The organism is Methylorubrum sp. SL192, assembly GCF_026672325.1.
Taxonomy (GTDB): domain Bacteria; phylum Pseudomonadota; class Alphaproteobacteria; order Rhizobiales; family Beijerinckiaceae; genus Methylobacterium; species Methylobacterium extorquens.
Genome location: NZ_JAPPQV010000003.1, coordinates 3382341 through 3493570, shown reverse-complemented (window position 1 = coordinate 3493570; position 111230 = coordinate 3382341). Strand labels below are relative to the sequence as shown.

Genomic DNA, 111230 nt, shown 5'->3' with positions numbered 1-111230 from the left:
GGACGGATCGTTCTGGCCGTCGCCGTCGAGCGTGGCGATAACGGGCGCGCGGGCGCGCAGTACGCCGCTGCGCACCGCCCCGCTCTGGCCGCCGCCGCGGTCGTGGCGCACCACCCTGAGCCACGGATGCTTGGCCTGCAGGCCGCGGAGGGTGGCCAGCGTCGCGTCGGTCGAGCCGTCATCGACGTAGATGACCTCGAACGGCGCCAGGGTCTGGCAGGCATGGCCGATCTCGGCCACCAGAGCCTCGATGTTGCCGGCCTCGTTCTTCACCGGCACCACCACGCTGAGGCGCGGCGGCCGAAAGACAGGATCTACGGACTGGGTCGTCGTGCTCATGGCGTGGAACCCGGCAGCGCGGCGTAGGCGGAGACCCCGACCGGCTTGCCGCCGTTGATGTTGAAGCCGGTGACCCGGCCGACGGGGCTAAGCGGTTGCCCGCCTTCGGCCGCCGTGAATTCGGCGGCGAACCGGTCCTCGACCAGCACGACGCGGCAGCCGCCCTCTCGTAGGAAGGCGATGGCCTCCGCGCCGGAATTCAGCATGGCCAGATCCGTGCCGACGGTGAAGACGAGGCTCGGCTCGCGAAGGCCGAGGCTTGCCACACGCGGCGCCTCGCAGGGCAGGGCGTCGCGGATCGCGGCGAGCCGTGGCGAGACCTTGAGGCTTTGCAGCACCGGCTGGGTCAGGCCGAACACGGCGCCCGACAGCAGCACCGAAGCGGCGACGGCGAGGACCAGAGCGCCCTCCCCTGCCTCTTGCCGTGTCCCTTGCCCCGCCCCTTGCCCCGCCCCTTCGCTCGCCCCGCGCGCAAAGGCGGCCCAGGCGAGGCCAGCGAGGAGGCAAGTGGCGAGCAGCAGCGGCAGGGCGGCCAGGGGCAGCACTTGGTCGAGACGCCACGCGGCGAGGCTGAGGCCCAGCGTCAGCCCGACCGGAATCAGCACGACGAGCCCCGCCACCCAGCGCGCGCCCGGACGTCGCGGATCGAGCCCATCGCGCGACAGCGCCAGCACGGTGAGGATCGCCACCGCCGGCATCAGGGGGAGGACGTAATGCGGCAGCTTGGTCGGCACCGCCTCGAAGATCAGCCACATCGGCACGATCCAGGTGAGCAGCAGCGCCACCGCCTCCTCGCCCCGCCGCGCCCAGGCGAAGGGAAGGCTGAGGGCGGCGAAGGCGGCGCCCGGCCAGAAGGTGGCGAAGAAGGCGAGCGCGTAGGCGCCGGGCGGGCCCCAATGCTTCTCGGCGCCGGTGCCGACCTTGCCGAGCATGTCGCGCCCCACCGCCTCGCCGAAGAAGGCGCCGCCGCTCTTCCAGGCGATCGCCAGGAACCAGGGCGCCACGACCGCGAGCGTGATGAGGAGGCCTAAGCGCGGGCGCAGGTCGAGCAGCCAGCGGGCCGAGCCCTCGCGCAGACACAGCACGAAGGCGGCGAGCCCGGCAAAGAGTGGCACCATCGGCCCCTTCACGAGGATGCCGAGGGCGATCCCGAGCCAGAAGACCAAGGCCGTCCCGAGCGAGGCCGGGCCGCGGCGCCGCTCCAACCGGGCGCGGCCGAGCCAGGCGCGGGCGAGCGCGCCGAACGCGGCGACCGCACAGGCGGTGAGCAGCGCGTCGGTCTTGGCAAGGCGCGCTTCCGCCGAGAGCATGATGCAGGCGGAAAACAGGGCGGCGGCCAGCAGCGCCCGGCGCCGGTCGAGCAGGGCGAGGCCCGCCCAGTAGGTCAGCAGGATCGCCGCCAGCGCGCCGAGGAGCGAGGGAATCCGGTAGAGCCCGATCTGCGTGCGCGCCTGCGGCACACCGAGCGCCTCGCCGGCCGCGACGGCGGCGGCCTGGGCCCAGTAGATCCCGACCGGCTTCTTGTGGCGGGCCTCGGCCTGGAAGCGGATATCGACGAGGTCGCCCGTCTCCAGCATCTGCTTGGAGGCTTGGGCAAAGCGCGGCTCGTCCCGGTCCATCGGTTGGAGCGAGGCAAGGCCCGGCAGGAAGCTGGCGAGACCGATCAGCAGGAGCAGGAGGCAGGCGCGGAGATGGCTCGCGGCCCCGAAGGACAGCACCCGATCGCCAAGGCGCAGCGCGCCGTCGAGCGGCCAGCCACCCTCCGCCCGTGACAGCGCGGCCGGCGCGACGCCAAGGCGCGTCATCGGCGGGACCCGCCCCCGATGGGTGCGGTCCGGCTCTGGCGGGGAGGAACGGGCATCGGCGGCTCGGGCGCGGATGAAAAAGGCCGGCGGACGGCCCGCGCCCCGGCCGGGCGCCGTGTCAATGATCCGCTTACGATTGTCAAATGCGGAGATCCGCAGCGCCACCGGGTGCGGGGCCACCAGCAAAAAGCAACGCGACCATGCACTGGGTGGGTAGCCGGACCGGAAGGGCGACCCTATATTCCTCTCATGGCAAACAACAGCGCAAATCCCTACACCCTCGAAATCGAAGCCTGCGAGCGCCCTGCCGGGCACTTCACCTGGGCCATCCGCCGGAACGGCAAACTCTTCCAGCGCGCGGATCGCGTGCAGACCACGGAAGAGGCCGCAGAGCGCAGCGGGCTCGCCGCCCTGGAAAAGCTCCTCAGCGGCCGGGAGCGTTGATCGGCCTTTTCGGCCGACTTACGCCTCAAATCCCTCAGACCTGACAAGGCTCCCGGGCTCGCGCCCGCGGGGCCTTTTCTATGCCGTTGATCGCCCGCGGGGCTCGGATAATCTCCCCCTGAAACGGGAGGCGAGACCATGACGCGCACGACGATCTACGACCGCGATCTCGACCCGAATCCCGCGAACTTCCAGCCGCTCACGCCGCTGACCTATCTCGATCGCGCCGCCCGCACCTTCCCGGACCAGGTCGCAGTGATCCACGGGGCCCTGCGCCGCTCCTACGCCGACCTCTACGCCCGCTGCCGCCGCCTCGCCGCGGCTTTGGCCGCCCGCGGCATCGGCCGCGGCGACACGGTGGCGGTGCTGCTCGCCAACACGCCCGCGATGATCGAGTGCCACTACGGCGTGCCGATGACGGGGGCGGTGCTCAACACCCTCAACACCCGCCTCGACGCGGGGGCTCTGGCCTTCTGCCTCGACCACGGCGAAGCCAAGGTCTTCATCGTCGATCGCGAGTTCGCGCGGATCGGGCGCGAGGCATTCGACAAAGCCGGGGTCTCGCCCCTCGTCATCGATTACGACGACCCTGAATTCACCGGAGACAGCGCGCCCGTCGGCGAGACCGACTACGAAGATTTCCTCGCCGCCGGCGATCCCGATTTCGACTGGGCGATGCCGGGCGACGAGTGGGACGCGATCTCGCTGAACTACACCTCCGGCACCACCGGCGATCCGAAAGGCGTGGTCTATCACCACCGCGGCGCGGCCCTGCTGTCGCTCGGCAACGTCATCACCGCCGGGCTGCCGCAGCACGCGATCTATCTCTGGACCCTGCCGATGTTTCACTGCAACGGCTGGTGCTTCCCCTGGACGCTCTCGATCGTCGCCGGCACCCATGTCTGCCTGCGGCAGGTGCGGGCGCCCGCGATGTACGCCGCTCTGGCCGAGCACGGCGTCACCCACCTGTCGGGCGCGCCGATCGTGATGTCGACGCTGCTGAACGCCCCCGAGGCGCAGAAGCGCCCCCTCCCCCGCCGAGTCCACTTCCTCACCGCCGCCGCGCCGCCGCCCGAGGCGGTGCTCGCCGCCATGGGCGAGGCCGGCTTCGACGTCACCCATCTCTACGGTCTGACCGAGACCTACGGCCCGGCGGTCGTGAATGCGTGGCACGAGGATTGGGATGCGCTGTCCCGCGACGAGCAGGCCAGGAAGAAGGCCCGCCAGGGCGTGCGCTACCCCGTTCTGGAAGGGCTCGACGTGCGCGACCCCGAGACGATGGAATCCCTGCCCGCCGACGGCACGAGCCTCGGCGAGGTGATGTTCCGCGGCAACGTGGTGATGCGCGGCTACCTGAAGAACCCGGCCTCGACCGAGGCCGCCTTCAAGGGCGGCTGGTTCCGCTCCGGCGATCTCGGGGTGAAGCATCCCGACGGCTACATCCAACTGAAAGACCGTTCGAAGGACATCATCATCTCGGGCGGCGAGAACATCTCCTCGATCGAGGTGGAGGACGCGCTGTTCAAGCACCCGGCGGTCGCGGCCGCCGCCGTCGTCGCCAAGCCCGACGCGAAATGGGGCGAGACGCCCTGCGCCTTCATCGAGCTTAAGGAGGGGCGGGAGGCGACCTCGGAGGAACTGGTCGCATGGTGCCGCGAGCGGCTCGCCCCCTACAAGCTGCCGCGCCACGTGGTGTTCGGCGAGCTGCCGAAAACCTCGACGGGCAAGGTGCAGAAGTTCGTGTTGCGGGAGAAGGCGCGGGAGGAGTGAAGTCCCAATACGCCATCCTGAAAGGATCGGCCGGACGAGGTATGGGCCGAGCGCTTCACTCCACGCCCAATTGCTGCGCGGCGCTCATGATCGCGGTCATGCGGTAGGGCTTCATCACCAGCACGCTCTCGCTCACCTGCCGGGGCTGCTCGGCGCTGTAGCCGGTCACGTAGATCACCGGCAGGGCCGGGTGCAGCACGCGCGCGCGCTCGGCGAGGTCCCAGCCGTCGAGCTGGCCCGGCAGGCGGATATCGGTGAACAGGAGATCGACGCGCCCGGCCCCCTGGAGCAGGCCGTAGGCCTCCTCCGCGGTGCCGGCGCTGAGCACGGCGAAGCCGGCATCCTCGAACTCCATGGTCACCGCGCTGAGCAGCATCTCTTCGTCCTCGACGACGAGCACCGTCCGCTTGTCGGCCATACGTCCCCCTCCCACGTCTTCTTTTTATTCGACAGGCCCGCATCCGGAAGGCGCAAAAGCCGCAACGCCTTTCGAGTGCGGACCCACCCGCATCATCTTTTTCCGAAAGCCGGCGGCCACCTTTCGGGATGACGCTCTTCACTTTCGTTCTTGCATCATCTTTTTCCGAAAGCCGGCGACCACCTTTCGGGATGATGCTTTAGCCCGCGACCGCCACCGGCGGCAGCAGCGGCGCAAAGCCCGGTTCGGCAACCGGAGCCGGCCGCGCCGCCGGACGGCTCATGGCGGGCGCCTGCGCCGGGAACGACAGGCGCACCGTCGTGCCGGGCCTGCCGTCGCGCACGAAAGCGGCGCTGCCGCCCGATTGCTGCGCGAAGCCGAACACTTGGCTCAGCCCCAGACCGGTCCCCTGCCCCAACGGCTTCGTGGTGAAGAACGGCTCGAAGGCCCGCGCCTCGACCTCCGGCGCCATGCCGGCTCCGGTGTCGGACACTTCGACGGCGAACCCGTCGCCTTCGGGCAGCGGCCGGGTGGCGAGGGTGAGCGTGCCGCCCTCCGGCATCGCATCGCGGGCGTTGACCGCGAGGTTGAGGATCGCGCTCTCGAACTGGTTCGGATCGATCCTCACCCGCGGCAGGTTCGGGGCAAGATCGGTCTCCAGCCGGATGCGCGGGCCGATCGTGCCGCGCAGGAACTCGGCAAAGGAGGCGATCTGCGCGTTCACGTCGGTGCTGACCGGGGAGAGCGGTTGGCGGCGGGCGAAGGCCAGCAGCTTGTGCGTCATCGTCGCCGCCCGCTCAGCGCCCTTCACCGCATCGCGCAGGCGCGTGCGCAGGGGGCTCGCCTCGGGCAGGCCGCGCTCGACCCGGTCGAGGTTGAGCAGCACCACGTTGAGCAGGTTGTTGAAGTCGTGGGCCACGCCGCCGGTGAGCTGCCCGATCGCCTCCATCTTCTGGCTCTGGCGCAGGGCCTCCTCGGCCCGCGCGCGCTCGGCATTGGCGGCTTCCAGGGCAGCGAGCGCCGCGTCGCGCTCAGCGATACGGGCCTGCAGCGCCTCGTTGGCCTGCCGGAGCTGGGTCGGAGACGGCAAGGTCAGCGCCTTTGGGATCAGGACCCAGAGTGCCACCGCCGTGCCGATAGAGGCCATGCCGGTGATGAGCTTGACCGCGGCTTCCAGTCCGTAATCCGGCACCCAGAGCGTCCAGATCGCCATGAGATGGGTCGCGCCGCAGGCGGTGATGAACACCGCGAAGGACCAGAACATCCAGCCGAACACCACGTCGCGGCGGCGGGACACGAAATAGGCCAGACCGACGGGGATCGAGAAATAGGCGAAGGCGATCAAGCTGTCGGAGACGACATGCGTCCAGATCAGCTCCGGACGCCACAGCAGACAGATGCCGTGGGGCGAAAGGTTTTCGACCTCCCACAGCCGCCGCAGAAGTTCGAGCATCAACCCCGGTCCCCCGCTCCGCCGCGCACGATCCCGAAGGCTGCGCAGGCCCATGCGACAGCATCGTCCCGAAAGATGGCCCCAGGCTTTCGCGACGATGCTCGAACAAAAATCCGCGGCATCGTTCCGGGTTCGATTTCCAGGACGAGGCCCGAGACATGAACGATCGGGCGCGCCGGCGAATGCGGCCTGCCCTCACCCCAAATCTCTACGCGAGACACCGGCGCCGACCAAACATTAAGTCTTACTTAACCCTATTCGCTCATCACCGGGGGTGGCTTTCGAGGGCGGGCGCGAGTGTCGGCGCAACGGGCAATCACGCAGGTTGAGGCTTCGCAACGGGCCGTGCAGGGAGCCTTGAAAGGCGCCTCGCAGGGAACCCCCGACGCGGCCTTGCATGAGACGCCGGCCGACGCGCCCCTGCGGCGCATCAGCCTCGGCAGCCTGCTGTCCGCCACGGCGCGGCGCTATCCCGACCGGATTGCGGTGGTCGACCCCGCCGACAAGCCGGATTGGAGCGATCGGCCCGCCATCACCTGGACCTACGCCGCGGCCGCCGAGATCGTGGAGCGCCTCGCCCGCGGCCTGCGGAGCTGGCGCCTGCCGCCGGGAAGCCGCATCGGCCTGTGCCTGCCGGGCTCGGCCGAGAGCGCGCTGGCGATCCTCGCCGTCGAGGCCGCCGGCCACGTCGCCTGCCTGCTCCCGGTCTCTTGGGATGAAGATCGCCTGCTTGCCGCGGCGCAGAACGTCGCGCTGAGCGCGGTGCTGACCCAGGCGCGCCTTGGCTCCGCCGCGCCCGCCGAGCGCCTTTGCGCCGTCGCCGCGCGCTATTTCGGCCTGCGCTACCTCGCCGCCTTCGGCCCCGACGTGCCAGATGGGGTGATCAATCTCGACCGGTTCGTCCTCGACGGCCCTGCCGGAGAGCCGGCCGGACCGGCCCCCGCCGCAGCCGGCATCGTCAGCTTCATCGGCGGCGACCCTGAGCAACCAGTCTACCGCAGCGGCGAATCGGTGGTGGCGGCGGCGGCGGCCCATCTCGTGGCGATGCGGGTCGCGCCCGCCGAGCGCATCCTCAGCCTGATCGGCCCGCACGACCTGCGCGGCCTTGCCACCGGGCTCGCGGCCGCCCTGGTCGCGGGGGCCACGCTGGAGACGCTGCCACTGTTCGACGGGGCCGCCTTCGCGACGGCCCTGCGCCGCTCGGGTCCGACGCATCTCGTCGCCCCCGCCTTCCTCGAAAAGAACCTCGCCGGCCGCGACCTGCCGACGGATCTGCGCTCCGTCGCCCTGGTGCACCGGGCGCCGGTCCGCTTCCCCAGCCGCAGCCGCGCCGTGGACCGGCCGCAGGGCCTGCGCCTCGATACGGTGATCGACACCGTCGCCTTCGACGAGACGGCAATCCTCTCCGGCCGGCGCGGGACGACGGGCGACCTCTCGCTGGTGCTCGGCAAGCCGGAGCGGCTCGCCCTTCCCGCCGCCCTGCTGTCCATGAGGCGCGGCGCGGACGATCGCCTCGCCTTCCGCGGCCAAGCCTGCACGGTGACGCCGTTGCAGCGCGGAAATCGGCAGGCGATCCCGAGCGGGATGTGGCAGGAGACGCCTTACGCGCCGGTGCTGTTCGCGGGCTTCGCCACCGCGATCGAGGTCGTGGAGCCGTCCGATTCCGCCGGCTCCCCAAAAATTTTTGCGCCTGCGTAATCGGGCCTGCCAACGGTGCGTTCCGCGGTGCCGTCCCCTCAAGCAGACAGATAAAAAAATCGATTGGAGGAAATGACTTAGGCGAGAACCGGGGCAGCCAGGGATTCACGTCCCCGACTTGTGCGGCGCAGTTCATCCAGCCTTCAGCAAGGCGATTCCATGTTCACCCAGCTCCATGGCCGGCGAACCAATCGAGGCCATGCGGGTTATCCGGGGTGCCCCTTCACACAGGGCGCGACATGGGGTAACGCTTAAGCCTATGGGTGCGCTGCAACAAGTGCTTGTCGTCGATGATGGCCGCCGCGCCGTCGATCGCTCTCTTGCCGCCGACCTCGCCGGGCTCGGTTATGCAAGCGTCACCGCTTCCATCGAAGCGGCGGACGATGTCCTCGCCGTGATCGCCCGTCCTGCGGCGATCCTCCTTCAGCTCTCGTCGAGCACGAATCCGCATCTCGCCGCGCTCGCCGATCGGCTGCGCGCCCGGATGCGGGCCGGCGGCATTCCGGTCATCGAGATGGACGACGCGGGACCCCGCCCCGGCGCACCCGTTGATCTCAAGAGCCGGATCGGTCCCTACGTGCTCGCTGAGCCCGAGCTTTAGGTCTTTCCCGTAACGGGACAATGACGGCGGGCCGCGGGCCCGCCTTTTTCATGCGCGAGCGGGCGATTACGCCGCTGCGATGATCTCGCTCTCGCGGACGGCGCGTTCGGCCGAGCCGGAGCGGATCCGGTAAGAGGGCTCACCGGTCGGATCGTCGGGCATCAGGCGGACGACTTCGCTGATCGTGCCGAAGCCCAGCCGCTCGTCGGTGGGGGACGATTGAGCGCGGCGAACCCGCTGACCGATCTTGAACTTATGAAACATCGATGTCTCCTCGAACGCATTCCGTCGAAGCGGGAAGCCGCTTCGGCGGAGGAGAGCCCCTTCAAGACAACGGGTCAGAGCTGGTCTCGATCGCACGTCCGACCGAAAGCGGCCCCAGCTCCGTGCCGGGGCAAGCCCACGAGCCGGGGATCCGACTCACGGGAAAGCGATAGCGCGCTCAGCGGCGCAGCTTGATCTTGGCTTTGCGGGCGGCGTAGCGGGCGTCCCGCTCTTCCTTCTGCTTGGCCTGGGCCTCGCGGGCACGCTCGGCGGCGGCCTCGATCTCGGCAGCCTTGCGCGCCACTTCGGCCTCGCGCTCGGCGGCGGCGATGGCAGCCAGCCGCTCGGCATCGAGGCGGCGCTGCGTCTCGCGCTCCTTGACCCGCTCGTCGCGCGCAACGGCGATCGCACGGCGCTCGGCCTGGCGGGCCTGCACAGCCGGATCATCATTGGAGGGGCGGGCGCGGAAGCGGGCGAGCATGGCCTCCCGGGAGGAAGCCGAATCCTGGCGACGGTCGTCGAAGGAGTTTTGTTTGGTGAAGCTCACAGAGTGTCCTTGATCGTACCGGGTCCGGGATGAACCACAGCCTTAAAAGCGCAAAGCCGCTCCAGTCCGGAGCGGCTTCGACATATCGGGTTCAGGCGCGAATTACGCGACTTGGAGCTGACCCGCCGACTGCTTGCCGGAGCGACGGTCGGTTTCCATCTCGTAGGAAACCTTCTGGCCTTCGGTAAGGCCACGCAGGCCGGCGCGCTCGACGGCGGAGATGTGGACGAAAACGTCCTTCGAGCCGTCCTCAGGCTGGATGAAGCCGAAGCCCTTCTGCTCGTTGAACCACTTGACGGTGCCGATGCTCATAGAATGTCCTTGTCTCCGCAGGATTCAGGTAGAGAGCCTTGCGCCATGCAGCGCCAGGCTATGTCGTTCGACCGATAACGAAGGAAAATGAGAACCGCCCTGCGGAGGCGTCACGGCCCAGAAAATCCGGCCTCGCATCGATAAGATCTATATGCGACTCGAATGAAGCTTTATCAAGGCTCGTTTTATTTTTCGAGATGCAAGAATTGTTGGCAGGTCATTCGAAATGACCTGCCGCTTCAAGCGATTCATCAACGCGCAGCGTGAGTTGAGAAGGATCTCCCACACCGCGATCTCTCGCTTATGTCGCGCGTGACACGCCCGCTCCGCCCTCCCGCTCCAACGGCGAAGGGCCGGCGGTCTCGCGCAGGCCCGGTCAGGCGGCCTTCTTGGCGCGCTTGGCGATCGTGACGAGCCCGCGCAGGATCTGCGTCGTCTCCTTCAGCCGCCGCGGGATGCCGTCGAGTTCGCGGATGAACACGACGCTCATATCGGGCCGCACCTTGGCGAAGGAGCCCTGCTCCACGACCATGGCGGCGAGCCCCTGCGGGTTGGCGAAGGACTTGTCGCGGAAGTGGACCACCACGCCCTTCGGCCCGGCCTCGACCTTCTCGACATTGGCGTCGCGGCACAGGATCTTGATGGTCACGATCTTCAGGAGCTGTTCCACCTCCGGCGGCAGCGGGCCGAAGCGGTCGATCAGCTCGGCACCGAAGCTCTCCATCTCGGCATCGTTCTCAAGGGTCGAGAGGCGCCGGTAGAGGCCGAGCCGGACGGTCAGGTCCTCGACGTAGTCCTCGGGGATCGTGACCGGAGCGCCGAGCGCGATGGTCGGCGACCACGCCTCCTCCACCGGCTCCTCGATGCCGGCCTTGAGGGCGGTGACCGCATCCTCCAGCATCTGCTGGTAGAGCTCGTAGCCGACTTCCTTGATGTGGCCAGACTGGGCATCGCCCAGGAGGTTGCCGGCGCCGCGGATGTCGAGATCGTGGCTCGCGAGCTGGAAGCCGGCGCCCAGCGTGTCGAGGCTCTGGAGCACCTTCAGGCGCTGTTCGGCCTGGGTCGTGAGCTGGCGGTTGGCCGGCGTCGTGAACAGGGCGTAGGCCCGCGCCTTCGAGCGACCGACACGCCCGCGCAACTGGTAGAGCGCGGCCAGACCGAACATGTCGGCCCGGTGCACGATCAGCGTGTTGGCGGTCGGGATGTCGAGGCCGGATTCGACGATCGTGGTCGAGAGCAGCACGTCGTACTTGCCCTCATAGAACGCCGTCATCACGTCCTCGAGCTGGCCCGCCGCCATCTGGCCGTGGGCGACCGCGACGGTGGTCTCGGGCATCTCGGTGTCGAGGAAGCGTTTGACCTCGGCCAGATCCTCGATGCGCGGGGCGACGTAGAACGACTGGCCGCCGCGATAGCGTTCGCGCAGCAGCGCCTCGCGGACCAGCAGCGGATCGAACGGTGTCACGAAGGTGCGCACCGCCAGCCGGTCCATCGGGGGGGTGGCGATGATCGAGAGTTCGCGCACACCCGTCATGGCGAGCTGCAGCGTGCGCGGAATCGGGGTGGCCGAGAGCGTCAGCACATGCACGTCGGCCTGGAGCGCCTTGAGCCGCTCCTTGTGGGCGACGCCGAAATGCTGCTCCTCGTCGACGATGATGAGGCCGAGATCCTTGAACGCGACGTTCTTGGCGAGCAGGGCATGGGTGCCGACCACGATATCGACCGTCCCGTCGGCGAGCCCGGCCCGGTTCTGGCGCTGCTCGCCCGCCGAGACGAAGCGCGAGAGCTGCGCGACGTTGATCGGCAGGCCCTTAAACCGTTCGGCAAACGTGCGAAAATGCTGGCGGGCGAGTAGCGTGGTGGGCACCACCACCGCCACCTGCTTGCCGGAGATCGCTGCGGCGAAGGCGGCGCGCAGGGCCACCTCGGTCTTGCCGAAGCCGACATCGCCGCAGACGAGGCGATCCATCGGACGCCCCGCATTGAGGTCGTCGAGCACCGCGTCGATGGCGTTGGCCTGATCCTCGGTCTCCTGGAAGGCGAAGCGGGCGGCGAATTCCTCGTAGAGCCCCTCCGGCGCCTTGAGGCTGGGGGCGGACTTCACGAACCGCGCGGCGGCGATCTTGATGAGGTCGCCGGCCATCTCGAGGATGCGGCGCTTCATCTTGGCCTTGCGGGCCTGCCAGGCGCCACCGCCCAGGCGGTCGAGCGCGACCTCCGAATCCTCGGAGCCGTAGCGGGTCAGGAGCTCGATGTTCTCGACCGGCAGCAGCAGCAGGCCGCCGGCATATTGCAGTTCGAGGCAATCGTGCGGCGCGCCCGCCGCGGTGACGGTCTTGAGCGTGACGAAGCGGCCGATGCCGTGGTCGGCATGGACCACGAGATCGCCGGGCTGGAGCGCCTGCACCTCCAGGATGATGTCCTGCGGGCGCTTGGACTTGCGCTTCTGGCGCACCAGCCGGTCGCCCAGGATGTCGCCCTCGGCCACCACCGCGAGCCGATCGAGGGTGAAGCCGGATTCCAGACCCCAGACCGCGACCGCCACATCGGTGCCGCGCTTGAGCGCGTTGACCGCGGCGAAGGTGTTGATCACCGTCGGCTTCTTGAGCCCGTGATCGGTCAGCACGCCGCAGAGCCGGTCGCGCGAGCCCTCGGACCAGGATCCAAGGATCACGTGATGCCCGGATGCCTGGAGATCCCGGATATGCGCGACGGCCGCGTCGAACACGCTGGCCGCGTCGTCGGCCCGCTCGGGCGCGAAGCTTCGCCCGGCTTTGGCGCCGCAATCGATGACCGCGCGCTCGTCGGAATCCGGCACCGCGAAGGGGGTGAGCCGGACCACCGTGCCGGACTCGACCTTGCTCTTCCACTCGTTGGGCGTGAGGTAGAGCGCGCGCGGCGGCAGCGGCTTGTAGGGCGCGACGCCGCTCTGCGGGTTCTTCAGCGCCGCTTCGCGGGCCTGGAAATAGTCCTGGATCAGGGCGAGCCGCTCGGTGGCCGCCTCCTCCACCTGCGGGTCGAACAGCATCGGCACGTCGCCGAGATAGTCGAACAGGGTGTCGAGGCCGTCGTAGAACAGCGGCATCCAGTGCTCGAGGCCGGCATAGCGCCGGCCCTCGCTCACCGTCTCGTAGAGCCGATCATCGCGGGTCGCCGCGCCGAAGCTCGACAGGTAGCCCTGCCGGAAGCGCCGGATCGTCTCGGTGGTGAGCTGCACCTCGCTCATCGGCACGAGGTCGAGGGAGCGTAGGGACCCCACCGTGCGCTGCGTCTCGGGATCGAAGGCGCGGATCGATTCGAGCGTGTCGCCGAAGAAGTCGAGGCGGATCGGGTTCGGCAGGCCGGGGGGCGACAGGTCGAGGATGCCGCCGCGCACGGCGTATTCGCCCGTATCGCGCACCGTTCCCGTGCGCAGGAAGCCGTTCGCTTCCACCCAGGCCACGACCTTGTCCATCGGCACCACGTTGCCGATCGCCGCCGAGAAGGTCTCGACGGCCACGCGCGACCGCGGCGGCACCCGCTGCACCAGAGCGTTGACAGTGGTGCAGAGAATGCGCGGCTTCTCCTCCGACGAGCGCGAACGGGTCAGCCGCGACAGCGCGGTCATGCGCTGGGCGGCGATGGCCCCGTTCGGCGAGACCCGGTCGTAGGGCTGGCAATCCCAGGCCGGAACGCTCATCGCCTCGATCTCGGGGGCGACGAACTTCAGCGCGTTCTGGAAGGCATTGGAGCGGCCGGAATCGCGGGCGACGTGGACCAGCACCGCCGGCCCCTCGAACGAACCGGACAGCGCGCGGGCGAGGTCGGCGGCCACCAGCGCATCGAAGCCGTCGGGGACGCTCGCCAGCGTCGGGCTGTCGCCGCGCTTGATCGCATCGAGCGCCTTGGTGAGCGGCGCCGATTTCGGCAGGGCGAAGCGCGCGGTCTGCGGCTTCGGAACGGGTGGCTTGGGTTGGGGCTTGGCCATCGAGCGTGCTGTATCAGGGGAAACGGATCGGGATGGGGCGTGGATCACCCGCGATCCAAACCATTCCCCTCATCCTGAGGTGCAAAGCGAAGATAAGCCTCGAAGGAGGGCTCCAGGGATCACACGGTCTCCGGAGCCCTCCTTCGAGGCCCGCTGACGCGGGCACCTCAGGATGAGGGGGCAAGTGGAAGATAGGGAGCGCCGATCCTCGTTTCAGCTATGGATCGGCGCGTCGTGCCGATGAAACGCCTTGAGCCGGCGGTAGACGGCGGTGTCGTAGTTCTCCGGGGTCGCGTCCTCGCCCGTAAGCCAGCGGAACAGGTCGCGGTCGGGCACCTCGATCAGCGCCTCGAACTGCGTCAGCTCCTCCTCGGACAGCGCGCCGATCTCGGAATCGGCGAAGCGGCCCATGATCAGGTCCATCTCGCGGATGCCGCGGTGCCACGCCCGGAACAAGGTGCGGCGGCGGCGCGGGTCGAGGTCGGCGCTGGTTCGGGTGGTGCCGGACATGGGCTGTCCCCTGGTAATCCTGACCCCGCATGTAGAGGGGCGTGCAGCTCCGGGCAAACGGCGCGTCCGGCGTAAGGATCCGACGGGACGCACGCGCATGATGTCATATGCCCAGATGCGATGGAGGCAGGAAGCAGGGTATACGGAGCCCGAGCATCGCCCACGTTTCAAAGGCCCAAGCCTCCGGTCACATGACCTCGGATACCAGCCAGACCCTCGGGCACCCTGCTGATGCGTCCCCTCCCCGCTCCGGCGGGGACGACGCCCCCGGCCTTCGCCCCAGCCTCCTCGACCCGCTCTTTGCCCCCGCCCGCGGTCTGCCCGGCGTCGGGCCGAAGATCGCGCCGCTCATCGAAAAGCTGCTTGGCTCCGAGGAGCGGCCGGCCCGCGTCGCCGACCTGCTGTTCCACCTGCCCCAGAGCGGGGTCGCCCGGCCGCTCTGCGGCTCGATTCGCGATGCGCCGACGGGCGAGCCCGTCACGCTGGGCGTCACTGTGGTGGCCCATCGGCCGCCGATGCTCGGCAAGCGGGCCTTCCGGGTGCTGGTCGAGGACGGGACCGGCGACATCAGCCTCGTCTTCTTCGGCATGCCGCGGGGCCGCATCGAGAAGATGCTGCCGCTCGGCAGCCATCGCTACGTCTCAGGGAGGATCGACCTGTGGGACGGCACGCGGCAGATGGTGCATCCCTCGCGCATCCTCGACCAGGAGGGGTTGGCCAGCCTGCCCGCCGTCGAGCCGATCTACGGCGCGACCGAGGGGCTGACCTCACGGGTCATCAGCCGGATCGTCCACGGCGCGCTCGACCGGCTTCCCGTCCTGCCCGAATGGCAGGACGCATCCTATCTCGCCCGCAACCGTTTTCCCCCCTTCGCCGAGGCGCTGCGCATCGAGCACCGGCCCGAGGAAGCGCCCCCGCCCCCGGTCGAGGGGCAGGCGCCGCCCGCGAGCCCCGCGCGCAAGCGCCTCGCCTACGACGAGTTGCTCGCCTCGCAGCTCGCGCTCGCCCTGGTGCGCGCCCGGCAGCGGCGGAAGCCCGGACGGGTCAATGCCGGCGACGGGCATCTGAAAGAGCGCGTCGAGGCCGCCCTGCCCTTCGCGCTGACCGGCGCGCAGGCGCGGGCGGTCGAAGAAATCCGCGCCGACATGGCCGCCGAGCGGCGGATGCTGCGCCTGCTCCAGGGCGATGTCGGCTCCGGCAAGACGGCGGTGGCGTTGCTCGCCATGGCCTCGGCGGTGGAGGCCGGGCGGCAAGCGGCGCTGATGGCGCCGACCGAGATTCTGGCGCGCCAACATTACGAGCGCTTGGTGCCGCTGGCCGGCGCCATGCGCCTGCGGCTGCTGACCGGCCGCGACCGGGCCGCCGAGCGGCGGGCGACGCTGGCGGATCTCGCGGCGGGCGAGATCGACATCGTGGTCGGCACCCACGCCCTGTTCCAGGAGTCGGTCGCGTTCCGCGATCTCGGCCTCGCAGTGGTGGACGAGCAGCACCGCTTCGGCGTGCACCAGCGCCTCGCGCTCGGCGCCAAGGGCGAGGCGGTGGACATCCTCGTGATGACCGCCACTCCGATCCCACGCACGCTGGCACTCACCTTCTTCGGCGACATGGACGTCTCGGTGCTCGACGAGAAGCCGGCCGGGCGCCAGCCGATCAAGACCATTACCGTGCCGGTGGAGCGCATCGACGAGGTGGTGGGCGGCCTGCACCGGGCCCTGGCCGCGGGCGACCGGGTCTACTGGATCTGCCCGCTGGTCGCCGAATCGGAATATGTCGATCTCGCCGCCGCCGCCGAGCGGTTCGAGGATCTGCAGAAGCATTTCGGCGACGCGGTCGGGCTGATCCACGGCAAGATGCCGGGGCCGGAGAAGGACGCGGCGATGGAGGCCTTCGCCGCTGGCCGAACCCGCGTGCTGGTCTCGACCACCGTCGTGGAGGTCGGCGTCGATGTGCCGGAGGCCACCATCATGGTGATCGAGCATGCCGAGCGCTTCGGGCTGGCCCAGCTTCACCAGCTCCGCGGCCGGGTCGGGCGTGGCTCGAAGGCCTCCTCCTGCCTGCTGCTCTATCGCGGGCCCCTCGGCCAGGTCGCCAAGGCGCGCCTGGAGATGATGCGAGGCAGCGAGGATGGTTTTCGCATCGCCGAGGAAGACCTGCGCCTGCGCGGCGAGGGCGAGGTGCTCGGCACCCGCCAATCCGGCGCCGCCGCCTTCCGCCTCGCCCGGCTCGAGACCGACGGCGACCTGCTGGAGGCTGCCCGCGACGACGCCCGGCTGATCGTGGAGCGCGACCCGCGCCTTCAGAGCGAGCGCGGCCGAGCGCTCAGGGTGCTGCTCTACCTGTTCGAACGCGAAGCGGCGATCCGGCTGATCGGGGCGGGCTGACGGAGCGTTCGCGCGGCGGCCGGGCAAAGCCCGGTTCTGCCACCGGAGGCAGCGCCTCGGACGCCGAATATGATCGCCCGTTCAGAAACCCGTTCAGAAACGAACGATCCTGAACGGGTCGTTCAGGAAGCCGAAGCCGCCGCTTCGGACATTCCCGGCTGCGGCAACGCTGCGCGGGAAACGGGCGTTTTTCCTTTCCGATCAGGCCTTTGCGCAGCATCGCTCGCACTCGGAACGAGCGTCGGGCAGGGCAGAAAAAGCGGAATTACCTTGTATCTGCCCCAATTGCCGCTTAACTGGAGATGAACAAACGGCCTCGTAGACCGGGGTGCCACTGGAAAAAAGGAGGATCGCTATGTCGATCGCACCGTTCCAACGCCTGCCGGGTTCCTCCGAGAATTGGGGAGCCGATACGCTTTCCATCGAACCCTGGCTCATGCCGATCTCGGACCGCGAGACGCGCGACGAGACGTCGACGGACGCTCTGGTGAACGCCGTACGGCAATCCTCGCGCCGGCTCTGGATCGCGGCCAACGCGCTGTGTGCGGGCCTCGCCCTGCTGGTGACGGTTCAGATCGCCAGCGATTGGTCCTCGCCGGTCGCCCGCCCTGCGGCTACCCATCAGGTCGCCGACGCGACCCCCCCGACGCTGCCGGTCGAGAAGGCATCGCTCCAGCACTGAGGCCGTCAGGCCTCGGAACGCTCTACAGATCCTGGCGCGCCGGTTCCCGGCGCGCCTTTTCCGTTTCTGCGGCCTCGCCTTCCTGCATCTGCGCCTGCCGCAAGGACGCGGCCATGGCCTGTAGGCCCGCCCGCGGATCCTCCGGCTGGATCACGCCCGCCGACATTACGAGCTTGGCCGCGTCGTCCACGCTGATGCCGACCTCGACGATGTCCGAGCGCGGCAGGTAGAAGAAGAACCCCGTGGTCGGGTTCGGCGCGCAGGGCAGGAACACGCCGACGTAATCTTTCGACTCGCCCCCCTCCTTCGCATGGAGCGCGCCCTGCACTTCGTTGGCCGCGGGTGCGGAGAGGAACACCACCGACCACGTCCCCTTCACCGGAAACTCCACGAGTCCGACGGTGCGGAACGAGGTGCCGTTGGCCGAGAACAAAGTCTCGAAGATCTGGCGCAGGCCGCGGTAGAGCCCGGAGATGACGGGCGTGCGGGCCAGCAGCACCTCGCCGAACTCGACCACCGAGCGCCCAACCAGGTTGGCGGTGAGAAAGCCCAGCAGCGTCACCGCGACGAAGGCGATGACGAGGCCGATTCCGGGGATCGAGAAGGGCAGGTAGTGGTCCGGCAGGTAGCTGACCGGCACTAGCGGCTTCACCCATCCGTCGATGAGGGCGATGAACCACCACGTGATGTAGATCGTGATTGCGAGCGGGCCCGCGACGATCACGCCGGTAAGGAAGTAGGTCCGCAGCCGGCCCCGGGCGCTGACGCGCGTCTTGGACGAGGCGGGTTCCGGAGCATCCGGAATCGGCGAGAGGGTCGGCGCCACGTATGCACCTCGAGAGACGGACGAGCGGACGGACGGATCCATCCCGGCCTCCGGCTCTCCGGGGCAGAGACGTAGCGGCTGCGCACGGGCGGCTCAAGAGCAACCGGTGCCGGAGGGCGGATTGAGTGGTGCGCGAGGCAACTTGATCGGGGCCCGAGAAATCTTACCTCGGAACAGCCCGCTGTGGCCAAGGTTCAGCGATAAGTTTCAGGGAGAAGACCCGATGCACGTCACCATCGAACAGGCGGAAAAGGCGATTCAAGCGGCCCGCGCCAAGGCGGTCGAACTCGGCACCCAGATGTGCATCGCGATTGTCGATTCGGGCGGCAACCTCAAGGCCTTCCACCGCATGGACGGCGCCTGGGTCGGCTCGATCGACATCGCGCAGAAGAAGGCCAAGACCGCCGTCTTCTTCGGCATGAAGACCGGCCAAATCGGCGCCCTGTCGCAGCCCGGCGGCTCGCTCTACGGCATCGAGCACTCGAACCAGGGCCTCATCACCTTCCCCGGCGGCATCCCGATCGTCGATGCGGATGGCGAAATGTCGGGCGCGATCGGCGTCAGCGGCTCGTCGGTGGAGAACGATGACGCGGTAGCGCTCGCAGGCGCCAGCGCGATCGGCGACACCGAGCTGCCCGACCACCCCTGGCGCACCTGATTCGTTGGCCGGCGCATCGATCCGAAGGCTGGATCGATGCGCCGGCGGTATTCCCGCCGCTCACTCCACCGTGACGGACTTGGCCAGGTTGCGCGGCTGATCGACGTCTTTCCCCATGAAGACGGCGGTGTGGTAGGCGATGAGCTGGATCGGCACCGCGTAGACGATCGGCGCGATCACCGGGTCCACATCCGGCATGGTCAGCGTCGCCAGCGTGTCGAGCCCGGCGGCCGCCGCGCCCTTCGCGTCGCCGACGAGGATGATCTTACCGCCGCGGGCGGCAACCTCCTGCATGTTCGAGACAGTCTTCTCGAAGATGGCGTCGTGCGGCGCGATCACGATCACCGGCACACTCTCGTCGATCAGGGCGATCGGCCCGTGCTTGAGTTCGCCCGCCGCGTAGCCTTCCGCGTGGATGTAGCTGATTTCCTTCAGCTTCAGCGCGCCTTCGAGCGCCATCGGGTAGCTCGTGCCGCGGCCGAGATAGAGCACGTCGCGGGCCTTCGCGATCTCGCGGGCGAGCCCCTCGACCTCGGCCTCCATCTTCACGGCCTCCGCCATCAGGCCGGGAGCGGTGATGAGCGCATCGACGACGGCGCGCTCGCGCTCCACGCTCAGCGTGCCGCGGGCGCGCCCGGCAGCCAGCGCGAGGCAGAGCAGCACTGTAAGCTGGCAGGAGAAGGCTTTGGTCGAGGCGACCCCGATCTCGGGCCCGGCGAAGGTCGGCATCACCGCCGACGACTCCCGGGCAATGGTCGAGGTCGGCACGTTGACGACCGCCAGCGTGTGCTGGCCCTGTGCCTTGGCGTAGCGCAGCGAGGCGAGCGTGTCGGCGGTCTCGCCCGATTGCGAGATCACGAGCGTCAACCCGTCCCGCTCCAGCGGCGGCTCGCGGTAGCGGGTCTCGGAGGCGACGTCGATCTCGACCGGCAGCCGCGCCAGGGTCTCGAACCAGTATTTGGCGACGAGGCCGGCATAGTAGGCAGTGCCGCAGGCCGTGATCGAGAGGCGCGAGAGCCGAGCGAAATCGAAGGGCAGTTCCTCCCGTAGGACGACCTGACCGCGCGCCATGTCGACGTAGTTGGCCAGCGTGCGCCCGACGACCTCGGGCTGCTCGTGGATTTCCTTCGCCATGAAGTGGCGGTGATTGCCCTTGTCGACGAGGAAGGCCTGTGTCGCGATTCTTTGGCGCGGCCGGCGCACCACGGCACCGGTGATGTCGCGGATCTCGGCGCCGTCGCGGGTCAGGATCGCCCAATCACCCTCTTCGAGATAGGTGATCTGATCGGTGAAGGGCGCGAGCGCGAGCGCATCCGAGCCGAGATAAGTCTCGCCCTGCCCGAAGCCGATGGCCAGCGGCGCGCCGTGGCGGGCGCCGATCAGGAAATCGTCCTCGCCCGCGAACAGGAAGGCCAGGGCGAAGGCGCCGTGCAGGCGCGGCAGCGCCGCCTCGACGGCAGCCACAGGCCCGAGCCCCTGCTCCATCAGGTGGCTGACGAGCTGCGCCACGACCTCGGTATCGGTCTCGCTCTCGAAGCGCGCGCCCGCCGCTTCGAGTTCGCTCTTCAACTCGCGGAAGTTCTCAATGATGCCGTTATGGACCACCGCCAGCCGCTCGGTGGCGTGCGGGTGGGCATTGGTCTCGTTGGGGCGTCCGTGCGTGGCCCAGCGGGTATGGCCGATGCCGATCGCGCCCGGAAGCGGCGCCTGGGCCAGCTTGAGCTGCAGGTTCGAGAGCTTGCCCTCGGCCCGGCGGCGGTCGAGCCGGCCGTGATCCAAGGTGGCGATGCCGGCCGAATCGTAGCCGCGATACTCGAGCCGCCGCAGCGCCTCGACCAACGCGTCCGCGACCGACTCACGCCCGACGATGCCGACGATTCCGCACATGGCCGATCCTGAAGCCGTTGATCAGAGGCGCCGTCACATCCCGTGATGGGATGTCCGCCCGAGGCGAGGCTTCCTGCGGTGCAGAGGAAGCCAGACCTTGAGCTTGGCGCGGATGGAAAGGCTTGTACGGATCGCAGCGCGGGAAGGCCAGCACCCGCCGCTGGAAGCCGTTCGGCTCGGCCGCTCAGCTCTTCTTGGCCTCGCGGGCTGCCTTGGCGGCCTTCAGGGTCTGGCGCAGGGTCTTGGCCGCCCCCTCGCGGGTGATCTGCCGCCCCCGCGCCACGGCCAGCGCATCCGCCGGCACGTCGCGGGTGATAACCGAGCCGGCCCCGACCAGCGCGCCCGCGCCGACGCTGACCGGCGCCACCAGCGCCGAATTCGAGCCGATGAAGGCGCCCTCGCCGATGAGCGTGCGTTGCTTCGACACGCCGTCGTAATTGCAGGTGATGGTGCCCGCGCCGATATTGGCGCCCGCTCCGATCTCGGCGTCACCGAGATAGGTCAGGTGCGAGGCCTTGGCGCCCGCATGCAGGGTCGCGTTCTTGATCTCGACGAAGTTGCCGAGATGGACGCCCGCCTCCAGTACCGCACCGCCGCGCAGGCGCACATGCGGGCCGATATCGGCGCCCTCCATCAGCCGGGCGTCGTGCAGGTGCGAGAAGGCGCGGATGGTGCAGCCGTCGCCGATGACGACGCCGGGGCCGAACACGCAGTGCGGCTCGACGACGACGTCGCGTCCAAGGATCGTGTCGACGCTGAAGAACACCGTCTCGGGCGCGATCAGCGTCGCCCCGCCGAGCTGGGCCGCCCGGCGCAGGCGCGCCTGGATCGTGGCCTCGGCCTGGCTGAGCTGCACACGGTCGTTGACGCCCTGCGCCTCCGCCTCGTCCACGGGCACCACGGCGACGGAGAGGCCGTCGCCGGCGGCGAGTGCCACCGCGTCGGTGAGGTAGTATTCGCGGTTGGCGTTGTCGTTGCCGATCCGCTCCAGCAGCGACAGGGCGTGCGCGCCCGACAGCGCCATCAGCCCGGCATTGGACAGGCGCACCGCCCGCTCCTCCTGCGAGGCGTCCTTCTCCTCGCGGATTGCCAGGACACGGCCCCCTTCCGTCAGCACGCGCCCGTAACCGGTGGGGTCGGCGGCCTCGAAGGCCAGCACCGCAACCGCCGCGCCCTCGCGCAAGGGCGCGCGCAGGCGGGCATAGGTTTCGGCCGTGACGAGGGGCGTATCGCCGAAGGCCACGATCACGTCCTGCCCGCCCTCCAGGGATGCGCGGGCGGCGAGCACCGCGTGGGCGGTGCCGAGGCGCTCGGCCTGCGGATGGACGCTGGCGCCGGGTGCCAGCCGCTCGATCTCGCGGACGACGTCCTCGCGGCCCGGCTCGACCACCACAGCGAGGCGGGCCGCACCCGCCTCCTGCACCGCGGCAAGCACATGGCCGAGCATCGAGCGGTTGGCCAGCGCGTGAAGCACCTTGGGCCGGTCGGAGCGCATTCGCGTGCCCTTACCGGCCGCCAGCACGATCGCGGTGAAGCCGCTCTCCGCCCCGTGGTTCGCGCCTGCCGTCATCGAAATCCGCTTCCTGCCGTTTGGGAGTGCTTCACGAAACGAGCGGTCACCCGATCGCCCTCCCCTGCTAGCCGCGACGGGGCAAGCAGAAGCGCAGTGAAAGACACTGAATCGAGGGCCCGTTTAGCCGATCGGACGGCAGGCGCGAAGAGCACACGGAATGGCGCCGGTACAGCGGGGCAAGCGGCGCGAGGATGAGTCCGCACCTGAGGGAGCCTCACCACGGCAGGCAGCGGATCTGAAGCAGATCCTCGGCGCTCACCCGGATACCGAACGCCAGAACGCGCCAAGCCGGCATCGTCGCGAGGCCGAGGCCGGCGGCGAGGACGAGCCAGGGCCAAGCCCGCCGTAGGGTCTTCGTGTCCCGCCGCAGGCCGCCCTCTCCCGCCCGCCTCATCGCCGCAGCGCGGCGGGAGCCGCCCCAGCCTGTCGGCGCCGCGTCCGCAGCAGCCAGAGGCCGCCCAGCAGCATGGCGAGGCCCCAGGCGAGGAAGCCGAGATCCCAGGCCAGCCAGTGTGCCCGGTCCACCTGCTCGTTGACGTGGTGCACGCCGAGCCACTGGTGGTCGATCAGCCCTTCGACGAGGTTGAACAGCCCCCAGCCGACGAGAAGGCTGCCGGCGAGCGCCCGGTTCGACCAGCTGAGATGCCGCCCCCGCGCCCGGCGCCACAGGATGAACAGCCCGACCACGACGAAGACGTAGGTGGCGCTGTGGAAAATGCCGTCCCACAGCGTGTTGAGTTCGAGGTTTTCGATCGAGGTGATCGGGTACCAGGAACTCAGCATGTGGTGCCATTGCAGCACCTGATGCAGCACGATGCCGTCGAAGAAGCCGCCGAGGCCGAGCCCGAAGAGCACGCCCGCCGCGACCGGGAAGTCGGCCCCCTCCGTCGGCGCGGGAGCGCTCGCTTGATCACGCATCACCGCCGGCCTCACGGCGAACGGTAGGCGGAGCCGTCCTCGGCCCGCGCCGTCGTCTCGACGTAGCGGCCCTGATCCGGCACGGCGACGCGCTCGAAGTCTTGCGCCAGCGCATCGAGGCCGCGGCGCAGTTCCGGCCCATGGAGGGCGCGTCCGTGGCCCGTCACCGCCCGTTCGGGCTTGAGCGCCGCGAGGCTGCGCACCGAGCTGCCCGCGGCCGGCCACTCGATGGTCAGATACATCGGCGGGCCGTGCACCTCCGGCTCCTGGGTGGCCACGGCATAGGCTGATTCCTGGGCGGTGGTGACGAAGGCGTCACCCACGATCAGGCTGCCATCGGCCTCGCGCCAGAATGAAACGTGGCCCGGCGCGTGACCCGGCGTATGGAGCCAGCGCCAGCCCGGCATCGGCGGCACGCTGCCGTCGGCGGGCAGCGTTTGCAGGCGCGACGACACGTTCACGGGCTTGGTGGGGTAGAGCGGCGCGATGCGCGCCATCAGGCCGCCTCCGACGCTCGGATCCGGCGTCGGGTAGGCGGCGCTGCCGTCGAGATAGGGGCGTTCGAGCCCATGCGCGTAGACCGGCGCGTCCCACTCTTCCGCCAGATCCTCCAGCACGCCGACATGGTCGAAATGGCCGTGGGTCAGCACGATGGCCGCCGGGCGCGCACCCTCGCCGAAGCGGGCGACGGCAGCGCTGCGGATCGCGGCCTTCGAGCCGGGAATGCCGGCATCGACGAGGACCCAGTTGCGGTCACCCGCGCCGGGGGAGCCGACGAACACGACATTGGCCAGAACGAGGCGGCGATAGGCGAGATCGGGCGCGATCTCGTGGGTGCCGTCGTCGCGCTCGGCATCGGCCCGCGGATCGTCGGCGCGGGCCTCGCGGCTGATCGGGATCTGCTGCGCCATGGCCTTCTCCTGTGCGAGGTTAAGACGGGAGCCGGCGAGCGTTCCGGCCTGCGGGACGGGCTGTCACGGGAAGGCTGGCGCGAAAGCTTTGTTCCCGCCCCGCGACAGGACAGAAACGACGGCCGAGGGACATTCATTCGGAAACCGAGCGCGCGCGCTCCGGTTGGAAGTCTATCGGTCGCCAGGGCGACCCGGCATTTGCGATCTCAGGGTCCGTCACCGTGCCGTTGCTGTCCCGTGCCGCCGTCTCGATGCTTCTGTCACGCGGCTGCCGAGCGGCGGCTTCATGATCGGCCTTCCGCAAAACCCTCGATTCCGGACCCGCTGCCGTGAGTGATCCCACCTATCCGCCCCTCGACAGGCTCAAGCCCGTGGCCTTCGGCCTCTGGATCGTGGACAGCGGCCCGATCCACGCCGCCGGTCTGCCGCTGCCCGTGCGCATGACCGTGGTGCGGCTTGCCGACGGCGGCGTATGGCTGCACTCGCCGACCCGCTACGATGCGCGCCTGCACCGCGAGATCGAGGCGCTTGGGCCGATCCGCCACCTCGTCGCGCCCAATGTCGGGCACTGGACCTATCTGAAGGAATGGCAGCGGCATTGCCCGCAGGCCCTGACCTGGGCCGCCCCGAACCTGCGCGAGCGCCGGCAGGTTCGTCAGGCGGGCGTGCGGCTCGACCGGGATCTCGGCGACGCGGCTCCGCCCGAATGGGCCGACGACCTGTCGCAAGTCGTGGTGCCCGGCGGCTTCGGCTTTCGCGAAGTCGCCTTCTTCCACGCTGCCTCGGCGACGCTGATCCTGACCGACCTCGTGCTGAACCTGGAACCGGAGAAGCTCCCGCCCCTGATGCGCCCGCTCCTGCGGATCGCCGGTGCGACCGCGCCCGATGGACGGGCGCCGATCTATCTCAGGCTGGCGGTGCGCCTGCGCAAGCGCGACGCCGCCCGTGCCGCAGCGCAACTCGTCGCCCTGTCGCCGGAGCGGGTGGTGTTCAGCCACGGCGCCTGGTTCGACCGGAACGGCACAGCCGAACTGCGCCGCTCCCTCCGCTGGTTGCTCGACTAAGGCTAGTCGAGCGCTTTTCTGCCGATCGCTCAGGCGTTCGTGCGCCCGCGGTGATTGGGATCGACCCCGCCCTCCGGCGTGGTCTCGTTCTCGACATCACCCTCGAAGGTGGAATCTCCCTCGATCGCCTCCGGGTCGGTTCCGGTCAGCCCCTTCGACTGCCCGATGCCCGGATTGCCCTTCAGGTCGGCATCGCTCGGCGTATCCGTCTTCAGATGCTTCGACATGCGAACGTCGTCTCCCGGTGTCTCGGTTTGAGTCCGGGCAACGGGGGTTCTCGGAGGGTGTTCCAGGCGCATCCTGTCTCACCCGCGTAAGCGAAACCGGGCTTGTCCACGGGAATCCTTCGTTCTCGAGCGCTCGTGCGGGTCGCGGCTCACGGCGCCTGCGGCGTCGTGTCCTCCCGCTGCGCCCGGCGCAGGGCGTCGAGCAACGCGCCCTCGATGAGCAGGGCGGAGCCGTAATGGAACTCGATGTCGAAGGCGTGCCGGGAGTTCATGGAGAGCGAGGCGCTCTGCATCGCGACGAGCCGCCCCGCCTCGTCGAACAGGCCCGAGCCGGAGCCACCGTAGCCGTCGTTGCAATCGTGGCGGGCCCGCCGGATGCCGCCTTCCGTCGGCGGATCGATCCGGCGGATCGTGCAGGTCTCCAGGCTGCTGTCGCCCCGGTAGTTCTGGTGACCGCCGGGGGCGACCAGGGACACGGCGAGCGACAGGTCGCCGGTGGAAAGGTCGGGGGCCCCATCGGGCACCGGCTGGCGCGGCGCCTCGGCCGGTCGCGCGAGGCGCAGCAGCGCCCAATCGTCGGTAATGTGGAGGCGCGTCGCGTCCGCGGCGACGCCGAGATGCAGGCTCTCGGCGACGAAATCGTAGTTGCGGCCGCCGATCTGGAAGTAGCAGTCGCCGACGGCCCGCGTCGTTTCGAGCTGCCGGTTGCGGAAGTTGTGCGCGTTCAGCATCACGAGCGACGGCGTCCCGATCAGCCACGCGGCGGCCGCCTTCTGCGGCACGCCATCCGAACGGCGGCACCAGAGGACGCCCGCGCCGGGATAGCGGGCGCGATCGCTGCTCGTCAGGTCGCGGCGCCCGTCCTGGGGATAGAGCGCCGCCGTTTCGGTGATGTCCTTGGCGATGTCCCGCGCGCGCTCTCGGGCCGGCGCGGCGGCATCGGGCGGCGGGTGCGGCGCATCGTCCCCGAGTGCGGTGCCGCCCCCGGCCCAAACCACGACGGCGAGGAGCCCGCACACCGCCAGCCTCCCCTGCGCGCGCTGCCCCTGCGCCATGGCCGACAAGCCTCCCGCTCGGTCGGGCCGCTTCGCGAGGGCCCGTTGACGACAACGGTGCGATGGGTCCCGGCCCCGGTCAAGACGATGCCAATACGTTGCGACACTACGCCTTGGCACTTTTAGAATTGCCTTATCGTCCTGATAAGAAATGTCCGACCAGCTAAAGACATCGCGTCCAATCAAAGCCTAGAAAATATAGGCGAAGGGACGCTAATAAGTCTTTCATAAGACCGCGCAAATCTAAGAATATCCTTAGATTCATGATGCGGCACTTCGGATGACTTCCGAGCGAGCCTGGAACCTCAGAAAAACGTCTGAGAGATACCGCGAGGCCGAAAGGCGAGGCGGTTCAGCGAGGAGACGCAGGATGAGCAGGTTTGTGACATCAGTCTCGGCCTTGGCGATGCTGGCGCTCGCGCCGGCCGCGCTGTCGAGCGGGGCCTACGCCAACGATAAGCTGGTCGAGCTGTCGAAGAGCGACGACAACTGGGTGATGCCCGGCAAGAACTACGATTCGAACAACTTCAGCGACCTGAAGCAGATCAACAAGGGCAACGTGAAGCAGCTTCGGCCGGCTTGGACGTTCTCGACCGGCCTGCTGAACGGCCACGAGGGTGCGCCGCTCGTCGTCGACGGCAAGATGTACATCCACACCTCGTTCCCGAACAACACCTTCGCTCTCGGCCTCGACGATCCGGGCACGATCCTGTGGCAGGACAAGCCGAAGCAGAACCCGGCCGCCCGCGCCGTCGCCTGCTGTGACCTCGTCAACCGCGGCCTCGCCTACTGGCCCGGCGACGGCAAGACCCCCGCGCTGATCCTCAAGACCCAGCTCGACGGCAACGTGGCCGCCCTCAACGCCGAGACTGGCGAGACGGTGTGGAAGGTCGAGAACTCCGACATCAAGGTCGGCTCGACGCTCACGATCGCCCCCTATGTCGTCAAGGACAAGGTCATCATCGGCTCCTCGGGCGCCGAACTCGGCGTGCGCGGCTACCTGACCGCCTACGACGTGAAGACCGGCGAGCAGGTGTGGCGCGCCTACGCCACGGGTCCGGACAAGGACCTGCTGCTGGCCTCCGACTTCAACATCAAGAACCCCCATTACGGCCAGAAGGGCCTCGGCACCGGCACCTGGGAGGGCGATGCCTGGAAGATCGGCGGCGGCACCAACTGGGGCTGGTACGCCTACGATCCGGGCACGAACCTGATCTACTTCGGCACCGGCAACCCGGCGCCGTGGAACGAGACCATGCGTCCGGGCGACAACAAGTGGACGATGACGATCTTCGGCCGCGATGCCGACACGGGTGAAGCCAAGTTCGGCTACCAGAAGACCCCGCACGACGAGTGGGACTACGCCGGCGTCAACGTCATGATGCTCTCCGAGCAGAAGGACAAGGACGGCAAGGCCCGCAAGCTGCTGACCCACCCGGACCGCAACGGCATCGTCTACACGCTCGACCGGACCGACGGCGCGCTCGTCTCGGCGAACAAGCTCGACGACACGGTCAACGTGTTCAAGTCGGTGGATCTGAAGACCGGCCAGCCGGTGCGCGATCCCGAATACGGCACCCGGATGGACCACCTCGCCAAGGACATCTGCCCCTCGGCGATGGGTTACCACAACCAGGGTCACGACTCGTACGATCCGAAGCGTGAACTGTTCTTCATGGGCATCAACCACATCTGCATGGATTGGGAGCCCTTCATGCTTCCCTATCGTGCGGGTCAGTTCTTCGTCGGTGCGACGCTGAACATGTATCCGGGCCCGAAGGGCGACCGTCAGAACTACGAAGGTCTCGGCCAGATCAAGGCGTACAACGCGATCACCGGCGACTATAAGTGGGAGAAGATGGAGCGCTTCGCCGTGTGGGGCGGCACCATGGCCACCGCGGGCGACCTCGTCTTCTACGGCACGCTCGACGGCTACCTGAAGGCGCGCGACTCCGACACGGGTGACCTTCTCTGGAAGTTCAAGATCCCGTCCGGCGCCATCGGATACCCGATGACCTACACCCACAAGGGCACGCAGTACGTCGCCATCTACTACGGCGTCGGCGGCTGGCCGGGTGTCGGCCTCGTGTTCGACCTCGCCGACCCGACCGCCGGTCTCGGCGCAGTGGGCGCCTTCAAGAAGCTCGCCAACTACACCCAGATGGGTGGCGGCGTGGTGGTGTTCTCGCTCGACGGCAAGGGCCCCTACGAGGATCCGAACGTCGGCGAGTGGAAGTCAGCCGCCAAGTAGGGTCTGAAGCCGGAACTGCCTGACGGCAGATGCGAACCGTCCCTCCCCCGCTCACCCGGGGGAGGGACGGGGCCGAGATGGCGCGGGCACGAACGGCCCGTGACGGTCCGCGCCACCTCATGTCCCTCTCCACAGACCCTCGTCCCGCGCGCCGCCGACGTCGCGCAGGCGATCGTCCGCACGGGGAGATGCGCCAAGGGCAGGTCTCAGCCGAAAAAGCCCGGCGCCAAGATTTCATAAGAATAAGCCAGAGGAAACGAACCTATGTCGCTCGTGAACGGACGGCGCCGTACAGCCGCATCGGTCGTCGCTCTGACCGCTGCCCTGACCGCCTTCGCCGCCCTGTGCGCACCCGCCCAGGCGCAGGACACGAAAGCCACCTCGAAAGCCGCCGAGGCCGCGAAACCCGATGCCGGGACCTTGCGCGTCTGCGCCGCCGAGCAGCCGCCGCTCTCGATGAAGGACGGCTCGGGACTCGAGAACCGCATCGCGACGACGGTGGCCGAGGCCATGGGCCGCAAGGTCCAGTTCGTATGGCTCGGAAAGCCCGCGATCTACCTCGTGCGCGACGGGCTGGAGAAGAAGACCTGCGACGTGGTGATCGGGCTCGATGCCGACGATCCCCGGGTGCTCACCAGCAAGCCCTATTACCGCTCGGGCTACGTCTTCCTCACCCGCGCCGACAAGGATCTCGACATCAAGTCCTGGTCCGATCCGCGCTTGAAGGACGTCAGCCACATGGTGGTCGGCTTCGGCACGCCCGGCGAGGCGATGCTCAAGGATATCGGCCGCTACGAGGAGGACATGGCCTACCTCTACTCGCTGGTGAACTTTCGCGCGCCGCGGAATCAATACACCCAGATCGATCCGGCCCGGATGGTGAGCGAAGTCGCCACCGGCAAGGCCGAGGTCGGCGTGGCCTTCGGGCCCGACGTCGCCCGCTACGTGCGCGATTCCTCGACCAAGCTGCGCATGACCCCCGTGCCCGACGACACGCAGGCCAGCGACGGCCGGAAGATGCCGCAGAGCTTCGACCAGGCGATGGGCGTGCGCAAGGACGACACCGCCCTCAAGGCGGAGATCGACGCCGCCCTGGAGAAGACCAAGCCGAAGATCGAGGCGATCCTGAAGGAGGAGGGCGTGCCCGTGCTGCCCGTCTCCAACTGATCCCGCCCGAGAGCCGTATCCGACCTGATGGCATCAGGCCGGCGCCTCTAAATCTTTGTTTTAACACGCTTTCTTTCGCGGAACCGGCGTCCACTTCGTCGGAAAGCGTCCTAAACGTGTGCTGAGGACCAAGAACAAGACGATGATGAACCGCGTAAAGATCGGAACCGCCCTTCTCGGCCTCGCGCTCGCCGGCATTGCCCTGCCCGCGCTCGCCCAGCCGCAATCCGGGCCGCAGACCGGCGTCGTGTTCCGCAACACCGTGACCGGCGAGGCGCTCGACGTGTCGCAAGGCAAGGAGGGCGGCCGCGACACGCCCGCCGTGAAGAAGTTCCTCGAGACCGGCGAGAACCTCTACATCGACGACAAGTCCTGCCTGCGGAATGGCGAGAGTCTGTTCGCGACGTCCTGCTCGGGCTGCCACGGCCACCTCGCCGAGGGCAAGCTCGGGCCGGGTCTGAACGACAATTACTGGACCTACCCGTCCAACACGACGGATGTGGGCCTGTTCGCCACGATCTTCGGCGGCGCCAACGGCATGATGGGCCCGCACAACGAGAATCTGACGCCCGACGAGATGCTTCAGACCATCGCCTGGATTCGCCACCTCTATACGGGGCCGAAGCAGGACGCCGTCTGGCTCAACGACGAGCAGAAGAAGGCCTACACGCCCTACAAGCAGGGCGAAGTCATCCCGAAGGACGCCAAGGGCCAGTGCAAGCCGCTGGACGAGTGATCCTTCGGGGTTTCGGGCCGGGCTCGAACCGGCGCGATCGAGGGGGCGGGATCGCCGCTCGCGACAAGTCCCAAGAAGAGCAAGTCCCATAAAGTGGAGGAAACCATGAAGACCACTCTCATCGCCGCCGCCATCGTCGCCCTGTCCGGCATCGCCGCCCCGGCGCTCGCCTATGACGGCACCAAGTGCAAGGCCGCGGGCAATTGCTGGGAGCCGAAGCCCGGCTTCCCCGAGAAGATCGCCGGCTCCAAGTACGATCCCAAGCACGACCCCAAGGAGCTGAACAAGCAGGCCGATTCCATCAAGCAGATGGAAGAGCGCAACAAGAAGCGCGTCGAGAACTTCAAGAAGACCGGCAAGTTCGAATACGACGTCGCCAAGATCTCGGCGAACTGATCCGCTGAGGGTCCGCCTCTCCCCTTCGGATCTCGGACCTGTCCGAGATCCGTCCTGACCTGCCGGATCGGGCAGGCCCGACCCGGAGCGGGAGGGGCGGACACCGCTTGAGGGCGCTCCCAACGACAAGAAAAAGGCCAACCGCCGAATGAACACCTTGCGCCCCGGCGACGCCATGCTCACCGACTGGCGGGACGCGGCCGCGCGTTTCGAGCGCGAGATCGCCAAGGCCGTCGTCGGTCAGGACCGGGCGATCCGCCTGCTGACGATCGCGATCTTCGCCCGCGGCCACGTCATGCTCGAAGGCGATGTCGGCGTCGGCAAGACCACGCTTCTGCGCGCGGTCGCCCGCGGCCTCGGCGGCGCCTACGAGCGCGTCGAGGGCACCGTCGACATGATGCCCACCGACCTGATCTACCACACCTATCTCGGCGAGGACGGCCGCCCGCGGGTCGAGCCCGGCCCGGTGCTGCGGCGGGCCGAAGACCTCTCGGTGTTCTTCTTCAACGAAATCAACCGCGCCCGGCCCCAAGTCCACGCGCTGCTCCTGCGCATCATGGCCGAGCGCAGCGTCAGCGCCTTCAACCGCGAGTACCGCTTCCCCAACCTCCAGGTCTTCGCCGACCGCAACCGGGTCGAGCGCGAGGAGACCTTCGAGTTGCCGGCCGCCGCCCGCGACCGCTTCCTCATGGAGATCGGCATGGAGGCGCCGCGCGACGCGCGGGCCCGCCGCGACCTCGTATTCGATCCCCGCTTCCACGACACCGACCGGCTCACCGAGGAGGTCGAGGCCGGCGTGCTCGACTTCGAGCGCATCGGCACCATCGCCAGCGCGATCCAGCACGCGATCTCGGCCGAGCCGGCGATCGAGGCCTACGTCGTCGGCCTGTGGGAGGCGCTGGTGAGCCCCGGCCCCGCCGGCATCCGGCTGCCCGGCATCGACATGGACCGCCTCGTCCAGGGCGGCGCCTCGCCCCGCGGCGTCGCCTTCCTCGTGCGCGCCGCCCGCGTCCGCGCTTGGCTGGAAGGCCGGGATTGGCTGGTGCCGGAGGATATCCGCGCCGTCTTCCCCGAGGTGATGGCCCACCGCGTCTTCCTCGAACCCGTCTACGAGATGCGGCGCACGCAGATCGTGCCCGACCTGATCCGCGCGGTGTTCGAGACGGTGCCCGCCCCGTGAGCGGTCCGGAGGACGGGGTCAACGACGGGGCCGACATCATCTACCTCCCGCGCTGGCGGCCGGGCGGGCACAGGGTCGGCGCCCATCGCGGGCGCGATGCCGGCGGCCTCGGCACGTTCCGCGATCAGGTCAGCTTCCTGCGCCTGCCGGATGCGCGGCGCATCGATGTGCGCGCGTCCTTACGCGACCCGTTCGAGGGCGTGTTCGTGCGCCGCTTCGAGGCGCGCAGTCCGGTCGAGACCTACGCGCTGGTCGATCTCTCCGCGTCCATGCGCTTCCGCGGCCGGGCCGACCGGCGCGAACTGGCGGCCGGGTTCTGCACCGCGCTCGCCCGCTCCGCGACGCGGATCGGCGACGGCTTCGGCGTGATCGCCTGCGACGACACCCTGCGCGACGACCTCACCCTCCCCGCGACCCGCCACCGGGCCGCCGCCCAAGCCGCCGCCGCGCGCCTCGGCGAGGCGGCCTGCGACGGACGCAGCGCCGGGGGATTGCTGGAGGCGGCGCGCCGCCTTGCCGGGCGCCCGAAGCTGATCTTCCTCGTCTCCGATTTCCGCTGGCCGGAGGCGCTGATCGAGGCGGTCTTCTCGGCGCTGGCGCTGCACGACGTGACCCCGGTGCTGCTCGCCGATTCCGCCGAGGCCGAAGACCTGCCGGCCTGGGGCCTCGTGGAACTCGATGACCTGGAGGGCGCCGGGCGCCGCCTCGTCTTCCTGCGCCCATCCTTGCGCCGCCGCTGGATCGCCCGCGAGGCGGAGCGCGTCGAAGCCTTGCGCCGGATCTGCGCCCCCTTCGCCCGTCCGCCCTTCCGGCTCGCCGACCGCTTCGATGCCGAGGCGCTGAGCCGCCACCTGATGACGACGTGAGAGCGATGCGCGCGCTGCCCCTCGCCCTCCTCCTCGCGCTGGTGTCGCTGCCGGCCGCCGCCCAGGTGCGCGGCGTCGAGCTGCGCACGCCCCGCGCCTTCGGCTATTTCCAGGGCGACCTCGTGCAGGTCCAGGCCGAGATCCGCACCGATCCCGGCTTCACCCTGCAGCGATCCTCCCTGCCGAAGCCCGGCCCGGTCACCTACTGGCTCGACCTGCGCGACGTGCGCACGGAGGAGAGCCGTGGCGCGGACGGCGCCCATGTGATCCGGCTGCGCCTGACCTATCAGGACTTCTACGTCGCGCTCGATGCCCGGACCCTCGAAGTGCCGGGCTTTCCCGTCACCGTCGAGAATGCCGGCACGAACGGCTCGACCACGGCGGTGGCGCAGCTGCCCGCCTGGAAGATCGGCGTCTCTCCCTTACGCGAGGTGCAGCCCGAGCGGCGCGACGACCCGGCCGAGTACCTGCGGCCCGACGGGCGCGCCCCGCGCCTCGATCCGCAGCCGGCGCTCGCCTCGGCCGCCGGCTTCCTCGCGCTCGCCGTTCTGGCGCTGCTGCTGCTCGCCTACGACCGGGCGTGGTGGATCTTTGGACGTCGCCGCGGTCGGCCCTTCGCGCTCGCTCAAAAGGCCCTCTACCGGGCGAAGCGGCGCTCGCAGGGCGAAGCCCTGTACCGCGAGGCGCTGCTCGCCCTGCATCGCGGCCTCGACGCCACCGACGGACGCCGGGTGCTCGCTGACGACCTGCCCGACTTCCTCGGCCGCCATCCCGCCTTCCGGGGACAGGCGGGGGGCCTCCAAAAATTCTTTTCTGCCTCGCGGCTGGCCTTCTTCGGCCGGGACACCGCCGGGGCCGGGACGACGCTGCCCCTGCCCGAGGCCGAGGCCCTGCTGCGCCGGCTCGGCGCGGTTGAGCGGAGCGCGTGACCCGGTGACGGCTTTCCTCCCCTCCCTCGGCCTGGCCACGCCCTGGCTGCTCTGGCTCCTGCCCCTAGCGCTTCTGCCGCTGCTCCTGTCCGTCACTCGGCGCAGCGCGGTCTCCTCGGTCGCCGCCGCACCCGAGGATCCGCTCTCCGCGGGTCTCCAGATCGTCCTGACGGCCGCCGGCATGCTGGCCATCGGCGGCCTCGTCCTGGCGCTGGCCGGCCCCTACCGCGCCGGCGAGCGGGTGACCCGCACCGGCATCGGCGCCCAGATTTCGATGCTGATCGACCGTTCGGGCAGCATGAACGAGACCTTTGCCGGCCGGCAGCCCTCGGGGGCGGAGGAATCGAAGGCCGCCGCCTCCCGGCGCATCTTGCGCGACTTTGTCGGCGAGCGCGCCCACGATCAGTTCGCAGTGACGGCCTTCTCCACCGCGCCGATGCTGGTCGTGCCGATGACCGACCGGCACGACGCCGTACGCGCGGCCATCGCCGCCATCGACCGGCCCGGCCTCGACTACACCAACGTCGCCCGCGGCCTCGGCATGGCGCTGTCGCAGTTCGGGGCGGGCGCGCCGGGGGTGTCGCGGGCACTGCTGCTGGTCTCAGACGGGGCGGCGGTGATCGATCCGCGCATCCAGGCGCAGTTGCGCGCCGAGTTCACCAAGGTGCAGCCGAACCTCTACTGGCTGTTCCTGCGCACCAAGGGCTCGCCCTCGATCACCGACAAGCCCGCGGGCGAGGACACGCCGCAGGCCGCGCCCGAGCGCCATCTCGACCAGTTCTTCAAAAGCCTCGGCGTGCCCTACCGCGCCTTCGAGGCGGAGGGCGCCGAGGCCGTGGCCAACGCCGTGCGCCAGATCGAGGCGCTGGAGCGCGATCCGATCCCCTATACCGAGGAGCGCCCCCGCCGCGACCTCACCGGCTGGGCCTACGCGCTCGCCGCGTTCGGCCTGCTCCTCCTCGTCCTCGCCAAGCTGGCCGAGACCGACTTTTTGCGCGCGCCCGTCCGTGAGCGGAGTGCCGCAGCGGCCGGCCCCGCGCCCGCCGCGCCGAGAAGGGCCGCCGCCTGATGCCCTCCGCCCTCACCCACGCGTCCGCCCCGTCCCTGCGCACCCGGCTCGGCGCGGGCTTAGGCCAGGGCTGGCGCAGCCTCCGCCCCACCCTGCTCGTGCTGCTGCCGATCCTGCTGCTCGGAACCGCCGCCGCCCTTGCGCTCTCGGCTTGGCGGGACGCGCGCACCAATGCGGCCATCGCCGAACTGGAGGCGGGGCGCGACATCGCCGTCCCGCCGGACGCCCCCGACGCGCTCCTCGTCGCGCGGACGAAGTTCCTGGCGTTTCGCGATCGCTTCGGCGAGGCCGAGCCGCTGCTGGAAACCCTCGACCATCGGCGGTCCGCCGACGCCGCGGCCCGCGCCCGCTACATCGTCGCCAATGCCCGCATCCGCGAAGCCTTCCGGCTGATCGAGCGCAGCGAACTCGACAAGGCGGGCCCACAGGTCACGCTGGCGCGCCAGGATTACCGCCGGGCGCTCCAGGCCCGGCCCGACTTCTGGGACGCGAAGTTCAATTTCGATGTTGCCTCGCGCCTGATCCGCGACTTTCCGGAATTCGACCGCAAGTTCGGCGACGAGCTGAAGGCCGAGCCTAAGCAGATCTGGACCGACATTCCCGGCCAGCCAAGAGGCGGGCCATGAGGGTGTGGGCCGCGCTTCCCTTCGCGAGAAACCTGCGCGATCGCCGCTTCCAGGCGCTCGCCGCCGCGCTTCTGCTCGCAGGTCTGGCGATCGTCGTGCCGCCGCTGCCGCTGACCCGCTCGGGCGTCTCGGTGCTGGCGGTGGTGGACATCACCGGCAGTATGAACGTGCGCGACTATACGAGTGACGGGCGCCCGGCGAGCCGGCTCGACATCGCCAAGGCGGCCCTGCGCAACCTCATCCCCGAACTGCCCTGCGGCTCGCGCCTCGCGCTCGCCCTGTTCACCGAGCGGCGCCCGTTCCTGCTGTTCGCGCCGATCGAGGTCTGCGCCGATTTCGCGCCGCTCGACGGAGCGATCGCGGCGCTCGATTGGCGCATGGCCTGGGAGGGCGACAGCCGCATCGTTTCGGGCCTCCACCGCGCCCTCACCATGGCCGGCGAACTCGACACCGACCTCCTGTTCATCACCGACGGCCAGGAGACGCCGCCGCTCCCCGCCAACGGCATCCCGCCCTTCGAGGGCAAGGCGGGCGCGGTGCGCGGCCTGATCGTCGGGGCAGGGGGCTATGCGCTCGCGCCGATCCCGAAATTCAACGATCGCGGCCGCGAGACCGGCTTCTACGCCGAGACCGACGTGCAGCAGGAGAACCGCTTCGGCCCGCCCCCGGCCGACGCGGAATCGCGCGAGGGCTACAATCCGCGCAACGCGCCCTTCGGCGGCGCCGCAGCGCGCGGCGAGGAGCATCTCTCCTCCGTGCGCGAGCCGCATCTGAAGGCGCTCGCCGCCCAGACCGGCCTCGCCTACGCCCATCTCGACGGGCCGGACCTGCGCGCGCCCCTTCTCGCGGCCGCCACGCCGCGCCCCCTTCCGAGCCGGCTCGACCCCCGCCCCTTCCTCGGCGCGGCGGCTCTGGCCCTCGTGCTCGCCGTCTTCCTCGCGGGTGCGCTCCGCGCCCGCTTCACACCCTTCACCCCCAGCAGGATGTCATAATGCGTCTGTCCCTTCTCGTTCTTCCGCTCGCGCTCGCTGCCACCGCTGCCCTCGCCCACGGCCCGACCCCGCAAAAGGTCTCCCAGTCGATCACGATCAAGGCGAGCCCGGACGCGGTGTGGAAGGTGGCGGGCGACTTCGCCGGGATCGGAACGTGGCACCCGGCGATCGGGAAGGCGGAGGGCAGCGGCTCGAAGGATGGCGGCACCCGCACGCTGACCTTCAAGAACGGCGGAAAACTCGAAGAGAGCCTCGACGAGTACAAGGCGGAGGGTCGCACCTATTCCTACCGGATGGGCGAGCCGAACCTGACGGCGCTGCCGGTCTCGTCCTACTCGGCGACCTTCACCGTGAGCCCGGAGGGCGACGGCTCCAAGGTCGAGTGGATGGGCCGCTTCTATCGCGGCGATACCGGCAACGAGCCGCCGGAGAACCTCAGCGACGAGGCCGGCAAGGCGGCGATGAACACGTATTTCTCGGAAGGGCTGAAGGGCCTGAAGGCGGCCGTGGAGGGCGGCAAGGGCAAATGAGCCGGTCCCACTAAGGCACGCGACATGATCCGCCCCGCCCTCGCCGCGCTGATCCTTGCCCCCGCGCTCGCCGGCCTGCCGGTGCGGGCCGCGACGGTCTACGTCGCGAGCCAGCAGGGGGCTCAGCTCGCGCGGGTCGAGGCAGGCGCGGTCGTGGGCGGAACGTCCGTAGCGGGAGCGCCCGCCACGGTCGCGACGGGCGGCGGGTCCGTGTTCCTCAGCCACCCGGACGGACACACGATCACCGTGGCCGACGCCGCCACGGGCGCGGTGCTGCGCCGCCTCCCCTACAAGGGCCAGGGCTTCGGCCTCGCCGCCTCGGCGGACGGCCGGACCCTATTCGTCGCCGACTGGTCGGGCAACCGCATCGACCGGCTCTCGGCCGCGGACGGAACGGTCGAGGCCTCCGCCGCGACCGGCCGCGACCCGGCGCACATTGCCCTCGACCGCGCCGGCCGGCTCTACGTCGCCGACCGGGAGAGCCATCACGTCAGCGTGTTCGACGGGGCGCGGATGACCCGGCTCGCGACGATCCCCGTCGGCACCGCGCCCTTCGCCCTGGCGCTCAGCCCGGACGAGCGCCGCCTCTATGTCGGCAACGTGCGCAGCAACGACCTCACCGTGATCGATACGGGGGCGCTCAAAGCCATCGCCACCGTGCCGGCCGGCGCCATGCCCTACGGCATCAGTGTGAGCCCGGACGGGGCGCGGGTCTTCGTCACCAACCAGCATGCCGGCACGGTCACCGTGCTCGATGCGGGCACGCTCGCAACCGCGGCGACGATCGGCGTCGGCCGCTACCCGGAGGGCATCGTGATCGAAGGGGGGAAGGCCTATGTGGCGAACTGGTTCTCCGACACCGTGTCCGTCATCGATCTCGCCACGCTGAAGGAGATCACCCAACTGCCGGTCGCCGAGGGCCCGCGCAGCCTCGCGATCGCCGCGCCGGCGAAGGACGCCCTGCGATGAGACCGCTCATGGCCGGTCTCGCCGCCCTGCTGATCCTCTCCGCCTGCGACCGCAACGAGACCTCCGGCGAGGCGTCGAACCCGGCGCCCGACCGCGGCGATGACGGGGCCATCGTCGCCTCGACCTCGGAAGACCACCTGCCCGACTGGCTTTCGCCCACCGATGGAACCGACCCGGCGCGCTGGCTCGCGGGCCGCGAGGCGGGACACCCCTTGCCCGGCGACGCCGCGGCGGTCAGGGAACTGCGCGAATCCCTCGACCGGGCGCGCAGCGCCTTCGTGGAAGACAAGCGCATGATCGCCAACCGCACGGTGCAGCTCGGACAGATGCTGTCCGAGATCGGCAAGACGGAATCCTATCGCGGCCTGATCGACGGCCTCGGCGGGATCGCGTCGGTGCGGGGGCGCAACAAGAGTCTCTACGGCGAGATGTGCCAGCACTATTACAACACCCGCGCCCAGGGCGCCGACCACGCCACCGCGCTCACCCGCCTCGAAGCCCGCGAGCGGCCGGACATCGCCGCGCCGGAGATGCCGCCCGATCCGCCCCAGGAATCGGAAAAACAGCCGGGAGGGCAGCCGTGAGCGACGGACGCGCCGCCGCCCGGCCCCTGCCGGCGCGGCCGGAGACGATGCTCGTCATCGACGACCACCCGATCGTGATGCAGGGGGTGCGCCGGCTAGCGGAAGCCGCGGGCGTGGCCAAAGTCTACGAGGCCGCCGACATCGTCTCGGGCTACCGCCTGTTCCACCGGCACCGGCCGGCCCTCGTCGTGGCCGATCTGAGCTTTCGCGACGACGGCCTGTCCGGCCTGTCGCTGATCCGCCGCATCCGGGCGCTCGATCCGGCCGCGCGCATCCTCGTCTTCAGCATGCATGCCGACCCGGTGCTGGTCTCCCGCGCCCTGGAAAGCGGCGCGCTCGGCTTCGCGCTCAAGGATGCCGGATCGGATGCCTTCCTGGAGGCGCTCGACGCCGTCCATGCCGGGCGGGGCTACCTGCCGCACGCGCTTGCCACCGACGTGGCGATGCTGAACCGCAGCGCCCGCCCCGCCCCGCTCGCCACCTTGAGCGCACGCGAATTGCAGATCCTGTCGCTGCTGAGCCAGGGCAAATCCTACGACGCCATCGCCAGCGCCATGGCGGTGAGCTACCGCACGATCATCAATGCCAGTTCCAGCATGCGCAAGAAGCTCGGCGTCGAGTCGCGCGCCGGGCTGGTCCAGATCGCGGTCAACCGGCGCAACGCGCTGCTGTGAGCCGGTTCGAAAGCGTCCGCAGGCTCAAACCCATCCCATCCTCACCCTCCTCCTGAGGTGCCCGCGACAGCGGGCTTCGAAGGATCCTCCAGGAAGCGCGCGATCCCTGGAAGATCCTTCGAGGCCGACGCTGCGCGCCGGCACCTCAGGATGAGGGGGCGGGTTGGATGATTGTCACGCGGCCGTCACTTGGCGCCCCGCTCCGGCGCCGATCCGCCGAAGGGAGCCCGCGGGCTGGCATCGCCCGCGGGCGTGGCGAAGGGCAGCGTCAGCGCCGCCGCCGCGATCACGGCGGTGATCCAGCGCTTCGGCCGGTCGGGCAGGCTCGCGGCACGGCTCGGACCGTTGAGGCGGGGCCGGTGCACCTCCCCGCCGAGCGGGGTCGGACGCCGGCCCTCCTCCGGCCCGCGATCCCGGTCCGCGTTGCGGTCGAGATTTCGCTCGACCGCGCCGAGCAGCGCGGCGGCCTCCCCGTCCAGGCTGTCCCAGTGCCGGGTCAGGGCGCCGTGCTCCGCCGGCTCGGACGCCGCGGCGTCCGGTCCGGTCTCCGTTATCCGCTCCTCGGGGGCTGTCATGACGGCTGGTCAGGCGCGGTGGTAGGCATCCTCGAGGCGGACGATGTCGTCCTCGCCGAGGTAGCTGCCGAGTTGCACCTCGATCAGTTCGACATCGTCGTTGCCGGGATTCTCGAGGCGGTGGATGGCGCCGAGCGGGATGAAGATGTGCTCGCTCTCGCGGTAATCGGCGACCGTGTCGTCCACGGTGACCCGGGCGCAGCCGCGCACCACGACCCAGTGCTCGGCCCGGTGGCGGTGCTTCTGCAGTGAGAGCCGGCCGCCGGGCGCCACGGTGATCCGCTTGACCTGGAAGCCGTCGGAGGCCTCCAGCACCCGGTAGCTGCCCCAGGGGCGGTGCGAGGAGGCGTGCCACTCGGCCTGGGGCCGGCCCTTGCTGCGCAGGATCTCGACCATCTTGCGCACGTCGCCGCAGCGGCTGCGGTCGGCCACCAGGATCGCGTCCTTCTCGGCCACCACGACGAGATCCCGCACGCCGACGAGCGAGGTCACCATCCCGTCCGAGGAGACGAAGCAGCCCTCGGTGTCGAACAGCTCGGCCGCGCCGCGGCTGACATTGCCGAGGTCGTCCCGCTCGCTGATCGCCCAGAGCGCGTTCCAGTTGCCGACATCCGACCAGCCGCAGCGCATCCGCGCGACCGCGGCGCGGCTCGTCTTCTCCATCACCGCGAAGTCGAGGGAGGTCTTGTGGGTGCCGGCAAACCCCTCGGCGTCGAGGGCGAGCGCCCCGCCCTCGTCGGCGGCGGCCTCGACCGCCAGGGCGGCGGCGGCGGCCGTGTCGGGATCGAACGCGGCGTATTCGGCGCACAGGGTGTCCGCCCGCATCAGGAAGTTGCCGGAGTTCCACAGCCAGCGGTCCGAGAGGTAGGTGGCGGCCCGCGCCGCGTCCGGCTTCTCGGCGAAGGTGTGCACGGCGTGGCAGCGCGCCTCGACGCGGGTGCCGGGCCGGATCCAGCCGTATTCGGTGCTGGCATGATCGGCCTCGATGCCGAAGGTGACGAGCCGCCCGGCCCGCGCCGCCGGCAGGGCGGAGGCGACGGCCCGCCGGAAGGCGCGCGGTTCGGTGACGATGTGGTCGGAGGGGAGCACGAGCACCACCGCCTCGGGATCCTCCCGCGCCACCAGGGTGCAGGCGGCCAGGATCGCCGGGCCGGAATCGCGGCGCTCCGGCTCCAGCAGGAGGGTGACGCCCGCATCGATCGCGGCGGCCTGCTTCTCGACGAGGCAGCGGTGATCGCGATTGGCGACCACGATCGGCCGGGCGAAGAGCGGGCCCTGGAGCCGCAGCAGGGTCTGCTGGAAGGTCGAGTGCGGCCCGAGCAAAGGCACGAACTGCTTCGGCAATGAGGTGCGGGAGGTGGGCCAGAGCCGCGTTCCCGAGCCGCCGCAAAGGATGACGGGCTGGATCCGTGCAGGCATCGACGGGCGTCCTTTTGTGCTGGGACTTGGAAGATGGAACTTGGAAGAAAGGTCAGCGGGTTTCGATCGAGCTGCGCAGGGCGGGTGCCGCCTGCGAGACGGGGCCGGGAGCGGCCGCCCCGCCACGTGTGGGAGCCGGGGCCGGCGCCTCGCCGGTGCCGGCCTTGGCGGGTGAGACCTGCACGACGTCGCCCGGCAGCAGCACGGAGGTCAGGCTGGCCCGGAACGTCACCGCCCGGTCGCGCTGGGTCCGCGTCACCTCGACGTTCCAGCCGGTGGACTCGGTGCCGCCGTCGGAGGCGGCGAGCCGCCGGGCACGGCTCTCCAGCAGGTCGCGGGCGATGGGGAGGCTCGCCTCCGTCTCCAGCAATTGCTGGCGGGTGGCCTGAAGGTCGGCCACGACCCGGCGGCGATGGCCGTTCTCGGTGTCGCGCTGGCGCAGGGTCAGTTCGCCGGTGGCCGTGCCGTTGCGGGCGAGTTCCGCGTCGATCCGGGCGAGTTCCGCCCGGACCCGGGCGTTCTCCCTCTGCCGGTCCACCATGATCGTCTGCAGGCCGTGGCCGTTATCGGTCAGCCGCGCGTAGTTGCGGACCTGGGCCTCGGTCAGCTTGACCTGTTCCTCGATGAGATTCCGCTGCTGGGTCAGCGACGTCCGCTCGGTCTCCAGCCGTTCGACCTGCTGGCGCAGCAGGCCGACTTCGCTGCGCTCCGTCTCGCGCTGGAGCGAGAAGATCTCCTGCTCGCCGCGCATCAGCGCCGTCGCCTCCGGGCCGATCAGTTCGTCCGAGACGAAGCTCGTCCGTCCGTCGCGCTGGGCCTCCAGCCGAAGTTGCCGGGCGCGCTGGGCGAGCCGGGCGAGTTCCAGGCTCCGCAGACGCTCGCGCGCGGTCAGCATCTCGCCCTTGAGTTCGGTGATCGAGCGGTCGCCGACCCGCCCGCCGCCGGCCAGCGCCACCGCGCCGAGCACGGTGAGACCGTAGCGGTAGGTGTAGCTGCCGGGCGAGCGCACCTCGCCCAGAACATAGACCGGCTTCATCTCGGAAAGCCGCAGGCTGACGGTGGCCGAGCGCAGGTAGCCGTCGTTGAGGCGGGTGCGCACCAGGGTCTCGGCCTGCTCGGGCGACAGCCCGGCGACCCGGACACGGCCGACCATCGGCAGGTTCAGGTCGCCCACCGCATCGACCACGTACTCGCCGGTCAGGTCCGTCTGGCCGAAGACGACCATCGTCACCTTGTCGCCGCTCGACAGCAGCAGCGCGGTCTCGGCCGAGGGCTCCGGCAAGGCCTCCGGAGCCTGCGCCTCGGCGGCGAGGGGGGTGCTCGCGAGAAGGAGCACAAGTCCCGAGCCGAGCATCGCGCCGAGCGTGGCACCGCGGCGCCCCTCGCCGCTCCAAAACCGAAATGTCCTGAAATCGAGCATGCCTTCGCCTCTCAGGCCGCTTGCCGGGCGCCGGCCGGCGACGCGGCCGCTCGGGAGACTGCTCCATTCGGGAGCTCTGCCCGCTCGGCCGGTACCCCGGAGATGCCGGCCCGAAGCCCTCCGTGCTCGAGGGAGCACCGGGGAGAACCGGGAGGCGGCCGGGCTGCCGTGACGCCCTGTTTGAATGCCAGAGCCCCTCCCCGTTGGCTCTGGCTATTCGGTCACCTCGGGGTTCGCGACCGGGTTAGTCCGACGGTGCCGGTTGCGGCTCGAAGGCGCGGTTGGGAACCGATTCCGCGCGCGCCGCTTGGCCCACGGCAAGAAAGGGCTCGCACCTCCCGATCGTGGTAAACCGCCTTCGCACGCAGGACGTCGCGTCTTCCTCGAAACAGCAATGCCGAACCCGATCAAGGTCTCCTAAGCTGGGATCGACCGACAATGGGAGACGTCGAGCGATGAAGAAGCGTATCCTCGTGACGGGTGGGGCCGGTTTTGTCGGCAGCCATCTGTGCGATCGACTGGTGGCGCAGGGACACGACGTGCTCGCGGTCGATAATTTCTACACGGGCGACCGGTCGAACCTCGCCCAGCACCTGAGCAATCCGCGCTTCGAGGTCATGCGCCACGACGTGACCTTCCCGCTCTATGTCGAGGTGGACGAGATCTACAATCTCGCCTGCCCCGCCTCCCCGATCCACTATCAGCGCGACCCGGTGCAGACCACGAAGACGAGCGTGATCGGGGCCATCAACATGCTCGGGCTCGCCAAGCGGCTCGGCATCCCGATCCTCCAGGCCTCCACCAGCGAGATCTACGGCGATCCGGATGTGCACCCGCAGCCGGAGGATTATCGCGGCCTCGTCAGCGTCAGCGGCCCGCGCGCCTGCTACGACGAGGGCAAGCGCTGCGCCGAGACCCTGTTCTTCGACTACCAGCGCCGGCACCACGTGCCGATCCGCGTGGCGCGCATCTTCAACACCTACGGGCCGCGGATGAACCGCGACGACGGCCGGGTCGTCTCGAACTTCGTGGTGCAGGCGCTGCGGGGCGAGCCGATCACCCTCTACGGCGACGGCCGCCAGACCCGCGCCTTCTGCTTCGTCGACGACCTCGTCGAGGGGCTGATGCGCCTGATGAACGTCGAGGGTACCCTCGATGGCGCGGTCAATCTCGGCAACCCGACCGAGGTGACCATCGCCGAGATCGCCCATCGGATCATCGCGCTCACCGGCTCGCGCTCGGAGATCGTCTACCGCCCGCTGCCGCAGGATGACCCGCGCCAGCGCTGCCCCGACATCACCCGGGCGAAGGCGATGCTTCACTGGACCCCGAAGGTCGGGCTCGACGAGGGGCTGACGCGGACGATCGCCTATTTCGAGGCGCTGCTCTCGGCCTCCGGCTCGAGCGTGACGCCGTTCGAGCCGGCGCTGCCCGAACTCGCGAAGACCGGCTCATGAGCGCACCCCTCCCCCGCGTTCCGATCCTGGGGGTGCCGGTCAGCGCGATCACGCTGGACGAGGCGGTGATGGCGGTCGAGGACTGGATCCTCGCCCGCCAGCGCCACTACGTCTGCATCACCGGCGCCCACGGCGTCATCGAGTGCCAGACCGATGGGAGCTTGCGCGCGATCCACGAGCGCGCCGGCCTCGTCACGCCGGACGGGATGCCGCTGGTCTTCATGGCGCGGCGGCTCGGCTTCCCGCGCACGCAGCGGGTCTACGGACCCGACCTCATGCGCGCGCTGACGGCCCTGTCCGCCCGCAAGGGCTACCGGCAATACTACTTCGGAGGCGGCTCCGGCCTGCCCGAGCGGCTGGCCGCGCGGCTGACGGAGCAGTTCCCCGATCTGCCCGTCGCCGGCACCTTCTCGCCCCCCTTCCGCCCGACCACGCCGGAGGAGGACGAGGCGATCGTCGCGCGCATCAACGCGGCGGCGCCCGACATCCTGTGGGTGGGTCTCAGCACCCCGAAGCAGGAATACTGGATGGCGCGCCACCGCGACCGGCTCGAGGTGCCGGTCATGGTCGGCGTCGGCGCGGCCTTCGACTTCCTCGCCGGCACCAAGCGGCAGGCGCCGGCCTGGATGCAGCGGCGCGGGCTCGAATGGGCCTTCCGCCTCGGCACCGAGCCGCGACGGCTGGCGCGCCGCTACGGGCGGATTGTGCCCGAATTCATGCTGCGCGCCGCGTTCCAGCTCCTGAACGCGCCGTCGCGACCGCGCCGATCCTTCTAGAGGCCATCCCCAGGCCTCTCGGAAAAACATTTCGCATCAATAACTTGGCACTTGGCTTGGGCGGGGAGACCTGCCCGCGTCGGGTGCCTTGGGCCCTGATCTGGAGACGTGGCCCGATCCGACGCGATCGGGCCACGTCTTCCGTCGTGTTCAGCCCAGAGGCTGTCCCGACGCCGAAATCGCGCGGGGCCGGGGCTCTTGCGGGGCACCCGGCACGCGCTCCGTCATGCTCTCTTTCGACGGGCCGGGCCCCTCTTGGCCGCGCAGCGCCCCAAAGGATTACGGTAGCGCGAAAGTATGATCGCCCATCGAGAAGATATGCTCAGTCGGCCCTCGAAATAAGAATGGAAGCGCCAAAGCAGAAAAGGCGTCACACCCATGTCGAAGAGCGCAGTTGTTACCGGGGCCGGCGGTTTCATTGGTGGACATCTGGTGACGTACCTGCGTCGCCACGGCTATCACGTCCGCGGCGTCGATATTAAATATCCCGATTTCGGGAACAGTGACGCGGACGAGTTCATGCTCGCCGACCTTCGGTCCTTCGAGGAATGCCGCGAGGCGGTGAAGGGCGTTGACGAAGTCTACAATCTCGCCGCCGACATGGGCGGGATCGGCTACATCTCCGGCGCGCACGCCTCGATCACGTTCAACAACACGATGATCAGCGCGCAGATGCTGAAGGCCGCCTTCGACGCGCGGGTCGAGCGGTTCCTGTTCTCCTCCTCGGCCTGCGTCTACCCGCAGCACCTGCAGGACGTGCCGAGCGTGATCCCGCTGAAGGAAGAGGATGCCTTCCCGGCCGCGCCCGAGGAAGGCTACGGCCTGGAGAAGCTCTACACGGAGAAGCTCTGCCAGTACTTCACCGAGGATTACGGCTTCCCGACCCGCTCCGTCCGCTTCCACAACGTCTACGGGCCGCTCGGCACCTATGACGGCGGCAAGGAAAAGGCGCCCGCCGCGATCTGCCGCAAGATCGCCCGCACGCCCGACGGCGGCACGATCGACATCTGGGGCGACGGCCAGCAGACCCGCTCGTTCATGTACGTCGATGACTGCGTCGAGGGCATCTACCGCATCATGCAGTCGGACCATCACGGGCCGCTCAACCTCGGCACGGACGAACTCGTCAGCATCAGCGGCCTCGTCGATCTCGTGGCCGAAGTCTCCGGCAAGACGATCCACAAGGCGTTCGACCTGAGCAAGCCGCAGGGCGTGCGCGGGCGCAACAGCGACAACACCCGCCTGCGCGAGGTTCTGGGCTGGGAGCCCCTCATCCACCTGCGCGAGGGGCTGCAGCCGACCTACCGCTGGATCAACGAACAGATCCAGCAGGCACAGGCGGCCCAGGCGGACGCCGCCCCCCGGCAGGCCGCCGAGTAAGCGCGGCGATCCCGCGCTTTCCGCCCGCCCTCCCGCCCGTCACGCAGCACGAGCGAGCCCATGCCGGACGTCGATGTCGCAAATACCAGTCTCCTGCCGGCCGGCGGAACCGGCTGGCAGGGACGACTTCGAGAGCGTCTCAAGGAGCGTCTCGGACCCGTCCGGTCCGGGCGCGCCGAGACGATCGCCGAGGCACGGCGCCGGATCGTCACCGGTGCCCTGCTCGCGGGCGACACCGTCGCCGTGCTGGCCGCCTGCGGGGGAAGCCTGCTCGTGATGGCGGCGGCCGGAGCGGCCGCCGGCCTCGCGCCGGCCATGCTGACCGGCTGGTGCGCCCTGCAGATCTGCGCACTGGCCCTGTGCGGCCTCTACGAACCGATCGAGGCGGAGCCGATCGAGCGGCTCCGCCGCCGCGGTCTGGCCGCCGCCCTCGCGTTCGCCGCCGCCATCCTGGTCGGCGGCGGGCCCTGGTCCTGGCCGTGGTCCTGGGCCGCCACCGGGATCGCCGCCCTTCTCTCCATCCCGCTCGGGCATTACGCGGAGGGGTTCGTGCGTGCGCGTCTCGTCCGGCGGGGCGTGTGGGGGGCGGCGACTATCGTCTACGGCGAGGGGGCCACCGAGCTGGCCCGCAGCCTCGCCGCGCGGCCGGAGCTCGGGCTCAGACCGATCGGCATCGTCCGCGCGGCCGATCAAGTGGTCGAACCCTTCCGCACCGTCGTGTCGCCGGGGCCAGGAGAGGACACCGAGCGGGCGGCCGAGCGCATGGCGAGCCTGCTGGAGGCGGCCGAGGTCGCCATCTGCACGCCCGGCGAACGCGAGCCCACCCGCTTCGCCTGGCTCACCCGGCACCCGTTCCGGCAGGTGCTCGTGGCGCACCATGCGCCGGAGGTGGAGACCGTGCGCCTCAAGACCCGCTGCCTCGGTCCCGTGGTCGGGCTCGTGGTGCGCCGGGCGATCTTCCTGCCGCACAACCTGCGCCTCAAGCGGGCGCTCGACCTTGCCGTGACGGTGCCGGGCCTTCTCGTCTGCGGACCGCTGATCGGTGTGCTGGCGCTCGCGGTGAAGATCGCCGATCCGGGCCCGGCCTTCTACGTCCAGCCCCGCGTCGGGCGCGATGGCCGCACCATCCGCGTGTACAAGCTGCGCAGCATGTTCCGCGACGCGGAGGCGCGGCTCGCCGAGCATCTGGCCGCCGACGAGGCCGCCCGGCGCGAATGGGACCGGTTCTGCAAGCTGCGCAACGATCCGCGCGTCCTGCCCGGCATCGGCGGCTTCATCCGGCGTACCAGCCTCGACGAGCTACCCCAGCTCCTCAACGTGCTGCGCGGCGACATGAGCGTGGTCGGGCCCCGCCCCTTCCCCGCCTATCACACCGAGCGGTTCGGCCCGGCCTTCCAGGCGCTGCGGGCGAGCGTGCCGCCGGGCCTGACCGGGCTGTGGCAGATCTCGGCCCGCAGCGACGGCGACCTCGCGGTGCAGGAGCAGCAGGACAGCTTCTACATCCGCAACTGGTCGATCTGGACCGACCTGTACATCCTCCTCGAGACGGTGCCGGCGGTGCTCACCGCCAAGGGCGCCCGCTGAGGAGGGGCCCCGGCGGCCCCTCCTCCCCTCGACGCGCTCCCCTTTTTCGATCCCGACGCAGGCGTGACCCATGGATCCGTTCCACGAAGCCGACCCGCCCGGCGGCGGGCGATCGCTGACCTCCCATTACGAGGCGGTCACCGGACACGCCCTCGCGGTGCTCTGGCGGCGCCGGATCATGATCGCCTCGATCGCCGTGCTGTCGGCGCTGGCAGCGGGGGCGGCCACGCTCGCCCTGCCGCCGAGCTACACCGCCGAGGTGCTGCTCCAGTTCGATTTCGGCCAGACCCAGGACGTGCGCGGGACGGGCAAGTCCGGCCCGCAGATCGCCCTCGAACCGGCCTCGGTCGTCGAGAGCGAGGCGCGCATCATCCGCTCGTTTGCCATCGCGCAATCCGTGGCGGGCCGGCTCGAGGACGCCGGGCAAGCCAAGCAGGCGGCCCAGGCGGGGCCTGCCGCCAAGGAGGCATCCACGGGATGGGTCGGCTCCCTGAGGCAGGCTCTCGAGAACCGGGTTCAGGCCGCGCTGCCCGCCCTTCCCGGCACCCGTCCGGAAGAAACCGCGCAGCAGGAGACCGAGCGGGACGCCCAGGCCCAGCGGCTCCTGCGCGGGCTCACCGTCGGCAACGATGCCAAGGCCTATCTGATCACCATCGGCTACCGCGACCGCGATCCGAAGCGGGCGGCGGAGACCGCCAACACCTTCGCCACCGAGTATCTCGCCCGCAAGATGCAGGCGGCTTCGCTCGCCACCGAGCGGGCGAGCCGCTGGTACGCCGAGCAGATCCAGGTCTCGCGCGGCGAACTCGCCCGGCTGGACAGCGAGATCGACGCCTTCCGCAAGCGCACGGGCTTCGTCGAGTCGGTGCGCGAGGGCGTGGACCTGCGCGAGCAGCAGTTGCGCGACGCCCTCACCGAACTCTCCAGCGCCTCGGCCAAGCGGCTGGCGGAGGAGGCCCGGCTGCAGCGCGCCGGGGACGTGATGCGCTTCGGCGGCGTGCCGAACGCCTCCGACACGACGATCTCGCCGGTGATCCAGCAGATGCTGGCCGATGACAGCAAGCTGCGCCAGGAACTGGAGCAGCTCACCGCCGTCTCCGGCGACAACCACCCCAGCGTGCTGCGGCTCAAGGCCTCGATCGCCGCGCTCCAGCAGCGGCTTCAGCTCCGCATGGCCGAGGTGCTGAAACTGGTCGAGGTCGATCTCGGCGCCGCCCGCGGGCTCGAAGCCTCGGCCGAGGCGCGGGTCGCGACCGTGCGCCGCTCGCTCATCGAGAGCAAGGCGCTCGAATCGAAGCTCCGCGCACTCCAGGCCGACGCGACGGCTGCCCGCGACCGCCTGCGCGTCCTCGACGAGGGCTACCAGACCGCCAATGCGCTGAGCGAACTCAAGCCGGTGATGGCGCAGATGCTGGCGCCGGCCAAGGTGCCGACCCTGCCCACCGGGCCCGGCCTCGGCCTCGTGCTCGGCCTCGGCCTGTTCGCCGGGGCCGGTGCCGGCTCGGTGCTGGCGCTCGGGCTCGACCGCCGCGACCGGGGCTACCGCAGCCAGGGCGAGATGGAGGCCGAGACCGGCCTGCCCTGCCTCGCGCTGCTGCCGAACCGGCCGGCGGGTGCGCAATCGGGCGAGCGCCTGGAACAGGATCTCCTCTTCCGCGAGGCCGTGCGGGCGGCCGTGGCCGAACTCGTGGCGGTGCGCGAGCCGCTCAAGGTCGTCCTCGTCACCTCGGCGATGCCCGGCGAGGGCAAGTCCGTCGTCGCCCGCTCGGTGGCGCGCTCGCTCGCGGCGATGGGACGCCGGGTGCTGATCCTCGACGGCTCGCCCCGCCGCGCGGCGATCGAGGACGGCCGCCACGGCAATCTCGGACACGAGACGCCGGCCGACGACGAGGAGGCGGAGGGCCGCATCTCGACCATCCGCCGCGTCTCCGGCCTCAAGGACGGGCACGACATCTATGCCGAGCCGACCTTCGGCATGCTCGTGCGGGAGGCGCGCGAGCGCTACGACATCATCCTTGTCGAGGTGCCCCCGGTGCTGTTGCTGGGCGACGTCGCGCTCCTGCGCCAGCACGCCGACGCCGTGGTCCACGTCGTGGCGTGGCACGGCACGCAGAAGGCCGCCGTCACCGCGAGCCTCGCCTATATGCGCCGGCTCGGGCTGACCGTCGCCGGGCTCGTCCTGAACAAGGTCGATCTGAAGCGCCACGAGGGCCGTGCCGCGGACCGCGGCACGCTCTACCGCGACTTCTCGCACTACTACCGGAACAGCGCGTGATGGGCGCGCAATCCGCAGCGAGCCCGGGGGTGGCGATCCTCGTGAGCGCGGGGACCTTCGCCTGCGCGGCCTGCGGCTCCCCCGCCGTCACCTGGCCGGCGGACCCGACCGCCGAGGCGGCCATCGCCTGCGGCGGCTGCGCCCGGCCTTTGGGCACCCTCGCCGCCTTCCGGGCCGGGATCGAGCGGGTGCTGGCCACTCACCGCCACGGGCACGGCCAGGGCGTCGAGGCTTTTCCACCCACGACCTCGTCCTGAGGTGCTGCGAAGCAGCCTCGAAGGATCCTCCGGATCCCGTGCGGTCCCCGGACAATCCTTCGAGTCTGGACGATCCTTCGAGGGCCGCGGGCGCGGCCCCCTCAGGCTGAGGCGGAGGGATGGGTTTTCCGCCTCACCGCGCGGACATCGCGGTCAGACGAACAGGATATGACCCGCGCTCAACTCGGCCTTCTGGGTGTCGGCGAGCCAGAGCGTGTCCGATCCTGAACGGATCGCGACATCGGTGCCGACATCCTGCGCCGCGGCCAGGACGGCATCGAACGAGCCGAACATCGACCGGCTGATCTCGATCGCGTCGGGCGCGGAACCGCCGGTCTCGAAATCCTCGACCCAATCGGTGCCGTTGCCGGCCTTGAACGCGAACCGGTCGGCCCCGGCCCCGCCCCAGAGATGGTCGGTGCCGCTGCCGCCGTCGAGCCGGTCGTTGCCGGCCCCGCCATAGAGCGCATCGTCGCCGGCCAGCCCGTTGAGCGTGTCGTTGCCATCCATCCCGTCGAGGTCGTCGGCGGCGTTCGATCCGGTCATCGTCTCGGCCCCGGCGGTGCCGTCGCGGTTGAGGCTGGTACCGGAGGGTGAGGCGGCGACCGGGGGCGGTGCCGGGTTGTTGCCCGTGACGACCCCGACGACGGTTCCGACCGTACCCGCCACCCAGTCGAACACGTTGTGGATCGGCGTCATCGGCGTGGCCGAGGGGGCCGACGACACGTCCGCGCCGGCCGAGGACGGCCCCCAGGCGATGTTGTTGGCCACCGCCGGGTCCGTGTAGGTCGAGTCGACGATCGACACGCCGTCGCCGGTCGCGTTCCAGATGACGGCGTTGGACAGGGGATCACCCCGGCCCTGGTCGGCGGCGATGTTGTCGAAGGAGCGGGTGTCGATGAAGGACACGTCGTCCGAATAGGACGAGAAGCCGCCATTGCCCATGTGGATCACGTCGACGTTCTGGACCTGGCCACCCTGCGAATTGCCCTCGAACATCACGCCAACGCCGCTCGGCGAGTTGTTGCCGTCGATCACGCCGTTGGTAATCGAGACGTTCTGGCTGTCGATGATCGAGACGTTGTCCTCGACATGCGACCCGTTCGGATCGTTGGTGACAGCGAAATCCGAGAGGCTGCCGTTCGGCGACTGGTAGAACTGGACGAACTGGCCCGACGGATAGAGCCCGTGGAAGTCGTGGCCCTCGATGTGGGAGAGCGTCGCGCCGGGCGACTGGCCGAGATAGATGCCGGTGCCGCTGTCCTGCAAGGTCACGTGCGAGGCGGTGAAATCGGGCGCATTGACGACCCGGATGCCCGTGGCCTCGCCGGACTGGCCCTGGTTGCCGTTGGGCGGATCGGAATGGACGATCAGGCTGTTCTCGACGGTGACGCCGCTGGAATCCTCGACGACGATGCCGTTGCCGTCGGCATGGTGAATGGTGACGTTGCGGATGACGACATTGTCGTGCTCGACGCGGATGGCGTTGCCGTCGGAGACCCAGAGATCCAGATTTTCGATGACCTGTCCGTCATGCGTCGTACGGATGGGCGTGGTGCTTGTGGTCAAACCCGTGGGCATATTTGCTCCATTTGTTAATATTACAACAAAATCAATAACTATATGAATAGAATCAGTGGATCGACCTAGCAAATCTGCAACGTAATTAATCTGCGCTAGGCCATGCGGCCTATTCGGCCTGGGAAGTCATTAACCGTAAAGCTTTTAGCCAAGGCACCGCGGCCCGATATTTTTCGCAGCGCACAACCGATGTGGCCATGTGGCCACGCTTGATCGGGCGGTAAGAGATTCGGTGGCGCGCCGCCGCCGGCCGGGGCCGCGGAGGATCCCGCGGCCACGACCGAAAGGCGCTTCGAGCCTGCCCCGCGCAGCATCCGGCGACCCGCCCGCGTCCCTTCGGACGGACGGTGCACCGGACGCTTCGCGGGAAATGCTCAGACGAACAGGAAGTCGCCGGCCGTGAGCTGCGCCTTGTGAACGTCGGCGAGCCACAGCGTGTCGGCGCCCGAGGTGATGGCGACATCGGAGCCGACATCATGGGCCGCGGAGAGCAGGGCATTGAACGAACCGAACATCGCCTTGCTCACTTCGACGACGTCCTGCGCGGTGCCGCTGAGCTGGAAGTCCTCGACCCAGTCGGTGCCGTTGCCGGCCTTGAACACGAAGTGGTCCGCGCCGGTGCCGCCCCAGAGGTGGTCGGTGCCGCTGCCGCCGTCGAGCCGGTCGTTGCCGGCCCCGCCGTAGAGGCGGTCGTCGCCGGCCAGCCCGTTGAGCGTGTCGTTGCCGCCCCGCCCGTCGAGGTCGTCGGCGAAGCGCGAGCCGGTCATCGTCTCGGAGGCCGCCGTGCCATCCCGGTCGATGCCCGTGCCGGCCGGGGCCGTGGCCGTCGGGGCCGTCGGGGACGGCGCCGGAGTCGGGGCCGGGGTCGGAGCAGGCGTCGGCACCGGGGCCGCAACCGGCGTGCTGTCGGTCGCCGTCCCGTCGAACACGTTGTGGATCGGCGTCATCGGCGTGGCCGAGGGCGCTGCCGACACGTCCGCGCCGGCCGAGGAGGTTCCCCAGACGATGTTGTTGGCGACCCCTGGGTCCGTGTAGGTCGAGTCCTCGATCGTGACGTTGTGGCCGGTCGCGTTCCAGATCAGCCCGTTCGACAGCGACGCGCCGCGGCCCTGGTCACCGGCATCGTTGTCGAAGGAGCGGGTGTCGACGAAGGACACGTCGTCCGAGTAGGACGAGAAGCCGCCATTGCTCATGTGGATCACGTCGACGTTCTGGACGTGACCACCCTGCGAGTTGCCCTCGAACATCACGCCGGCACCGCTCGGCGAGTTGTTGCCGTCGATCACGCCGTTGGCGATCGAGACGTTCTGGCTGTCGATGATCGAAACGTTGTCCTCGACATGCGAGTGGCTCGCATCGTTGGTGACAGCGAAATCCGAGAGGCTGCCGTTCGGCGACTGGTAGAACTGAACGAGCTGACCGCCGGGGAACGGCCCGTGGAAGTTGTGGCCCTCGATGTAGGAGAGCTTCGCGTTCGGGGACTGGCCGAGATAGATGCCGGTGCCGCTGTCCTGCAGCGTCACGTGCGACGCGGTGAAGCCGGACGCGTTGACGACCCGGATGCCGGTGGTCTCCGCATCGGTCTCGCCCCCGTTGCCCGTGGGCGGATCGGAATTGACGATGAGGCTGTTCTGGACGGTGACGCCGCTGACGTCCTCGACGACGATGCCGTTGCCGTCGGCGTGGTGAATGGTGACGTTGCGGATGACGACGTTGTCGTGATCGACGCGGATGGCGTCGCCGTCGGAGACCCAGAGATCCAGATTTTCGATAACCTGTCCGTCGTACGTCGTGCGGATGGGGGTGGTGCTATAGGTTTGGCCCGCAGGCATGATTGCTCCTTGAGATGCGATGATCGCAACGGAGCGGGGAACTAAAGAATGTTAGCGAGCAGATCGATTGCGTAAATCTGCAACGTACCCCGTGAGGACTACTCCCCACGAGGTATGGAGCCGCGAAAACGGTTCAGCTTAATGCTGTTTTCTCGCGGGTCTTTGTCAGAAATTTTCTGACAGACAACGGCTTGTTGCCGAACGGCCACGCTTGATCGCCCGGCCTGGGTATCGCCAGGCCGGCTGCCGAAGGTCCTTTTCCCCGAATCATGCCTTCTTACGGTCTTCGGTTGATGGGTTCGGCGAGCCGGCGCTCCCTCTCCCCGCACGCGGGGCGAGGGGACACGCACCCATCACCGAGGTGATCAGCCGGAGCCGTTATCACGCGCCTCTTCGGGCAGAGGTGTGGTCAGATCGTCTGGTTGTAGGCGCCCACCTCCGGGTGCTGGCGCAGCACCCCATCCACCGCCGCGAACATCTCGCGAAGCCGCGCTTCGGAGACCGGGCTCTCCACCACCACCACGAGTTCCGGCTTGTTCGAGGAGGCCCGCACCAGCCCCCAGGTGCCATCGGCGGTGGTCACGCGCACGCCGTTGACCGTCACGAGACTGGTGATCGGATGGCCGCCCACCGGTTCGCCCGACGCCTCGAGCGCCCGGAACCGCTCGGTCACCGCATCGACCACGCCGTACTTCACCTCGTCGGCGCAATGCGGCGACATGGTCGGCGAGCCCCAGGTCTTCGGCAGCGCCCGGTAGAGGTCGGCCATGGTCTGCCCCGGATTGCGGTCGAGCATCTCGATCACCGCGATCGCCGTGAGCAGGCCGTCGTCGTAGCCGCGGCCGACCGGCGCGTTGAAGAAGAAGTGGCCCGACTTCTCGAAGCCGGCCAGCGCCGAGAGCTCGTTGACCCGCCGCTTGATGTAGGAATGCCCCGTCTTCCAGTAATCGGTGCGCACGCCGCGGGCCTGCAACTCGGGATCGGCGGCGTAGAGGCCGGTCGATTTCACGTCGACCACGAAGGTCGCGTTCGGGTGAAGCTTCGACAGGTCACGGGCCAGCATGACGCCGATCTTGTCGGCGAAGATCTCCTCGCCCTCGTCATCGACCACGCCGCAGCGGTCGCCGTCGCCGTCGAAGCCGAGGCCGACATCGGCGCCGGTCTCGCGCACCTTGTCGGCGATGGCGTGCAGCATCGCCATGTCCTCGGGGTTGGGGTTGTAGCGCGGGAAGCTGTGATCCGGCTCGACATCGAGCGGGATCACCTCGACGCCGAGTCGCTCCAGCAGCGCGGGGGCGAAGGCGCCGGCCGTGCCGTTGCCGCAGGCGGCCACGACCTTCAGCTTTCGCGAGACGGGTTTGGCGCGCGCGACGAGGTCGTCTAGATAGATCTGAGCGAATTCGGAGACGAATTCGTAGGCGCCGCCGTCGCGGTACTGGAACGCGCCCGTGGTGACGATCTCCTTGAGGCGGCCCATCTCGTCGGGGCCGAAAGTCATGGGGCGCTCGGCGCCCATCTTCACGCCGGTCCAGCCGTTGTCGTTATGCGAGGCGGTGACCATGGCCACGCAGGGGCAATCGAGGGCGAACTGGCCGAAATAGGCCATCGGCGAGAGCGCGAGCCCGATATCCTTCACCCGCAGCCCCGCCGCCTGCATCCCGGCGATCAGCGCGAGCTTGATCGAGGCGGAGTAGGCGCGAAAGTCGTGGCCGGTGACGATGTCGGGGCGCACGCCGCGCTCATGGATCAGCGTGCCGAGGCCGAGGCCGAGCGCCTGGACGCCCATCAGGTTGATCTCCTGCGGGAACAGCCAGCGGGCGTCGTACTCGCGAAAGCCGGTGGGCTTGACCATCGGCAACTGCTCGAAGGCGAAGGTGTTCGGCTCGAGCTTCGGAACGGGCGTGGGAAAGGCCTTGGAGGGATCGAAGGACATGACAGACCTTTCGCGAGGGCGGCGGCGCACGAGAGGCCGCACGCCGCCGGAAGAGAAGCTGGAAATCGGTTGAGAGTTTAGACCAAGAGGCCGTCCTGAACCGAGGCGGGATTGACCTTCCACACCTCGATCGCCGCCACGGTCGGATTCTCGGCCGCCCCCTGCCAGAAGGCGAGGTCGAGCGTCCCGTCGGTAACCGAGACCGTCCGCGTCAGGGTCGCCGCGGTCGCCCCCGCCGTTGCCGCCGCCCAGATGTCGTAGTTGGCGACCGTGGTGCCCTCGATGCCGAGGTTGAACTGGCGCTGACCCGCCCCGCTGAGGCCGCCCGGATCGTCGGGCTGGTTGTAGATCTCGGCAAAGTGCAGGATCACCTCGTAGGAGCCGGAGGCCAGCGCGCTGCCATCCGCGTTCTTGATCGCGTAGCCGAAGCGTCCGTCATCGGCATCCGTGGTCGAGGCGCTGGCCCAGCCGAAGCGCTGGTTCTGGTAGAGCGCGTCGTCGGTGGTGCCGGCGATCGGATCGCCGTCGGAATAGGTCGCGTTCCCGTCCTGGCCGGCAACGTAGAAGCGGTGGGGGGCGGCCGCCGTGTCGGCCTCGAACACCGTTCCGTCCGCACGGGTATGGGCCGCCCCGCCGGAATTGATGGCCATGACGAGGGTGTCGGCACCGGGCGTCACGTCGATGGTGAAGGCGTGCGAGGTGGCGGCGTTGGTGTTGAGGGAGGGGCTCGCGTCGGCGACCTCCCCGGCTTTCACCGTGGCGGTGTACGACCCGTCGGCCCAGCCGCCCGCCGGCGCAGCGACGAGGTAGGTGGCGGTGGCCGAGGTGGCGCTCAACGTCGCCTTCGACTGTAGGCTGATCGCCCCGACCGCGCCTGCTCCCGTCACCGCAAGGTCACTCGCCCCGATGCTGGCGAGATCGATTCCCGAGGTGTCGTTGTAGACCACCGTCACGCTCGCTTGGCCCCCGGCGGAGACGGGCGCTGCGACATCGAAGGAGCCGATGGTCGGCGCCGTCGCGTCGGCGCCGCCGGTCACCTGCCGCACGACGATGCCGCTGAGCTTGGCGTTGTCCAGGCCGTTGATGAACTGCAGGTCGAGGGTGCCGTTGGCGCCCGCGATGACCGGGCCCGAGACGAAGGTATAGGGCGTGTTGAAGTTGCCGGTCTGGGCCACGATGTCGAGGTCGTTGAGGATGGTCTGGCCTTCGAACGTGACGTCGAACACCCGCTGGCCGGGATTGCTCCACCAGAGTTCGGCGAAGCGCAGCTCGACCGTGTAGGACTGCGTCGCGCTGGCCACGGGGATGGCGTAGCTGAAATTGCCGTAGCGCTCGGTCTGGTAAACGGTGCCGCCGAAGGCCGTCTGCAGGCCATTGCCACCCGTGCTGTCAGCGAAGGTGGCGCCGCCGGTGAAGTACTGGTCCGCCGAGAAGCTGATCCCGTCCTGACTCACCGCGCCTCCGCCCGCGTTGATCGCCGCGACGATCCCGACCGGAACACTCGGCTGGAACGACGAGCCTTGGCCGGAGGCGGCGTTGGTGTTCCCGGCGGGACTCGCATCGGCGATTTCCCCAGCCTTCACGGTGGTGATGTACTCCCCATTGATCCAACCGCCGGCCGGCGCGGCGACCAGATAAGTGGCGGTGGCCGAGGTGGCACTCGTGGCCGCCTTCGATTGAAGCGTGATCGCCCCGATCGGACCGGCACCCGTCATCGTGATGTCGCTCGCTCCGATACTGTCGAGATTGATCCCCGAGGCGTCGTTGTAGATCACCGTGACGCTGGCACTCGCGGTCGGGGTCGATGGCCCCTGGATCACGAAGGGGCCGGCCACCGACGGTCCCGTCGTGTCGACGTTCCCGCCGCCGTTCGCCTGCCGCACGATGATGCCGCTGAGCTTGGCGTTGTCGATGCCGTTGGCAAATTGCAGGTCGAGCGTGCCGTTGGCACCCGCCGTGATCGGGCCGGAGACGTAGCTGTAGGGCGTATTGAAGCTGCCGGTCTGGGCCAGGATATCGAGGTCGTTGAGGACGGTCTGCCCCTCCAGCGACACGTCGAAGACGCGCTGGCCCGGGTTGCTCCACCAGAGTTCGCCGAAGCGCAGCTCGACCGTGTAGGCCTGGCTCGCGCTGGCCACGGGGATCGCGTAGCTGAAATTGCCATAGCGTTCGGTCTGGTAGACGGTGTTGGTGAAGACCGATTGCAGGCCATTGCCGCCGGTGCTGTCGATGAAGGTGGCGCCGCCGGTGAAGTACTGGTCGGCCGAGAAGCTGATTCCGTCTTGGATCAGCGCCGCGCCGCCGGCATTGATCGCCGCGACGATCCCGCCCGCGCTGCTGGTCTGGACCGAGAAGAGCTGGGAGGCCGCGAGGTTGGTGTTGGCCGCCGGGCTCGCATCGGACACCTCGCCGGTCTTGACGGTGGCGGTGTACTGGCCGTTGGTCCAGCCCCCGGTGGGGGCGGCGACGATGTAGGTGGCGGTGGCCGAGGTCGCGCTGGTGCTCGTCTTGGATTGCAGCGTGATCGCCCCGGTCGCGCCGGGGCCCGTCACCGCGATGTCGGCCGCGGTGATGCTGGCGAGGTTGATCCCCGAGGCGTCGTTATAGACAACCGTGACGCTGGCACTCGCATCACCCGCCACGGGCGCCTGGACCGTGAAGGGCCCGACCGTCGGCTTGGTCATGTCGGTGCCGCCGCCCCCGCTCACTTGGCGTACGACGATGCCGCTGAGCTTGGCGTTGTCGATGCCGTTGGCGAATTGCAGGTCGAGCGTGCCGTTGGCACCCGCCGTGATCGGGCCGGAGACGTAGGTGTAGGGCGTGTTGAAGCTGCCGGTCTGGGCCAGGATGTCGAGATCGTTGAGGATGGTCTGGCCTTCGAGCGTGACGTCGAAGACGCGCTGGCCGGGATTGCTCCACCACAGCTCGCCGAAGCGCAGCTCGACCGTGTAGGCCTGGCTCGTGCTGGCCACGGGGATCGCGTAGCTGAAATTGCCGTAGCGCTCGGTCTGGTAGACGGTGTTGGTGAAGGCCGATTGCAGGCCGTTGCCGCCGGTGCTGTCGATGAAGGTGGCGCCGCCGGTGAAGTACTGGTCGGCCGAGAAGCCGATCCCGTCCTGCGTCAGCGCCCCGCCGCCGGTGTTGATCGCCGCGACGACCGGGTTCGTGGTGCCCGATTTGGCGGTGGTGGTGATGGTGACCCCATCGAAATCGGCGGTGAAGGCCTCGCCGTCGTTGGAGGTGGCGAGCAGGCCCACCGCCATCCCGCTCGCCTTGCCGCCGACGGTGTAGTCGCCCTGGATCGCCTTCAGCAGCGCGCTGCCGCTCGGCACGCTCAGGCTGGTACCGGCGGTGAAGGCGGCGTTCGCGTCGGTGGCGGAGGAGACCGCGCCGGTGCCGAAGCGCCAGTACGGCGTCACCGTGTTGGTCTCGAGATTGACCGCGAGGCGCAGCTGCACCCAGCTCGCGCTCGTCGCGCTCAGGAGCGCGTTGTTGGTGACGGCGCTGGTCTGGGCGACGCCGAGATTCTCCATCGAGGTCTCGAAGATCGCGCTGGTATACTTGCCCCCCGCACTCTCGCCGCGCCCGCCGAGCACCAGCTTGATGAAGTTGTCCTGGTCTCCCGTGCCGATCTGCAGGCCCGCCGAGGGGAAGCCGCCGTTGCTCGTGGCGTTCGGAATCCAGTTCGCCATCGTCATGGTGACATTGGCGGTCGCCACGCTGTCATCGAAGGTGACGCCGGCCTGCAACGCGTCCTTGAGGGTGTTGTTGCCTTCCGTGAAGTCGCCTTCCTGCACGTTCTTCAACTGGATGACGCCGCCCGCGCCGCCCGCGATGATGTTGGCCGAGGTGTAGAGGCCGCCGTCGAGGAACGGGTCGAGCCCGTTGATCATCGCGCCGGTGAGCCCGCTGCCGCCGAAGGTGCCGGGAAGCGAGCCGGATTCGAAGTTGAACACGACCGTTTCGCCGCCGGAGATCACGTCGGTGCCCGCGGTGCCGTTGTCGGGGTCGAGGGCGAAGGGGTCGAGCGTGTTGTTGATCCCGTCGCCGTCGAGGTCGAGGTTCTGCGGGTTGGTGGGGCCCGGGGTCAGCACCTTGATGTTGCCGTCGGCCAGGGTCGTGACCCAGACGGTGCCGGCGAACGGCTTGCCGTCGCCGACCGCGTCGATGCCGAGCGGGGCGCCGCCGCCCATCGGCACGACCTGCTTGTCCGCCGCCACGATCTGGCCCGCGGCGCCGACAGCGGTGTCGACCCCGCCCGAGGCGTTGCGCGGGATGATGTGGAGATAGCCCGCCAGATCCGTGACGAGGATGGCGCCCTTGATGCTCGTGGTGCCGCCGTCGGCGGTCGCCCAGGTGGTCGAGGCGGTGTATTCGGCCAGCCCGTTGAGCGAGCCCTGGCCGGTATCGAGCGCCCCGTCGCTGATGCCGCCCTCGAAGAACACGCTCTCGCGCGGGTCGGCGGTGCCCGCCGGGATCACCGAGTCGAAATCGGCGGGCAGGCCGGCGCTGCCGTGGGGCAGGAAGGTCGCCCCTGTCACGCCCGCCCCCGGCGTTAGCAGCCAGCCGGCTTGGCCGCCCACCGCCCGCACGAGGTTGGGATGGCCACCGTAATAGCCCTCCCCCGTGATCTCGTGGAGTTGGTCGTAGTTGAGCCGCTTGGTGCCGCCGTCCTGGTCGGCCGTGTTGAGCGGGATCTGGTTCTGGTTGGTCACGACGTTGCCGGCGGCATCCGACGGGCGCCCGCCCCAGCCATTGTTGGCGCCGTTGTCGTAGGTGAACATCTTGCCGTCGGAGGTCAGCAGCACGTCGTAGGCGTTGCGGTAGCCGGGCGAGTAGATCTGCACCGGGCTGTCGGCGGTGATCTTGGCCATGTTGAACCCGTCGCGCCCGCCGAACGGGCCGCTGACATCCGAGCCGTCCGGGTTCTCGTTGCCGGCCGTCCCGTTATTGGGGCGGTAGGGATCGTCGAGGGTCGGCAGGTCGTAGAGGTAGGGGTTGAGCCCGTTCGGATTCTTCAGCGTCATGGCGTCGAGCGCCGTGAGATCGACCTTGAGCACGGCCGCCGCGTAGGCGAATTCCGGCAGGCCGGCGAAATTGTTGGAGGGCGCGCCGGCATTGGTGTTGCCGCCCACCGCCACGTAGAGCGTCTTGCCGTCGGGCGAGATCGCCATGCCGTTGGCGGAGTGGTTCTCCTCCGAGCGGGGCAGGCCGCGCACGAGATCGACCTTCTTCCACGTGTCGGTCGCGGAATCGAAGGTGAGGCGCGAGATGATCGAGGAATTGGTGTCGAGATTGGTGTCCTCGCCGCCATTGCCGGCGCCGATGCGCGGGTCGCTCGAGGTGACGTAGAGGACGGGGTTGTCGGCCGTGCCGGTGACGAGGATGCCGGTGACCTGCCGCTCCTTCAGGGTCGCATTCAACGTGCCGTCGTCGTTGTGGTTGGGCAGGTTGAGGATGAGGTCGATCGTTTCCGTGTTGGTGACGACGTAGCCGTTGCCCTGCTGCGCGACGGTCAGGGCCTTGATGCTGCCGAACCGCTCGGCGACGTAGAGCCGTCCGTCCGGGCCCCATTGCAGAGCCGAGGCCAGCCCCGAGTAACCGGCAAGTGTTGACTGAGAAAACGTGACGTCGGCCATGGTCATCCCCCTCGCGCCAGACTTGAGATCAGGCTCAACATCAGACTCAACATCAGACTTGGGGCCGACCGTATCCGCGCCGGATCCGGGCTTCATGCGCGCAGCGGTATTCCGCGGCGCTCTTCCGGGCTAGGGCGCTCTCCACCGAAGTGGATACCAGTTCAGCGAAAGAGCAGGCCTCGGAACAAGGAGTAAGAGGCGTTCTCGATTGCACCATGCCGGGCGCGGAGCATTTGGGCATCGTCTCGCCGAACGGGCTCCGGACGATGCGTGCGGGTTCTCGGGTGCAGCCTCGGATTCACGGCGTCTGCCGGGGGGCCGCCCGCGTCGTCCCTGTCGACATTCCGCTTGGTTCCGGCCCGCTCGATCCGTGGCACGCGACGCGGCTTTCGTCGGGGGGACCGAGGCGTCACCGGCAGAGGATTGCGCGAGCCGGGATCGCCGAGCGCCGGCCGAGCCTCGCACCCAAGGTGGGCGGGCCGCTTTTTCGCGTGGCCGGCGGCCGGGATGGGTTCAGATGTAGTGGCGGTAGACGATGGAGCGGGTCGTCTCGTCGCCATCGCCGTCGCGGTCGGCATTCGCCGGCCGGTCGGCCGAAAGGCCGATCACCGAGACGAGCGCGAGCGGAATCACCTTAGGCGAAAGGCGGGCAACATGGCGCGCTGCGGATGCAAGGCCACGCGCGAACCGAAGCAGAATCGTCATGCGCAGGATCTCCCTTCGCCGGCACGCGTGCCACGATGCCCCATCGGTGATGCCGTTTTGTGTCAGAAATCGGCAGGACGTCGCCTCGGAGCGCCGCCGCCCGCTCGAGCGGGCGGCGATGCCCTGCGTCAGGACGCGGAACGAAGACGCCCGAACGCCCAGGCGCCGAACGCAAGAGCCCCCACGGGGGCAAGAAGAAGAGCCATCACGGTCAGCATGCTCGTCATTAGGGTCGGCCTCCCTCGCCGAATGGGTTCGCCTCCCGATCACCTGGGATCGTGGAACCGTTGCGCGCCCCTAACATGAAATATGGTTCAAGGCACCGGTAAGACCGATCACTATTGCGCCAGATCGTGCGCCGCCTTGCGGGCCATGCCCGTCGCTCCGTCGCGACATCGCGTCTCGGCAGTGATCGAGCGCCCTAGAGCGCTTTCCGATGAAACTGGCGCCGGTTCGGACAAAAGTCGCTTTTAAACAATGGCTTAGAGACGAAAGCCTGATGCCATCAGGCCGGATACGGCTCTCATCGGGCCAAAGACCTTCAGCTGGAACAGCGCGCGAAATCCGGCCTATGTCCCGATTTGGCACAGAGCACGCTGGCATCCCGCTCGCACCGGGAGGCCGAGTCGTATCGAATGAGCCGTCGATGTTTCCCAAACTCGTCGGAACCGCCGCGCTCCTCGCGGCCGGATCCGTGCTTCTTCATAGCTGGAATGCGCCGCGCTGGGCGATCACGGCCCTGTGCGTGATCGGCACCCTTGCGGCCGCGCTGTCCCTTGCTCCCATTCTGGAGCAGCCGATCGCTCCGGCCGCGGTGATGCCGGCCCCCGAGGCGCTGAAAGGCCCGGCTCCGGTCTTCGAAGGGATCTGGGATCCGGTCCATCGCCGGCAGCTCTTGGGCGAAGCGGACCGAACCGGTCTGTAGCGCGTCGTTCCGAGACGGTTATCCGAACCGATGTGACCGATGCAGAACCGCAACAGCACAGGAAAATATCAGATAGTAAAAATGGTTGCGCGCAAACAGGATCGAGCGTTCAAGTATTTGTATTTATAACAGTTATAAAACATAGATCTTGCATGCATCATTCGGTGTTTGTCATACGCAGGCACAATTCGTTGTGTCCTCTTAGGTTTTTATAACCTAAGTTAAAAGCGTACCGGAAAAGATGTTCGAAGATCGCGCCGTTTCTGCTCGGCCGGCTCCGCGTGCGGGCCAAATCGCGCGCCTGCTCGCCTCGACCTTCCTGTCGGGAACGGCCCTGTTCGGCCTCGCCGTACCGGGCCTCGCACAGGAGGCGGCCGGCGCCGTCGAGCTGTCCGAGTTGAGCGTGACCGGCGAGGGCCGCGGCGCCACGCTCGGCGGCGCGCTGTACGGCCCCGGCGGCGCCCAGGGCGCCGTGCCGGGCTACGTCGCCAGCCGCAGCACCGTCGCGACCAAGACCGACACGCCGATCCTGGAGACGGCCCAGTCGATCTCCGTCATCGGCCGCAAGCAGATCGAGGACCAGAACGCGCTCAGCATCAACCAAGCGCTGCGCTACACCCCGAGCGTCACCACCGAGCAGCGCGGCGGCGCCGGCTCGACCCGGCTGGAGCAGTTCCTGATCCGCGGCTTCAACGCGCCGGTCTTCCTCGACGGCATGGCGCTGATCGGCGGGCGCGACGCCAACGCCACGATCGAGCCCTACCGGCTGGAACGCATCGACGTCATCAAGGGTCCGGCCTCGGTGCTCTACGGGCAGTCGGGCCCAGGCGGCATCGTCAACCTCGTGTCGAAGGTGCCGCAATTCGTCCGCCACGGCGAAGTCTTCGTCCAGGGCGGCGGCTTCAGCGAGGTGCGCGGCGGCGTCGATGTCGGCGGCCCGATCCAATCGGACGTGCCCTGGCTCGCCGACCAGTTCGCCTACCGCATCGTCGGCTTCGGCTGGAACGGCGACGGCCCCGTGGACACGACCCGGGTCGAGCGCGCGCTGATCAACCCGAGCCTGTCGTGGCGCCCTTCCGCCGACACCCAGCTCACGATCATCGGCAACTACCAGCGCGATCCGTTCTCGGGCTTCTACGGCGGCTTCCCGGCGGTGGGCACGGTGTTCCCGCGCAATTTCGGCAACGGCATCATCGGCCGCCTGCCGGTGAACTTCTACGACGGCGACCGCGGCATCGAGCGCTCGGACCGGACCCAGGCCTCGATCGAGTACTTGTTCGATCACCGCTTCAGCGAGAACCTGCGCTTCCACTCGGCCGGGCGCTACCTGCGCACGCAGGGCGACTACCGCAGCGTCTACAGCGCCTTCAATCCCCGCAACGGCCCCTTCGCCAGCGGCCCGTTGATCCCGCGCGCGGTCATCGGCACCAACGTGGCGGCGGAAGCCTACACGATGGACAGCAACTTCGTCGCCAATTTCGACACCGGCTTCATCGCCCACACCGCGCTGCTCGGCGTCGATCACCGCACCTTCAGCACCCGGACGAGCGGCTCCCCGTTCCCGGACGCGCCGGACCTGAACGTGCTGGCGCCGAACTACAACATGAACATCGCGGTCCCGGCCTTCAACACGGTCTCGCGGGTCGATGCGCAGCAGACCGGCGTGTACTTCCAGGATCAGGCGAAGTTCGACCGTCTCGTGCTGACGCTGGGCGGGCGCTACGACGTCGCGCGCCAGACCGGGCCGACCCGCTCCTTCGCCGCCGGCAGACCGAGCACCCTGACGCTCCAGAACGCACCGGCCGACGCCTTCACCGGTCGGGCGAGCCTGCTCTACCTGTTCGATTCGGGCGTGGCGCCGTACGTGTCCTACAGCCAGGCCTTCGAGCCGATCGTCGCGGGCCGCGTGTTCGACCCGGCCTTCGGCACCGTCGGGCGCGTGCCCGATCCGCAATCGAGCGACCAGTACGAGGCCGGCATCAAGTACCAGCCGCCCGGCACCGACATCCTGCTCACCGCCGCCTTCTTCGACATCCGCCAGTCGAACCGTACGACCGCGGACCCGGTGAACGGCAGCGCCTTCGTCGTCCAGACCGGACAGGTCGGGGTGCAGGGCATGGAGTTCGAGGCGCGGGTGAACCTGACCGAGGGCGTCACCCTGGTCGGCGGCTTCTCGCTCCTCGACATCCGCAACGTCCGCGACGACGGCCGAACCGCCAACGACCTGACCCCCGGTCAGACGGTGCCGCTCCAGGGCCGCAGCCCGGTTCTGGTGCCGGATTCCACCGCCTCGCTGCTGGCGACCTACCGCTTCAGCGAGGGGCCGCTCCTCGGCCTCGAAGTCGGCGGCGGCGTGCGCTACCTCGGGCCGTCCTGGGGCGATGCAGCCAACACCTTCAAGGTGCCGGCCAGCGTGCTCGTCGACGCCACGCTCAACTACGACCTGAAGTACCTCGACGCGACGCTCCAGGGCTTCTCGATGCAGCTGAACGCCAACAACCTCCTCGACGAGCGCTACGTCAGCGGCTGCAACGGCTACACCAGTTGCTATTACGGCCTGCCGCAGACCGTCTATGCAACCCTGCGCTATCGCTGGTAGGAGGCCGGCATGGCTTCGCAAGGCAGCGCGCAAGGCAGAACGACGGCGCTCGAGCGGGCCTCCGTGGCCGGCCGGGTCGTCCTGGCGGCGGGCGGCGGATACGGGATCGCCGCGCTCGCCACCGCGCTGCTGTCGCTGACCCTGCCGATGGCGCGCTCCGAGGCGGTGGCGACGGCGACCCTGCTCAGCTTCGCCGTGATGGCGGGGATCGTTGTGCTCGTCTTCGCGACGCGCACGCTGCTGCGGGCGCTGCTCACCGTGGCCGGCACGGCCCTGGTGCTCGGCGCCCTCCTCTGGCTGGCGATGGGAGGATCCGCGCCATGAAGGGAAGCTTCCGCCAGTCGATGGCGTGGCTGCACACATGGTCCGGCCTGATCGTCGGCTGGGTGCTGTTCGCGATCTTCGTCACCGGCACCGCGAGCTACTACCGGCCGGACATCTCCCGCTGGATGCGCCCCGAATTCACGCGCGTCGAGCCGGTGGAGGCGGCCGCCCTCGGAGCGGCGACCGAGCATGCGGTGGCCTATCTCGGCCAGCACGCGGCCAAGGCGCGGACTTGGTTCATCGGCTTGCCGCAGCCGGACAAGCCGGTGCTCGACCTGTTCTGGCGCACCCGGCCGGGCGAGCGTCCGGGCCACGTCCTGCTCGATCCGCGGACCGGGACCGAGTCCACCGTGCGCGACACGCAAGGAGGCGACTTCCTCTACCGCTTCCATTTCGAGCTGCACATGCCGCCGCTCTGGGGGCGCTGGGTCGTCGGCCTCTGCGCGATGATCATGCTGGTGGCGCTGATCTCCGGCATCGTCACCCACAAGCGGATCTTTGCCGACTTCTTCACCTTCCGCCGTGACAAGGCGCCCCGGCGCAGTTGGCTCGACGCCCACAACGTCACCGGCGTGCTGGCGCTGCCGTTCCACGTGATGATCACCTATACCGGGATCGTCACCCTCGCGACGTTCTACATGCCCTGGGGCGTGAACACCGCCTACAAGGGCAACGCCCAGACCTTCTTCACCGAGGCCAACTGGATCACGACGCCGCGCCCGCCCGCGAAACAGGCCGCCGCGCTGGCCCCGCTCGGGCCGATCGTGGAGCGGGCGGTCGCGGCCCGGCCGGAGCCGCTGGAGCGGCTCACGATCGTCAATCCGGGCGACGCCAACGCCACCGTGGTCGCGGTGTTCGAGGAGCCGCACGGCCTCTCGCACGAGCATCCGCAAATCGCCTTCGACGGGGTGAGCGGCGAAATCATCGAGGTCCGCGACGGTGGTCTCAAGCCCGCGGCCAAGACCTTCACGGTGATGACCGGCCTGCACGAGGCGCACTTCGCCGGCACCCTGCTGCGGCTGGTGTTCTTCCTGTGCGGGGTCATGGGCTGCGCCATGGTCGCGACCGGCGTCGTGCTGTGGTCGCTGGCCCGCCTGCCGAAGCCGGGGGAGCGGCCCTTCTTCGGCCTGCGGCTGGTCCAGGCGCTGAATGTCGGCAGCATCGCCGGCCTGCCGGCGGCCATCGCCTGCTTCTTCATCGCCAACCGGCTGCTGCCCGTCGGTCTCGCCGGGCGCGAGGATTGGGAGATCCGCGTCTTCTTCGGCGCCTGGATCGTCGCCGCCCTGGTGCCGCTCCTCCGTCCGCAGCGCCGGGCGTGGTGCGAGGGTCTGGCCGCCGTGTCGGTGCTCTGCGTCGCGGTGGTCGCGGCCGACATCCTGACGATCCCCGACCATCCCCTGCGGCTGGGCGGCGGCGACCCGCTCTTCGTGTGGTTCGACGGGGCGATGCTGCTGCTCGCAGCCCTGTTCGCCGTCGCCGCCCGCAAGATCCTGCGCTACGAGGCACCGAAACGGGCTGCGAAGCCGGTCCCGGTTCCCGCCTCTCCCACCCGCCAGCCCGCGCGGCGCCCTGAGCCGACCCACGCATGACGCCTCTCGTCCTCGCCGTGAATCTGTCCCTGAGCTTTGCCGCGCTCGCTGCCCTCTGCCTGAGTCTCAACCGGCACCATGCGGAGGTCTTCGACCGCAAGGCGGAGCGGGCGGCGGTCTTGCGCCTGCGCCTGTTCGGTTGGGGGGCGATCGCTCTCTCCTTCTTCGTCGCCGGGCTGTGGGAGGGCTGGGCCTTCGGTCCCGTCCAGTGGATCGGCGCACTGACCGGGGCGGCGCTCGCGCTGGTGCTGCTCCTGTCCTACCGGCCGCGCTACGTCGCCCCCGCTGCGCTCGCTGCCCTTGCCGCTTCGGCCCTGCCGCTGGCGGTCCTCGCCGTCGCGGCCTGATGCGCCCGCTCCCGCCGCTCGAGGCGCTCGCCCATGCGAGCCGCCTGCTCGAAGCGCAGGGCTTCCACGAGACCGCCCGGAACGACCGCGGCGACAGCCGCTACCTCGCCCGCGGCGAGGGGCCGGAGCGCCTGCGCCTGTCGAACCATGCCCGCACGCCCAAGCAGCGACGGATCCATCCGGAGGTAATGGCGAGCCTCGTGATCCGCGCGCCCAAGACCGAGGCGCAGGTCGCCGCCCTGGTCGCGGCGGTCCTGCGCGACTACGCGGGCGGGCTCGCCCGGCGCGGCTGACGCCGCGATCACGCCTCAGAGCGAGGCGCTGGCGCGGCGCATCCGGCGCCGGTCGGCGGGGATCTCGAACACGCCCGACCACAACCCGACACGGCGGCCCCAGGCGCGCCGGTCCTGGGCCTCGTAGGCGGCCGGCGCGCTGCGGTCGGCGATGGCATAGCCGTTGGCGACCATCCAGGCGGCGAGGTCCTCGCCGTCGCGACGGCAAAGGGCGGTCGCGCTGCCATCCGCCTCGCGCAGCTCGCAGGTGACGTTTCCCCCGCCGATCCGCGCCGTCAAGGCCGCGGCGGCGGCGCGGCCGCAGGAATAGTCGCGCTCGTGCCCGTCGGAACAGGTCTGGTCGAGATCGGGCGCATCCATGCCGTAGAGCCGCAGGCGCCGGCCGCCGAGGTCGAGGGTCGCGCCGTCGATCACCGTGGCGGGGCCGCTCACGATCCGGGGCGTGGCCTCGCCCGCCCGGGCCGGCGGGGCCTGCAATCCGGCGAGCAGCGCCAGCGCGGGAACGAGGAGCGCGGCCAGCAGGCGCCGGGTGCCCGGTCCTTCCGAGGCGCGATCGTCGTGGGTGCGATCATTGTGGGATCGAGCCGGGCTGGCGATGGTACCGGCGAGGCAGGCAGCGTAGATCAGCAGAATGGTGGTGGTGAGCGACATCGGAAGGGGTCTCGCGGGAAGAGGGTGGTCGGCGCGCCGCTCAGAGCCGCTGCGCCGTCGATGCCGCCTTCTCGCAGGCCCCCCTTCGCGCGAGCCTGACGCCGCCTGTCAGCCTCGCGTCAGCCGGACTCCGGCTCTTTCGCGTCGCGCCATGGTTCGTGCCCCGATGTCCCCTTTCCCGCTTCGCCCGCTCCTCCTCGCGCTCGTCGCGCTGATCCCGGCTCTGAGTGCCGTGCCTCTCGGCGCCGTGCCGGCGCGGGCCGACGACGACGGCGAGCGGGCGCGGCGGGCGTTGGAGCGGGGCGAGATCCGCCCCCTCGACGCCGTGCTCGCCGCCGCCCGCGCCGCCGTGCCGGGGGACGTGGTGGCGCTCGACCTCAAGCGCGACGACGGGCGCTGGCTCTACAAGCTGCGCATCCTCGGCACCGACGGGCGTCGCCGCGACGTGAAGATCGATGCCAGCTCCCTCAAGCTCCTCGACGTGGACGACGATGATTGAGGCCCGCGCGCTTCCGGGGACGACATGCGCATCCTCGTCGTAGAAGACGAGCCGCGCATCGCGGCCGATATCAGCGAGGGTCTGGAGCGGGCCGGCTACGTCGCCGAGATCGTCGGCGACGGCGAGGCGGCGTGGTTCCGGGCCGAGACCGAGACCTACGACGCCATGGTGCTCGACCTCGGCCTGCCCCGCCTCGACGGGCTGGGCGTGCTGCGCCGCCTGCGCGGGGCCGACGTCGCCCTGCCGGTGCTGATCCTCACCGCCCGCGACGGCTGGCGCGAGCGGGTCGAGGGGATCGATGCGGGCGCCGACGACTACCTCGTCAAGCCGTTCCGGATGGAGGAGCTGGTGGCGCGGCTGCGCGCCATCCTGCGCCGCACCGCCGGCCACGCCTCCCCCGTCCTGCGGGCCGGCGCGGTCGAACTCGACACCCGCACCCGCGCCGTCTCGGTGTCGGGCCGTGAGACGGATCTCACCGCGCTCGAATACCGCCTGCTCGCCTTCCTGCTCCACCGCCAGGGGCAGGTCGTGGCGGCGGGCGAGTTGCTCGACCATCTCCACGGCAGCGACAGCGACCGCGAGGCCAACGCGCTGGAGGCCCTGCTGACTCGGCTGCGGCGCAAGCTCGGCCCCGGCATCATCGAGACCCGCCGCGGCCACGGCTACCTCGTGCCGTCCGATCCGCCGTGAACAGCGGCTCGCTGCGCCTGCGGCTCGGGCTCGCCGCCGCCGGGCTGATTGCCCTGGCGCTGGTGCTGGCCGGGATCGGGCTGACGCTGATCTTCGACCGGGTGCTCGACGCCCGTACCGCCGACGGCCTCGACCGCACCGCCAAGCTCATCGCCGGGCAGGTCGCCCTGGCGCCGGACGGGGCTCCGACCTTGCCGCGCGAGCCGCCGGATTCACGTTTCTCGACGCCCTATGGCGGCCTCTACTGGCAAGTGGAGCGCGCCGGCGGCACCGCCCTGCGCTCGCGCTCGCTCTGGGACCGGAGCCTCGGCACGCTGCCCGACACGTCCGAGGAGCCGGCGGTCGGCGACCTCGCCGGACCGGATGGCGGCCGGCTCATCGCCGTGACCCGGCGGGTCTCGATTCCGGGCAACGGCGGCACGGTGGCGCTCACCGTCACGGTGGCCGAGGACCGCCGCGACCTCGCCCAGAGCCGCGCCACCTTCCTGCGCCTGCTTGTGCCCTCGCTCGGCGCGCTGTTCGCGGCACTGACGCTCGCCATGTCGCTGTTCGTGCGCCGGGCGCTGGCGCCCTTCCGGACCCTGCGGGCGGATCTCGCCGCGATCCATGCCGGGACGCAGGCGCGACTGCCCGACACCTTTCCAGAGGAGGTGCGCCCGCTGGTGGCCGACCTCAACCGCCTGCTCGACGCGCAGGAGCGCGACCTGGAGCGGGCGCGCACGGGCGCCGGGGACATGGCTCACGGTCTCAAGACCCCGCTCGCGGTGCTCGACGCGCTGGCCCGCCGCACGGAAGCCGCCGACCCTGCGCTCGCGGCCGAGATCGCCGAGCAGGCGCACGCCATGGGCCGGCAGGTCGAGCGCACGCTCGCCCGGGCGCGGGCGGCCTCGGGCGGCCTGCGGCGGCGCGCCTGCCCGGTCGGACCGGCCATTGCGCGGATTGTCGGTGCACTGAAACGGCTCCCCGAGGGGGAATCCCTACGCTGGGAGATCGCAGTCCCGGAAAACCTCGCCTTTCCCGGCGACGAGGGCGACCTCACCGAGATCCTGGGCAACCTCCTCGACAACGCCCGCAAATGGGCCCACCGCCGCATCCGCGTCTCGGGAGGCGCGGAGGGCGGCGAACACCGTCTGGTGTTGGAGGATGACGGCCCCGGCATGAGCGAGGCGGCGATCGCCGGCATCGCCCGCGGCCGGCGCTGGGACGAGAGCCGGCCCGGCACCGGCTTCGGCATCGCCATCGCCCGCGACCTCGCGGAGGCTGTCGGCGCGCGGATGCGCCTCAGCCGCTCCGAACTCGGTGGCCTGCGAGTGGAGATGCGCTGGCCGGTTCCGGCGGTCTGAAGCCGGCGCCGGAGCGATGCCGTCAGGCGGCCCGGCCGAGGGCGCCGAGCAGGTCGGAGCGGCCATAAGGCTTCGGCAGGAAGCCCGCATCGGGCAGGTCGTCGGCGCGCGGCCGGACCCGGCCCGAGGTGACGACGAGGCGAATATGCGGCCAGCGCGCCCGCACCCGCGCCGCCAGCGTCAGCCCGTCCATCGAGCCCGGCATGTCGATGTCGGTGAACAGGGCGCCGAAGGCCTGGGCCTTCCCCTCCAGGAGTTGCAGGGCTGCGTCGGCATCCGGCGCCTCGGCCACCGGCAGGCCGGCATCCTCCAGCATGTCGACGGCCACCATGCGCACGAAACACTCGTCCTCGACGACGAGGATGCGGGGGGCGGAGGACGAATCGGTCGGCTCGGACAGACAGGACATGGGGGTCAAGCGAGCTGTAGCGGGTTGATGAGAAGCGGCTTTCCTCAAAGTGTCCGCGCGGCGATTGGTTTCAGCGGAGCCGCAGAAGATTCGAAGAAATATCGAACATAAATCACGGCCCGGCGGGCCGGCCGGGCGCTCGCCGGGCCGTGTATTGCCACCCCCTGGCCTTTGCATTACGGGAGCCGGGAATCGGGTGCTCGAGGCCCGCCATGACACCTTCATGACGACGCCCTTGCCTCACGACGCCTCCGCCCCTTCCCGTCGGCGCCTGCGACCGGCGCCGCTGCCGGCGCCCGCCCCCATCCTCGTGTCCCGGCCGCAGCGCTCCCCCATGACGATCCTGCGCCTGGACAGCGGACCGGACGGGTTGCCCCCGATGACGGCCGGGGAAGAAATCGTCCTGGAGACCTGCCTTGGCGTCTGAATCCGCGAGCCCGCCCCAAGACACTCCCAAGGGCACCCCCAAGGACGCTTCGAAGAGCGCTCCCGCGCTCGCGAAGGTCGCCACCGGCATCGACGGCTTCGATACCATTACCTTCGGCGGCCTGCCGAAGGGGCGGCCCTCGCTGGTCTGCGGCGCGGCCGGCTGCGGCAAGACGCTGTTCGCCACCACCTTCCTCGTCAACGGCGCGACCCGCTTCGGCGAGCCCGGCGTGTTCATGAGCTTCGAGGAGCGCGCCGAGGATCTCGTCGCCAACGTCGCCTCCCTCGGCTACGACCTCGACGGGCTGGTGGCGCAGGGCAAGCTCGCCATCGACCACGTCCGCGTGGAGCGCAGCGAGATCGAGGAGACCGGCGAGTACGACCTCGAAGGCCTGTTCATCCGCCTCGGCTTCGCGGTGGATTCGATCGGCGCCAAGCGCATCGTGCTCGACACGATCGAGACCCTGTTCGCGGGCTTTTCCGACGAGACGGTGCTGCGGGCCGAACTCCGCCGCCTGTTCGGCTGGATCAAGGACCGGGGCCTGACCGCGATCATCACCGGCGAGCGCGGCGACGGCCAGCTCACCCGCCAGGGGATGGAGGAATACGTCTCCGACTGCGTGGTGCTGCTCGACAACCGCGTCGAGGACCAGATCACGACGCGGCGCCTGCGCGTGGTGAAGTATCGCGGCTCGGCCCACGGCACCAACGAGTACCCGTTCCTGATCGATGCCGAGGGCATCAGCGTCCTGCCGGTCACGGCGGCCGACCTCGACTACACCATCGCCGAGGGCGTGGCCTCGACCGGCATCCCCGGCCTCGATGCGATGCTCGAACCCGGCGGCTTCCACCGCGGCACGAGCATCCTCGTGTCGGGCGAGTCCGGCACCGGCAAGACCATGATCACGTCGAGCATGATCGCCGCGGCCTGCGCGCGCGGCGAGCGCTGCATGTCCTTCGTGTTCGAGGAGAGCGGTGACCAGATCATCCGCAACGCCCGCTCGATCGGCCTCGACCTCGCCCGCCATGTCGAGGCGGGCCTGCTGCGCTTCGAGGCGGCGCGTCCGAGCCTCTACGGCCTGGAAATGCACTTGGCGCGCATGCACCGGGACATCGACCGCTTCGCGCCCACCGTGGTGGTGGTCGATCCGCTCTCCGCGCTACGCGGCCCGCCGGCCGAGCTTCAGGCGACGATGCTGCGCATGGTCGACATGCTGAAGAGCCGCGGCATCACCGCGGTGTTCACCAGCCTGCGCGAGGACGGCAGCCTCGACCACGACAGCAATATCGGCGTCTCCTCGCTGATGGATGCCTGGATCAAGCTCCTCAACATCGAGGCCAACGGCGAGCGCTCGCGCACGCTCTACGTCATCAAGGCCCGCGGCATGCGCCACTCGAACCAAGTGCGCGAGTTCAGCATGTCGGGCGACGGCATCGCCCTCGTCGAGGCCTATATCGGCCCGGCGGGCGTGCTGACGGGCACCGCCCGCGTCGTGCAGGAGGCGGAGGAAGCCGCCGCCGTTCTGCGCCGTGAGCAGGAGAGCCGCCGCCGTCGGCGCGAGGCGGAGCGGCGGCGCCAGTCGCTGGAGCGCCAGATCGACGAACTGCGCGCCACCCTGGAAGCCGCGGCAGAGGAAGAGGCGGTGCTGTTGAGCGAGGATGAGATGCGCGAGGCGATGCTGACGAGCGAGCGGCGCATCCTCTCCACCCGCCGGGGAGGCACGCGATGAGCGGCTCCGAACCAACCGAGGACGGGCTCGACGCCGAAGCCTCCGGCCAAGTGAACGAGGGTACGGTGGACGAGGGTACGGTGGACGAAGGCCATTACCACCTGCGCCTCTACGTCGCCGGGCAGACCGCCAAGTCGCTGACGGCGATGGCCAACCTCAAGCGCTTCTGCGAGGAGCACCTCGCCGGCCATTACGACATTGAGGTCATCGACCTGATGAAGAATCCGCAGCTCGCGGCCGGTGACCAGATCCTGGCGATCCCGACCCTGGTGCGCCGCCTGCCTGCGCCGCTCAAGCGCATCATCGGCGACCTGTCCAACACCGAGAAGGTGCTGGTCGGCCTCGATATCCGGCCCCAGAGCCTCGCCGAGAAGAATCCCGCAGCGAAGGTGGACGGCATTTGAGCGGCGGGGACATCACGGGCCACGGGGAGGCCGGGCACACCCGGCTGCGCCTCTACGTCGCCGGCACCTCGCCGCGCTCGACCCGCAGCATCGAGAGCGTGCGCCGCCTGTGCGAGCATCGGCTCGGGGGCGCATGCGACCTCGAAGTGGTCGACATCTACCAGCAATCGGCGCTCGCGGGCGAAGACGGCGTGGTCGCGGCGCCGACCCTGGTGCGGCTCTCTCCCCTCCCCGCCCGGCGCATCACCGGCGATCTGAGCGACGAGCGGCATGTCCTCGACGGGCTTGGACTCGGCGCGCTTGGACTCGGCGGGGCCGCCGATGAGCACTGAGCCCGACGCCACGGCTTTGGACGAAGCGCAGGCGCGCATCCGCGCGCTGGAAACGCGGCTGGAGGAGGTCGAGGACACCCTGGCGGCGATCCGCCGGGGCGATTTCGATGCGATCGTGGTCGAGGGTCCTAGCGGCGAGCGGCTGGTCTACACCCTGGAGAATGCCGACCGGCCCTACCGGGTGCTGATCGAGCAGATCCAGGAGGGCGCCTTCACCCTCGGGCCGGACGGAACGCTGCTCTACTGCAACCGCCGGCTCGCCGAGACCCTGGGCACCCCGCAGGAGCGCCTGATCGGCCAGCCCTTCGCGCGCTTCGCCGCCGGGGGCCAGGACGCGGCGCTCGCCGCCCTGATCACGCAGGCGGCGCGGATGCCGGCCCGCGGCGAGATCGCCCTGTGCGACGAGGCGGGGGTCGAGCGCCCGGCCTACCTGTCGCTGAACCGCCTCGACGGCGACGGCGACACCCTGCTCCTTTGCGGCGTGATCACCGACCTCACGGCGGAGCGGCTGCGCCTGCACGAACTCGCCGAGGCCAACGAGCGCCTGCGTGCCGAGGTGGCCGAGCGCGAGCGGATCGAGGAGGCGCTGCGCCAGAGCCAGAAGATGGAGGCGGTGGGCCAGCTCACCGGCGGCGTCGCGCACGATTTCAACAACCTGCTCACCGTCATCAAGTCCTCGACTGACCTGCTCAAGCGCCCCGATCTCGCCGAGGAGCGCCGCCGCCGCTATGTCGACGCCATCTCCGACACGGTGGCACGGGCGGCCAAGCTGACCGGCCAGCTCCTCGCCTTCGCCCGGCGCCAAGCCTTGAAGCCCGAGGTGTTCGATGCCGGCCGCGGCGTCGCGTCGGTGGCCGACATGGTCGGCACGCTCACCGGCGCGCGCATCCAGGTGAAGACCCTGATCGAGCCCTGTTTCGACGCCGCGGGCGAGCCCTTCGCCTGCCTCGTGGAGGCCGATCCGAGCCAGTTCGACACGGCGCTCGTCAACATGGTCGTCAACGCCCGCGACGCCATGGACGGCGAGGGCACGCTCACCATCCGCGTCGGCCATGCCGGGCAGATTCCGGCCCTGCGCACCCATCCGGCCGTGCCCGGTGACTTCGTGGCGGTGGCGATCTCCGACACGGGGACGGGCATCGCGCCCGCCGACCTGTCGCGGATCTTCGAGCCGTTCTTCACGACGAAGGGCGTCGGCCAGGGCACTGGGCTCGGGCTGTCCCAGGTGTTCGGCTTCGCCAAGCAATCGGGCGGCGACATCGCGGTGGAGAGCGTGCTGGGACAGGGCACGACCTTCACCCTGTTCCTGCCGCGGGCCAAGGTCGCCCCAACGATGGTCGAGTCCGCCGACGAGCCCGAGCCGCTAGCCCCCGGCCACGGCACCTGCGTGCTCCTCGTCGAGGACAACCGCGAGGTCGGCGCCTTCGCGACGCAAGCGCTGGCCGAACTCGGCTACGGCACCGTCTGGGCGATGGACGCGGAGCAGGCGCTGGCCGAGCTCGACCGGACGCCGGAGCGCTTCGACGTGGTGTTCACCGACGTGGTGATGCCCGGCATGAACGGGGTCGAACTCGCCCGCACGATCCTGGGGCGGACACCGGGCATGCCGATCGTGCTCTCCTCCGGCTACAGCCACGTGCTGGCCGAGGACGGGCACCACGGCTTCCCGCTGCTGCACAAGCCCTACTCGGTGGAGGATCTCTCGCGCATCCTGCGCCGGGCGATCCAGCGGCGCGCCGCGCGGGCGCGGTGATTTTCCCTTCGCCCGCGGCGGCTTGCGCGGCGGGCAAGAAAAAAGGCTCGGATTGCTCCGAGCCTTGAAGGGAAAAGGCCATTGGGGGCTGAACTGGCCTTCGTGATCGGACAATGCGCCGGAGGCCGTCTGGTTCCGCAAAAAAATGCAGGAAGTTCGGAGGCCGATTTTCCGCTTCGGAACGGCCGAAGCGCGATGGCTCCCAAAGCCCTTTGGAAGGGGATTGGTTGTAGGCTGCGGCAGGTCGTTCCGAGTCGGGGCCGCAGGATGAACAAGGCAACACGCTGGACGCTGCGGACGTTGGGTGGCCTTGGCTTTCTCCTGACGTTGAACGGGGCGATGCTGCTGGGCGCATGGGCATTGCTGCACCGTATTCCTTTTGCCGATCCGTTCGCGGAGCAATCCGCGTCCCACTATCGGCGAGCGATTCCGGCGGAGATCGGCATCACGACCATGGTTGCCGAAGGTTCGGATGCGAGTCTGTCGAGTCTGTTCCTGCCTATCACCCGCGAAGCCTGCGGTGGGGTCGCCTTTCGACTCTCCGACTCGGCGGCTGAACAGATTGCAGCACAAGGTTTGGCGCATCTCGGATCGGCCCGCATCGGACGCGGCTACGAGAATAGCCCCGAGGAACATTACTTTACCTATCAGCCCTGGCAGGAGACGCCCGTGCCGAGCACTTGGATCGGCGATGGCAAATGGGCCGGGGCGCTTGGATGTTTGAAACAGAGCGCCCGCCAGTTCGATACCGATGTCGTCACCGAAGCGGCTCGTCAGCCGGGCGCGTTTTTCACAACAGGACGTGAAAGCGAGATCTTGATCATCCCACGCCTGCGGCTTTTGATTCTCACCTACTTCGGATGATCTCTGAAAGGCGGAGCCCTGCTGTAATGAACGGCCGCGGACTTTAGCGCGGCGCCGCAGCCCGGCGCAGGCGGTCGTTGATCGCCTCGCCCAGCCCCTCTTCCGGCACCGGGACGACGGCGATGGTCGGTGCGCCCGAGGCGTCGAGCCGGCGCAGGGCCCCGAACAGCCGGGCGGCGGCTTCCGCCGGATCGCCGCGCTCGCTTAAGGATTCGACTGCGGCCGCACGGTCCAGCCCAGCGGGGCGGAAAGCGCCGAACAGCAGAACCGCCTCACGCGGCTCGACGGTCCTGGCCTCGAGCCGCACCCCGGCCCGCGGGGCGTAGTGCGAGGCAAGCAGACCGGGACCCACAGGCCGCGAGCCCGGATCACCGGCCGTTTCGGGGGCAAAGCCCAGCACGGCGGCGAGGGCCTCCCGCGTCACCCCGCCGGGGCGCAGCAGCCGGGGCGGGCCACCGAGGCAGGCGACCACGGTGGATTCGACACCGACCGGGCATTCGCCCCCGTCGAGCACCGCCGCGATACGCCCGTCGAGATCGGTCAGCACATGGTCGGCGCTGGTCGGGCTCACCCGTCCGGAACGGTTGGCCGAGGGCGCCGCCACCGGTCGCCCGACCTGTTCCAGCAGCGCGCGGGCGATGTCGTGGGCCGGCACGCGGAGCGCCACGGAGTCGAGCCCGGCCCGGGCGAGATCGCAGACCGAGCCGCCGGGCGCCGCCGGCACCACCAGGGTCAGCGGCCCCGGCCAGAATTTTTTCGCGAGGCGGAGGGCGGCTTCGTCGAACACGCCCTCGGCCAACGCAGCCTCGGGCGTCGCGACATGGGCGATCAGCGGGTTGAAGCGCGGACGCCCCTTGGCCGCGTAGATCGCGGCCACCGCCTCCGGGTCGGTGGCGTCGGCCCCGAGCCCGTAGACCGTCTCCGTCGGCAGGGCGACGAGGCGCCCCGCCCGGAGCAGGGCGGCCGCCCGCGCGAGGCCGTCCGCGTCGGCCGCCAGGCGCAGCGTGGGGATGGTTGACGGTGCGGCGTCCATATCGGAGTGGATGCGAGGAAGAACGGCCGGCCGTAGACCCTTCAGCCGCAAGCCGTCAAACGGGATCGCCGCCCCCTCGACGCGCGGCGGGAGGAGCGGTGTACCGGTCATGAGCTATCGCGCGCCCGTCGAGGAGATGGCCTTCACCCTCCGCCACGTCGCGGGGCTCGACGCCGTGCTGGCGCAGAGCGGGGCCGAGATCGGCCCGGACGATGCGGTCGCCATCCTCGAAGAGGCGGGCCGGCTCGCCGGCAACGTCATCGCCCCGCTCAACCGGATCGGCGACCGCCACGGCACGCCGTTCTCGGACGGGCGCGTCACCACCGCACCGGGCTGGGCGTCAGCCTACCGCGCCTTCGTCGAGGGCGGCTGGAACGGCGTGCTCGCCGCGCCCGATTACGGGGGGCAGGGCCTGCCGCACCTGATCGCTGCCGCCTGCACCGAGATGTGGAACGGGGCCAACCTCGCCTTCGGCCTGTGCCCGCTGCTGACCGCCGGCGGCGTCGAGGCGCTGGCCGCCCACGGCTCCGACGAGCTGAAGGGCCGCTACCTCGAAAAGCTCGTCTCGGGCGAGTGGACCGCAACGATGAACCTGACCGAGCCGCAGGCGGGCTCGGACCTTTCGGCTCTGCGCACCCGCGCCGAGGCCCAGGGCGACGGCAGCTACCGGATCACCGGCGCCAAGATCTACATCACCTATGGCGAGCACGACCTTGCCGACAACATCTGCCATCTCGTGCTCGCCCGCCTCAAGGACGCGCCGGCCGGTACCCGCGGCATCTCGCTGTTCCTCGTGCCGAAGGTGCTGCCGGACGGGAGCCGCAACGACCTGCGGTGTTCGGGTATCGAGCACAAGCTCGGCATCCACGCCTCGCCGACCTGCTCCATGGCCTTCGGTGACGCGGGCGGCGCGACCGGCTGGCTGATCGGCGAGGAGAACCGGGGGCTAGCCTGCATGTTCACGATGATGAACTCGGCCCGGCTCAATGTCGGGCTGCAGGGCGTGGGCGTGGCGGAAGCCGCGTATCAGAAGGCCCTCGATTACGCCCGCGAGCGCCGCCAGGGCCGGGCGCCGGGCTCGCCCGAGCCGGTCAGCGCCATCGTGGCGCATGCTGACATCCAGCGCACGCTGCTGACGATGAAGGCCTACACGGCGGCGTCCCGCGGCCTCTGCTACCTCACCGCGCAAGGCCTCGACGCCGCTGATGGACCCGAGGGGAAGGCAGCGCATGACCGCGCCTCGCTGCTGACGCCGGTGGCCAAAGCCTTCTCCACCGATATCGCCAACGAGGTGACCTCGCTCGGCGTTCAGGTCCATGGCGGCATGGGCTTCGTCGAGGAGACGGGGGCGGCCCAGCTCATGCGCGATGCCCGCATCCTCGGTATCTACGAGGGCACCAACGGCATCCAGGCGATCGACCTCGTCACCCGCAAGCTGCCGCTGAACGGCGGCGCCACGGTCGGCGCGCAGATCGCTTCGATGCGGCGGGTCGCGGAGGGGCTCTTGAAGGATGGCACCCCCGGCTTCGGCCACGCGGCGGCGCGCTTGCGCGAGGGCATCGGCAGCCTCGACCGGGCGACGAGTTTCCTGCTCAAGGCGCTCGCCTCGAACCGCCCGCAGGAGGCTTTGCCCGGTGCGACGCCGTATCTGCGCCTGTTCGGCCTCGTTCAGGGCGCGGCCTGCCTCGCGACGGCGGGATTGGCTTCGAGCGCGGCCGTGAAGGCCGGCGAGACCGATCCGGCCCACGCCGCGCGCATCGCGCTCGCCCGCTTCTTCGCCGAGAACCTGCTGCCGGCGGCCGGTGGCCTGGAGCAGTCGATTCTCGCGGGCGGCGACTTCGCCGACGATCCCGCCTTCGCGCTTGCGGGGTGAACCCGCTCAGCGCTCCGCGCCGGGGCCATACCCCGCGAAAAACACCCGCACCGCCTCCGCAACCCGGTGCCGGATCTCATCCTCGTTGGGTGCCTGCCCGACATTGAACAACAGACGCGTCAGCATTCCCGCTTGGCAGAGTTGGAGGAAGTGCTTGGCGGCAAGATCGGTGTCGTCGGCGCGCAGGCGCCCGGCGGCGACCTGGGCGTCGATATAGGCTTTCAGCCGTCCGACCCCGCAGGCCGGTCCGGCCTCGTAGAAGGCCTGCCCGAACCGGGGGAATTTCTCGCAGGCGCCCATCACCATGCGGATGATCGAGACGTGCTCCGGCCGCGCCATCATCGTGAGGTAGCTGGTCCCGAGCCGGGTCAGCACGGCGCGGACATCCGGGTCGTCCTCGTCGAGCCGGAACAGGTTCTCGGCCAAACCCGCCTTCGCTTCGATGGTCAGGGCCTCGAACAGGGCTTCCTTGCTGTCGAAATAGACGTAGAGCGTGCCCTTCGAGACGTTCGCGGTCTTGGCGATCTCGCCCATGCTGGCCCCGTCGAAGCCCGACGCCATGAACACCTGACGCGCGCCCTCCAGGATCTGACGGCGCTTGTCGCTCTCGCCCGATAGGGTTGCTTGCGGGGCCGCCGGCCCCCGCTCCTGTGTCGCCGCACCCGCCATGGCTTGACCCGCTTACCCCAACTCACTCGCATTGACCGAACCGTTCAGTCAGTGCTAGCTAGCCTTCGAATGAGGGCGGCGTCAACTCGGCCCGTCGAATGACCGAACGGTTCGGTCAATGCATGTCTGGGATGTCAGCGATGTCGCTGCGTGAGGATTCCGGCCGGTCGGAGGCCGCCCCTGAGACGGCCGCGGAGGCGCGGTCCGAGGCCGGCCGAGCGCCGGCCATGCGCCCTGCCCCGATCGCCGAGCCGGTGCTGCCCTCCCCCGCCAAGCCGCGCCGGCCGCTGCGGCGCGCGGTGCTGGGCCTCGTGCTCTGCGCGGCTCTCGGCGGCGGCGCCTATGCCGGCTGGGACTGGTGGACGCTCGGGCGCTTCTTCGTCAGCACCGACGACGCCTACGTGCAGGCGGATATCTCGGTGCTCGCCGCCAAGGTGTCGGGCTATCTGGCGGCGGTGCCCGTGGTGAACGGGCAGGCGGTGAAGCGGGGCGACGTGATCGCCCGGCTCGACGACGGCGATTACCGCCTCGCCCTGAAGGCCGCCGCGGACAAGCTCGCCACGCAGGAGAGCACCATCGCCCGCGTCGGCCGGCAGGCCGAGGCGGCGCAGGCGCAGGTGCTGCAGAGCGCAGCGCAGATCGATGCCGCGAAGGCCGACGCCGTGCGGGCTGGCGCCGACTACGCCCGCGCCACGGGGATGCAGGCCGATTTCGTCGCGAAATCCCGGCTTGATCAGGCCAAGGCCGATCGCGACCGCACCGAGGCGGCGGTGAAGTCGGCCGAGGCCGCCCTCGTCGCCGCGCGGGCCAATGTCGAAGTGCTGAAGGCGCAGACACGCGAGGCCCAGAACCTCGCCGCGGAGCTGCGCACCGCCGCCGACCGCGCGCGGCGCGACCTCGATTTCGCGGTGATCCGCGCGCCCTTCGACGGCGTCGTCGGCAACAAGGCGGTGGAGGCCGGGGCCTATGTCTCGCCGGGCTCGCGCATCGCCGCCCTAGTGCCGCTGCAGAGCGTGCGGGTCGATGCGAACTTCAAGGAGACGCAGCTCGCCCGCGTCCGGCCCGGCCAGGAGGTCCATATCCACGTGGACGCCTATCCCGACCGCGACATCGTCGGCACGGTCGAATCGCTCTCGCCCGCCTCCGGCTCGGTCTTCAGCCTGCTGCCGCCGGACAACGCCACCGGCAACTTCACCAAGATCGTGCAGCGCCTGCCCGTGCGCGTCCACGTGCCCGAGGATGTCGCCCGCGAGGGCCTGCTGCGGCCCGGCCTGTCCGTGGTGGTGAAGGTCGATACCCGCGAGGGCGCCGACGCACCGGTCCAGCGGCTCGCCGCCCGGCCCTGAGACTCGGGCCGGTCAGCAAGAGCCGGCCGGCGCAACCGCTCGCCCCACCCACGCCCTCATCCTGAGGTGCCGGAGCGAAAGCGGAGGCCTCGAAGGAGCCCTTCAGATCGCGCTGCGGTCCCTGGAGCCCTCCTTCGAGGCCCGCTTCGCGGGCACCTCAGGATGAGGTCGCCGGGTGGAACTCACCCTCGAACCGTCACCGAGGCGCCCCATGGCCGCCAGCGCGACCCTCGCCGCAAGCCCTGCCGCCGACCCGCCCCTCGACCGCCGCCGCATGGTGGCGTTCCTGTGCATGGTGTTCGGGATGTTCATGGCGATCCTCGACATCCAGATCGTCTCGGCCTCGCTCAACGAGATCCAGGCCGGCCTCTCGGCCTCCGGCGACGAGATTCCCTGGGTGCAGACGAGCTACCTCATCGCCGAGGTCATCTCGATCCCGCTCTCGGGCACCCTGTCGCGGGTGCTCTCGACGCGCTGGATGTTCTCGATCTCGGCCGCCGGCTTCACGCTGATGAGCCTGATGTGCGCCACCTCCTCGTCGATCGGCGAGATGATCGTCTGGCGCGCGCTCCAGGGCTTCATCGGCGGCGGCATGATCCCGACCGTGTTCGCTGCGGCCTTCACGATCTTCCCGCCCTCCAAGCGCTCGATCGTCTCGCCGATGATCGGCCTCGTGGCGACGCTCGCCCCCACCATCGGCCCGACCATCGGCGGCTACCTCACCGACCTGTTCTCCTGGCACTGGCTGTTCCTCATCAACATCGTGCCGGGCATCTTCGTCACGATCTCGACCTTCCTCCTGATCGATTTCGACCGGCCGAACTTCGACCTGCTCAAGTCCTTCGATTGGGCCGGGCTCGCCTTCATGGCGGGCTTCCTCGGCTGCCTCGAATACGTGCTGGAGGAGGGCCCGAACCACGACTGGCTGCAGGACGAGGCGGTGTTCGTCTGCGCCCTCGTTTGCGTCGTGTCGGGCTTGGCCTTCTTCGCCCGCGTCTTCACCGCGCGCCAGCCGATCGTCGACCTGCGCGCCTTCTCGGACCGCAACTTCGCCGCCGGCTGCGTCTTCAGCTTCGTGATGGGCATCGGCCTCTACGGCCTGACCTACCTCTACCCGGTCTACCTCGCCCGCGTGCGCGGCTACTCGGCGCTGCAGATCGGCGAGACGATGTTCGTCTCAGGCCTGTGCATGTTCGCCACCGCGCCGATCGCGGGAAAGCTCTCCGCCAAGCTCGATCCGCGCATCATGATGGCGATGGGCTTCTCCGGCTTTGCCGTCGGCACCTGGATCGTCACCGGGCTGACCAAGGACTGGGACTTCTGGGAGCTGCTCTGGCCGCAGGTGCTGCGCGGCTGCTCCCTGATGCTGTGCATGATCCCGATCAACAACATCGCGCTCGGCACCCTGCCGCCGGAGCGGATGAAGAACGCCTCGGGCCTGTTCAACCTCACGCGCAACCTCGGCGGCGCGGTCGGCCTCGCCCTCATCAACACGGTGCTCAACGCGCGCTGGGATCTCCACCTCGCGCGGCTGCACGAGCGCTTCACCTGGGCCAACAGCGCCGCGCTGGAACGGCTCGATGCGATGCGGCGCCAGTTCGAGGTGTTCGGGGGCGACGCCAACGGCATGGCGCTGAAGGCGCTCAACAACACCGTGCGGATTCAGGGCTTGGTGATGAGCTTCGAGGACGTGTTCCTCGTCCTCACCGTGCTGTTTCTGGCCATGGCCTGCGGCACGCCGCTGATCCGGCGTCCGCGCGCGGCGGCGCCGGCCGGCGCGGGGCATTGAGGGATTTCTTCGGGACGGCGCGCCCGGACGGGTTCGCCGTGCGAAGGAGGGTATTCGGAATGGCGTCGAAAGGCGCGTCTGTGGCCGCTCCACGGACTGAAACGTTTTCGGCCGCAGGAGAAAAGAGTTCGGCGAAGCGATCCGGGACGTTCCGGCCGATTGTTTCATCGACAATCGTTCTCAATCGCTCGCGCCTGCTGATTGCCGCGCCACGCCCGAAGAATAGATGAGGTGCATTGGCCGTCCGAAACGCCGTCGAAGCGGGCCGCGGACGGCGAAGCTCTTTCGGAGCGAGGGGATCCGCCTTCATGCACGCCACTTGCGATTGCTGCGCCGAGACACGTCCGCCGCATGCCGGCCGCCGACGTCTCCTGTTCGGGGCAGCGGGCCTTCTCGCTGCGACCGCTCTGCCGAATGGTGTCGTGCGGGCTGCGACGCCCATGGCGAAGACGTCGCTGTCTCCGGCCGACGCGCTCCGGCTGATGAAGGAAGGCAACGAGAACTTCAGGAACGAGGCGCCCTCCCTAGCCGCCAACGGGCGCGAACGCCGGCTCGAACTCGCCCGCGGCCAAGCCCCCTTCTGCGTTCTGGTGGGCTGCTCCGACAGCAGGGTCTCGCCGGAGATCCTGTTCGGCCGCGGGCTCGGCGAGCTGTTCATCGTCCGGAACGCCGGCAACACGGTCGATACGGCGGCTTTGGGCAGCATCGAGTATGCCGTCGGGGTCCTCGGGGTGCCCCTCGTCGTCGTGCTCGGCCATCAGTCCTGTGGCGCCGTCGCGGCCGCCGTCGATGTCGTCGAGAAGAACGCAACCTTCCCCGGCGTCATCGGGGAGATGGTACAGCCCATCGTGCCGGCGGTGCTGGAGGCCAGGAGCCAGGGCGGCGACCTCCTCGAAGCGTCCGTGCGGAGCAACGCGCGCCGCGTCGCCAAACGGCTCACGACGCAGAGCTTGGTGATTCAGGACGCGCTCAAGCAGGGCAAGGTGAAGGTCGTGGGTTCCCGCTACGGCCTCTCCGACGGTCAGGTCGAGTGGATGGAAGATATCTGAGACGCCGTCCGCACCCGGCATCCCGGAGCGGCGGCCCGCACCGCGGGTATGAAGACGATCGTCTCTAGGCCGCCTTCACACGCGCGGCGCGATCCGGGATGACGATGCGGAAGCGGGCACCGCCCGCGGTCTCGTCGAGGCAGAGGGTGCCGCCGTTGAGGCGCACCAGCTCCGAGGCGATGGCGAGGCCCAGCCCGGTGCCGCCGGCCCGGGTCGAGCCCTGGAAGGCCGCGAACAGGTTGGCCTTGGCCCGCTCGGGCACGCCGGGGCCGTTGTCGCTCACGAGGATCGTGACCGAACCTGCCCCGGGCGCCCCGCTGCGGACGCCCTCGATCAGCACGCTGCCCTCCGCGGTCCGAGCCGCCGCATGGGCCTGGACCGCGTTGCGCACGAGGTTAGTGAGCGCTCGCAGGAGCTGTTCGGGATCGACGTCGATCTCGAGATCCGGCGTCGCGCGCACCTCCACGCGGATGCGGGCGGCCGGCATCAGGTCGGCGAGGTCGGTCAACTCTTCGAGCAGGGGGCTGAGCGCCACCATGCGCCGCTGCGGGTTCGGCTCCGTGGCGCGGCCATAGGCGAGCGTCGCCTCGCAGAAGCGGATCGCCCGGTCGAGGGTCTCGACGAGGCGCGGCGCGACGCGCTGCACCAGGGGATCGGAGACGCTTTCCAGACGGTCGCCGAGAAGCTGGGCGGTGGTCAGCAGGTTGCGCAGTTCGTGGTTGATCTTGCTCACCGAGAGGCCGAGCTCGGCCAGCCGCCGCCGCTGGCGCAGCTCGCCGCCGAGCGCCACCTGCATCCGGGCGAGCGCGTTCTCCGCCTGCCCGATCTCGTCGGTGCGCGCCGTGCGCCGCGCGACCCGGTCGGTCCGCTCGGGGTCGTCGGCGAAGGCGGCGATATCGCGGGCGAGCCGGACCACCGGCCGCACGATCGCCCGCTGGAGCACGAAGAACACGAGCCCGGCGGCCAGGGCCGCGATGATGAGGCAGGCGACGAGCAGCCGGAGCGAGAAATCCGCCAGGGCCGCCCGCAGGGGCCCCTCGTCGAGCAGAACCTCGACGGCGTCGAAGCCGTCCTGTCCGGGTCCGATCGCCCGGATCGGCGCTTCGGTGGAAAGGAACAGCGTCCGGAAGGTGCCGCCGACCGAGCCCGTCAGGCGTCGCTCGCGCAGATCGACCGTCTCGGCGACCACCGACGGCACCGGTCCATCGGTGAGGTAGCGCCACGTCTCGCCGACCCGCACGGCGATGGCGCGGGCGCCGACTCCCATAAGCAGGCGCCGGGCGGTCTCGTCGGGGACCTGCCCCTCGGGGGCGGCGTTCAGCACGAGGGCGGCGACCCGCGCCGCCGCGACGCGGTCGGAAAGCCGCGACATCCGGTAGGTCGCTACCGCCGGGACGTAGATCAGGATCTCGGCCAGGACGACGAAGGCGACCGTCAGCAGGAACAGGCGGCCGGACAGGCCGAGCCGGCCGGGCGACCGCGCGGTCGTAGCCGTTGCCTCGCTGTGCCATGGCAGGGCGGCGATCGCCGCCAGATCATTCTGCGCCATGTCCGCCGACTCGGGCTGCCGGCCGGGAAACGGAAGGCGGGGCCGTCTCAAGCATCACCCTTCGTTGTATCGTCCCATTGCGGTTCGAAGGGCGCGCCTCTGCCATTGGCTTCTCCTGTGTCGCACAAGTTGCACGACGATCCGGCGACGCGCCATTCGCTTGTGCGCAAGTCTTATGCGCGAAGCGTCCGCCGCTCAAGCCATCGACGGAGATAAACTGTCAAAAGAGCAAATCCAGCCAAGGCCGCCAGCGCGGCCACCATGCCGGGCGTGACCAGCGCGCGGAGGTCGATGCCCTTCGAGCAATCCGCCCCTCCGGCCGCGAGACAGGCCGCCTTCACTTCGTCGCGGGTGGCCAGCAGGTCTTCGAGGCCGGCCCCGAGACCGGCATAGATGAAGGCCCCTGGGGTCAGGCCGAGCAGGGTGGCGAGCGCGAAGGTGCGCAGCGGCACGCCGAAGGCCGCCGGGGCGAGGTTGGTGATCCAGTAGGGAAAGATCGGCAGGAGCCGCAGGATCAGGATGTAGCCGAAGCCGTCGCGGCGAAACCCGTCGGCGAAGCGGCCGACCCGCGGCCCGGCCTTGCGCCGGATCAGGTCGCCGGCGGCGTAGCGCCCGACCGAGAACACGATCGCCGCCCCCGTCGTGGACGAGGCGATGGCGATCAGGGCCCCCGTCACGGGGCCGAACAGCAGCCCGGCCAGCACGGTCAGCACCAGCGTCGCCGGCAGCGAGACCACCACCGAGCCGACATAGGCGAGGCAGGCCAGCGCGATCGCCCGCACCCGGTCCTCGGCGATGAGCCCCTGAAGCCAGACCCGCGACTCGGAGAGCCGGTCGAGATCGAGGAAGCGGGCCCCGCCCGAGGCGAGGATGCCGACGGAGAGCAGGGCCAGCACCAGGAGCGGGAGCCAGCGCAGCCAGGGCCGGCGCGGCCCCGGCGGCCCGGCCGCGGGATCCGGCCGGATCGCCGCGTCGTCGCGTCGGTCCTTCGGACGATCGCCCTCCCCGCCCCCTGGCGTCATCGGCCTGCCTCCGCCGGACGGATGTCGCGTGTCCGTCCTCAGCCGCGCTTGCGCATGCGCAGGATCTTGAAGAAGCCGCCGGGGAAGGTCGGCGCGAGGCCGACGACCTCGACGCCGTTGCGCTGGGCCCAGGCCTCGATCCGGGTCGCCTTGAAGTCCGAGGACCAGCCGATCTTGGTGCAGAGCGGCGCGACGATCTCCTCGACCCGCGCCACCGGCCCGTTCGACTGGCCGAAATGGTTGGCGAGCACGATGCCGCCGCCGGGGCGCACCACGCGCAGGAACTCGGAGAGCGCGGCTTCCGGGTTCGGCACCAGGGTGATGAGGAACTGCGCCACCACGGCGTCGAAGCTCGCATCGGCGTAGCCGAGGCGGCACACGTCCATGACCTGGAGGCCCTTCACATGGGTCAGCCCCTTGCGGCGGACCTTGCCGCGGGCGCGCTTGAGCATGTCCTCGGAGAGATCGACGCCGCAGACGAAGCTGTCGCGGGGATAGTAGCCGAGCGACAGGCCGGTGCCGACGCCGGCCTCCAGAACCCGCGGCCCGTGGGCGACGGCCGCCTCGACGGCGGCGCGGGCGGCCGGCTCGGTGAGCTTGTCGTAGACGACATCGTAGACCGGCGCCCAGCGGGCATAGGCCTTGCGCATTAGCTCGGTGGTGGGCCCGGCCTCGGGCGCCCGCTCGCTCAGCATCTCACTGTCACCCTCTTCATTATGTCCGGCCTCAAGCGCCATGTCCGGCCTCAAGCGCCGGCAGCCGCCTGCGCGGCTTTGGCTCTCGCTATTTCGTTCCGCATCGTCCCTTCCCGAAAGCCGGCAACCACCTTTCGGGACGATGCTTGAGCCCCTTCGGCATAGCCGAGGCCGCTTCGTGGGCGCTCTTCGCGCCTGCCGAGGGGTGCGTTCGCTCGAAAAGCGATCGCGGGATCTGGGAAAACCGAAATCCGCCCGGCGCGAAGCAACCCCATCAGGCGGCCTCGGCGGCGCCTGCCTGCAACGCGCCGATGCGCCGGATGGTGCCGCCGCCGAGCACCTGCGCGCGCGGGCCGTCATCGGCGTAGATCACGCAGGCCTGACCCGGCGAGACCCCGTCCTCGGGAACGAGCAGTTCGACCTCGGCGCAGGACTCGGCCACGTTCCACGACAGACGCGCGGGCCGCGGCTCGCGGGTCGAGCGCACGCGCACGGCCACGGGCCGCTCCGCGATGTCCTCTGGCGCGCCGTCGCCGAGCCAGTTGAGATCAGTGAGCCGAATGCGGCGGGTGGCGAGCGCGGCGCGGGGGCCGACCACGACGCGGGCGGTCTCGGGCTCCAGCCGCACCACGTAGAGCGGTTCGCCGGCCGAGAGCTTGAGGCCGCGGCGCTGGCCCACCGTGTAATGGATGATGCCCTCGTGGTCGCCGAGGCGCCGGCCGTCGAGATCGACGATCTCGCCGGGGCGGGTCGCCTCCGGCCGGAGCTTGGCGATCACGTCGGCATAGCCGCCCTGGGGCACGAAGCAGATGTCCTGGCTGTCGGCCTTGTCGGCGACGGCGAGGCCCAGCTCCCGTGCCAAGGCACGGGTCTCGTCCTTGGGTCGCTCGCCCAGGGGAAAGCGCAGATAGGCGAGCTGTTCGGGCGTCGTGGCGTAGAGGAAGTAGCTCTGGTCGCGGGCCGGATCGAGGGCGCGGTAGAGTGCGCGTCCGCCCTCCGGCCGCGCCCGGCTCGCCACGTAATGGCCGGTCGCCAAAGCCTCCGCCCCGAGCTCGCGGGCGAGGCCGAGCAGGTCGCGGAACTTCACCGAGCGGTTGCACTCGACGCAGGGGATCGGCGTCTCGCCCGAGAGGTAGCTCTCGGCGAAGCGGTCGATCACCGATTCCCGGAAGCGGTCCTCGTAGTCGAGTACGTAATGCGGAATGCCGAGCGTCTCGGCCACCGCCCGCGCATCATGGATATCGCGGCCGGCGCAGCAGGCCCCCTTGCGATGGGTCGCCGCGCCGTGATCGTAGAGCTGGAGCGTGACGCCGACGACGTCGTAGCCCTCGCGCTTCAGCAGGCCGGCCACGACCGACGAATCGACGCCGCCCGACATGGCAACGACGACGCGCGTCTCGTGCGGGGGCTTCGGGAGATCCAGCGAGTTCATGGCCGGTGATGGGGCCGGGTGCCGGCCGTTGGCGGAGCCTTCGGGCGCGCACCGGACTGTGGGGTCCGGGCGCATGTCCGGTGTCTATAGCGATCCCGGCCCCGACTTTCCAGGGATGGGGACGACGAGAGCCGGTTCAAAGCCCGGATCGTGGCCCCGAGCGGCCGGCAAATCCTGCCGGGAGGCCGGCAGATCCCGCCGGGTCGACGCGAGGCGGCCTTCACCGCCAAAACGTTTCTTGTTCTTTATCAGCAACTTGCCCGTCATCGGCAGATGGTGCGCGGCTTGCTCTGGTCTCCTCCGGCTTCGGCGACGAAGGAGAGGGACGGCATCGTGGTTTCGCGCGCAGATCTGGCGGAGGCGTTTTTCAGGCAGACCCTGCGGCCCGCCTCGTCCGCGGCGCGGGGGGCCGAGGGCACGGCGCGGTTCAGCCTGGAAGCCACGGAGCAGCGGCCGGCGGCACCGGCCCGGCCCGCATCCCGCCGCGACGACACCGCCTCCGCCCGCAGCGATGCCATCAGGGCGGATAGGATGGACGCGGCGAGAACAGAGAACGCCAAGATCGGGGCTGCCAGAACGGGGGCGGCCAAAGGCGACAGGGCGAAAAGTGACAAGGCCGAGAGCGGGCCGTCCGGGGCTTTGCAGGAAAGCCGCGCCCAGGCTGCCTCGGCCCGCAGCAAGCCGCTCGCGGCCAGGACGGGACGCGACGGCGCGGAGGCCGCCTCCGCCCGAAATCCGGCCGCCGCGAAGACCGCGAATTCCACCGCGCAGCGGCCGGAACGCCCGGCCGCCGACGGCGCGGAACCGGCGCAGGAAGCCGCAGCGGAAGAGGCCGCCGCCAAAGAAGCCGGTGCCGCGGAGGTGTCCGAGGACCAGACAGGAGAGCGGGACGAGACCGATCCCGCATCGCCGGAGGCCGCCGCTCCCACCCCCCTCCTCGCCCCGCCCCCCGTTCCGGCGCCAACGCCGACGAATGCGGCGGGTGTGTCCGCGGGCGAGGGCGGGCTCGACGCGAATCAGCCCGTGACGGGCCTGCCCGGCGAGGCGACGGCAACCGGTCACGTCGCGAAGGCCGGCACGGGGGATGCCCCCGTCTCCGCCGCCGCGGGCACGGCCGGCTTCGAGGCGGCGCTCACCGAAGCGGTGGCGCCGACCGCCTCACCCATTCCGGCTCCCGCCGGCCCTACAACCGCGCTCACCCCGCCCGGCGGCGTCGGCGCCGCGCAGGGCCCGCAGGCAGCCCAGGCCGCGGACGCCGCGGCGGCGCCCCAGCCGGCAACGCCGCCGATCCCGCTGGGCGCCGTGCCGATGACGATCGGGCTGCGCTCGCTCTCGGGCATGAACCGCTTCGCGATCCGCCTCGACCCGGTCGAACTTGGCCGCATCGACGTGTCGCTCGACCTCGACAAGGCGGGCGGCAAGGCGCGGGCGCATCTCGTGGTGGACCGTCCCGAGACCCTGGCCCTGCTCCAGCGCGATGCGGGCTCCCTGCAGCAGGCGCTCGCGCAGGCGGGCTTCGACGTCGGCGCCGAGGCGGGCGGGGGCGGGATCGATCTGTCCCTGCGCGGCGAGACCGGATCCCAGAGCGGGCGGGACGGCGAATCAGCGTCCCGCGACCGCTCCGACGGCGGGCCGGGCGGACGGGACGCCCGCCCCTCCCCGCTCGACGCCATTCCCCTGCGGCAGCTCCGTGCCGTCGGCAATCTCGACATCCGGATTTAGGACGACGCCATGGCCGCCGGCATCACGAGCAATACGAGCAGCACCAGCATCACCGGGACGAGTGCCGCCTCGACCACCGACACGAAGTCGATCGCGGGCAACTTCACGCAGTTCCTGACGCTGCTGACCACGCAGCTCAAGAATCAGAATCCGCTCGATCCGCTCGACACCAACCAGTTCACTCAGCAGCTCGTGCAATTCGCGGGCGTCGAGCAGCAGCTCAAGACCAATTCCTCGCTCGATACGATCCTGACCAACTCCAAGGCGGCATCGGCCTCGTCCGCCTCCGGCCTGATCGGCCGGACGATCACCGCGGACGGCGCCACCACCGATCTGACGAACGGCAAGGCGACCTGGACGCTGACCCCGGACCGGGCCGCCGCCAGGGCCGTCATCACCCTCAAGGCCAGCGACGGCACCGTGGTGGCCACCAAGACCACGACGCTCAAGGCCGGCGCGCAACCCTTCGAATGGGACGGCACCGGGACCTCGGGCCTCTCGGCCAGGGACGGGCGCTACACGATCACCGTGGATGCCCTCGACACGACGGGGACGAAGGTGGCCGTCGACACCAAGGTTTCGGGCGTCGTGGACGGCGTCGACCTCAGCGGCTCCGAACCCGTGCTGACGATCGGCACGGCCCGGGTGCCGGCCTCGAGCGTGAAAACCCTTTCTGCGCCAACCTCTTGATGCGCTGCAGCATCGATGGATCCGGAATTGTCCACATCTGCGCACAACAATCGAATCGCATTCGAGCGGCCGACTTCAAGAACTTTTAAGCGGGTGCAAGTAGCTTCTCTCTCGACAGGTCAGTCGAGTGTAGAGCGTATCATGACCGAAACACCCCGGCCCCGCGTGAAGTATGTGATTGGGCCCGACGGCAGCCCCCTGACGATCGCCGATCTTCCCCCCATCACCACCCGTCGCTGGGTCATCCGCCGAAAGGCCGAGGTCGTGGCCGCGGTGCGCGGCGGCCTGCTCAGCCTGGAGGAGGCCTGCCAACGCTACACCCTGACCACGGAAGAATTTTTGAGCTGGCAGTACTCCATCGACCAGCACGGACTCGCCGGCCTGCGCACCACGCGCATCCAGCACTACCGTCACTGAAATCAGCCAGTTCGACCCGTACGTTGCGCATGACCTGTTCGCGCAACGCATGAGGAGCCGCCTCCGGAGCACCGGGGCGGCTCTCGTCGTTTTCGGGCCTCGCGCAGCGTCCGGTCCCCTCGCCTCGGCGCTCTCCGCGGCGGCGTTGGTGAAGGACACTGCTCCGGCGTTAACGCCTCGCTAACCACGCACCGGGCAATTCTTGCCGGGCGACCGCGCATCCCTCGCGGCCGCACCGCTGTGCGCAGGCGTGCCCGTCCGTGAAACCCATCCTCGATCTGGTGACGAAGCTCGGGCCCGCGCGCATCGCCGCGATGGCGGCCGTGACGCTGACGCTGGTCGGCTTCTTCGCCTTTGTGATCCTGCGGGTCTCGCGGCCCGATATGGGCGTGCTGTTCTCCGACCTTTCGCTGCAGGATTCCTCGTCCGTGATCCGCGAACTCGACGCGCGCGGCATCACCTACGAGACCAAGGGTGAGATGGGCCAGACCGTGCTCGCTCCCCGCGCCGACCTCGCCAAGCTGCGCATGGACTTCGCCGGCAAGGGCCTGCCGTCCCAAGGGGGCATCGGCTACGAGATCTTCGACAAGGGCGACGCCTTCTCCTCCACGAGCTTCGTCCAGAACGTGAACCACCTGCGGGCGATGGAGGGCGAACTCGCCCGCTCGATCCGCGCCATCGGCCGGGTCCAGGCGGCGCGCGTCCACCTCGTCATCCCCGAGCGCCGCCTGTTCGAGCGCGACCGCGAGGCGCCCTCGGCCGCCATCGTCGTCAAGCTGATGGGCGACCTCGATGCGAGCCAGGTGCGCGCGATCCGGCATCTCGCCGCCTCCGCGGTCGAGGGCCTGAAGCCGGAGCGCGTCTCGATCGTCGACGAGCGCGGCCGGCTGCTCGCCGACGGCGCCCGCGGCGCGGAGGCCGACGGGGCGGGCGCCCTGGAGGAGCGGCAGGCCGGCATCGAGCGGCGGATGCGCTCGCAGATCGAGGAGATCGTGGCCGGCATCGTCGGCCAGGGCCGCGCCCGGGTGCAGGTCACCGCCGAACTCGACCTCAACCGGGTCGAGAGCCGCTCGGAGAGCTTCGACCCCGAGAGCCGCGTCGTCCGCTCGACCCAGACGCGCTCCGAGAACTCGCTCACCGGCGGGGCGGAGGGGCAGGTCACCGTCGGCAACGAATTGCCGGGCGCCAACCAGAACCAGCCCGCGCCGCAGCAGAAGGATTCCTCGCAGAAGAACGAGGAGACGACGAATTACGAGATCTCCCGCGTCACCAAGGTCGAGACCCTTGAGGGCGGCCGTCTCAAGCGGCTGTCGGTGGCGGTGCTGGTCGATGGCGTCTACGCCCCCGGCGCCGACGGCAAGCCCGCCTACCAGCCGCGCTCCGATGCCGAGATCGCGCGGATCACGGCGCTGGTGCGTACCGCGGTCGGCTACGACAAGGTCCGCGGCGATCAGGTCGAAGTGGTCAACCTGCGTTTTGCCGAGACCCCCACCGCCGCGGAATTTTCCGAGCCCGGCCTGATCCAGTCCTTCCTGAGCCCGACCAAGGAGGAGGTGATGCGCCTCGTCGAGCTCACGGTGCTGAGCCTGCTCACGCTGGTCGTGCTGATGGCGGTGGTGCGTCCGCTCCTGCGCCGCGTGCTCGAATCCGATGCGCCGATGGCCCTCGCCGGCCCAGCCGGAGCGCTCGCGCTGGCCGGGGCGGGGGGCGGCGAGGCGCCGGTCGAGATCGCGGTGCGCGAGAACAGCACCAACAAGTTCCTCGAGTCGGCCAAGATCAACGGCCAGATCCAGGCCGAGACGGTCGAGCGCGTGGTCGACATGGTGCGGGCGAGCCCGACCGAGACGGTCGAGGTGCTGCGCAACTGGATCCACGATTCCTGATGGACGCTGACACCACGCAGAACCGGAAGAGAGGAGGGAATTCGTGTCCGCGGGCGTAAACTTCAACGCTGCCATGGAGAGCCTCGATGCGTCGAAGGCGTTCGCCGAGATGCCGGGCCCGCAGCGCGCCGCCGCCCTCCTGCTGCTGCTCGGCGAGGAGGAGGGCGCGCCGATCTGGCAGCGCCTCGACGAGGACGAGATCAAGCTCGTCAGCCACGCCATGGTGCAGCTCGGCTCGCTGGAAGCCGCCACCGTCGAGCGGCTGATCGTCGATTTCGTCTCGCGGCTGTCCTCGGGCGGCGGCATCACCTCGAACTTCGAGCGCACCGAGTCGCTGCTGCTCAAGATCTTCCCGCCCGAGCAGGTCTCGTCGATCATGGCGGAGATCAAGGGTGCCTCCGGAAAGCGCGTCTGGGCGAGCCTGACCCAGATCGACCCCGAGATTCTCGCGAACTTCCTGCGCAACGAGTACCCGCAGACGGTCGCCGTCGTACTGTCGAAGGTGCGGGCCGACTACGCCGCCAAGGTGCTCACCATCCTGCCGGAGGAGTTCGCCATCGACGTGCTCAACCGGATGCTGCGCATGGAGACCGTCCAGAAGGAGGCCCTGCGCCACATCGAGGAGACGCTGCGCACCGAGTTCGTCTCGACCATCGCCCAGACCACGCGGCGCGACGCGCACGAACTCATGGCCGAGGTCTTCAACGCCTTCGACCGGCAGACCGAGACCCGCTTCCTCGCGGCGATCGACCAGGCCAATCGCGGCTCGGCCAAGAAGATCCGCCAGCTCATGTTCACCTTCGAGGATCTCCTGAAGCTCGATCCGGGCTCGGTCCAGACCCTGATGCGCAAGGTCGACAACGACACCCTTTGCCGCGCGCTCAAGGGCGCCGACGAGCGGGTGCGCGCCTTCTTCATGCGCCAGATGTCGACCCGCGCGGCCAAGAACCTCACCGACGAGATGGGCTCGATGGGCCCGATCCGCCTCAAGGAGGTCGATGAGGCGCAGGCCAAGATGACGGAACTGGCCAAGGAGCTGGCCGAGAAGGGCGAGATCATGATCGCCAAGAACGGCGGCGAGGAGGAGTTGGTCTATTGAGCACGCGCGCCTCCCGCCCCTTCCTGTTCGACACCGATTTCGGCCGCCCGCGCGGGCCCTCCGCCGCCGATGCGGAGGCCTCGGCCCGCGCGGAGGCCGAACGGGCCGCCATCGAGGCGGCCGCCTATGCCCACGGCCTGCAGGACGGCCGGGCCGAGGCCGCGCTCCAGGAACAGGCCCGGCTCGCCGACGCGCTGACCCAGGTCGGGCTCGCCGCGGCCGGCCTCCTCAACCAGTCCGATGCGCGTGACGGCGAGCGCGAGGCGCAGGCGCTGGCCTTCGCGGCCGCACTCGCCCGCCGCATCGCGGGCGAGGCCCTCGATGCGCGGCCGCTGGCGACGGTGGAGGAGGCGGCCCGCTCCGCGCTCCGGCACCTGCGCGGCGTGCCCCACCTCGTGCTGCGGGTGAACGAGGCGCTCGTCGATGACGCGGAGACGCTGATGCGGCGCCTGTCGCGCGAGAACGGCTTCGAGGGCCGCCTCGTGGTGCTGGGCGAACCCGACATGGCGCCGGGCGATGCCCGGCTCGAATGGGCCGACGGCGGCGTCGTGCGCGAGCGCGCCCGCATCGAGGCCGCGGTCGACGCCGCCCTTTCCCCCAATTTCGCCAGCGCAGAGGCCTGAGCCCGATGTCGAGCGACGATTTCAGCCTGCCCCAGCTCAACGAGGGCGACCTGCCCTACGACGAGGGCGGCCCCGGTTCCGTCCGCGACGCGCCGACGAGCCCGAAGAATGCGGCGGACCTCGAACAGGTCTTCGACGTGCCGGTGGTGGTCTCGGCGGTGCTGGGCTCCTCGCGCATGCCGATCGGCGACCTCCTGCGGCTCGGCCCCGGCGCCGTGCTCGAACTCGACCGCAAGGTCGGCGAGGCCATCGACATCTTCGTCAACAACCGCCTCGTCGCCCGCGGCGAGGTCGTGCTGGTCGAGGAGCGCCTCGGCGTCACCATGACCGAGATCATCAAGAACGATCACTGACCCTTTGGTGTGTCGATCCCGGCCTGCGGGTCGGGATCGACACGTCCGGCGGACGGCCGCCGCCCCGCCTTCGCGGGGGCCGGCCTGCGATGAGAGATCATCGCGGGCCGGGACGGCCATCCGAATCGGATGAATTTTCGGAGACACCACGCCATGCGGCTGCTCATCGTCGGACGGCTCTCGAGCGAACTCGTCACCGCCTCGAAGATCGCCATGAACCGGGGCGCCTCGGTCACCCACGCCGACGGGATCGACCAGGGGCTCGCGACCCTGCGCGCCAAGGGCGGCGACCTCGTCATGGTCGATGTCGGGCTCGACATCCGCCGGCTGGTGCAGGCCCTGTCCGACGAGCGCATCCGCACGCCGGTGGTGGCCTGCGGCATCGCCTCCGACGCCCGCGCCGCGGTGGCGGCGATCCAGGCGGGCGCCAAGGAGTACATCCCCCTCCCCCCGACCCCGAACTGATCGCGGCGGTCCTGGAGGCCGTGGCGGCGGACGCCCGCAGCTTCATCTGGCGCGATCCGTCCATGGAGCGCGTGGTGCGGCTCGCCGAGCAGGTCGCCCGCTCGGAAGCCTCCGTGCTCATCACCGGCGAGAGCGGCACCGGCAAGGAGGTGCTGGCCCGCCACGTCCACGCCAAGTCGAACCGGGCGGGCCGCCCATTCGTCTCGGTCAACTGCGCGGCGATCCCCGAGGCCCTGCTCGAATCCGAGCTGTTCGGCCACGAGAAGGGCGCCTTCACCGGCGCGGTCGCCCGGCGCATCGGCCGGTTCGAGGAGGCCAATGGCGGCACGCTGCTCCTCGACGAAATCTCCGAGATGGACGTGCGGCTGCAATCCAAGCTGCTGCGCGCGCTGCAGGAGCGGGTGATCGACCGGGTCGGCGGAGCCGCCCCCGTCAAGGTGGATATCCGCGTGCTTGCCACCTCCAACCGCAACCTCGCCGACGAGGTGAAGAAGGGCACGTTCCGCGAGGATCTGTACTACCGCCTCAACGTCGTGCATCTGCGCCTGCCCGCCTTGCGCGAGCGGCTGGCCGACATCCTCGAACTCACCGCCCATTTCGCCCGCAAATACGCGGAGCTGAACGGGCTGCCGCTGCGTCCGCTGGCCCGCGAGGCGCAGGCTCTGGTCGCCCGCAACCCCTGGCCCGGCAACGTGCGCGAGTTGGAGAACACGATCCACCGCGCGGTGCTCCTGGCGCAGGGGGCCGAGATCGGTCCGGAGGCGATCCTGAGCCCGGAGGGCGAATCGCTCGCGGCGCCGACGGCGGCCTCCGGCCCGGTCGAGCGGGCGGCGAGCGCGGCGGAGGCGGCGACCCGCGGCCTAGTCGGGCGCACCGTGGCGGATGTCGAGCGCGACCTGATCCTCGACACTCTCGACCATTGCCTCGGCAATCGCACCCACGCGGCGCGCATCCTCGGCATCTCGATCCGGACGCTGCGCAACAAGCTCAACGAGTATGTCGAGGCGGGCGTGAAGGTGGCCGAGCCCGGCGGCGTGCGGGCCATGGCGGCCTATGGCTGAGCTCGGCGGCGTCGAAAGACGTCGAGCCGATTCTACGGAGTCAGCGCGGTCGAAGCGGTGGCGGCAGGCAGCACCGCCACACCGCGCATCCGCGCGACCATTCTCTCGCTCCAAGGCCCCAGTTGCCCGGCGAGGTGGAACGACACCGCAGCGACGAGCAAGCCCGCGACGCAGTCGCAGGCATAGTGAGCACCATGTGTCACGGCCGAAACCGTCATCACGGCGTTCAGGAGGAGCACGGCCCAGCGCAAGCGCTGCAACGGCCAGATCGCAGCCGTCACAAGGTAGGCCACAGCGCAGTGAAGTGACGGAAAGGAGATCAGCGGCCCGACTTCGTTCAGAGGCAGGGCGCGCATCGTGCCGTCCCGCAACGCATGCAGATCCACGAGCGGCGTCGCGCCCTGGAAGAGCAGATGCGCCTCGTCCGGCCCGAGGAGGCCTGCCGCGCCCTCTGCCGGCAACACGGCGCTGATGATGGTCGTCATCGACACGCAGAGGATGAAGGACGCTACGAAACGATCGGAGCGACGCACTTCGCCCAGAGCCGCGAGAAGGACGGGCGTAAGGCCGAGTTGCAGGAAGAATGTCTCGTAGGCTCGACTCAGGATCTCCATCAAACCCCGTCGCTCGACCATGGAGGTCTGGAACGTCAGCCAATCGAAGCCGAAGGCGCGATCAATTCCGATGAACCAGTCGTCGCGCAGCGGCAGGCCGAAGGCTTGAACGCCGTAGGCGAGAGCGCTGGTCGTGGGCAGCTGTATGATCAAGACGGCCAGCAGGGCGAGTCCTGCGCCGAAGCGACGGCGAGAGATCGGGCGGGTGTTGAAGTAGACAGCACCAGCAAGCATCGAGAGCGGAGCAAGCCACTGCACAACGGAGGTGTGAAGCCAGACGTCCGTCAGACTCTGAACGCACATGGCAGCCGCAACCGACAGGAGCAGCAGGCCGTAGGTCGATGGTGACGGGCCGGCGGCATCCGCCGCCCTGGTCGGAAAGGTGCGCAGGAAAGGCATGGAACGCTCGCTCGCAGGAAGCTGAAGCTTCCCGCATGAGCTGTTTCCATCAAATGAAGACAACCTGCCCGTTTATGGCGTTTCCGAAGGCCGCCCCTCATCGGGATGGCCGCTTCGCCGTGTCCGTGTGCGCCACGCGGGAGAGGTGGCTTGCTGTCTTGCGCGCGACTGCCGGCGAGCAACCGTCCCCCTCACGGCTTCTCGGCGAACTGCGCCTCGTACTCGGCGTTCTGCGCCGCGCGCGCCTGCTCGATCTTGCGCAGGGTGAGGAAGCGGACGATGTCGAACTCGACGTCGCGGATCGTCTCCTCGATCAGGTGGCGCTGGAGCAGGATGCGGGGATCGTCACCGGCCAGGCCCTCGCGGTCCTGGAGCCGCTGCACCGCTTGACGGACCACGGTGTAGACCTGATCGCGCTCCTCCCGACTCATGGACGGACTGACGGCGCGCGCGATGAGATCGGTGAAATCCGCCATGGAAACCGTTCGATGAAAGCCGTTCGCTGAAAGTCGTTTGTCTGGCGCCGCTTAGAGTGCATTCCGACGGAGGGGAAGCCGGTCCGTCGAAAGAATGCGGGTTCAATCAAAGGCCTGGAGACGCCGGCCTGATGCAATGGGGTCGGATACGGCCCTAGAGCCGGTTGTCGTTGACCGCTGCGGTCACGAGCGAGACCGAACTCCACAGGACGGTGAAGCAGAACAGGGCCGCGAACAGGGCGTAGAAGGGGGCCGGGTATTCCGAATAGGTCGGCAGCAGGGGCGGCACGAAGGTGGCCAGATAGATCTGCTGCTTGGCCGCCGCGACCCGGGCGCGGTCGAGGATCATCTGCATCGAGGCGTTGAGCTTCTCCGCCACCGTCTGCTCGACCATCAGGCCCTCGTATTCGAGCAGGGCCTGGGTGAGGTTGTGCTCGGAATTCGAGACGATGCCGTCGGTGGTGAGGCGGCCCTGCAGATCCTTGATCTGCCCGTCCAGCGCGCCGAGGGTGGCCACGAGCACCTGGATGCCGCGGCTCTTCTCATCGAGCTTGGAGTCGCGCAGCACGCGCAGGTCGTTCTCCGCCTTGATCTTGTCCTTGCGCAGGAGCTCGATCGTGGTCACGGCCGCCTCGGCCGATTTCACCGGATCGATGATGCCCCAGCGGTTGCGGAACTCCTGCATCGCGACCCGCGCCTGCTTGAGCCGCTCGAACGACTGCTCGACCTCCTTCTTCGCGTTGGCGATCATGTCGCTCTGGGCGCGGCGCGAGATGCTGTTGATCAAGGTCTCGGAGCGGGCGATCACCTCCTCCGAGATCGCAACCGCGTCCTCGGGCTTGAACGCGCGCACCTTCAGGTGGATCACGCCGGAAATCGCATCGATGTGCGGGATCACCTGCCGGCGCCAGTAGCGCACTAGCTTCTCGATCGGCTGACCCGCGCCGTAGCCGGCCCAGAAATCGATCCCGTCCTGCGAGAACATCCGTTCGAGGCCGAGCTTGGCATCGACGGCCTCCACCATCGGCCGGCTGCCGATGTAGTCGCGCAGGATGAAGCTGTCCTGGCTGTTGTGCTTCTGGATCAGGTCGCTGTGCAGGCCGAGTTCGGCGCTGGCCATCGGCTCGACGTTGCCGCGCACGGCGAACTGCGAAACGACGATGTATTGCGGACTGGCGATCGCGAAGACGTAGAGGCCGACCACCGCGGTCGGCGCCAGCGCGAACAGGCAGTAGCTGCGGAACAGTCGCTTGGCCATCCGCTCGGGCGGACGCGCCTGCCGCGGCCGCAGGCCGGGCAGCCGGGTCCATTCGAGGCCGCGGCGTGCCCGCTCGACCAGCGCCCGACCGGGGAAGCGGCCCTTGCCCGGGGAGACCGGCTCGATCGTCTCGGCGTTGCGCCGCAGGTCCGGCACGGAGCGCCGGGCAAGATCCATGAGCGATTGAACGCTCGGGCTCGGCCGGACCCGCGTTGCCTGCTTGACCTCGTCGTCGGAACTCATCGAATGGGGGTCCTCACGGATCCGCGGCCGGAGCACGCCCGCACGAGGGGCCTCGCGCCTGGCCACGCGCGATACGCTCGGACCAGACGCTTCGGCAAGCTCGGGGCGGCATCCTGTCTGGTGGTTCAGGTCACGTTCTTTTCGGCCCTTTTTAAGGCGCGGCGATCCGCCGGGATTGCGCCCCGGGCCGGGGGACTGCGATACCGCCCCCGAAACGGAGTGCGGCCCGAATCGAAGGGCCGGACGGGGGGACATGTGGGACGGCGGCAGGATTCGGGCGGGGCGGCCCGAGAGGACCAGGTCGAATCGGACCGGATTGAATCGGCCCGGGTCGAGACGACGAAGGTGAGAACGGCCAAGGCGGGCTTCACGGACCTCGTGCTGGTCTGCCGCAAATGCGCCAAGCGCCAGGGCGTGGACCGCAAGCAGCTCGGCCGTGCCGTCAAGCGGGCGTTCCGGCAGGGCGCGCGCGACGCCGCCGCCGGCAAGGGCGCCGGCAAGGTCCGGGTGCTGGAGACGGGCTGTCTCGGGCCCTGCCCCAAGCGGATGCTGACGCTGGCCACACCGGAATCCCTGGCGCGCCGCCGCGTCATCCTCGTCGATCCGGCGCTCGATGCCATCGGCCCCGCGGCCCTCACCCTCGCCGCCGTGGTGCCGCCGCCGGCCGCACCCGTCGTGGTGTTCACAACGTCCGAGGCGAGCCCGGCCGATGGAGCCGGCAATGGTTGAGGCACCCGCTCGCCGTGGGGATCAGCGCGCAGATCCCTCCTCGGATTTGCCCGCCGAACGGCCGCGACCGGGGCGTCTCCTGCGCGGGCTACTGCGCCGGCTGCCCCTCGTCGGCACCCTGGTCGGGCTGGGGCTGGGCGTCTGGCTCGTCGCCACCAACGACCTTGCGGCGATCGGTGCGGCCTTCGGGCGGATCGGTCCGGCGGGGCTGGCCGCCATCGTCGGGGTGCGGGCCGTCATCGTGCTGCTGTGCGGGCTCGCCTGGGCGCGGGTGCTGCGTGGCATCCCGCCGTCGGGACGTCACGCCCATCCCGCGAAGGCCGCCGCCGAGCCCCCGGTCGAGCCCGGCGCCTTCGTGATCCTGCGCTTCGTGCGGGAGGGCGTGAACGTGCTCCTGCCGGTCGCCTCGGTGGGCGGCGAGGTGGTGGGCGGGCGCCTGCTGACCTTCTGGGGCGTCGCGGGCAGCCTAGCGGCCGCCTCGCTGCTGGCCGACATGCTGATCCAGGTCGCGACGCAGGTAGCCTTCACCGGGCTCGGCGCCGGCCTGCTCTGGCGGCTGCCGGGGGAGGCCGCCGCCGTGCTCGCATGGTGGACGACGCAGGCCGCCGTGGTGGCGGTGGCGGCGGTCGCCGCCTTCTTCGCCTTGCAGACGCTCGGCGCGGCGCGGGGGCTGGAGCGGCGCCTCGCCGCCCTCGGGCGCCGTTTCCTGCGCTCGGCGGCCCCGGAGGGGGCAAAACCGGAGGCAAGCGCGGCGGGCATCCTCTCCGTGCAGGAGGCCCTCGATGTGGTCTGGGCCCGCGACCGCCGCGGGCCGATCGCTCAATCGGTCGCCCTGCACGCCGTGGCCTGGGGGCTCGGCGCGGCCGAGATCTGGATCGTGCTCGCCTGTATCGGGGTCGAGGTGAGCCTGACCGAGGTGCTGGTGCTGGAATCGCTCTCGCAGGCGATCAAGTCGGCGGCCTTCGCCGTCCCGAGCGGGCTCGGCGTGCAGGAGGGCGGCTTCGTGGTGGTGGGTGCCCTGTTCGGGCTCGATGCGGGCACCGCCATCGCCCTGTCGCTCGCCAAGCGCGTGCCCGACGTGGCGCTGGGCCTGCCCTCGCTGATCGTCTGGCAGACCCTGGAAGCCAAGCGGGCGCAGGTGCTGCCGCCACGCTGAGTTTCGGGTTTCGAAAGGACGAGTCCTTGTCATAGGGTCCAGGGCAGAGCCCTGGAAGCGGGCGATTCAGCCCTCGCCCGAGACGAGCCACCCACGCATCGCCTCGAACGTCGCGACGCCGGCGGCGAAGGCGGCGGCGGCCTCCGCTTCCGGCAGCCCGTCCAGCCGCTCGCGGAATTCCCGCCAAAGCGGCCCGGTCGCGCGGCCGCGGCCGGCATAATAGGCCAGCGGCACGCCCTCCCCGTGCAGGCGGGCGACGTGGCGGCCGATGACGGCGCCACCCAGCGTCGAGCCCTCCAGAACGTAGAGCGCACCCAAAGCCGCGCCCGCCCCGTTGAGGCGGGGCGCGGCGGGTGCCGGCACGGTGTCGGGTGCCGCGCGATCGAAGGCGTGCAGATCCGCATCGAGGGCCGGGAGCCGTCGGCGCGGATCGAAGAAGGCTGCGTCCGCGAGCGCGGCCGCGATTGCCGGCTCGTAGGCGGCGTGGAAGCCGCGCAGGCGGACCAGCAGAGCCCGATAGCCGGGCAGCGTCGCCACGCGCGCCTCCCAATCGAGGTCCCGCTCCAGCGCCTCATGCGCCGCTTGCGTGGCGCCCCGCAGGCGGGCGTGCAGGCTGTCGATCAAGTGGGGCTCAGGCGTGAACGGTGAAGCAGGCGCCGTCGGCGTTCTCGACGTCGAGGCGGGCGCCGATCTGGTCGAGCATGGCGCGGATCAGCTTCATGCCGAGCCCGGTGCCCCGCGCCTTGGCGTTCTCCCAGCCCGTCGGCATGCCTTCGCCGTCATCGCAGATCCTGAGGCGGACGGCCGCCCCTTCGCCGCCGGCTACGGAGACGCTGATCCGCGCCCCCTTCTCGGGCTTGCCGGCATATTTGAATGCGTTGGTGACGAGTTCGGTGGTGATCAGCGAGAGCGCCACCGCGTGCCGATAGGGCACCATCAGGCCGGGCTCGGCGGTCAACTCGACGCTGTGCTCGTCGCCGGCCATGCCGGCGAGGTCGCTGCACAGGGTCTGGATGGTCTGGCCGAGATCGACCTGCTCCATGCTCTCGCCCTGGTACAGGCTGTCATGCACCCGCGCGACGCTCATGACGCGGGCCGAGGTCTCGGAGAAGGCTTGGCGCGCCTCCGGGTCGGCGATCTGCCGGCGCTGCATGTGCAGGAAGGCCGTCACGATCTGCAGCGAGTTCTTCACCCGGTGGTCGATCTCGCGGGTGAGCAGATCCTTCTGCTCCAGCAGGCGCTCCTTGTCGGCGAGCAGCCCCGTCAGCTCGTCGATCTTGCGGCGCTGGCGCAGCACCACGCCGTCCACGGCGTCGGCGAGCTGCGCGGCGAGCGCCACCTTCCACGTCGCCCAGGGGGTGGAATGGCCACGGCGCTCCTCGATCCAGCGCTCGAACGAGCGCCGCGGCAGCACCGCCACCGGGCCGCTGCCGGGCAGGACGGGTTTGCGCGGATCGCCGCCCCAGGTCACCGTGCTCGGCACCTCCGGCTTGACCCAGAACAGCAGATGCTGGCGCGAGGTGCCGACGAAGGCCGCCAGCAGCCCGCTGGCGATCTCCGTGAAGTCCGCGGCCGGCGCGTGATGCAGCACCAGCGTGTCGGTGACGAAGGTGGTCTCGTCGGGCGGCAGGCTCTCCCGCAGCCAGTCGGCGAGCGCCCGCACCTTCGCCGCTTCGGGCGTGACGCCGACGAGGCAGACGGCCTCGTCCGAGACGATGCCCGCGCCCGTGGCGCCGAACAGGTCGAGCAGGGTCGGATCGCCCTGGGTCAGGGAGGTGACGAAATCGTCGGAACGGGTGAGCCCGCGCACCAGCCGGCCCTGCACGTCGAGATGGCGCTGCCGCTCGCCCCAGAGCGCCTTGCCCTCGATCTCCTGCACCCGCATGGCGAAGGCGTCGGTGAGCACGGTCGCCGCGGCGCGGGTCTCCGGCGCGACGTAGTGCGGCCGGCGGTGATGGCCGATCATCAGGCCCCAGAGCCGGTTCTCGACCATGATCGAGATCGACATCGAACCGTCGACGCCGAGATTGCGCTGGTATTCGAGGTGGATCGGCGAGAGCGTGCGGTTCTGCGCGAAGGTGAGGTCGATCGGCGCGTTGCCCGCGGCGCGGTCGGCCACCAGCGGCACGGGCACGCAGTCGCGGTCGATCACGAAGCGGCTCTTGGCCTTGGTGTAGAGGGCGCGGGCCTGGGCCGGGATGTCGGAGGCGGGAAAGCGCAGGCCGATCAGCGGGCGCTGCCAGTCCGGCACCATGTCCTCGGCGATGGCCTCGCCGTTCCAATCCGTGTCGAAACGGTAGACCAGCACCGATTCGAAACCGGTCATGGCGCGGATTTCGAGGGCGGCGATCTGCGCCGCCTCGGTCAGGGACTCGGCGGCGCGCAGCCGCATCATGGCGAGTTCGGCGTCGAGCGGGCTCGCGGCGAGGAAGTCCTCGGGGCGCTCCGGCGCCAGTTCCAGCTCGACGATCACCCGGCCGAGATGGGCATGGGCCACGAGGTGGAAGCGCTCTCCCCGCGGCGGAAGCGTGAGCGAGCGGCGCAGGAGCCGACCGTCGGTCAGGGTGTGGGCGGCGAGCCCGTCGCGGATCGCGGAGACGATCGCGCCCGGCAGCACCGCCTCCAGGTTGAGGCCGTTGGGCGGGAAGAGATCGGGCGCCAGCACGTCGGCGGCGTTGGCGCTGAAGGCCAAGATCTCGAGGCTCGCGGCGTCGGCGGCGAGCATCACCGCGTTCGGCTGGATCGAGCCGGGAATGTGGATCGGCTCACGCTCGCACAGGCTCGGATCGACCGGCTCGGCCCGGCTGCGCTGGGCGATCGCCGCGAGGACGGCCTCGCGCGAGGGGCCGGCGGCGATCTGCTCCAGGGGGGTGATCGTCAGCCAGATGTGCCCGTTCGCCCCGGACCGCAGGCCGATTCGCGCCCGCAGGGGGGCCGGGATGCGGCCGAACACGAACTCGAAGGCCTGATCGGCCACGCTCCGGCGCTGGCCGCTGAGAAAGCGGCCGTAGAAGCTCGGCACGTTGGCACTCGGCACGAGTTCGCGGAAGAAACTCCGCCCGATCATCGTATTGGGCGGCAGGCCGCACAGCGCGCCCGCGGCCCGATTGCAGGCGAGCACGATTCCGGCGGCGTCGAGGGCAAGAATGCCCACGCCGAATTCATCCCGCTGCTCGGCGGTCAAGGCATCGAGATCGACCGGAAGGTCGACCGGACCACCGTTCGGCCCCACGGCATGCATCTGCGACGGATCGACCATTACGGCAGCCGGTATGCCTGCCACGCCCCGGTTAAGCAATGCCGGGTCTGCCTTCGCCACGCAATTCGGTCACCCCGAAAGTCGGACCAAGTGCCTGAGAAGACCGAGCTTTGTCTGATAACATACAGTCCTCCGCGACACAGTGAGTAGCCGGACGTAGCGGCGGCAAAGCGACGACCCCGCGTCTCGACGAAGGCAAGATGGCAGCCCCGGCGCGGGATGGTTACTTCAGGTGATCGCCGAGATCCGAGAGCGCCGTGTCGAGGCCCTCTTCCAGAGTCGGATGATAGAACGGGCGGTCGCGCAAACGCCGCACGTCCAGCCCGTCCTGCACCGCATAGGCCAGGAGATGACCGAGATGCTCCACCTCCGGGCCGATCAGCTCGGCGGCGGCAAGGCGCCCATCGGCCTCCGCGTAGAGGCGGATACCGCCCTGCGCCCGGTCCATCACCCGAGCCCGGCCCTGGTCGCAGAAATCGGCGCGACCGACGCGGTGATCCGCTTGCGGGTCGAAGCCGCCGCCGATCACGGCGATCTGCGGATCGCTGAACACCATGGTGAGCGCGACCCAGCGTTCCGGCCGCTCGGCCCCCTCGCCGCGGGCGAGCCGCGCGGCGTTGCGCCCGGCGATGCGGCCCTGACGGCTCGCCTCGTGCAGCACCGGGCGGTCGGCATTGGCGTCGCCCGCGATCAGGATCGGCGCGCCCTCGCAGAGCAGCGAGCGGGGATCGTGGACCGGGCCGCCCTTGTCGTTGAGGGTCGCACCGGTGTGCTCCAGGCCAATTGCCGAAACGTTCGGCGGACGGCCCGCGGCGGCGAGCACCCGATCGAACGTCTTGTCTCCCTTGCCGCCGGCTCCGTCCCAGCCGAGGCGCGCGCCCTCGCCCGCGGTTTCACCGTTCTCGACCTTCGCGCCGAGATGCAGATCGAAGGCCTCCGAAAAGATCGCGCGGGCGGCCCGCTTCAGATCGGGATCGCGCAAGCCGCCGAGACTGTCGCCGGGATCGAACACGCTGGTCGTCACACCGAGCCGGGCCATGGCCTGGGCGAGTTCCAGCCCGACCGGGCCGGCGCCGAGCACGGCGAGCGAGGCCGGCAGATCCTCGATCTCGAACACGGTGTCGGTGGTGAGAACCCGGTCGCCCAGCCCCTTGAGCGGCTCGGGCACGCTCGGGCTGGAGCCGGTCGCCAGCACCGCCGCCTTGAAGCGCAGGCGGGTGTGGTCGTCGATGCGCAAGGCATCCGGCCCCTCGAACAAGGCCCGCCCCGTGAGGCGCGTCTCGTCGGGGAAGGCGTCGATCCCCTCGAAAACGGATTCCACGAAGCGGTCGCGCAGGCGCCGCATCCGGGCCAGCACCGCCGGGCCATCGACCCGCACCTCGCCGACGCGGATGCCGAGCCGGTGCGCCGCGCGGGCCTCCTGCGCCGCCTCGGCCGCGGTGATCAGCAGCTTCGAGGGCATGCAGCCGACGCGGGCGCAGGTGGTGCCGCCGGGGCCCTGCTCGATCAGCACGGAGCGGACGCCCGCATCGAGGGCGGCGCGGTGGGCGGCGATGCCGGCGGTGCCGGCCCCGATCACCGCGACGTCGCAGGAGAGGTCCCGCATCGCTCAGGACGCCATGGTGAGGACGGCGCCGCCATCGACGCGCAGGTTCTCGCCGGTGATGAAGCTCGCCTGCTCCGAACACAGGAAGGCCACCGCCGACGCGACCTCCTCGACCCGGCCGCGGCGCTTGACGACGATGCCGGGGCGCTTCTCTTCGAGGAAGCTCTCGATCGCCTCGTCGAAGGAGACGCCGAGTTCCCCGGCGCGCTTCTCCATCATCGCATCGGTCATGGGCGAGGCGACGAAGGCGGGCGCCACCGAGTTCACCAGCACCCCGTCCGGCCCGTAGGCTTTGGAGAGACCCTTGGTCAGGTTCATCAGGCCGGCTTTGGCGGCGCAGTAGGGCAACTCCTCGACATAGGGCTGCACCGCGTCCTCGGAGGTGAAGAACACGATCCGCCCCCATTTCTGGGTCCGCATCCCGGGGATGAAGGCGCGCGCCATCCGCACCGCTGCCATCAGGTCGGCCTGGATCGTCGACATCCAGCCCTCGTCGTCGATCTCCAGGAAGTCGCCGGTGGCGCCGGTGACGCCGGCGGCGTTGACGAGGATGGTGGGTGTCTCGCCGAAGGCTTGGTCGGCGAAGTCGCGCAGCTTGCGTGCCCCCGCATCCGACGAGAGGTCGGCCTGGCAGAACTTGACCGGGCCGAGCGCCGCGAGCCGCGCGGCCGCCTCCCCCAGTTCCTTCTCCTTCAGGTCGGAGAGGACGACTTTGACGCCTTCGCGCAGCAGATATTCCGCGCTCGCGTAGCCCATACCGGAATCGCCACCGGTGATGACCGCGACGCGACCGCTGATGCCGAGATCCATGAATCGATCCTCTTCCTTGGCGGCGTCCGGTTCGACCGTGCGACCTCGGCGCGGCGACCATTTGCTAAAACCGCGGGCCAACGGAGGGCGTCGGGGATCGTTCCAGCCGGGCCCCGGACTGCGGCGATCCGACCGCTCGCGCGGAGGGGACGACATTGAGGATTGGGCCGCACCCGACGACGCGGCGGCCCTGGAAAGCGGCTCTTCAAAAAGTCTTTGCGCGACTCGGCGACGCACGGCACCCTCCGCACCCCGAGGTCCGAGATGCGCACAGGGAGAGCAGCGATGAGCGAGACCGACGCGACGTCACCGGCCGTGCCCCCGAAGGGCGGCGTGGTCGCCTATCTCACCCTCGACGGTGCCCTGCGGGCGGCCGAATTCTACCGGAACGCCTTCGGCGCCGAGATCGTCGCCTCCGTGCCCGCGGACGAGAAGGGGCGGACCATGCACGTCCACCTCGTCGTCAACGGGACTTCGGTGATGCTGTCCGATGCCTTTCCCGAATACGGCCACCCGCTCCAGGCGCCGCAATCCTTCAGCCTGCTCTTGCCGGTCGAGGACATCGCCGCGTGGTGGAACCGGGCGGTCGCGGCCGGCGCCGAGGTCGTGATGCCCTACCAGGAGATGTTCTGGGGCGACGTCTACGGGCAGCTCCGCGACCCGTTCGGCGTGATCTGGGCGATGAACCAAGCCAAGCGCCCGGCCTGAGAGATCGGAGAGACACAGCATGAGCGACGCCGACGATCCCCGCGACCTCGTCCTCACCCGCCTGATCCCGGCACCCCGCCGGGCGCTGTGGCGCGCCTGGACCGAGCCGGAGCTAGTGAAGCGCTGGTTCGCCCCGAAACCCTACACGACGCCGGTCGTCGAACTCGACCTGCGGCCGGGTGGGTCGAATCTCATCGTGATGCGCAGTCCCGACGGGCAGGATCTGCCCAACCGGGGCGTCTATCTGGAGGTTGTGCCGGATACCCGCCTCGTCGTCACCGACGCCTACAGTTCGGCCTGGGTGCCGTCCGAAAAACCGTTCCTGACGGTGATCCTCACCTTCGCCGACGAGGCCGGCGGCACCCGCTACACGGCGCGCGCCCGCCACTGGACGCTGGAGGACCGCCAAGCGCACGAGGCGATGGGGTTCGAACAGGGCTGGGGCATCTGCGCCGACCAGTTGACCGAGCTGGTCCGCGACCTCTGAGGACGCAGCGGACAGTGATGGCCGGCCGCCCCCGAACCCAGGGTTGAAGGGGGCACGCGCCGCAAACCGAAATCGGCGCGGAATATGACATCCGGGCGCGCGTTTGAGCCTGTGCACGACCTCCGTGCGACAGCGGGAAGCGACCGATGCGTTTTGTCCTCATGCTAGCAGCCGGCGTGGTGTTCGGCGGTGTCCTGGCCGGCAGTCCGGTCGGAGCCGTGGATTGGCATCCGAACACCCGCCACCACGATCATCATTTCCACGCACATCACCCGGAGCGTCACCGCCACTACCGCGGGCACGGGCACTCGCACGTGCATGACCATGGGCATGTGCGGGGCGAGCACAAGAAGCGCAGCCGCGCGCGGCGGATCCATCAGCGTTGACGCAGCGCCGCCGCCCGGCACGGCCGGGCGGCGGCTTACGATCGATCGATGGCTCGCCTCAGGCCGCTTCGCCCAGGCACCACGCCAGGATGCCTTTCTGCGCGTGCAGGCGGTTCTCGGCCTCGTCGAACACCACCGATTGCGGACCGTCGATCACCTCGGCGGTGACCTCCTCGCCGCGATGCGCGGGCAGGCAGTGCATGAACAGTGCGTCCTTGGACGCGGCCTTCATCAGCGCCGCATCCACCCGGTAGGGCGAGAGCAGGTTGTGGCGGAAATGCTCGTCGTCGTCGCCCATCGAGACCCAGCAATCGGTGACCACGAGATCGGCCCCCTCGACCGCCGCGTAGGCGTCGGTGGTGGCGTTGACCCGCGCGCCCTCGCGCTTGGCCCAATCGACGAGGGCAGGCGGCATCGCCAGTTCCCGCGGCGCGGCGACGTTGAGGGTGAAATCGAAGCGGGCGGCGGCGTGGACCCAGCTCGCCAGCACGTTGTTGGCGTCGCCCGACCACGCGACTGTGCGGCCCTGGATCGGCCCGCGATGCTCCTCGAAGGTCAGCAGGTCGGCCATGATCTGACAGGGATGCGAGGCCTTGGTCAGCGCGTTGATGACCGGCACCTCGGCATGCTCGGCCAGCTCCATCACCAGGCCATGGTCGAGGGTCCGGATCACGATCGCATCGACGAAGCGCGACAGCACGCGGGCGGTGTCGGACACCGTCTCGCCGCGACCGAGCTGCATCTCCTTGCCCGTGAGCATCAGGGTGTCGCCGCCGAGTTCGCGCATCGCCACGTCGAAGGAGACGCGGGTGCGGGTCGAGGGCCGGTCGAACACCATCGCCAGCATCTTGCCGGTGAGCGGTCGCTCGGCCGCGCGCTGGCCCTTCACCCGCACGCGCTTCATCGCGGCGGAGGTGTCGAGGACACCGCGCAGGGTCTCGGCGGAGAGATCCTTCAGGTCGAGGAAGTGGCGGACATGCGGGCCGCTGCCGTTCAGGGTCGTGGTCATCTCAAGATCTACGCTCGCGGTGCCGCCCTC

The 111230-nt window shown here is 69.7% G+C and carries 102 protein-coding genes and 1 pseudogene (2 of these 103 cut by a window edge); 61 read left to right on the top strand and 42 right to left on the bottom strand.

What is annotated here, in order from left to right:
* Positions 1 to 339, bottom strand: the start of a protein-coding gene (locus OVA30_RS17165) for a glycosyltransferase family 2 protein (protein WP_056464589.1). Its footprint begins 435 nt before the window's first position; the window shows 339 of its 774 coding nt (coding positions 1-339); its start codon is at positions 337 to 339; its stop codon lies off the left edge, out of view.
* A complete protein-coding gene (locus OVA30_RS17160; protein ID WP_268176160.1) occupies positions 336 to 2144 on the bottom strand; it encodes an ArnT family glycosyltransferase in 1809 nt (602 codons plus the stop codon). The genes OVA30_RS17165 and OVA30_RS17160 overlap by 4 nt, the downstream gene beginning before the upstream one ends.
* A 249-nt stretch (positions 2145 to 2393) precedes the next feature.
* Between OVA30_RS17160 and OVA30_RS17155 the strand changes: the two genes are divergently transcribed.
* Positions 2394 to 2588, top strand: coding sequence for a hypothetical protein (locus OVA30_RS17155; RefSeq protein WP_003599068.1), 195 nt, complete (start codon positions 2394 to 2396; stop codon positions 2586 to 2588).
* 138 nt (positions 2589 to 2726) lie between these two features.
* On the top strand, positions 2727 to 4358 hold the full coding sequence (locus OVA30_RS17150) for an acyl-CoA synthetase (RefSeq protein ID WP_268176159.1): 1632 nt from the start codon (positions 2727 to 2729) through the stop codon (positions 4356 to 4358).
* A gap of 55 nt (positions 4359 to 4413) precedes the next feature.
* Here OVA30_RS17150 and OVA30_RS17145 read toward each other — a convergent pair whose 3' ends face one another.
* Both OVA30_RS17145 and OVA30_RS17140 read right to left on the bottom strand, forming a co-directional pair.
* Positions 4414 to 4776 carry a response regulator gene (locus OVA30_RS17145; RefSeq protein WP_012255300.1) on the bottom strand — a complete coding sequence of 121 codons (363 nt, stop codon included), beginning with the start codon at positions 4774 to 4776 and terminating at the stop codon, positions 4414 to 4416.
* A 199-nt stretch (positions 4777 to 4975) separates the two neighbouring features.
* The gene (locus tag OVA30_RS17140; protein WP_268176158.1) at positions 4976 to 6229 is read right to left on the bottom strand and encodes an ATP-binding protein; all 1254 of its coding nucleotides are present in this window, start codon (positions 6227 to 6229) and stop codon (positions 4976 to 4978) included.
* A 297-nt stretch (positions 6230 to 6526) separates the two neighbouring features.
* Between OVA30_RS17140 and OVA30_RS17135 the strand changes: the two genes are divergently transcribed.
* Entirely contained in the window at positions 6527 to 7927 is a 1401-nt protein-coding gene (locus tag OVA30_RS17135; protein WP_326493619.1) for a class I adenylate-forming enzyme family protein, read from the top strand.
* Between the two features lie 259 nt (positions 7928 to 8186).
* Positions 8187 to 8528 carry a hypothetical protein gene (locus OVA30_RS17130; RefSeq protein WP_003599081.1) on the top strand — a complete coding sequence of 114 codons (342 nt, stop codon included), beginning with the start codon at positions 8187 to 8189 and terminating at the stop codon, positions 8526 to 8528.
* A 66-nt stretch (positions 8529 to 8594) separates the two neighbouring features.
* On the opposite strand, the gene OVA30_RS17125 is transcribed toward OVA30_RS17130, so the two are convergent.
* The 5 genes from OVA30_RS17125 to OVA30_RS17105 all read right to left on the bottom strand — a co-directional run bounded on the left by OVA30_RS17125 (position 8595) and on the right by OVA30_RS17105 (position 14128).
* On the bottom strand, positions 8595 to 8792 hold the full coding sequence (locus tag OVA30_RS17125; protein ID WP_012255296.1) for a hypothetical protein: 198 nt from the start codon (positions 8790 to 8792) through the stop codon (positions 8595 to 8597).
* A 178-nt stretch (positions 8793 to 8970) separates the two neighbouring features.
* Complete coding sequence (locus OVA30_RS17120; RefSeq protein ID WP_003599084.1) at positions 8971 to 9339, bottom strand: DUF6481 family protein; 369 nt, start codon at positions 9337 to 9339, stop codon at positions 8971 to 8973.
* A 102-nt stretch (positions 9340 to 9441) separates the two neighbouring features.
* Positions 9442 to 9651 carry a cold-shock protein gene (locus OVA30_RS17115; protein WP_003599086.1) on the bottom strand — a complete coding sequence of 70 codons (210 nt, stop codon included), beginning with the start codon at positions 9649 to 9651 and terminating at the stop codon, positions 9442 to 9444.
* 376 nt (positions 9652 to 10027) lie between these two features.
* Positions 10028 to 13618 carry a transcription-repair coupling factor gene (gene mfd / locus OVA30_RS17110; protein ID WP_268176156.1) on the bottom strand — a complete coding sequence of 1197 codons (3591 nt, stop codon included), beginning with the start codon at positions 13616 to 13618 and terminating at the stop codon, positions 10028 to 10030.
* Positions 13619 to 13831: 213 nt separating this feature from the next.
* Positions 13832 to 14128, bottom strand: coding sequence for an FAD assembly factor SdhE (locus tag OVA30_RS17105; protein ID WP_012255294.1), 297 nt, complete (start codon positions 14126 to 14128; stop codon positions 13832 to 13834).
* A 191-nt stretch (positions 14129 to 14319) separates the two neighbouring features.
* Here OVA30_RS17105 and recG point away from each other — a divergent pair, with 191 nt between their 5' ends.
* The 3 genes from recG to OVA30_RS17090 all read left to right on the top strand — a co-directional run bounded on the left by recG (position 14320) and on the right by OVA30_RS17090 (position 17191).
* Entirely contained in the window at positions 14320 to 16509 is a 2190-nt protein-coding gene (gene recG, locus OVA30_RS17100) for an ATP-dependent DNA helicase RecG (RefSeq protein ID WP_268176155.1), read from the top strand.
* A 69-nt stretch (positions 16510 to 16578) separates the two neighbouring features.
* Positions 16579 to 16815: a hypothetical protein gene (locus tag OVA30_RS17095; RefSeq protein WP_268176154.1), complete on the top strand. Its 237-nt coding sequence runs from the start codon at positions 16579 to 16581 to the stop codon at positions 16813 to 16815.
* 49 nt (positions 16816 to 16864) lie between these two features.
* Positions 16865 to 17191 (top strand): hypothetical protein, encoded by a 327-nt coding sequence (locus tag OVA30_RS17090; protein ID WP_003599094.1) that lies wholly within the window; start codon positions 16865 to 16867, stop codon positions 17189 to 17191.
* Between the two features lie 22 nt (positions 17192 to 17213).
* Here OVA30_RS17090 and OVA30_RS17085 read toward each other — a convergent pair whose 3' ends face one another.
* Positions 17214 to 18059: a DUF502 domain-containing protein gene (locus OVA30_RS17085; protein WP_003599096.1), complete on the bottom strand. Its 846-nt coding sequence runs from the start codon at positions 18057 to 18059 to the stop codon at positions 17214 to 17216.
* Between the two features lie 181 nt (positions 18060 to 18240).
* Here OVA30_RS17085 and OVA30_RS17080 point away from each other — a divergent pair, with 181 nt between their 5' ends.
* Complete coding sequence (locus tag OVA30_RS17080) at positions 18241 to 18675, top strand: GlcG/HbpS family heme-binding protein (RefSeq protein ID WP_003599098.1); 435 nt, start codon at positions 18241 to 18243, stop codon at positions 18673 to 18675.
* Positions 18676 to 18735: 60 nt separating this feature from the next.
* Here OVA30_RS17080 and glmS read toward each other — a convergent pair whose 3' ends face one another.
* The 5 genes from glmS to OVA30_RS17055 form a co-directional block, all read right to left on the bottom strand.
* A complete protein-coding gene (glmS, locus tag OVA30_RS17075; protein WP_268176153.1) occupies positions 18736 to 20562 on the bottom strand; it encodes a glutamine--fructose-6-phosphate transaminase (isomerizing) in 1827 nt (608 codons plus the stop codon).
* A gap of 184 nt (positions 20563 to 20746) precedes the next feature.
* Complete coding sequence (gene glmU / locus OVA30_RS17070; RefSeq protein WP_268176152.1) at positions 20747 to 22132, bottom strand: bifunctional UDP-N-acetylglucosamine diphosphorylase/glucosamine-1-phosphate N-acetyltransferase GlmU; 1386 nt, start codon at positions 22130 to 22132, stop codon at positions 20747 to 20749.
* A 217-nt stretch (positions 22133 to 22349) separates the two neighbouring features.
* Complete coding sequence (locus OVA30_RS17065; RefSeq protein WP_003599102.1) at positions 22350 to 22529, bottom strand: hypothetical protein; 180 nt, start codon at positions 22527 to 22529, stop codon at positions 22350 to 22352.
* Positions 22526 to 23053: a DUF2243 domain-containing protein gene (locus OVA30_RS17060; protein ID WP_056464569.1), complete on the bottom strand. Its 528-nt coding sequence runs from the start codon at positions 23051 to 23053 to the stop codon at positions 22526 to 22528. Before OVA30_RS17060 ends, OVA30_RS17065 begins: the two co-directional genes overlap by 4 nt.
* Before the next feature lie 11 nt (positions 23054 to 23064).
* The gene (locus OVA30_RS17055; protein WP_268176151.1) at positions 23065 to 23964 is read right to left on the bottom strand and encodes an MBL fold metallo-hydrolase; all 900 of its coding nucleotides are present in this window, start codon (positions 23962 to 23964) and stop codon (positions 23065 to 23067) included.
* Between the two features lie 329 nt (positions 23965 to 24293).
* On the opposite strand from OVA30_RS17055, the gene OVA30_RS17050 reads away from it, so the two are divergent.
* Complete coding sequence (locus tag OVA30_RS17050; RefSeq protein ID WP_015952339.1) at positions 24294 to 25028, top strand: DUF4336 domain-containing protein; 735 nt, start codon at positions 24294 to 24296, stop codon at positions 25026 to 25028.
* Positions 25029 to 25057: 29 nt separating this feature from the next.
* Here the strand turns inward: OVA30_RS17050 and OVA30_RS17045 are convergent, their stop codons facing one another.
* Together OVA30_RS17045 and OVA30_RS17040 are read right to left on the bottom strand one after the other, a co-directional pair.
* A complete protein-coding gene (locus OVA30_RS17045; RefSeq protein ID WP_003599109.1) occupies positions 25058 to 25255 on the bottom strand; it encodes a hypothetical protein in 198 nt (65 codons plus the stop codon).
* A gap of 149 nt (positions 25256 to 25404) precedes the next feature.
* A complete protein-coding gene (locus OVA30_RS17040; protein WP_268176150.1) occupies positions 25405 to 26310 on the bottom strand; it encodes a S1 family peptidase in 906 nt (301 codons plus the stop codon).
* A 370-nt stretch (positions 26311 to 26680) separates the two neighbouring features.
* On the opposite strand from OVA30_RS17040, the gene OVA30_RS17035 reads away from it, so the two are divergent.
* The 14 genes from OVA30_RS17035 (at position 26681) to OVA30_RS16970 (ending at position 39279) form a co-directional block, all read left to right on the top strand.
* Positions 26681 to 28561, top strand: coding sequence for a methanol/ethanol family PQQ-dependent dehydrogenase (locus OVA30_RS17035; protein WP_268176149.1), 1881 nt, complete (start codon positions 26681 to 26683; stop codon positions 28559 to 28561).
* 264 nt (positions 28562 to 28825) lie between these two features.
* The gene (moxJ, locus tag OVA30_RS17030) at positions 28826 to 29728 is read left to right on the top strand and encodes a methanol oxidation system protein MoxJ (protein WP_268176148.1); all 903 of its coding nucleotides are present in this window, start codon (positions 28826 to 28828) and stop codon (positions 29726 to 29728) included.
* Positions 29729 to 29870: 142 nt separating this feature from the next.
* On the top strand, positions 29871 to 30464 hold the full coding sequence (gene moxG / locus OVA30_RS17025; RefSeq protein ID WP_015952336.1) for a cytochrome c(L), periplasmic: 594 nt from the start codon (positions 29871 to 29873) through the stop codon (positions 30462 to 30464).
* 105 nt (positions 30465 to 30569) lie between these two features.
* Positions 30570 to 30860, top strand: a complete 291-nt coding sequence (locus OVA30_RS17020; protein WP_015824264.1) for a methanol dehydrogenase [cytochrome c] subunit — start codon at positions 30570 to 30572, stop codon at positions 30858 to 30860.
* A gap of 148 nt (positions 30861 to 31008) precedes the next feature.
* A complete protein-coding gene (locus OVA30_RS17015; protein WP_268176147.1) occupies positions 31009 to 32040 on the top strand; it encodes an AAA family ATPase in 1032 nt (343 codons plus the stop codon).
* Positions 32037 to 32906, top strand: a complete 870-nt coding sequence (locus tag OVA30_RS17010) for a DUF58 domain-containing protein (protein ID WP_268176146.1) — start codon at positions 32037 to 32039, stop codon at positions 32904 to 32906. The genes OVA30_RS17015 and OVA30_RS17010 overlap by 4 nt, the downstream gene beginning before the upstream one ends.
* Positions 32907 to 32911: 5 nt before the next feature.
* Complete coding sequence (locus tag OVA30_RS17005) at positions 32912 to 33835, top strand: nonribosomal peptide synthetase MxaA (protein ID WP_268176145.1); 924 nt, start codon at positions 32912 to 32914, stop codon at positions 33833 to 33835.
* 4 nt (positions 33836 to 33839) lie between these two features.
* Positions 33840 to 34904 (top strand): vWA domain-containing protein, encoded by a 1065-nt coding sequence (locus OVA30_RS17000; RefSeq protein ID WP_268176144.1) that lies wholly within the window; start codon positions 33840 to 33842, stop codon positions 34902 to 34904.
* A complete protein-coding gene (locus OVA30_RS16995) occupies positions 34904 to 35530 on the top strand; it encodes an MxaK protein (protein ID WP_268176143.1) in 627 nt (208 codons plus the stop codon). Before OVA30_RS17000 ends, OVA30_RS16995 begins: the two co-directional genes overlap by 1 nt.
* Positions 35527 to 36522 (top strand): vWA domain-containing protein, encoded by a 996-nt coding sequence (locus tag OVA30_RS16990; protein WP_268176142.1) that lies wholly within the window; start codon positions 35527 to 35529, stop codon positions 36520 to 36522. Before OVA30_RS16995 ends, OVA30_RS16990 begins: the two co-directional genes overlap by 4 nt.
* Positions 36522 to 37052 (top strand): SRPBCC family protein, encoded by a 531-nt coding sequence (locus OVA30_RS16985; protein WP_015952329.1) that lies wholly within the window; start codon positions 36522 to 36524, stop codon positions 37050 to 37052. Before OVA30_RS16990 ends, OVA30_RS16985 begins: the two co-directional genes overlap by 1 nt.
* A gap of 24 nt (positions 37053 to 37076) precedes the next feature.
* The gene (locus tag OVA30_RS16980) at positions 37077 to 38021 is read left to right on the top strand and encodes a YncE family protein (protein ID WP_268176141.1); all 945 of its coding nucleotides are present in this window, start codon (positions 37077 to 37079) and stop codon (positions 38019 to 38021) included.
* A complete protein-coding gene (locus OVA30_RS16975) occupies positions 38018 to 38605 on the top strand; it encodes an MxaH protein (RefSeq protein WP_268176140.1) in 588 nt (195 codons plus the stop codon). Before OVA30_RS16980 ends, OVA30_RS16975 begins: the two co-directional genes overlap by 4 nt.
* Positions 38602 to 39279, top strand: coding sequence for a response regulator transcription factor (locus tag OVA30_RS16970; protein ID WP_015824254.1), 678 nt, complete (start codon positions 38602 to 38604; stop codon positions 39277 to 39279). The genes OVA30_RS16975 and OVA30_RS16970 overlap by 4 nt, the downstream gene beginning before the upstream one ends.
* Before the next feature lie 185 nt (positions 39280 to 39464).
* Here the strand turns inward: OVA30_RS16970 and OVA30_RS16965 are convergent, their stop codons facing one another.
* The 3 genes from OVA30_RS16965 to OVA30_RS16955 are packed head-to-tail and all read right to left on the bottom strand — an operon-like array spanning position 39465 to position 42693.
* On the bottom strand, positions 39465 to 39854 hold the full coding sequence (locus OVA30_RS16965; RefSeq protein WP_268176139.1) for a hypothetical protein: 390 nt from the start codon (positions 39852 to 39854) through the stop codon (positions 39465 to 39467).
* Positions 39855 to 39863: 9 nt separating this feature from the next.
* Positions 39864 to 41273 carry a mannose-1-phosphate guanylyltransferase/mannose-6-phosphate isomerase gene (locus OVA30_RS16960; RefSeq protein ID WP_003605922.1) on the bottom strand — a complete coding sequence of 470 codons (1410 nt, stop codon included), beginning with the start codon at positions 41271 to 41273 and terminating at the stop codon, positions 39864 to 39866.
* A 52-nt stretch (positions 41274 to 41325) separates the two neighbouring features.
* A complete protein-coding gene (locus OVA30_RS16955) occupies positions 41326 to 42693 on the bottom strand; it encodes a polysaccharide biosynthesis/export family protein (protein WP_076642147.1) in 1368 nt (455 codons plus the stop codon).
* Between the two features lie 455 nt (positions 42694 to 43148).
* Between OVA30_RS16955 and OVA30_RS16950 the strand changes: the two genes are divergently transcribed.
* The 6 genes from OVA30_RS16950 to OVA30_RS16925 all read left to right on the top strand — a co-directional run bounded on the left by OVA30_RS16950 (position 43149) and on the right by OVA30_RS16925 (position 50422).
* A complete protein-coding gene (locus OVA30_RS16950; RefSeq protein ID WP_003605920.1) occupies positions 43149 to 44150 on the top strand; it encodes a UDP-glucuronic acid decarboxylase family protein in 1002 nt (333 codons plus the stop codon).
* Positions 44147 to 44926, top strand: coding sequence for a WecB/TagA/CpsF family glycosyltransferase (locus OVA30_RS16945; RefSeq protein ID WP_265224633.1), 780 nt, complete (start codon positions 44147 to 44149; stop codon positions 44924 to 44926). Before OVA30_RS16950 ends, OVA30_RS16945 begins: the two co-directional genes overlap by 4 nt.
* Before the next feature lie 378 nt (positions 44927 to 45304).
* On the top strand, positions 45305 to 46306 hold the full coding sequence (locus OVA30_RS16940; protein ID WP_003605918.1) for an NAD-dependent epimerase/dehydratase family protein: 1002 nt from the start codon (positions 45305 to 45307) through the stop codon (positions 46304 to 46306).
* Positions 46307 to 46366: 60 nt separating this feature from the next.
* Complete coding sequence (locus OVA30_RS16935; protein WP_268176138.1) at positions 46367 to 47890, top strand: exopolysaccharide biosynthesis polyprenyl glycosylphosphotransferase; 1524 nt, start codon at positions 46367 to 46369, stop codon at positions 47888 to 47890.
* A gap of 70 nt (positions 47891 to 47960) precedes the next feature.
* Positions 47961 to 50165 (top strand): GumC family protein, encoded by a 2205-nt coding sequence (locus tag OVA30_RS16930; protein WP_268176137.1) that lies wholly within the window; start codon positions 47961 to 47963, stop codon positions 50163 to 50165.
* Positions 50165 to 50422, top strand: a complete 258-nt coding sequence (locus tag OVA30_RS16925) for a hypothetical protein (RefSeq protein ID WP_268176136.1) — start codon at positions 50165 to 50167, stop codon at positions 50420 to 50422. Before OVA30_RS16930 ends, OVA30_RS16925 begins: the two co-directional genes overlap by 1 nt.
* A gap of 153 nt (positions 50423 to 50575) precedes the next feature.
* On the opposite strand, the gene OVA30_RS16920 is transcribed toward OVA30_RS16925, so the two are convergent.
* The 5 genes from OVA30_RS16920 to OVA30_RS16900 form a co-directional block, all read right to left on the bottom strand.
* On the bottom strand, positions 50576 to 52003 hold the full coding sequence (locus tag OVA30_RS16920) for a calcium-binding protein (protein WP_268176135.1): 1428 nt from the start codon (positions 52001 to 52003) through the stop codon (positions 50576 to 50578).
* A 374-nt stretch (positions 52004 to 52377) separates the two neighbouring features.
* Positions 52378 to 53835, bottom strand: coding sequence for a calcium-binding protein (locus tag OVA30_RS16915; RefSeq protein WP_268176134.1), 1458 nt, complete (start codon positions 53833 to 53835; stop codon positions 52378 to 52380).
* Between the two features lie 409 nt (positions 53836 to 54244).
* Positions 54245 to 55768, bottom strand: coding sequence for a phosphomannomutase/phosphoglucomutase (locus OVA30_RS16910; RefSeq protein ID WP_268176133.1), 1524 nt, complete (start codon positions 55766 to 55768; stop codon positions 54245 to 54247).
* A 77-nt stretch (positions 55769 to 55845) separates the two neighbouring features.
* Entirely contained in the window at positions 55846 to 61407 is a 5562-nt protein-coding gene (locus OVA30_RS16905; RefSeq protein WP_268176132.1) for a malectin domain-containing carbohydrate-binding protein, read from the bottom strand.
* 513 nt (positions 61408 to 61920) lie between these two features.
* On the bottom strand, positions 61921 to 62112 hold the full coding sequence (locus OVA30_RS16900; protein WP_042509003.1) for a hypothetical protein: 192 nt from the start codon (positions 62110 to 62112) through the stop codon (positions 61921 to 61923).
* A gap of 646 nt (positions 62113 to 62758) precedes the next feature.
* On the opposite strand from OVA30_RS16900, the gene OVA30_RS16895 reads away from it, so the two are divergent.
* The 6 genes from OVA30_RS16895 to OVA30_RS16870 all read left to right on the top strand — a co-directional run bounded on the left by OVA30_RS16895 (position 62759) and on the right by OVA30_RS16870 (position 68189).
* The gene (locus OVA30_RS16895; RefSeq protein WP_003602343.1) at positions 62759 to 63037 is read left to right on the top strand and encodes a hypothetical protein; all 279 of its coding nucleotides are present in this window, start codon (positions 62759 to 62761) and stop codon (positions 63035 to 63037) included.
* 241 nt (positions 63038 to 63278) lie between these two features.
* Positions 63279 to 65636 carry a TonB-dependent siderophore receptor gene (locus tag OVA30_RS16890; protein ID WP_268176131.1) on the top strand — a complete coding sequence of 786 codons (2358 nt, stop codon included), beginning with the start codon at positions 63279 to 63281 and terminating at the stop codon, positions 65634 to 65636.
* Between the two features lie 9 nt (positions 65637 to 65645).
* Positions 65646 to 65960 carry a hypothetical protein gene (locus OVA30_RS16885; protein WP_003602349.1) on the top strand — a complete coding sequence of 105 codons (315 nt, stop codon included), beginning with the start codon at positions 65646 to 65648 and terminating at the stop codon, positions 65958 to 65960.
* Positions 65957 to 67549 (top strand): PepSY-associated TM helix domain-containing protein, encoded by a 1593-nt coding sequence (locus OVA30_RS16880; RefSeq protein WP_268176130.1) that lies wholly within the window; start codon positions 65957 to 65959, stop codon positions 67547 to 67549. Before OVA30_RS16885 ends, OVA30_RS16880 begins: the two co-directional genes overlap by 4 nt.
* Positions 67546 to 67896, top strand: a complete 351-nt coding sequence (locus tag OVA30_RS16875) for a DUF3325 domain-containing protein (protein ID WP_012255261.1) — start codon at positions 67546 to 67548, stop codon at positions 67894 to 67896. The genes OVA30_RS16880 and OVA30_RS16875 overlap by 4 nt, the downstream gene beginning before the upstream one ends.
* Positions 67896 to 68189 carry a hypothetical protein gene (locus OVA30_RS16870; protein ID WP_056115726.1) on the top strand — a complete coding sequence of 98 codons (294 nt, stop codon included), beginning with the start codon at positions 67896 to 67898 and terminating at the stop codon, positions 68187 to 68189. The genes OVA30_RS16875 and OVA30_RS16870 overlap by 1 nt, the downstream gene beginning before the upstream one ends.
* A 15-nt stretch (positions 68190 to 68204) precedes the next feature.
* On the opposite strand, the gene OVA30_RS16865 is transcribed toward OVA30_RS16870, so the two are convergent.
* Entirely contained in the window at positions 68205 to 68840 is a 636-nt protein-coding gene (locus OVA30_RS16865) for a thermonuclease family protein (RefSeq protein WP_268176129.1), read from the bottom strand.
* A 166-nt stretch (positions 68841 to 69006) separates the two neighbouring features.
* Here OVA30_RS16865 and OVA30_RS16860 point away from each other — a divergent pair, with 166 nt between their 5' ends.
* From OVA30_RS16860 to OVA30_RS16850, 3 genes are read left to right on the top strand one after another with little or no spacing between them, the layout of a single operon-like run.
* A complete protein-coding gene (locus OVA30_RS16860; protein WP_012255258.1) occupies positions 69007 to 69339 on the top strand; it encodes a PepSY domain-containing protein in 333 nt (110 codons plus the stop codon).
* 24 nt (positions 69340 to 69363) lie between these two features.
* The gene (locus OVA30_RS16855; RefSeq protein WP_253387564.1) at positions 69364 to 70029 is read left to right on the top strand and encodes a response regulator transcription factor; all 666 of its coding nucleotides are present in this window, start codon (positions 69364 to 69366) and stop codon (positions 70027 to 70029) included.
* On the top strand, positions 70026 to 71372 hold the full coding sequence (locus OVA30_RS16850) for an ATP-binding protein (protein ID WP_268176128.1): 1347 nt from the start codon (positions 70026 to 70028) through the stop codon (positions 71370 to 71372). The genes OVA30_RS16855 and OVA30_RS16850 overlap by 4 nt, the downstream gene beginning before the upstream one ends.
* 22 nt (positions 71373 to 71394) lie before the next feature.
* On the opposite strand, the gene OVA30_RS16845 is transcribed toward OVA30_RS16850, so the two are convergent.
* Positions 71395 to 71781: a response regulator gene (locus OVA30_RS16845; protein WP_268176127.1), complete on the bottom strand. Its 387-nt coding sequence runs from the start codon at positions 71779 to 71781 to the stop codon at positions 71395 to 71397.
* Positions 71782 to 71977: 196 nt separating this feature from the next.
* Here OVA30_RS16845 and OVA30_RS16840 point away from each other — a divergent pair, with 196 nt between their 5' ends.
* The 6 genes from OVA30_RS16840 (at position 71978) to OVA30_RS16815 (ending at position 77290) form a co-directional block, all read left to right on the top strand.
* The gene (locus OVA30_RS16840) at positions 71978 to 72208 is read left to right on the top strand and encodes a hypothetical protein (protein WP_056464519.1); all 231 of its coding nucleotides are present in this window, start codon (positions 71978 to 71980) and stop codon (positions 72206 to 72208) included.
* Positions 72198 to 73937, top strand: a complete 1740-nt coding sequence (kaiC, locus tag OVA30_RS16835) for a circadian clock protein KaiC (protein WP_056464517.1) — start codon at positions 72198 to 72200, stop codon at positions 73935 to 73937. The genes OVA30_RS16840 and kaiC overlap by 11 nt, the downstream gene beginning before the upstream one ends.
* On the top strand, positions 73934 to 74341 hold the full coding sequence (locus tag OVA30_RS16830; RefSeq protein ID WP_268176126.1) for a circadian clock KaiB family protein: 408 nt from the start codon (positions 73934 to 73936) through the stop codon (positions 74339 to 74341). The genes kaiC and OVA30_RS16830 overlap by 4 nt, the downstream gene beginning before the upstream one ends.
* Positions 74338 to 74673 carry a circadian clock KaiB family protein gene (locus tag OVA30_RS16825; RefSeq protein ID WP_268176125.1) on the top strand — a complete coding sequence of 112 codons (336 nt, stop codon included), beginning with the start codon at positions 74338 to 74340 and terminating at the stop codon, positions 74671 to 74673. The genes OVA30_RS16830 and OVA30_RS16825 overlap by 4 nt, the downstream gene beginning before the upstream one ends.
* A complete protein-coding gene (locus tag OVA30_RS16820; RefSeq protein WP_015952305.1) occupies positions 74663 to 76426 on the top strand; it encodes a PAS domain-containing sensor histidine kinase in 1764 nt (587 codons plus the stop codon). The genes OVA30_RS16825 and OVA30_RS16820 overlap by 11 nt, the downstream gene beginning before the upstream one ends.
* A gap of 267 nt (positions 76427 to 76693) precedes the next feature.
* Positions 76694 to 77290, top strand: a complete 597-nt coding sequence (locus OVA30_RS16815; protein WP_268176124.1) for a hypothetical protein — start codon at positions 76694 to 76696, stop codon at positions 77288 to 77290.
* 43 nt (positions 77291 to 77333) lie between these two features.
* Here the strand turns inward: OVA30_RS16815 and OVA30_RS16810 are convergent, their stop codons facing one another.
* The gene (locus OVA30_RS16810) at positions 77334 to 78323 is read right to left on the bottom strand and encodes an L-threonylcarbamoyladenylate synthase (protein WP_268177508.1); all 990 of its coding nucleotides are present in this window, start codon (positions 78321 to 78323) and stop codon (positions 77334 to 77336) included.
* Between the two features lie 109 nt (positions 78324 to 78432).
* Here OVA30_RS16810 and OVA30_RS16805 point away from each other — a divergent pair, with 109 nt between their 5' ends.
* A complete protein-coding gene (locus tag OVA30_RS16805) occupies positions 78433 to 80196 on the top strand; it encodes an acyl-CoA dehydrogenase (protein WP_268176123.1) in 1764 nt (587 codons plus the stop codon).
* Between the two features lie 6 nt (positions 80197 to 80202).
* Here the strand turns inward: OVA30_RS16805 and OVA30_RS16800 are convergent, their stop codons facing one another.
* Positions 80203 to 80865 (bottom strand): TetR/AcrR family transcriptional regulator, encoded by a 663-nt coding sequence (locus OVA30_RS16800; protein WP_268176122.1) that lies wholly within the window; start codon positions 80863 to 80865, stop codon positions 80203 to 80205.
* A 140-nt stretch (positions 80866 to 81005) separates the two neighbouring features.
* Between OVA30_RS16800 and OVA30_RS16795 the strand changes: the two genes are divergently transcribed.
* From OVA30_RS16795 to OVA30_RS16785, 3 genes are all read left to right on the top strand, one after another.
* Positions 81006 to 82211, top strand: a complete 1206-nt coding sequence (locus OVA30_RS16795; protein WP_268176121.1) for an HlyD family secretion protein — start codon at positions 81006 to 81008, stop codon at positions 82209 to 82211.
* A 211-nt stretch (positions 82212 to 82422) separates the two neighbouring features.
* Positions 82423 to 84000: a DHA2 family efflux MFS transporter permease subunit gene (locus tag OVA30_RS16790; RefSeq protein WP_012255244.1), complete on the top strand. Its 1578-nt coding sequence runs from the start codon at positions 82423 to 82425 to the stop codon at positions 83998 to 84000.
* A gap of 308 nt (positions 84001 to 84308) precedes the next feature.
* Positions 84309 to 85049, top strand: a complete 741-nt coding sequence (locus OVA30_RS16785) for a carbonic anhydrase (RefSeq protein ID WP_012255243.1) — start codon at positions 84309 to 84311, stop codon at positions 85047 to 85049.
* A gap of 64 nt (positions 85050 to 85113) precedes the next feature.
* Here the strand turns inward: OVA30_RS16785 and OVA30_RS16780 are convergent, their stop codons facing one another.
* From OVA30_RS16780 to mnmA, 4 genes are all read right to left on the bottom strand, one after another.
* Positions 85114 to 86598: a sensor histidine kinase gene (locus OVA30_RS16780; RefSeq protein ID WP_182568848.1), complete on the bottom strand. Its 1485-nt coding sequence runs from the start codon at positions 86596 to 86598 to the stop codon at positions 85114 to 85116.
* Between the two features lie 173 nt (positions 86599 to 86771).
* Positions 86772 to 87620, bottom strand: a complete 849-nt coding sequence (locus OVA30_RS16775; RefSeq protein WP_012255241.1) for a TVP38/TMEM64 family protein — start codon at positions 87618 to 87620, stop codon at positions 86772 to 86774.
* Between the two features lie 38 nt (positions 87621 to 87658).
* Positions 87659 to 88315: a class I SAM-dependent methyltransferase gene (locus OVA30_RS16770; RefSeq protein WP_003606502.1), complete on the bottom strand. Its 657-nt coding sequence runs from the start codon at positions 88313 to 88315 to the stop codon at positions 87659 to 87661.
* A 274-nt stretch (positions 88316 to 88589) separates the two neighbouring features.
* Complete coding sequence (gene mnmA, locus OVA30_RS16765) at positions 88590 to 89747, bottom strand: tRNA 2-thiouridine(34) synthase MnmA (protein ID WP_268176120.1); 1158 nt, start codon at positions 89745 to 89747, stop codon at positions 88590 to 88592.
* A gap of 333 nt (positions 89748 to 90080) precedes the next feature.
* Between mnmA and OVA30_RS16760 the strand changes: the two genes are divergently transcribed.
* From OVA30_RS16760 to flbD, 8 genes and pseudogenes are all read left to right on the top strand, one after another.
* Positions 90081 to 91469: a flagellar hook-length control protein FliK gene (locus OVA30_RS16760; protein ID WP_268176119.1), complete on the top strand. Its 1389-nt coding sequence runs from the start codon at positions 90081 to 90083 to the stop codon at positions 91467 to 91469.
* 9 nt (positions 91470 to 91478) lie between these two features.
* Complete coding sequence (locus OVA30_RS16755) at positions 91479 to 92159, top strand: flagellar hook assembly protein FlgD (protein WP_268176118.1); 681 nt, start codon at positions 91479 to 91481, stop codon at positions 92157 to 92159.
* 141 nt (positions 92160 to 92300) lie between these two features.
* Positions 92301 to 92576, top strand: coding sequence for a CtrA inhibitor SciP (gene sciP / locus OVA30_RS16750; protein WP_003607245.1), 276 nt, complete (start codon positions 92301 to 92303; stop codon positions 92574 to 92576).
* A 260-nt stretch (positions 92577 to 92836) separates the two neighbouring features.
* Positions 92837 to 94459, top strand: coding sequence for a flagellar basal-body MS-ring/collar protein FliF (gene fliF, locus OVA30_RS16745; RefSeq protein WP_268176117.1), 1623 nt, complete (start codon positions 92837 to 92839; stop codon positions 94457 to 94459).
* 43 nt (positions 94460 to 94502) lie between these two features.
* Positions 94503 to 95558, top strand: coding sequence for a flagellar motor switch protein FliG (gene fliG / locus OVA30_RS16740; RefSeq protein ID WP_012255236.1), 1056 nt, complete (start codon positions 94503 to 94505; stop codon positions 95556 to 95558).
* Entirely contained in the window at positions 95555 to 96181 is a 627-nt protein-coding gene (locus OVA30_RS16735) for a FliH/SctL family protein (protein WP_268176116.1), read from the top strand. The genes fliG and OVA30_RS16735 overlap by 4 nt, the downstream gene beginning before the upstream one ends.
* Positions 96182 to 96186: 5 nt before the next feature.
* Entirely contained in the window at positions 96187 to 96534 is a 348-nt protein-coding gene (gene fliN, locus OVA30_RS16730; RefSeq protein WP_003605979.1) for a flagellar motor switch protein FliN, read from the top strand.
* A 153-nt stretch (positions 96535 to 96687) separates the two neighbouring features.
* Positions 96688 to 98060, top strand: a pseudogene (gene flbD / locus OVA30_RS16725) (sigma-54-dependent transcriptional regulator FlbD).
* Between the two features lie 32 nt (positions 98061 to 98092).
* Here the strand turns inward: flbD and OVA30_RS16720 are convergent.
* The 3 genes from OVA30_RS16720 to OVA30_RS16710 form a co-directional block, all read right to left on the bottom strand.
* Positions 98093 to 99073 (bottom strand): phosphatase PAP2 family protein, encoded by a 981-nt coding sequence (locus OVA30_RS16720; protein ID WP_268176115.1) that lies wholly within the window; start codon positions 99071 to 99073, stop codon positions 98093 to 98095.
* Positions 99074 to 99264: 191 nt separating this feature from the next.
* Positions 99265 to 99549: a hypothetical protein gene (locus OVA30_RS16715; protein ID WP_012255232.1), complete on the bottom strand. Its 285-nt coding sequence runs from the start codon at positions 99547 to 99549 to the stop codon at positions 99265 to 99267.
* Positions 99550 to 99703: 154 nt separating this feature from the next.
* On the bottom strand, positions 99704 to 101050 hold the full coding sequence (locus OVA30_RS16710; RefSeq protein WP_003605985.1) for a capsule polysaccharide transporter: 1347 nt from the start codon (positions 101048 to 101050) through the stop codon (positions 99704 to 99706).
* Between the two features lie 255 nt (positions 101051 to 101305).
* Between OVA30_RS16710 and OVA30_RS16705 the strand changes: the two genes are divergently transcribed.
* Positions 101306 to 101779, top strand: coding sequence for a hypothetical protein (locus OVA30_RS16705; protein ID WP_326493635.1), 474 nt, complete (start codon positions 101306 to 101308; stop codon positions 101777 to 101779).
* The gene (locus OVA30_RS16700) at positions 101772 to 102935 is read left to right on the top strand and encodes a lysylphosphatidylglycerol synthase domain-containing protein (RefSeq protein ID WP_268176113.1); all 1164 of its coding nucleotides are present in this window, start codon (positions 101772 to 101774) and stop codon (positions 102933 to 102935) included. The genes OVA30_RS16705 and OVA30_RS16700 overlap by 8 nt, the downstream gene beginning before the upstream one ends.
* Before the next feature lie 66 nt (positions 102936 to 103001).
* Here OVA30_RS16700 and OVA30_RS16695 read toward each other — a convergent pair whose 3' ends face one another.
* The 4 genes from OVA30_RS16695 to OVA30_RS16680 all read right to left on the bottom strand — a co-directional run bounded on the left by OVA30_RS16695 (position 103002) and on the right by OVA30_RS16680 (position 108610).
* Positions 103002 to 103559, bottom strand: coding sequence for a biliverdin-producing heme oxygenase (locus OVA30_RS16695; protein ID WP_268176112.1), 558 nt, complete (start codon positions 103557 to 103559; stop codon positions 103002 to 103004).
* A 7-nt stretch (positions 103560 to 103566) separates the two neighbouring features.
* Entirely contained in the window at positions 103567 to 106194 is a 2628-nt protein-coding gene (locus OVA30_RS16690; RefSeq protein WP_004447074.1) for a histidine kinase dimerization/phosphoacceptor domain -containing protein, read from the bottom strand.
* 223 nt (positions 106195 to 106417) lie between these two features.
* Positions 106418 to 107800 carry a dihydrolipoyl dehydrogenase gene (locus OVA30_RS16685; RefSeq protein WP_268176111.1) on the bottom strand — a complete coding sequence of 461 codons (1383 nt, stop codon included), beginning with the start codon at positions 107798 to 107800 and terminating at the stop codon, positions 106418 to 106420.
* 3 nt (positions 107801 to 107803) lie between these two features.
* Entirely contained in the window at positions 107804 to 108610 is an 807-nt protein-coding gene (locus OVA30_RS16680; protein ID WP_253387582.1) for an SDR family NAD(P)-dependent oxidoreductase, read from the bottom strand.
* A gap of 285 nt (positions 108611 to 108895) precedes the next feature.
* Between OVA30_RS16680 and OVA30_RS16675 the strand changes: the two genes are divergently transcribed.
* The 3 genes from OVA30_RS16675 to OVA30_RS16665 all read left to right on the top strand — a co-directional run bounded on the left by OVA30_RS16675 (position 108896) and on the right by OVA30_RS16665 (position 110191).
* The gene (locus tag OVA30_RS16675) at positions 108896 to 109318 is read left to right on the top strand and encodes a VOC family protein (protein ID WP_015952286.1); all 423 of its coding nucleotides are present in this window, start codon (positions 108896 to 108898) and stop codon (positions 109316 to 109318) included.
* 19 nt (positions 109319 to 109337) lie between these two features.
* Entirely contained in the window at positions 109338 to 109805 is a 468-nt protein-coding gene (locus OVA30_RS16670; protein WP_082290160.1) for an SRPBCC family protein, read from the top strand.
* A gap of 146 nt (positions 109806 to 109951) precedes the next feature.
* Positions 109952 to 110191, top strand: a complete 240-nt coding sequence (locus tag OVA30_RS16665) for a hypothetical protein (RefSeq protein ID WP_268176110.1) — start codon at positions 109952 to 109954, stop codon at positions 110189 to 110191.
* Positions 110192 to 110249: 58 nt separating this feature from the next.
* On the opposite strand, the gene argF is transcribed toward OVA30_RS16665, so the two are convergent.
* Together argF and OVA30_RS16655 are read right to left on the bottom strand one after the other, a co-directional pair.
* Positions 110250 to 111200 carry an ornithine carbamoyltransferase gene (gene argF / locus OVA30_RS16660; RefSeq protein WP_015952284.1) on the bottom strand — a complete coding sequence of 317 codons (951 nt, stop codon included), beginning with the start codon at positions 111198 to 111200 and terminating at the stop codon, positions 110250 to 110252.
* A gap of 28 nt (positions 111201 to 111228) precedes the next feature.
* Positions 111229 to 111230, bottom strand: a 2-nt sliver of a protein-coding gene (locus OVA30_RS16655) for an aspartate aminotransferase family protein (RefSeq protein WP_012255222.1). It continues 1189 nt past the right edge of the window; just 2 of its 1191 coding nucleotides fall inside the window; the start codon falls outside the window, past its right edge; only part of the stop codon is in view: it crosses the right edge, with 2 bases visible at positions 111229 to 111230.

Bases quoted from the DNA above. Each gene is read 5' to 3' on its own strand.
- OVA30_RS17160 (WP_268176160.1), bottom strand. From the start codon at position 2,144: ATGACGCGCCTTGGCGTCGCGCCGGCCGCGCTGTCACGGGCGGAGGGT.
- OVA30_RS17155 (WP_003599068.1), top strand. From the start codon at position 2,394: ATGGCAAACAACAGCGCAAATCCCTACACCCTCGAAATCGAAGCCTGC.
- OVA30_RS17150 (WP_268176159.1), top strand. From the start codon at position 2,727: ATGACGCGCACGACGATCTACGACCGCGATCTCGACCCGAATCCCGCG.
- OVA30_RS17145 (WP_012255300.1), bottom strand. From the start codon at position 4,776: ATGGCCGACAAGCGGACGGTGCTCGTCGTCGAGGACGAAGAGATGCTG.
- OVA30_RS17140 (WP_268176158.1), bottom strand. From the start codon at position 6,229: ATGCTCGAACTTCTGCGGCGGCTGTGGGAGGTCGAAAACCTTTCGCCC.
- OVA30_RS17130 (WP_003599081.1), top strand. From the start codon at position 8,187: ATGGGTGCGCTGCAACAAGTGCTTGTCGTCGATGATGGCCGCCGCGCC.
- OVA30_RS17125 (WP_012255296.1), bottom strand. From the start codon at position 8,792: ATGTTTCATAAGTTCAAGATCGGTCAGCGGGTTCGCCGCGCTCAATCG.
- OVA30_RS17115 (WP_003599086.1), bottom strand. From the start codon at position 9,651: ATGAGCATCGGCACCGTCAAGTGGTTCAACGAGCAGAAGGGCTTCGGC.
- mfd (WP_268176156.1), bottom strand. From the start codon at position 13,618: ATGGCCAAGCCCCAACCCAAGCCACCCGTTCCGAAGCCGCAGACCGCG.
- OVA30_RS17105 (WP_012255294.1), bottom strand. From the start codon at position 14,128: ATGTCCGGCACCACCCGAACCAGCGCCGACCTCGACCCGCGCCGCCGC.
- recG (WP_268176155.1), top strand. From the start codon at position 14,320: ATGACCTCGGATACCAGCCAGACCCTCGGGCACCCTGCTGATGCGTCC.
- OVA30_RS17095 (WP_268176154.1), top strand. From the start codon at position 16,579: ATGATCGCCCGTTCAGAAACCCGTTCAGAAACGAACGATCCTGAACGG.
- OVA30_RS17090 (WP_003599094.1), top strand. From the start codon at position 16,865: ATGTCGATCGCACCGTTCCAACGCCTGCCGGGTTCCTCCGAGAATTGG.
- OVA30_RS17085 (WP_003599096.1), bottom strand. From the start codon at position 18,059: ATGGATCCGTCCGTCCGCTCGTCCGTCTCTCGAGGTGCATACGTGGCG.
- OVA30_RS17080 (WP_003599098.1), top strand. From the start codon at position 18,241: ATGCACGTCACCATCGAACAGGCGGAAAAGGCGATTCAAGCGGCCCGC.
- glmS (WP_268176153.1), bottom strand. From the start codon at position 20,562: ATGTGCGGAATCGTCGGCATCGTCGGGCGTGAGTCGGTCGCGGACGCG.
- glmU (WP_268176152.1), bottom strand. From the start codon at position 22,132: ATGACGGCAGGCGCGAACCACGGGGCGGAGAGCGGCTTCACCGCGATC.
- OVA30_RS17065 (WP_003599102.1), bottom strand. From the start codon at position 22,529: ATGAGGCGGGCGGGAGAGGGCGGCCTGCGGCGGGACACGAAGACCCTA.
- OVA30_RS17060 (WP_056464569.1), bottom strand. From the start codon at position 23,053: ATGCGTGATCAAGCGAGCGCTCCCGCGCCGACGGAGGGGGCCGACTTC.
- OVA30_RS17055 (WP_268176151.1), bottom strand. From the start codon at position 23,964: ATGGCGCAGCAGATCCCGATCAGCCGCGAGGCCCGCGCCGACGATCCG.
- OVA30_RS17045 (WP_003599109.1), bottom strand. From the start codon at position 25,255: ATGTCGAAGCATCTGAAGACGGATACGCCGAGCGATGCCGACCTGAAG.
- OVA30_RS17040 (WP_268176150.1), bottom strand. From the start codon at position 26,310: ATGGCGCAGGGGCAGCGCGCGCAGGGGAGGCTGGCGGTGTGCGGGCTC.
- OVA30_RS17035 (WP_268176149.1), top strand. From the start codon at position 26,681: ATGAGCAGGTTTGTGACATCAGTCTCGGCCTTGGCGATGCTGGCGCTC.
- moxJ (WP_268176148.1), top strand. From the start codon at position 28,826: ATGTCGCTCGTGAACGGACGGCGCCGTACAGCCGCATCGGTCGTCGCT.
- moxG (WP_015952336.1), top strand. From the start codon at position 29,871: ATGATGAACCGCGTAAAGATCGGAACCGCCCTTCTCGGCCTCGCGCTC.
- OVA30_RS17020 (WP_015824264.1), top strand. From the start codon at position 30,570: ATGAAGACCACTCTCATCGCCGCCGCCATCGTCGCCCTGTCCGGCATC.
- OVA30_RS17015 (WP_268176147.1), top strand. From the start codon at position 31,009: ATGAACACCTTGCGCCCCGGCGACGCCATGCTCACCGACTGGCGGGAC.
- OVA30_RS17005 (WP_268176145.1), top strand. From the start codon at position 32,912: ATGCGCGCGCTGCCCCTCGCCCTCCTCCTCGCGCTGGTGTCGCTGCCG.
- OVA30_RS16995 (WP_268176143.1), top strand. From the start codon at position 34,904: ATGCCCTCCGCCCTCACCCACGCGTCCGCCCCGTCCCTGCGCACCCGG.
- OVA30_RS16990 (WP_268176142.1), top strand. From the start codon at position 35,527: ATGAGGGTGTGGGCCGCGCTTCCCTTCGCGAGAAACCTGCGCGATCGC.
- OVA30_RS16985 (WP_015952329.1), top strand. From the start codon at position 36,522: ATGCGTCTGTCCCTTCTCGTTCTTCCGCTCGCGCTCGCTGCCACCGCT.
- OVA30_RS16980 (WP_268176141.1), top strand. From the start codon at position 37,077: ATGATCCGCCCCGCCCTCGCCGCGCTGATCCTTGCCCCCGCGCTCGCC.
- OVA30_RS16975 (WP_268176140.1), top strand. From the start codon at position 38,018: ATGAGACCGCTCATGGCCGGTCTCGCCGCCCTGCTGATCCTCTCCGCC.
- OVA30_RS16965 (WP_268176139.1), bottom strand. From the start codon at position 39,854: ATGACAGCCCCCGAGGAGCGGATAACGGAGACCGGACCGGACGCCGCG.
- OVA30_RS16960 (WP_003605922.1), bottom strand. From the start codon at position 41,273: ATGCCTGCACGGATCCAGCCCGTCATCCTTTGCGGCGGCTCGGGAACG.
- OVA30_RS16955 (WP_076642147.1), bottom strand. From the start codon at position 42,693: ATGCTCGATTTCAGGACATTTCGGTTTTGGAGCGGCGAGGGGCGCCGC.
- OVA30_RS16950 (WP_003605920.1), top strand. From the start codon at position 43,149: ATGAAGAAGCGTATCCTCGTGACGGGTGGGGCCGGTTTTGTCGGCAGC.
- OVA30_RS16945 (WP_265224633.1), top strand. From the start codon at position 44,147: ATGAGCGCACCCCTCCCCCGCGTTCCGATCCTGGGGGTGCCGGTCAGC.
- OVA30_RS16940 (WP_003605918.1), top strand. From the start codon at position 45,305: ATGTCGAAGAGCGCAGTTGTTACCGGGGCCGGCGGTTTCATTGGTGGA.
- OVA30_RS16935 (WP_268176138.1), top strand. From the start codon at position 46,367: ATGCCGGACGTCGATGTCGCAAATACCAGTCTCCTGCCGGCCGGCGGA.
- OVA30_RS16930 (WP_268176137.1), top strand. From the start codon at position 47,961: ATGGATCCGTTCCACGAAGCCGACCCGCCCGGCGGCGGGCGATCGCTG.
- OVA30_RS16925 (WP_268176136.1), top strand. From the start codon at position 50,165: ATGGGCGCGCAATCCGCAGCGAGCCCGGGGGTGGCGATCCTCGTGAGC.
- OVA30_RS16920 (WP_268176135.1), bottom strand. From the start codon at position 52,003: ATGCCCACGGGTTTGACCACAAGCACCACGCCCATCCGTACGACGCAT.
- OVA30_RS16915 (WP_268176134.1), bottom strand. From the start codon at position 53,835: ATGCCTGCGGGCCAAACCTATAGCACCACCCCCATCCGCACGACGTAC.
- OVA30_RS16910 (WP_268176133.1), bottom strand. From the start codon at position 55,768: ATGTCCTTCGATCCCTCCAAGGCCTTTCCCACGCCCGTTCCGAAGCTC.
- OVA30_RS16905 (WP_268176132.1), bottom strand. From the start codon at position 61,407: ATGGCCGACGTCACGTTTTCTCAGTCAACACTTGCCGGTTACTCGGGG.
- OVA30_RS16900 (WP_042509003.1), bottom strand. From the start codon at position 62,112: ATGACGATTCTGCTTCGGTTCGCGCGTGGCCTTGCATCCGCAGCGCGC.
- OVA30_RS16895 (WP_003602343.1), top strand. From the start codon at position 62,759: ATGTTTCCCAAACTCGTCGGAACCGCCGCGCTCCTCGCGGCCGGATCC.
- OVA30_RS16890 (WP_268176131.1), top strand. From the start codon at position 63,279: ATGTTCGAAGATCGCGCCGTTTCTGCTCGGCCGGCTCCGCGTGCGGGC.
- OVA30_RS16885 (WP_003602349.1), top strand. From the start codon at position 65,646: ATGGCTTCGCAAGGCAGCGCGCAAGGCAGAACGACGGCGCTCGAGCGG.
- OVA30_RS16880 (WP_268176130.1), top strand. From the start codon at position 65,957: ATGAAGGGAAGCTTCCGCCAGTCGATGGCGTGGCTGCACACATGGTCC.
- OVA30_RS16875 (WP_012255261.1), top strand. From the start codon at position 67,546: ATGACGCCTCTCGTCCTCGCCGTGAATCTGTCCCTGAGCTTTGCCGCG.
- OVA30_RS16870 (WP_056115726.1), top strand. From the start codon at position 67,896: ATGCGCCCGCTCCCGCCGCTCGAGGCGCTCGCCCATGCGAGCCGCCTG.
- OVA30_RS16865 (WP_268176129.1), bottom strand. From the start codon at position 68,840: ATGTCGCTCACCACCACCATTCTGCTGATCTACGCTGCCTGCCTCGCC.
- OVA30_RS16860 (WP_012255258.1), top strand. From the start codon at position 69,007: ATGTCCCCTTTCCCGCTTCGCCCGCTCCTCCTCGCGCTCGTCGCGCTG.
- OVA30_RS16855 (WP_253387564.1), top strand. From the start codon at position 69,364: ATGCGCATCCTCGTCGTAGAAGACGAGCCGCGCATCGCGGCCGATATC.
- OVA30_RS16845 (WP_268176127.1), bottom strand. From the start codon at position 71,781: ATGTCCTGTCTGTCCGAGCCGACCGATTCGTCCTCCGCCCCCCGCATC.
- OVA30_RS16830 (WP_268176126.1), top strand. From the start codon at position 73,934: ATGAGCGGCTCCGAACCAACCGAGGACGGGCTCGACGCCGAAGCCTCC.
- OVA30_RS16820 (WP_015952305.1), top strand. From the start codon at position 74,663: ATGAGCACTGAGCCCGACGCCACGGCTTTGGACGAAGCGCAGGCGCGC.
- OVA30_RS16815 (WP_268176124.1), top strand. From the start codon at position 76,694: ATGAACAAGGCAACACGCTGGACGCTGCGGACGTTGGGTGGCCTTGGC.
- OVA30_RS16810 (WP_268177508.1), bottom strand. From the start codon at position 78,323: ATGGACGCCGCACCGTCAACCATCCCCACGCTGCGCCTGGCGGCCGAC.
- OVA30_RS16805 (WP_268176123.1), top strand. From the start codon at position 78,433: ATGAGCTATCGCGCGCCCGTCGAGGAGATGGCCTTCACCCTCCGCCAC.
- OVA30_RS16800 (WP_268176122.1), bottom strand. From the start codon at position 80,865: ATGGCGGGTGCGGCGACACAGGAGCGGGGGCCGGCGGCCCCGCAAGCA.
- OVA30_RS16795 (WP_268176121.1), top strand. From the start codon at position 81,006: ATGTCGCTGCGTGAGGATTCCGGCCGGTCGGAGGCCGCCCCTGAGACG.
- OVA30_RS16790 (WP_012255244.1), top strand. From the start codon at position 82,423: ATGGCCGCCAGCGCGACCCTCGCCGCAAGCCCTGCCGCCGACCCGCCC.
- OVA30_RS16785 (WP_012255243.1), top strand. From the start codon at position 84,309: ATGCACGCCACTTGCGATTGCTGCGCCGAGACACGTCCGCCGCATGCC.
- OVA30_RS16780 (WP_182568848.1), bottom strand. From the start codon at position 86,598: ATGGCGCAGAATGATCTGGCGGCGATCGCCGCCCTGCCATGGCACAGC.
- OVA30_RS16775 (WP_012255241.1), bottom strand. From the start codon at position 87,620: ATGACGCCAGGGGGCGGGGAGGGCGATCGTCCGAAGGACCGACGCGAC.
- OVA30_RS16770 (WP_003606502.1), bottom strand. From the start codon at position 88,315: ATGCTGAGCGAGCGGGCGCCCGAGGCCGGGCCCACCACCGAGCTAATG.
- mnmA (WP_268176120.1), bottom strand. From the start codon at position 89,747: ATGAACTCGCTGGATCTCCCGAAGCCCCCGCACGAGACGCGCGTCGTC.
- OVA30_RS16755 (WP_268176118.1), top strand. From the start codon at position 91,479: ATGGCCGCCGGCATCACGAGCAATACGAGCAGCACCAGCATCACCGGG.
- sciP (WP_003607245.1), top strand. From the start codon at position 92,301: ATGACCGAAACACCCCGGCCCCGCGTGAAGTATGTGATTGGGCCCGAC.
- fliN (WP_003605979.1), top strand. From the start codon at position 96,187: ATGTCGAGCGACGATTTCAGCCTGCCCCAGCTCAACGAGGGCGACCTG.
- OVA30_RS16720 (WP_268176115.1), bottom strand. From the start codon at position 99,073: ATGCCTTTCCTGCGCACCTTTCCGACCAGGGCGGCGGATGCCGCCGGC.
- OVA30_RS16715 (WP_012255232.1), bottom strand. From the start codon at position 99,549: ATGGCGGATTTCACCGATCTCATCGCGCGCGCCGTCAGTCCGTCCATG.
- OVA30_RS16710 (WP_003605985.1), bottom strand. From the start codon at position 101,050: ATGAGTTCCGACGACGAGGTCAAGCAGGCAACGCGGGTCCGGCCGAGC.
- OVA30_RS16700 (WP_268176113.1), top strand. From the start codon at position 101,772: ATGGTTGAGGCACCCGCTCGCCGTGGGGATCAGCGCGCAGATCCCTCC.
- OVA30_RS16690 (WP_004447074.1), bottom strand. From the start codon at position 106,194: ATGGTCGATCCGTCGCAGATGCATGCCGTGGGGCCGAACGGTGGTCCG.
- OVA30_RS16685 (WP_268176111.1), bottom strand. From the start codon at position 107,800: ATGCGGGACCTCTCCTGCGACGTCGCGGTGATCGGGGCCGGCACCGCC.
- OVA30_RS16680 (WP_253387582.1), bottom strand. From the start codon at position 108,610: ATGGATCTCGGCATCAGCGGTCGCGTCGCGGTCATCACCGGTGGCGAT.
- OVA30_RS16675 (WP_015952286.1), top strand. From the start codon at position 108,896: ATGAGCGAGACCGACGCGACGTCACCGGCCGTGCCCCCGAAGGGCGGC.
- OVA30_RS16670 (WP_082290160.1), top strand. From the start codon at position 109,338: ATGAGCGACGCCGACGATCCCCGCGACCTCGTCCTCACCCGCCTGATC.
- OVA30_RS16665 (WP_268176110.1), top strand. From the start codon at position 109,952: ATGCGTTTTGTCCTCATGCTAGCAGCCGGCGTGGTGTTCGGCGGTGTC.
- argF (WP_015952284.1), bottom strand. From the start codon at position 111,200: ATGACCACGACCCTGAACGGCAGCGGCCCGCATGTCCGCCACTTCCTC.